Source organism: Embleya australiensis, assembly GCF_051903075.1.
GTDB lineage: Bacteria > Actinomycetota > Actinomycetes > Streptomycetales > Streptomycetaceae > Embleya.
The window spans coordinates 5,692,916-5,807,922 of sequence record NZ_CP182422.1 but is presented as its reverse complement, the minus strand read 5'-3'; the positions used below and the strand labels follow the sequence as shown (position 1 = coordinate 5,807,922).

Here is a 115,007-nt window from a genome sequence, read left to right as displayed (position 1 = left end):
GGGATCGCCCTGCAACCGGCCGACGGTGGCGACCAGGAGATAGAGCAGTACGCAGACCACGCCGACCCACCCGGCCGCGCCGAGGTGCGGCAACCGCGTCCGGGCCCTCACGCGGCCCGCCCCGCGAGGTCGTCGGTCAAGCCCGCGGCGGTACGCGGGTCGACGAGCGGATAGAGCAGGTCGACCACCAGGTTCAGGAGCAGGAAGATCGCCGAGGTCGCGACACACGCGCCGAGCGCGAGCGGATAGTCCTGCCGCTGGAAGGCGGTGACCATCAGCTGGCCGATTCCGGGGATCTGGAACACGTTCTCGATCAGCACGGTGCCCGAGAGCAGGCCGCCGATCAGTACGCCGGCCACGGTCAGCGTCGGCAACAGCGCCCCGCGCAGCGCCACCCGGCGCAGCGTGAGCAGCCGCGAGCCGCCCATCGCGCGGGCGAACATCGCGTGGTCGGAGGCCATCGCGTCGGCGAGGCCGCCGCGCAGCGAGCGGGTGAGCATCGCGAAGGTGGCCAGGCCGAGCACGATCGCGGGCAGCACGAGCACCCGGAGGTTGGCCGCGGGATCCTCGCCGAAGGTGACGAAGCCGCCGGCGTTGGGCAGCAGATCGGGATGGCTGTCGCCGACCACCACCAGGGCGACCACGGCGAGCCAGTAGCCGGGCAGGGACATCGCGAGCACGGTCAGCACGCGGGTGCCGTGGTCGACGACCCCGCCGCGGCGCAGCACCGACCACGCGCCCAGGACGACGGCCGGGATCACCGCGAACACCGAGGCGATCAGCCCCAGTTCGAGCGATACGGGCAGCGCCCGGCCGACCTGGTCGGCGACCGAGGTGCCGTCGTAGAGCGAGGTGCCGAGGTCGCCGCGCAGCGCGTCGCCGACGTAGTCGAGGTATTGGGTCACCAGCGGTCGGTCCAGACCCATCCGGTGCTCGACCGCGGCCCGGGCCACGGGATCGGCGGCGACCTGCGGCGCGAGTTGGTTGACCGGACTGACCGGGGAGGCGTGCAGCAGCAGGAACAGGCCGGTCAGGACGGCGAACATCACCACCACGACGCCCAGGACGCGCCGTGCCAGGTAGTTCGTCATTGCTCCCCCTGCCGATCCGATGCGCCATCCATTGTCGGACGGCGCATCGGACGGTGGGCCCCCGGGTCGTGCGGTGAGTCCGAAGCGGCGGGTTCGGGACGGTGCCGGCGGCGGTCCGCCGGCCGGTCGTGCCGAGGGCCGCGTTCGGGTCAGGCGGCCTTGCGGTAGCGGTCCAGGTCCTGGCCCAGCTCGCGCAGTACGGCGCTGTTGATGTCGTACGCGAACAGCACCTCCTGGATCACCAGCTCCTGCTCGGCCTCGTCCCACGGGGCGTCGTTCATCGCCGCGCGGTACGCGTCCTTCCACACGGTCAGGTCGCCCAGCCCGTCGAAGACGTAGAAGTCGCTGCCCCGCGTGCCGGGCAGGTCGTAGTGCTTGCGCATCTGCTTGGCGATGAACTGGCCGCCGGACATGTCGCCGAGGTAGCGGGTGTAGTGGTGGGCGACGAAGCCGCCGGCCCAGTCGTAGCACTTCTCCCGCATCCGGTCGGTGTAGCGCCGGGTGGCCTCGTTGGCGGGCCAGCGCTCCTGCCAGCCCTCACCGGCCAGGAAGAGCATGTCGGCCTCCAGGATCGCCCGGCGGTCGAGGCGCGCGTCCGCGAACGGGGCGCCGATCGGGTGCTCGCGCATGGTGTCCGCGGCGTCGTCGAGCACCGCGTACGCCCAGTAGTGCTGGGCCACCATCGCGGTGTAGGCGTCGCGGGTCAGTTCGCCCTTCATCAGGGCCTCCAGGAAGCCCGAGCCCTCGGCCTCCTGGTGGAAGGCCCACGAGCGCTTGCGCAGCGTCTCGGCGAAGGTCGGGGTGGCACCGGCGGTTTCGGCGGTCTCGGTCGTGGTCATGAGGTTTCCCCTAGGTGCGACAAGATCTACCGGACACGCACGAATGGGTGCGTACGGTGCGAACTGTGGAGGATCGGGCGCCTTTGCCCGTGCTGAGTCGGCGCTTCGGCCATGGCGAAGCCCATGACAAAGCATCTGCGGGGAATCGGTTCTTCGCCCGTTTCCGCCGGCCCCCGCAGTCTGTGCGGCGCCGTACGGTGCCGTCAATAAGTTACCGACAACTTGTCGGCACGTTGTCGGTGGGGTCACGTTCGGCGGGCCGGCGGGCCGGGAGAAACCCGGAGGCGACCCGAAAGCGACCCGAGGGCGACCCGAGGGCGACCCGGGAGGAACATGGCAACGGGCCTACAGGGCCCGTCGGAACGCGTCTCGGAAGCGTCTCGGAACCACCCCCGAACCTTCCGGCGACTCGACCCGTCTTAGGATAGCCTCACCTCCAATCATTCCGTACGCAAGCGTACGGTCGACCCAGGGGAAACAACGTGAGCCCAGCCCGCACCGGACGCCTCGGCGGCGCCGTCGCCGCCACCGCGACCCTCCTCCTCGCCTGGCTGGTTCTCGGCCTCGCGGGCCCGGCGCACGCGACCGGCACGCCGGCGGCGGGCAAGGCCACGCTGAGCGCGGCCAAGACCACCGGCCTGAACCCGGCGGGCGACGTGGTCAAGCTGGTCGGCAAGGGCTTCACGCCGGGCGTACGGCTGTTCATCCTCCCGTGCGATCCCGCCCAGGGCGCGGGCCGCGCGTGCGACATGGGCTCGTTCGCCGGCCCCACCGAGGCGGACGCGACCGGCTCGTTCAGCACCGACGTCAAGGTGGCCGCCAAGTTCGGCGCGGTCGACTGCCTGAAGACGCGATGCGCGATCGCCACCTCGAACTCGGCCAACGGCAAGGACCGGACCCAGGAGGTCTACCTGCCGATCGGCTTCGAGGGCGAGGTCGCGGGCCTGCCGGCCACGCCGGGTCCGGCCACCGCCGCTCCGCAGGCCGGCGCCCCGGGTGCGGGCGGCGCGGCGCAGCCCCCGGCCTCCGCCGGTGCGCCGGCCGCGACCGCCTCCACCCCGGCGAAGTCCTCGGCCGCGGACAAGGACGACGATGACGACGACGGCAACACCGGCCTGATCGTCGGCGTGGTCGCCGGGGTCGTGGTCGTCCTGGTCGTCGCCGGTGTCGTGGTCAAGCGCCGCCGCCCGAGCGCCTGATCCGCCGGCCCCGCTCCCGTACCTCCCCTGCCCGCCTCACCAGCCAGTCTTCGTTCGGAGTCCACATGCGCAAGTCCCGTACGGCCGCGGCCGTCGCCGCGACCGCGATCGCCGGCCTCGGCCTCACCGCGTTCGCGAGTGCTCCGGCCTCGGCCGCCGACGCGCCGACGATCACCCTGTCCAAGTCGACCGGCCTGGCCGCCGGCGGCGAGGAGATCACCGTCACCGGCAAGGGCTACAAGCCGGGCAAGGGCGTGTACGTCGCGCAGACCGTGGCCAAGCCGGCCGGCGGCGTGCCGACCCAGTACGGCAACGCGGGCTACGTCCCGCAGGTCGGCCCGGACGGCACGTTCACGGTCAAGCTCAAGCCCACGCAGAGCTTCGAGGGCAAGGACAAGGCGAAGGTCGACTGCGCCACCACGGCGTGCTTCGTGGCCACCTTCAACGACCACACCGACCTCGCCAACCGCGACCAGGACGTGTGGCTCCCGGTGTCCTTCGCCGGCGCGGCCGGGACGCCCGCCGACAAGGCCCCGACCGGCACCGCGCCGCAGACCGGCACCACCAACGAGGCCGGTCAGCCGCAACTGCCGAAGACGGGCGCGTCGAGCACGCAGCTCGGCTACGTGGGTGCGGGCATGCTGGTGCTCGGCGTGGGCTCGGTGCTCGCGTCGCGTCGGCGCCGCGACTCCGTGTCCGGCTGACCACTCCCCCATCCGTACCCCCACCGCATCCCCCACCGCCGACCGCCGGAGGCGACCCGCATGAGCGAGGCGACCGTCAACCCGTTCGGAGCGGACGCGATCACCGCCGTCTGCAAGCACATGAACGACGACCACCCCGACGACTGCCTGCTGATCGCTCGCGGTCTGGGCGGCCGGCCGGAGGCCACCTCGGCGACGATGACCGGCCTGGACGGCGACGCGGCCTACTACTCGGCGATCGTGGCGGGCGCGCCGGTCGAGGTCCGGGTGCCGTGGAGCCGGTCGATCACCGAGCGCCGGGACGTCCGGATCGAGGTCGTCGCGCAGTACAACGCGGCGTGCGAGGCATTGGGCCTGCCGCCCCGGGGTGAGGGCGAGCACTGAGCGCGCGAGCGGGGAACCGGCGGGCGAAGCGGCCCGACCACCTGTAGGACGGGGTAACGAGCGCCACGCCGACGGTCCGGGAGGAAGGTCTCCCGGACCGTCGGCGTTGTGGTGTCCGGGGCGCGGGGAGCCTGGAACGCGCCCGGCCGCGGCCGTAAATAACCTGCGTAAATAACCTGTCGGATACACGCGTACGAAAAGATATACTGAGCTTCGCTCAGTATAAATAAGCTGCGCCCACTCTCCCCCTCCTCCCCTCATCGCCTCCCGATTGAAGGCCCCACCCGTATGCCGCCCATATCCGCGTCACGTCTCAGCCAGAAGGTCGTGGTCGGCGCCGTCTTCGTCGCCGCGATGTTCGTCAACATCCTCGACGTCACCATCATCAACGTCGCGCTGCCCGCCATCGGCAAGGACCTCGGGGCGTCCCAGGCCTCGCTGGCCACGGTCGCCGTCGGCTACCTGGTCAGTCTCGCGGTGTTCATCCCCGCGTCCGGGTGGCTGGGCGACCGGTTCGGCACCAAGCGCGTCTTCCTGATCGCGCTGGCCCTGTTCACCGGCGCGTCCGCGCTGTGCGGTCTGGCGCAGAGCATCGACCAGCTGGTGCTCTTCCGCATCCTCCAGGGCGCGGGCGGCGGCATGCTGACGCCGGTCGGCATGGCGATGATGTTCCGGGTCTTCCCGCCCGAGGAGCGGGTCCGCGCCTCGCGCATCCTGATGGTGCCCACGGCGCTGGCCCCCGCACTCGGTCCCGTGCTCGGCGGGCTGCTCGTGGACAAGGCGTCCTGGCACTGGGTCTTCTACATCAACCTGCCGGTGGGCGTGGCCGCGTTCGTGTTCGGCCTGATGTTCCTGGAGGAGTACCGCAACCCCAAGGCGGGCCGCTTCGACCTGCCCGGTTTCGTGCTCTCCGGGGCCGGCTTCGCACTGCTGATGTACGCGCTGAGCGAGGGCGCGACCAAGGGTTGGGGCTCGCCGATCATCCTGTCCACCGGGATCGCGGGACTGCTCTTGTGCGTGGCGATGGTCTTCGTCGAGCTGCGGGTCAAGGAGCCGATGCTGCACCTGCGGCTGCTCCGGGATCGGCTGTTCGTCAGCACCAACGTGGTGTCGATGGTGAACTCGGCGGCGTTCCTGGGCGTGCTGTACGTCTTCCCGCTGATGCAGCAGCAGGCGTTCGGGAAGTCGGCCCTGGAGACGGGCCTGCTCACCTTCCCGGAGGCGTTCGGCGTGGTGATCGCCACCCAGTGGGTCTCGCGCCTGTACCCGGTGGTCGGCCCGCGCCGGCTGATGGCGGGCGGCCTGCTCGGAATCGGCGCGTGTGCGTCGCTGCTCGCGCTGGTCGACGGGGACACGGCGGCCGTGCTGATCGTGGTGCTGATGTTCTGCACCGGCGCGTCGATGGCGCACGTGATGATCCCGATGCAGGCGGCGGCGTTCGCGCGGACGGCGCCGGCGGACAACGGCCGCGCCTCGACGATCTTCAACGTGCAGCGCCAACTCGGCTCGGCCCTGGGCGTGGCACTGCTGGCCAGCATCCTGGCCGGCATCGGCACGATGACCGGCCACGGCGGCGGCGCGCCGACCCCGAACCTGCACGCGTACCACGTAGCCTTCCTGGTCGCCGCAGCCCTGGCAGTCCTCGGCGCCATCGCCGCCCTGACCATCCGCGACAACGACGCAGCCTCCACACTCCGCAAAAAGCCGGAGCCCACCCCGACAACCACGCCCCAGTCAACGGAACCCGCAAAGGTCTGACCCAAAGCTCGCGTGGACCCACACCAACCGGGAAACACCCACCCCACCCCGGCCGCAATCAGCCCCTCCGGCGCAGCCCACGCATCGAAGGGAACGGCACCCCTCCAGCCCGTCCGGCGCGAAGCCCACACGTCGAGGGGAACGACACTCCCTCCAGCCCGCCCGGCGCGAAGCCCGCGCGTCGGGGGGAACCTCACCACCCCCAGCCCGTCCGGCGCTTGAGGACGCCCGCCGCAGGCGCCACGGACCGCAACCAACGACACCAAACGCAACCAACACCAGCCCACCCGACGCGAAGCCCACGCATCGAGGGGAACCACACCACCCCCAGCCCGTCCGGCGCTTGAGGACGCCCGCCGCAGGCGCCACCAACCGCAGCCGCCGGCCGCACGCAACGACCCACCACCCGGCCGCCAGGCTCAGGCCCGGAAGCGCCAGGCCACGTGTTTTGCGCGCCTTCGCAAGGACTCCTGTCGCTCCGCGGCCCCGATCGTGCGCGTCGACGGGTGCACGTGCTCCCGCACCGACGTGCGCGGAACGACCACCGCCCGAACCGCCGGCTGCGCGTGCGGGTCGAGCCAGCGGTGCGTGGCGAAGACCTCCGCCCGCCCCTCGGTGTCCAGCCAGTTCGGCACGCCCGGATCCACCGCCCCGATCACGACCCGGATCCACCCGTCCGGATCGTGCTCGGCCTGCACGTGGTTCAGCGAGGTCTGCCGGTTGGCGAAGTCGAGCGATTCGAACCAGCCGGGGCTGTACAGCTGCAGGTCCCACTGCCCGGAAACCCGGGGATCGATCTCCACCACAAGCACCTGATCATCCGTCAGCCGCACCCGCGCAAAGCCGTAGACGACCTCCTTGACCCCACCGGCCACCGTCGAGGGCGTACTGAACGTGTTCACCGGCTGCCGATCACCCGTCGCCCGAACCCATTCGTTCCAGACCTCGATCGAGTTCTCCACCGAGGTCGCCGCACCGGCCAGCATGCCCGCGACCCGCTCCGGGGTGACCCGCTCGGCCGGTCGCCCCTGGGTGTCCAGCCGCTCCAGAGCGAGCATCGCGGGTTGCTCCGGCGTCCAGTCGAAGTAGTAGTCGCGCACGTGCAACACCCGTGCATCCGGCGTGAGTTCGATCCAATTGCCCGGCTGCCGGTCGGCACTCAGCACGATCTCGACCGTGTCCCCCGGCCCCACACCCAGCGCGGTGGAGGAGGTCTCCGCCAACACCTCGGTACGCCCCGCGTGCATGTCCCCCGGCTTGACCTGGAGCACGAACTTCTCGCAGGCGTTCATGGTCACGGTCAGGCGGTACACGCCGTCCCCGGCGATCGGCGCACGCCGCGCGTTCTGGTCCACGTTCGGGCCGCCCCAGCGGTAGGCCAGGTCGTTGTGGGTGAAGAAGGCCGGGTTCTCCGGGTCGGTCGCGGCGAGTTGGTAGGTCAACCAGCACGCGACCTGATTGGCCAGGTGCCGGACGCCCTCGGCCCGGTCGGCGTCGGTCGCGCCGGGGAAGTCGGCCTCGAGGATACGATCGCCCAGTGCGGCCATGCGCTCGCAATAGGCGCGCCAGGCACTGCCGTCGACCACGCCGGAGGCGGAAGTGTCGGGCCGCGAGCGGTCGTTCGGATCCGAGTGCACGTCAGATCTCTTCCGTCGGAACCCGGAACCGCTTCTGATAGTCCGTCAGTCGGGATCGTACGTCCTCCCGATCCAGGCCGAGGTCGTCGAACGTATAGGCGTGCCGCCCGTGCCGCCCTTGCGGGCGCGCGGCCAGATACGCCCGCATCCGGCCCTCCGCCTCCGCGCCGAACTCCAGCCCGAACCCGGCGTACAACTTCCGTACCACCACGATCGGATCGCGCATGAAGTCCGCGTAGGTCGAGTCGTGCCAGTCGGATTCGGCGACCCGGCCCGCGTCGCGAAACGCGGTGAGCCGGGCGTAGGCGGTGCACCACAGGTCGCTCTGGGTCCGTGCGACGTCGCGGATGTCGGAGCGATTCCCGTACGCGTGGTGAATGGTGGCAATCAGGCTGCTCAGCGAGGCCAGCACGGTGAGCGGGTCGCGGTGGGTCACCGCCAGGCGCGCGTCGGGATACACGTCGACCAGCGCGTCCAGGGTCAGCAGGTGCGCGGGCGACTTGAGCACCCAGCGGGTCGCCCCCGGCGTACGTCGCTGCAGGATCTGCAGGACCAGCCGGTGGTAGGCGTACGCGGGCCGCATGTCGCAGTCGGCCAGCCACGCGGCGTACGACGGGATCGCGAACTGCCCGGTGAAGTCCTCGGAGCGGAACGCGAGCGCGTGCGCGCTGATGCACTCCTTGGGCAGCGTGCCGCTCTTCTCGTGGATCGCGTCCATCGCGGGAACGGCCGTGGTGACGAAGCGAATCTCCCGCTCGGCGAGCGCGATGCGCGGGTCGGTGTCGCGCGTGGCGGGCTCCGGCGGCGGGACGGGGCGCAGGAACTCCCAGGTGGTGGGCACCCGGTTGGCCGGATCGTGGGCGAGCAGCGCGTGCAGGATCGAGGTACCGGTGCGGGGGCCGCCGGTGACGAAGATCGGCCGCTCGATCGGTTCGTCGCGCACGCCGGGGTCGGCGCGGACGTAGCGGGCGACCTGGAGCCGGACGTCCAAGAGGCGATTCACCCAGGTGTACGCCCACCAACGGCCGACCCGGTCCAGGTTCGCCTCGTGTTCGAGGGAATGGAGGAGGCGGTCCAGGCCCTCGCGGAAGGCGGGGTCGGTGTCGGCGAGGGGGAGGGCGACGTCGGCGGTCTCCGGGTCGCCGGCCGGGTCCACCACGCCGCCGGCCCGGGCGCGGGCCTCGCCGAGGAGGGTGTCGGCGTCGAAGGGGCGGTCGAGGTCGTCGGTGAGCGGTGGGATGGCGCCGGCCGCCAGGGTCTCGGTCCAGGCGGCGCGTTGTGGTGGTGTCCAGGCCATGGCCGGTCGGCCTCCCTCACGTTCGGGTCTCGCGGCTCGCGGCTCGCGCTCGCGTGTCACGTCTCGCGTCTCGGGCTCGGGCGGGTGTGGCTCGGTCCCGCGCGCAGGTTAGCTCTTTGTGAAGGTAAATCTGAAGAGGCGTCAGATTCGCGGCGGCTTCGCGGATCGGTTTCACGGATCGGTTTCACGGATCGCCTGCTCGGCGTCCGGGTGCTGGACCGAGGCCGAACCGCGCCGGGTCGCCCCGTACGGTACGAATCCTCGGGTTCAATGCGAACGGGCGGATGGAGAGTCGTGAGCGAGCGCAACGTGGTCTGGCACGAGGGCGGAGTGACGCGCGAGCAGCGTCCGTCGCTCGGGGCGACGGTCTGGTTCACCGGCCTGTCGGGTTCGGGCAAGTCGACGGTCGCGGTGATCGCCGAACGGCTGCTGGTCGAGCGCGGGGTCACCGCGTATCGCCTGGACGGCGACAACGTGCGGCTCGGCCTGAACGGCGACCTGGGCTTCGGAGCCGAGGACCGGACCGAGAACATCCGCCGGGTCGGCGAGGTGGCCAGGCTGTTCGCCGACGCGGGCGTGGTCGCGATCGTCCCGGTGATCAGCCCCTACCGCGCCGACCGCGACCGGGTCCGCGCGCTGCACGCCCGGGACGGCCTGCCGTTCCTGGAGGTGTTCGTCGACACCCCGATCGAGGAGTGCGAACGCCGCGACCCGAAGGGCCTGTACGCGAAGGCCCGGCGCGGCGAGATCGGCGACTTCACCGGCATCTCCGCCCCGTACGAGGCCCCGGAGAAGCCGGAGTTGCGCCTCACCCCGGCGGACGGCGACCCGGAACAGCAGGCGGAGCGACTGCTGGCGCTGCTGGAGACGATGGTGGGCGAGGGGTAGTCGGCGGGTTCGCCGACGGGATCACTGTCGAGGATCACCGACGCGGCGTCAGGTCCCGTGAATCCCCCTCGGATCCACGGGTCCTGACGCCGCGTCACACACCGCGAGCGGGTGTGCGATCGGTGGGGCGCCCGGCTCGCGCCGGCATGGGCGCCGGTGCAGGCGCAGGACCTAGTGGAGCAGGCCGCCCGTGGCGGGCTTGCGGCCGTGCCGCATGACCAGCGCGATCACCAGCGCCAGCAGGCCGCACACGATCAGGATCCAGAAGCCGGTGGTGAAGGCGTCCGTGGTGTAGGTGCAGCCGCGCGGGTCGCAGGCGTCCTGGGTGGCCAGGCCCTGGCCGCTCGGCGCCGGGCCGGTGATCCGCAGGCGGTTGTTGGTGAAGATCGGCGACAGCAGCGCGACGCCGACCGAGGCGCCGAAGGACTGGGCGACGACCAGCATGCTGGACGAGATGCCCTGCTGCTCCTGCGGCACGGCCTCGATGATCAGGTTCGGCGCGGCGGCGTAGTACATCCCGAAGCCAATGCCGTAGACCACGCCGCAGATCAGCATGAGCTGCCACGAGTCGTGCATGAACACGTACATGAAGCCGGCCAGGGTCAGCGTCGTGACGCCCACGATCATCGGCATCCGCAACCCGCTGCGCTGTCCCCAGAGGCCGGCCAGCGGGCCCGCGATCATGCTGGACATCGACTGCCAGATCAGTACGTGCAGGGCGAGGCCGAGGAGGGTGAAGCCGAGCGCGTAGTCGAGCGAGTCGTTGAACGACACCGCCGCCTTGACCTGGTCGGCGATGCCGGCCCACATCGCCTCGGGCGCGCCCATGGCCTTGGCGCTCTGGACGGCGCCGTCGCCGTACTTGTCGAGCGTGCTCTGCTTGACGTTGTCCGGGGTCAGGCCCATGTAGCTGGTCAGGTAGTTCTGGATGCCGATGATCATGTTGGCCAGGAACGCGATCCCGAGCACCAGGGCCACGCGCGGCGCGGTGAGCAGCTTCAGGTCGATGATCGGGTTCTCCACCCGCTTCTCCCACAGCACCCACAGCCCGATCACGGCCACGCCGGCGAGCGCGTACCCGAACGCCGAGGGCTTGCCCCAGCCCCAGGCCTGTCCCTGGCTGATGTACAGCAGGATCAGCGCGAGTCCGCCGCCGAGGATGACGCCGCCGACGTAGTCCACCTTCTGTGGAACCCGCAGCTTGGACTCGGGCACCACGATCAGCAGGAGCGGGATCAGCACGACCATGTAGACGACCAGGAACCAGAACAACGAGCGCCAGGAGTAGTGCTCGGTGAGCAGCCCGCCGACAACCGGCGCGAGCGCGGCGGACAATCCGAGCCCGGTGGCCGAGACACCGATCGCGACCGGGATGAACTTGCGCGGCATCAGGTCGCGAATCAGCCCGTACACCACGGCGGTCATACCGAAGGCGACCGCTTGGAGCGCCCGGCCGGCCAGGAACAGTGGCCAGGAGCTGGTCACCGCGCAGATCAACGACCCGACCAGGAACGACACGCTGGTCGCGAGCAGCAGCCGCTTCTTCCCGTAGACATCGGAAAGCTTGCCGATCAGGGGGCTGACCGCGCCGCCGACGAGGCCCAGGATCACCACCATCCACGAAATGCTCTCGCCGACGGACCGGAACGAGGGCGCGATCTCCGGCACGGCCGAGGAGATCATCGCGTACTGGAGCGGCACGACCTCGGAAAACATCACGACGACGGCCAGGACGGCGAACACCCGGCCCTTGGAGACCCCTTCCAGCCGACCGGTATCGACGGAGGACGGGTCGGATCCGGGCTCCGGCGGCTTCGCGGATACTTCAACGGTCGCAGACATACCGGTACTTTCCGTTCTGTGCAGGGACGCGCACCGGACACGTGTCACTAGGGCGACACGCCCGGTTTTGTACGGAATATGCGGGGGCAAAACGCCACTCGGCCTCGATGAGGCCGGCATGTCTCGTGGACATCGCCAACCGGATCGGTGCACTCCAGCCGAACTGATTGACAGTGTTTAGCACGCCGGGGAAGTGCGCGGAAGGGTGCGGGCGGGAGGGTTGGGAGGTTGATCCCGCTTTAGTATACAAATTCCCTGACGACCCGTCAGCTCCCTGTCGGGGTCGGGGTCGGTCGGGGGTCGGGGTCGGGAGCCGGGGTATTACGACTCTGCCGTGCTCGACCGGGGGCACGGGGGCACGGTTCCCCGGCCGGACAAGGCCATTGGCCCCGAGCGGGCGCCAAGCAACGGATCCGCCGGGAGCCTTCCCGAGTGGGCCGGGTGTTCCCGACGGCCGTTGCACTTCGGTTGCGGATGGCTGGTGCGGGGCTGGTCAGAGTCGGCGATGGGCCGCCGCCGGCGTGCGTGGCTCCAAGACCCGGGGCTCCCGACGAGACGGGCGCGTTGGTCGGCGAAAACCGGCCGGCAGCGGGGGCGGGAGCGGGCTCGGGTGGGGTTCCCCGGCCGGCCTTTCCGAGTGGGTCGGGTGTTTCCGGCGAGCGTTGCGCTTTGGGTCGCGGTTGGCCGGTGCGGGGCTGGTCAGAGTCGGTGGTGGGCCGCCGCCGGCGTGCGGGGCTCCAAGACCCGGGGCTCCCGACGAGACGGGCGCGTTGGTCGGCGAAAACCGGCCGGCAGCGGGGGCGGGAGCGAGCTCGGGTGGGGTTCCCCGGCCGGCCTTTCCGAGTGGGTCGGGTGTTTCCGGCGAGCGTTGCGCTTTGGGTCGCGGTTGGCCGGTCCGGGGCTGGTCAGAGTCGGTGGTGGGCCGCCGCCGGCGTGCGGGGCTCCAAGACTCGAAGCTTCCGGCGAGACGGAGATGTTGGTGGGCGAAAACCGGCCGGCAGCAGTGGGCAGGGGAACGGGTCGGGTCGAGTCCGCCGAGGGGCCTTCCGGGGTGGGTCGGGTGCTTCCGGCGCGCGTTGCGCTTGTGGCTGCGTGGGCCGGTGCGGGGCTGGTCAGAGTCGGTGATGAGCCGCCGCCGGCGTGCGGGGCTCCGAGACGAAGGTTTCCGGTGAGGCAGGCGTGTTGGTCGCCGAAAACCGGCCGGCAGGGGCGAAGAGGGCGGGCGGTGCGGTTGACTCCGCCGGGGAGCCTTCCGGAGGGGGTCGGGAAGGGCATTTCTTCGAGGTGCAGTGGGCGTGTATGGAGCGAGAGTTCACGAAACCGGATCGCGCGGGGTGCCGTGGCCTCGAGGTGAGAGAAAACCGCAGGTCAGCGCGAAGTGGGAGCGTTTGAGGTGCCTCGGGATCCGGTTTCAGCTCCCGCTGGGCACTTTCGGTCGTCTCGACGGCCTCTTTGGGGCGCAGTGCTCGAAGCCGGCTTCCGAGTGTGCGGTTTCGGCCTCCGCTCCGGCGTTGAAGGGGTCGGAGCGCACGAAACCGGCACTCGACGCCCGACTTTCCGTCTCGACCTTGCAAAACCGCAGGTCACCGAGCCTCGAAGCCCACAACCACCCATCGCGATCCGGTTTCGAACCCCAACTCCCCTCCAAACACCCCCGACCCACTCGGAAAGGCCAGCCGGAGAACCCCACCCGAGCCCCCTCCCGCCCCCGCCGCCGGCCGGTTTTCGCCGAGCAACACGCCCGTCTCGCCGGAAGCCCCGGGTCTTGGAGCCCCGCACGCCGGCGGCGGCCCATCACCGACTCTGACCAGCCCCGGACCGGCCACCCGCAACCACAAGCGCAACGCGCGCCGAAAACACCCGGCCCATTCGGGAACGCACGCCCCGAGAACCCAACCCGAGCACCCACCCCGCCCGCCGCTGCAGGCCGCTTTTTCGCCAACCAACACGCACGTCTCGTCGGAACCCCACGTCTCGGAGCCACGCACGCCGGCGGCGGCCCATCGCCGACTCTGGCCAACCCCGCACCGGCCACCCGCGACCCAGGGTGCAACGCGCGTCGGGAACGCCCAGTTCAGCTCGGCTCGGCTCAGCTCAGGTCGTGGAACTGGCGGGTCACCTCTGTCCAGCGTTCGAGCAGTGCCGGGTTTTCGCGCCAGGTGCCCACTGCCGAGTATGCGACTACTCGGGTTGCCACCCCTTCGTAGCGGGTCAGGAGGGACTGGGCCAGGTCGGTCCAACGGGCCGTTACCGTGAGGGTGTCCAGGATTTCGTCGGTGATGGCGGTGGCCATGGCCTGGCGGTCCTTGGTGGCGAAGAGGCGGTTGAGGCGGGGTTGGAGGTCGTTCCAGCCGTGGGTTTCGAAGACCTTCGAGTAGCCGGGGGTCGAGCCGTAGAAGGCCAGGCGCAGGCGCAGCTTCTCGCGTTCGGTCTCGATCTCCTCGTCGGTGTCGCCGGTGGCCGTCATCACCGGGCAGACCAGCGCGAAGTCGTCGGCCGCGCCGCCGGCGGCCAGTTCGGGGCGGACCACCTCGTCGATGTAGCGCACGCTGTGCAGCGGGTGGACGTGCAGGCCGTCGGCCACTTCGCCGATCATGCGCAACATCCACGGGTTGACCCCGGCCAGGTAGATCGGCGGGTCGGCGATCGAGCCGCCCGGCGTCCACTCCGGCGTCATCAGGGTGAACCGATAGAAGTCGCCCTTGAACCGCAGCCGTTCCTCGCCCCGGAAGGCCGCCCAGATCGCCCGCAGCGCGCCGACGTACTCGCGCAGCCGTGGACCCGGCCGGTCGAACTCGGCCGAGTAGCGCCGTTCGATGTGCGGCCGCACCTGGGTGCCCAGGCCCAGTACGAACCGGCCGCCGGTCGCCTCGGCCAGTTCCCAGGCCGCCGACGCGGTGACCATCGGGCTTCGGGCGAACGCGACCGCGATGCCCGTCCCGACGGTCAGGTTCTCGGTGGCCAGCGCCGCGGCGGTGGCGGCGGTGTACGCGGTGCGGCCGCCCTCGGTGAGCCACAGGCCGTCGAACCCGGCGCGCTCGGCGGCTGCCGCGGCCCGTTGCATGTCGCGGAGGGTGAGGCCGGCTGCCATGACATCGAGCTGAGGGGTTGTCAGGCGACGGGGTGTCGGCGGAGAGGGGGTCACTGGTGCTCCTGTCGTACCGAAGGGTCCTGCTGTTGCGATGATTCCGCCGCCAGTACACCGTCCCACGCGCCGGTGACCGTGCCGGTCCAGCGTGGTGTGCGCCGTTCGGACCACGCGCGCGGGCCCTCGCGGGCGTCGTCGGTGCCCATCAGCACGCGGTGGTAGGCGGTTTCCAGGCGTTCGACCTCGTCGAGTCCGGCGTCGGCCCACAGCAGTCGTTTGGTGAGCGCGGCCGACACCGGGTGCACGTTGGTCGCGATGTCGCGCGCGATCTCCAGCGCGGCGGGCAGGACCTCGTCGGCGGGCAACGCCCGGGACACCAGGCCGATTACGGCCGCCTCGGCGCCGCGGAAGGTGCGCCCGGTCAGCAGGATGTCGGCGGCCACCGCCCGCGACGTGGCCGCCGGTACCGTCCAGTGCGACTGGGCGTCGGGGACCATGCCGCGCCGTACCTGTGGAATCGCCAGCTTGGCGTCCTCGGCCACGAGCCGGATGTCGCACTGCATCGCCAGCGTGAAGCCGATGCCGATCGCGTGCCCGTTGATCGCCGCGATCACCGGCTTGCGCACCTCCCAGGCGGCCGGCCGCACCGGCGACGCGCTGAACTCCCGCGACCGCGCCGCCGCACCGGCATCCGCACTCAGCGCCGACGCCGGCCCCGGCGCCGCCCCCGAACCCGCCCCCGGCCCCGCGAAGCTGTCCGCCTCCGGCGACATGTCGGCGCCCGCGCAGAACGCCCGCCCCGCGCCGGTGAGTACCACCGCGCGCACCGCGTCGTCGGCGTCACACCGCGCGTAGGCATCCCCGAGGGCCGAACCCATACCCCCGGAGAACACATTGAGTTTGTCGGGACGATCCAACGTGACGACGGCAACCCCGTCGCGGATGTCGAACTTGATCACCCTGGGACGGTAAGCGGAATCCTTGACCAGATCAAGTGATGACTTCGCGCATTCCGACCGCCCACCACCCTCACGCCATTGCCCACAAAAATTGCCGGGGTCCGCCGTCGAATGTCACGAACGCAGCTACTGCGAACGCCGCCCGTACGGCCAACCCCGGCAATCAATATGGAATATGACGAATAGTCGGATGGTCAGACGGCGCTGTCCTCGACCTCGGCCGCGGGAATCTCGCCCTGGGCCATCTCCTCGACGAATCGCTGCAGCAGCGTGGCGAACGTCTCGCGATCCTCGTCGCTCCAGCGATCGAGCATCTCGCTCATCCGTCGATCCATGACGTCGTTCAACCGGCGCCGCACGGAGTCGCCGCGCGGGGTGAGCGAGACCAGGCTGACCCGACCGTCGTCCGGACTGGGCGAGCGCCGGACGTAGCCGTCCCGCTCCAACTGGCCCACCTGGCGCGCGGTGGCACCCGGGTCCATGTTCGTCATGCGCGCCAACTCCCCCATGGGGAGCGGGCCTTGCTTCTCGATTCGGCGCAGCAGCACGTAGGCGGGCTGCGAGATGGTCGCGCCCGCCGCGGCGGCCTGGCCCGCGTACACTCGGCGGCTGGCGTGGCGCCGAAGCAGGGCCTCCAGCGCCCGCTGGATCGCTTCGACGTTTTCGGTGGAGTTCACCCCGCCATGATAGCAGTCCTTGACTACGTCAATTTAATACTGTGCGATAACGTGCATTACCCGTATCGGATTCCGGATTCCGTGCCCGAGCGGCCGGATCGGCCCGATGGGCGACTCGGCAAATGCCTCGCATTGTGGAGTGGGTACCTCGGTGCCTCGACGGATGTACGTGCGCGTACGGGCGTGTACCGGTGTGTACAGGCCTACCGGAGGCAGGTGTTGCGGGCTCGATCCGAGCGGTCGCCTCGGTCCCGACGGAGGAAACGAGACCGAGACGACCTGCCCATGGACTATGTCAGTCGTCCGACGATCAGACAATGGCAACCGGATTGATGGGACTGCCCGTTGCACCGGTGACCGGAAGCGGCGATACGCACAGCAGGCACGAATAGGTACTCGCCTGTGCCATGCCCTCGGCCAGGTCGGTCAACCACAGGTGTTCGAGCAGCGGTACACCCGATTCCACCAGCAACGCGATGTGTACCGACAGGAAGCGGTCGTCGAACGGAATGCACTCGATCGCGCTGTTGTCGGCGCCCACGACGCTGATCTCCCGGGCCCGGACGTAGTCGACCGCGTCGAGCGACAGACCGGGCTGCGCGAAGGACGGCTCGCGGCCGGATGCCTCGATCGCCCGGTATTCGTCGAGGTAGCCGGTCCGCACCAGCAACGCGTCGCCGGACCGCACCTCGACCCCCTGCCGCTCGGCGCAACCCGCCAGATCCGCGGCGGTGATCCGGTAGCCGCCCTCCAGGTGCGGCGTGTCGAAGTGGCGGGGCAGGTCGAGCAGCACGGCCCGGGTCGCGAACGCGCCCAGCTTGTCGATCCCACAGCGGCCGGCGCCGGTGTGGGAGCGGAACGTGTCGGCCGGGAAGCCGTTGTAGAAGCGGCCCTTGGCCTGGACGTGGCAGAGCGCGTCCATGTGGGTGAGATTGTGCGACGGGATGATCAGCACGTCCTCGTTGGACCCGACGTCACCGCCGCCCTCGAAGCCGTCGTACATCGCGTCGGTCTGACTCACCAGGGTCAACCGCTGCGGCGAGCCGCGGAAGTCGAAGGCCGGCTGGTTCCCGCGCGTGATGGGCAGCGCAAGGGAGTACGTCCGCCCGGTCCGGACCTCGTGCGCGGCGGCTCGCACCCCCTCCGGTTCGATCAGGTTCAGCGCCCCGCGCTCGTCCTCCGCGCCCCAGCGGCCCCAGTTGCCGGCGGGGGGCGGGGCGACGGACGACGCGGCCCCTTCGGTCGAGCGAGTCTCCGTCATGCCTGCCGCGATCCTCTCGGGAGAACGGGTGAACGAATGAGCGGGTGGACGGGGTGGGCCGACGGATCCGCACCCCGATCCGGCCTCGGCGTTCCGGGCGGGCGGCCGGATCAGAACGCGATGACCCCGCGCGCGATCCGCCCGTGGTGCATGTCGTCGAGGACGTCGTGGAAGCCCTCCGCCGGATAGACCTTGGACACCAGCGCGTCCAAGTCGAACTTGCCCTGGCGGTACAGCTCGACGATGGTCCGGATGTCCTCGTGCGGACGTACGCCGCCGGCCCGGGTGCCCAGGATGCCCCGGTCGCACTGGAGCAGGTTGGCGATCCGGATGCTCGCGGTCGCGGCCTGCGCCGGCTGGCCGACGGCGATCAGCGTGCCGCCCCAGTCCAGCGCCTCCATGGCATTTTCGAGCACGGCCGGGATGCCGGTGCACTCGAAGATCCAGTCCACGCCGCCCGCGCCGAACACGCCGACCTTGACCTCGTCGCTGTACGGGAACAGGGTGCGGATCTCGTCGGCGACATCGACGCCCTTACCGGACTTGACGAAGTCCGTCGCGCCGAACGCGCCGGCCAGTTCGAACTTGCCGGGCACGGTGTCGATGCCGACCACCCGGCCCGCGCCCTTCAGGCGCAGCGCCTGGACGGCGGACAGGCCGACGCCGCCGAGGCCGATCACCGCCGCGGTCTGCCCGGGAAGCACGTTGGCCCGGTTGAGTACGGCGCCCGCGCCGGTGACCACGCCGCACGGGACCAGGCACGCGGAGGTCAGCGGCACGTCCTTGGGGATGGACACGCACTGGATCTCCTTGACCAGGGTCAGTTCGGCGAAGGTGGAGGCGCCCGCGAAATTCCACACCGGCTCGTCGCCGATCGTGAACGGCGTACCGCGGTTGCCCAGCGTCTGCCGACAGCGGTTCGGGTGTCCGGTCTGGCAGTGCCGGCACATCCCGCACGCGGCGATCGTGGTGATCACGACGTGGTCGCCCGGCGCGACCGAGCCGACCCCCGCGCCGACCTTCTCCACGATGCCGGCGCCCTCGTGGCCGAGCACGGACGGCGTGGGCCACTCGATCACGCCTTCGAGCACGCTGACGTCGCTGTGGCAGACGCCGGTGGCGACGATCCGCACCAGGACCTCACCGGCCTCCGGATCACGTACGGTGACGTCGTCCCGGATCTCGGCGCCCGTGGCGGTGTGCAGGATCGCGCGCATGTACCGTCTCCTCGTTCCGGGCGGACGGCCCGCCGCGAGGTGTTTTCGCCGCGCCCCGGACCGGCCCACCCCAAGCCGAACACTCACATCCTTGGTCACTACAACCGATCTCGATTATTCATCGGTGTCCGGAGAGGTCAAGGCATACCGGGATGGGATCTGACGGACCGTCGGATCTGTTCGGGGTGTGCGTGGACGGTGTTCGAGGCGGGTTCGGGGCCTGCTCGGAGCGTACTCGGGACCGGTCGGGCCGCTGCCCGATCGCCCGGGTCAGCCCACCGTGGGGCTGCGGCGTTCCAGGAGGGTGACGTCGCGCCAGCGGTCGCGGTGGCGGCCGACGCGTTCGCGCACGCCGATGGTGCGGAAGCCGAGGGCGGCGTGCAGGGCGAGGCTGCCGGCGTTCTCGGGGAAGACGCCGGCCTGGATGGTCCATACGCCGGCCGCCTCGGTCGAGGCGATCTGGGCGGCGAGCAGCGCACGGCCGACGCCCCGGCCGGCCGCGTCGGGGTGCACGTATACCGAGGTCTCCACCACACCGTGGTAGACCGGGCGGCGCGAGGTCGCGCTCGCGGCCACCCAACCGAGCACCGCGCCGCCGGTCCCGTCGAGCGCGACGAAGCGGTGGTCGGGCAGCTTGCCCGCGTCGAACTCGGCCCAGTCGGGCGCGTGTTCCTGGAACGTGGCGTTGCCGGTGTCGATGCCGAGCTGATAGATCGCGAGCACCGACTCCGCGTGCTCGGCGCGCATCGGCACGATCGTGACGGCGGCGAAATCGCGGCCGTCGGGGGCTGGGGCGGTCGAGGTCATGGCGTTCTCCGAGGACGGGACGATCCGGCGGACACGGCCGTCGGCAACGATCGACGGGACGGTGAGCGGAGCCACGGGCACACCTCCATCCTCACCCGCGCCTCCACGGGCCCCACACGGGGGTGGCCGCCCGCGATAGTCGCGTGCGTTCCCTGAGCCGCGCCGGTATAACTCGCCGGATGGGAACACACGCAGCGCAGGATCTGGAGGCGACCGTCGCGCACGCCGTCGCCGTGTTGGCCGGGGCCGCCGAAGGCGATCGGGACTGGTCGCGGCCGGCCGGCGACCTCGACTGGGACTGCTGGGACACGCTGGTCCACGTGGTCGGGGATCTGTACGCCTACGCGGGTCAGGTCGCGTCGGGTCGCATGGACGACTACGTCCCGGTCGACATCCACGCCGAGGACGACCCGACGCCGGCCCAGATGTTGCACGCGGTCCGTGCCGGCGGCACGATCCTGGCGTCGGTGGTCACCACGCAGCCGGACTCGAACCGCGCCTATCACCCGTACGGCGTCTCGGACCCCGACGGCTTCGCCGCGATGGGCATGATCGAGGTGATGGTCCACATGCACGACATGGCGGCCGGGCTCGGCCTCGACTACCGGCCCGACCCGGAGATCTGCGCCCGCGTCCTGGCCCGGATGTTCCCCGACGCCCCCGCCGGCTTCGAGCCGTGGCCGGCCCTGCTGTGGTGTACCGGCCGCACCGAGTTGCCGGGCCATCCGCGCCGGGTGGGCAAGTGGCGCTGGAAGGGCACCCCGGACGAGTAGAGCGGGAATCGTTCGGGGGCGGGAAACGTCCGGCACCGGGAATCCTTCGGGAGCGGAATTCTTCCCCGGTCGACGCCCCGACCCCGGAATCGGGCCCCGGGACCCGGCACCTACGCTGCGGGCTACCAAGCGCCGACGCGCCTCGCGTTCGTACCCGAAGGAGCCCGCGATGACCGCACCTTCCCTGGATGGACTCCGCTTCGCCCCGCTCGGTCGCCCCGAGCACGGAGAGGTGGACGCGTCCACGCTGTTCGCGTACCACGAGGCGGACGGCCGGATCTGGGCCGAGTACGACGGCGGCGACATCGTGCACGGCCACCTCGTCGGTACCCGCGACGGGGACACGCTGGACTTCCGCTATGTGCAGCTGAACCGCTCCGGGGGCACCGCCTCCGGGCACTGCGTGAGCGCCGTCGTCGTATTGCCCGACGGTCGGATCCGGTTGGACGAGACCTGGGAGTGGGAGTCGCGCGAGGGCCACGGGACGAGCGTGGTGGAGCAGGTCGCCGAGACCGGGAACTGACCGGTCGGCGGCGGGTCCGGGCCACGACGGGAGAGTCGCCCGGAGCCGTCGCGCGACGACCCCCGGCATGCCCCCGTCCCCGGCACCCGGTCGGTTGTCGGACGCGGTATCTACGTTGGGCCGCAACGGACATCGCGACCGAAGGGGTGGCCATGGGGTTCAACGGGGACATCGTCGTTTTACGTGCGGACACGCCGCTGGCCGACCTGGCGCCGTATGTCGGCGGGGAGGGTCATCCGGTCTACGCCGAGTGGGCCTACCGCGACGGCTGGCGCGCGGTGCACGTGCGCCACTTCGAGGATCCGTACGCCTTCCAGGGCCCGTGGTTGACCGACCTGGCCGCCCGGACCGGCTCCCCCGTGCTGGTGTGCGGGGTGTTCGAGAGCGATGTCGCGCATGTCCAGGGACTGAGCGGGACGCACTTTTGGGAGGGGTGGCTCGACCCGGGCACCGCCGCCTCGCGGTTGGCGCAGGACCGGTGGCACCGGGGCGGCGGGCGGGGCGACTTCGCCCGGTTCCGGGACGAGGCCGCCGCGTGGCTGGAGCAGGACCGGCCGCGGGTCGCCGAGGCGGCGGTGCGGTGGGCGGCGGCGGCCGGTTACCAGGTGCGGCCCGAGCCGATCCTGGAGTTGTTGAGTTTCCGCCGGGATCCGTTCGTCGAGCAGTTGTTCTTCACCCTGCTCAACCACCTCGGGCTCACCGAAGTCCCGGGCGGGTAGCGCGAGTTCGCCGGCTCGGTCAGTCCCGGCCGGCCTCGTCGACCCGCTCCACCTCGGTGTCCTCCGGCCGGATGGGGCGGCCGTCCGCCGCACGCACCTCCAGGGTGCGCAGCGGGCGGCCGTCGCGTCGGTCCAGGAGCCTGGACATCGGCTCGCCGGGCCCGAACCAGTGCGCCTCGCCCCACTGCCGCAGCGCGACGACCACGGGGAACAGGTCGCGCCCCTTCGCGGTCAGCACGTATTCCCGGTAGGCACTGCCGTCCGACGCGGGCACCGTCTCCAGGATCCCGCCGGCCACCAGGGCCCGCAGTCGGGCGGTCAGGATGTTCTTGGCCACCCCGAGACTGCGCTGGAACTCGCCGAACCGGCGGCTCCCGTCGAACGCGTCGCGCACGATCAGCAGCGACCACCAGTCGCCGATCGCGTCCACCGAGCGCGCCACCGGACAACTGTCCTCGTCCAACCGCGTGCGCTGCACCATGGCCCGTCCTCTCGCTCACCCAACCGGTTGCAACATGCTACCAAGGTTGCCTATGGTCACCTGGTGGCAACTTGCAACCAGATATCTCGCACTCTCACCCTGCTCTTCGCGATCGCCGCCGGCGTCGCGGTCGCCAACGTCTACCTCGCCCAGCCGCTCCTGGTCACCATGGGCCACGACCTCGGCCTCGCGCCCGGCACGGTCGGCGTCGTGGTCACCCTCACCCAGGTCGGCTACGGGTTCGGCCTGTTCCTGCTCGTCCCACTGGGCGACCTGATCGACCGCCGCCGCCTGATCGTGGGTCAATTCGCGCTGCTCGCGGTCGCGTTGGTCGCCGTCGGGACGGCCCGGGGGGCCGCCCCGCTGTTCCTGGCGATGATCGCGGTCGGCCTGCTCGCCGTGGTCACCCAGGCGGTGGTCGCGTACGCGGCCTCGCTCGCCGCCCCCGCCGAACGAGGTCGTGTGGTCGGCGCGGTCACCAGCGGCGTGGTCGTCGGCATCCTGCTCGCCCGCACCGTCTCGGGCGTGCTGGCCGACCTCGCGGGCTGGCGCGCGGTGTACCTGTGCTCGGCCGCGCTGACCCTGGTCCTGGCGGCGACCCTGTACCGCGTACTCCCGAGGCGGCGCGCCGGCGCTGCCCCTCTGTCGTACCGCAGGCTGCTCGGCTCGACCGTGCGGCTGTTCGTCGAGGAACCGGTCTTCCGCGTCCGGGCCGGCTTCGCCCTGCTGGTCTTCGCCGCGTTCAGCACCCTCTGGAGCAGCATCGCGCTGCCGCTGAGCGAACCTCCGCTGTCCCTGTCGCACACCGCGATCGGCGCGTTCGGTCTGGCCGGCGCGGCCGGCGCACTGGGCGCGATCCCCGCCGGGCGGCTGGGCGACCTCGGCCACGCACACCGGGTCACCGGGATCGCGCTGGTGTTGCTGACCGTGTCCTGGCTGCCGCTCGCCTTCACCCGTCAGTCGTTGTGGGCCCTGGTGGTGGGCACGATCGTGCTCGACCTCGCCGTCCAGGCGGTACACGTGACCAATCAGAGCCTGATCTACCCGCTCCGTCCGGACGCCGGCAGCCGGCTGATCGGCGGCTACATGATCTTCTACTCGATCGGCAGCGCGGGCGGCGCGATCGCCTCGACCACGCTGTACGCGGCGGCGGGCTGGACCGCCGTCTGCCTGCTCGGCGCGGGCTTCGGCGCGCTCGCGCTGCTGCTGTGGGCATGGGATCCGACGCGACGCGGCCGGCCCGCGCCGGGCGGCGCGTAAGCCTGCCCTCCGTCGCGTCGACGGTTTCGGCGACGGGGCGCCGACCTGCACGAACGTGAACGGCCGAACGGCCGAACCCGGGCCCGGCCGGCGGGCCCCGGGCGGGGTCCGCCGGCCGGGCGTCGCCGGCTCACGCGTCGAAGGAGTCCCTGCGGGTGCGCGGGCGCTTGCGCGCCGCCGGGATGGGCTGCGGCGCCGCGCCCTCGACCACCGTGTTGGCCACCGTACCGATGCCCTCGACCGTCAGCGAAACCGTGTCGCCCGGGCGCAGCGACGGCAACTCGCTTCCCCGGCCCCACAGTTCGCCCAGGCAACCACCGTTGCCGCAGGTGCCGGTGCCGAGCACGTCGCCGGGCCGGATCCAGGTGCCGCGCGAGGCGTAGGCAACCAGTTCGGCGGGCGGCCAGCCCATGTTGACCAGCGAGTCCCGACCGATCTCGACACCGTTGACCGAGGCGCGCATGGCCAGGTCCAGGAAGCCGTCCGTGTCCCGGTACTCCTCGAACTCGTCCGCCGTCACCAGCCACGGGCCGAGCGTGGTCGCGGTGTCCTTGCCCTTGCACGGGCCGAGGCCGACCCGCATCTCCCGGGACTGGAGGTCGCGGGCCGACCAGTCGTTGAAGATGGTGTAGCCGATGATGTGTTCGCCCGCCTGATCCACCGTCAGGTCCCGACCCGCCCGGCCGATCACGATGCCGACCTCCAGTTCGAAGTCGAGCACGGCCGACCCCGGCGGCATCGGGACCGGGTCGTTCGGGCCGATGATCGCGTACGGGTTGGTGAAGTAGAAGGTGGGCAGCTCGTACCACTCCGGGACCACGACCGCGCCCGGCCCCTGCACGGTGATCATGGCTCCTTCGACGTGCTCCTCGAACGCCACGAAGTCGCGGACCGTGGGCGGCTGGAGCGGCGGCAACAGGCGTACGTCGGCAAGCGCGACCGAGGCACCGGCCAGGGCCTGCTGGCCCGCCGCGCGCAGGGCCTCGGCACCACGCTCGATCAGGCCGAGCAGAGTCTCTCCGGCCGGCAGCGGATGTACCGCGTCCTCGCCCGACACCACTCCGGAGTGGATCGAGCCATTCAGGTCGAAGGTCGCGAACTTCACGATTGGTGCTCCTTGTTCCGGTACGTGCCGAGGACCGGCGACGATGCGTCGGTATCGCTAAATGATCACATCGGCGCCGGCCGATCCACGCCCCGACCTCGGCGAACGGCGTCAGGTCAGCAGCCGCGCACCGGTCTTCGCGCGCACCTCGTCCTCGGTCACCCCGGGGGCGGTCTCGACCAGGAGCAGACCACGATCGGTCACGTCGAGCACCGCGAGGTCGGTGATGATCCGCCGCACGCAACGCTTTCCGGTGAGCGGCAGGGAGCATTCGTCGACGATCTTGTGCTCGCCCTTCCTGGTCACGTGCTCCATCAGCACGATCACCCGACGGGCGCCGTGCACGAGGTCCATCGCGCCGCCCATGCCTTTGATCATGCTGCCGGGGACGGTCCAGTTCGCCAGGTCGCCGACCACGCTGACCTGCATCGCGCCCAGGATGGCGGTGTCGATGTGGCCGCCTCGGATCATCCCGAAGGAGAGCGCCGAGTCGAAGTAGGAGGCGCCGGGCAGGACCGTGACGGTCTCCTTGCCGGCGTTGATCAGGTCCGGGTCGACCGCGTCCTCGGTCGGGTACGGCCCCACCCCGAGCAGCCCGTTCTCCGAGTGCAGCACGACGTGTACGCCGGCCGGGATGTGGTTGGGCACGAGGGTGGGCAGGCCGATCCCGAGGTTGACGTAGGAGCCGTCGATCAGCTCGGCCGCGGCCCGCGCGGCCATCTCGTCCCTGGTCAGGGCCATCAGTCGCGCACCGTTCCGCGCACCGCCGGCGCGCCGTTCGTGGTCTTCTTCTCGATCGGCTTCTCGGCGACCTGGGCGGGGGTCAGCGCCACCACACGCTGGACGAACACCCCGGGCAGGTGTATCGCGTCGGGATCGAGCTCGCCCGGCTCGACCAGTTCCTCGACCTCGGCGACGGTGATCCGACCGGCCATCGCCGCGAGCGGGTTGAAGTTGCGCGCCGACTTGTCGAACACCAGGTTTCCGTGCCGGTCGCCGCGGGCCGCCCGGACCAGGGCGAAGTCGGTGGTGATGGCCTCCTCCAGGACGTACTCGACGCCGTCGAAGACGCGGACCTCCTTGCGCGGCGAGGCCACCGATACGTTGCCTTCGGCGTCGTAGCGCCACGGGAGTCCGCCCTCGGCCACCTGCGTCCCGACCCCGGCCGGCGTGTAGAACGCCGGGATCCCACAACCACCGGCCCGCAACCGCTCGGCCAGCGTGCCCTGAGGGGTCAGCTCCAGCTCCAGTTCCCCGGAGAGGTACTGCCGGGCGAACTCCTTGTTCTCCCCCACGTAGCTACCGGTCGCCCGAGCGATCCTCCCGGCATGCAACAGGATGCCGAGCCCCCACCGGTCGACCCCGCAGTTGTTCGAAACCACCCTCAGCCCGGCGGCCCCCTGCGCATGCAGGGCACCGATCAACACCGAAGGAATCCCACAGAGCCCAAACCCCCCAACGGCAACCGAGGCCCCGTCCCACACATCCGAAACCGCCTCAGCAGCCGCCCCGACCACCTTGTCCACACCATCTCCATTCACCACCCCGCCCCCCGGACGCTAACCCCACCTCCCCCAACCCCAAACGGCCCCCTTCCACTCACCGGAAGCCCGAAGGCAGGCAACAGCCGAGCGAAACACGCCGGGAACCCGAAGCCGCACACAACAACGCCGACCGGGCCAAAATCTCAGCCCGGCCGGCGTTCGAGGCCACTCTCGGCCGAAGGCCGGACAGATTCAGCCCGGCCGGCGCCTGAGGCCGGCCAGGCCGCCAGGCCGGCCAACCACACCTACGCGTAGCACGACAGCGGCTTGCCCCCGTTGAACGTCACCATGTCCCCGAGCGCCGCGTAGACATCGATCGCCCCCGCCCGCTCCACCCCGCCCAACTCCGCGTAGGCCCGGTGCAGGTTGCCCACGATCCGCTCCGAGTCGGACAGCGCCGCGTACTCGCCCAGATCCGTCTCCCGCGCCACGCTCAACGGGTCCAGACCCGCGTCGAGGCCCTTGCGCGCGGTCTCCAGCACGAACTCGGTGTACCCGATGGCGTAGTCGATCTGGTCCGGACCGCACACCTCGCCGTGCCCGGGGACCAGCGTCGTCGCGCCCAACTCCTTTACCTTCTCCAGCACTTCGAGGTAGCCGGCGGGCGAACCCATCAGCAGGAACGGAGTGCCGCCGTTGAAGATCAGGTCGCCCGTGTACAGGACACTCTGCTCCTCCAGCCACACCACCGAGTCGTTCGAGGTGTGCGCGGCACCGAAGTGCCGGACCTGGGCCCGCAGATCGCCCGCGTACACGGTGACGCCCTCGGTGAAGGTGAGGAACGGCGGCACCGCCCGCACGCCGCCCCAGCCGACGCCCGGCCAGATCGACTCGACCTCCATGATCCCGAGGTTCAGTATCTCGGTCCGGGTCTTCTCGTGCGCGACGATCGTGGCCGTCTCGAACAGGTAGTTCCCATTCGTGTGGTCCCCGTGGTGGTGCGTGTTGATCAGCGTGCGCACCGGTGCGTCGGTGTGCTTGGCGATCGTCTCCTGGAAGGTCCGGGTGCGGGCCTCGGTGGCGCAGCCGTCGATCGCGACGACGCCCTCCGGACCGACCAGGAACCCGGTGTTGTTGATCCACCAGGTGCCGTCCGGCTGGATGTACGCGTACGCTCCGTCGGCCACCTCCTGGACGCGAGGCGGATCCATCCGGCCGTGATCGTGCTGCGACGTGCTCATCGATACTCCCGATCGACTGGGGGTGTGCGTTGACGTGCTTACACCGCCGACCGCCCTCCGCGCAGCCTGACGCACCGTCAGTTGCCGCGTCCGGGAGGGCTTGTCCCGGGATGTCCCGGGCCCGATCGGCGATTTGCGGTCAGTTGACCACGCGTCCGGTGAACGCGGCGAGCCGGTCCGCGGCCGGCGCGTCCGGGTCGACCGGCTGCTCGGGGCCGAACGCGCGGCCCTCGCCGCGGGCGGCGTCCGGAAGCGTCTGCCGCATACGCTCGAGCAGTTCCCCGGCGAGTTCGGGGTCCAGGTCGCTCGGCCGGCCCAGCGCCCGGGCCAGGTCCCACGCGTGCACGAAGATGTCGCCGGTGGCCATGCCGAGCAGGAAGCCGCCGGTCCGCTCGCCGAACGGGGTCTTGATGGCGGCGGCGACCCGCTCCGGGGTGAAGGTCGCGATCATCGTCTCGACCGCCGCCTCGAAGTCCTCGCGGGGGTCCTCGGAGACCGGCTCGTTCGGCCCGGTCAGCGCCGACGCCAGGCCGCGCTGCGCGCCGGTCGTATGCGCCAGCAGGGCCCGGACGTCCCATTCCGAACACGGACAGGGCAGGGTCAACTCCGCGTCGCCGACCTCGGCCAGCAGCAGGCGGAAGCTCTCGACGGCGCGCCGGTACTGGGTGATCTGGTCCACGAAGGCTCCTCGGGGGTGACGCCGCGCCCACGCGGCGTGATGTCCGGGTGACGGGAGACGAGCAGCGGACAGGCTACGCCCAGGCCCCGAGGCCGCGATACGTCGCGGTTGGGGAATGATGACGCCCGCACGAATGTTTCGTCTCGGGTGCGTCCGGCACCGGAACCGCCGGTACAGCCGATCCGCGCCCGTCCCGTACACCGCCCGAACTTCCCGCGTCCCGACACGCCGTCGCGGCCCGACGCCGCGCGCCGACCCCGGGCCCCGATCCGGAAGGCTGGAGAGCAAGTGAAGGTCGAGATCTACAGCGATATCGCGTGCCCGTGGTGCTACGTCGGCAAGCGGCGCTTCGAGCGCGCGTTGGCCGTGTTCCCCGGCGGCGAGGACGTCGAGGTCACGTACCGCCCGTACGAACTGGACCCGAGCACGCCCACGACACCGGCCCCGCTGCGCGAGCGGCTGGCGAAGAAGTTCGGCGCGGCCAACCTGGACACGATGAACGCCCGGCTCGCCGAGATCGGCGCGGGCGAGGGCATCACCTTCGACTTCGCCAACGCACTGGCCGTGAACACGCTGACCGCGCACCGGCTGTTGCGGCACGCGCTGACCGAGTACGGCCCGGCGGCCCAGGCCGCGCTCAAGGACCGGCTGCTCGCCGCGTACTTCACCGAGGGCGAGAACGTCGCCGACCACGCCCGCCTGACCGAGTTCGCGGTCGAGGCCGGCCTGGATCGTGATCGGGTGCTCGCCTACCTGGCCTCCGACGAGGGTGTCGCCGAGGTGCGGCGGGAGATCGACGAGGCGCGGGAGATCGGCGTCACGGCGGTGCCGACGTTCGTCTTCGAGGGCACGTGGGCGGTGCAGGGCGCGGAGGAGTCCGCCACCTTCCTCCGGGTGCTGGGACAGGTGCGGGAGGGGATGCGCGAGCGCGACGGCTCGTCGTCCGCCCCGGAGTCGGCCGCCGGCGACGCGTGCGCCGACGGCTCCTGCGCGGTGTGAGCACGCTGGGGGAACGGGCCGAAACGCCGTCCGTCGCGCGGTTGCGTCGCGCACGGTTCGCGGCCCTGTTCGTCTTCTTCGCGTTCAGCGCCGCGGTGGCCGACTTCCTGGCCCGGATCCCCCAGTTCAAGGAGGATCTGGACCTGGACGACGCCCAGTTGGGCCTGGCCCTGCTCGGCTCGCCGGTGGGCGCGCTGGTGGCGGTGCAACTCGCGGGCACCGCCGCCGGGCGCTGGGGCAGCAGACGCGTCGCCCGGGTGTCGGTGATCGGCGGCTGCCTGTCCCTGCTGCTGCCGGCGTTCGCGTGGGACCTGCCCTCGCTCGCGGTCGGGCTGCTGGTCCTGGGTGGCCTGATGGGCTTCACCGACGTCGCGGCCAACGCCCAGGGCGTGGCGATCGAACAGCGGTTGCGCCGCCCGATCATGAACAGCCTGCACGGCGGCTACAGCCTGGGCGGCCTGTTCGGGGCCCTGATCGGCTCCGGCGCGGCGGCGCTGGGCATCACCCCCAGGGTGCACCTGTCGATCATGGCCGGCGTACTGGCGGTCGCGGTGTGGGCGGGTTCGCGGGCACTTCTGGGTCCCGCGGACGACCCCCATGTCCGCGAGCCGGTACGCGCGCCGGAGACCACCGCCGACGCGGACCGCGCACCCGCCCGGACCGAGGGCGGCCTGGGCCGACTGCTCGCGGGCTACCGCGCGGTGGTCCTGCTCGCGCTGATCGGCCTGTGCTCCTTCGTCGGCGAGGGCGCGGTCGCCGACTGGAGCGGGGTGCACCTGCGCGAAACGCTGGACAGTTCGGCGGGCGTCGCGGGCCTCGGCTTCGCGGGGATGTCCGTGGCCATGGCGGCCGGCCGCTTCGCGGGCGACCACGTGGTGGAACGCTTCGGCCCGGTGCGCGTGTTGCGCGTGGGCGCGCTGATCGCCGCAGTGGGCATGACGATCGCGCTGGTCACCCCCTGGCCGGCGATATCGGTGCTCGGCTTCACCCTGTTCGGCATCGGCGTGGCCCCGGTCGCCCCGGTGACGTTCAGCGCGGCCGGCAACACCCCCGGGGTTCCGGCGGCATGGGCCATCTCCCGGGTGACCGGCATCGCGTACATCGGCCTGCTGGCCGGCCCTCCGGTGATCGGTTTCATCGCCCACCACACCAGCCTGACCACGGCCCTGGCCATCCCGGCGGTACTCGTGGCCGTCATCGCCCTCACCGCGGGAGCGGTCCGCCGCTGAGCGGGAGTTCGGTGCCGAACCGGGGCAAGTCGTGCCCGAACGGGACAGGTTCGGCGCCGAATCGCCGTCGGCCGGGCGGCGTTCCGGGGCCGGACCGGCGTGCCTCGGGCGGCCCCGGCGCAACACGACCGGCTGTCATGGAACTTGATCGATGTGGGCACAGGTCGACTAATAGCCGTGGACGCGGCCGACTCGGCGCTCTCGGACCACCCGACAGCCGACCCACGTCTCCACCCGACATGTGACTCTCCCAACCCCGTCGCGCCATCGAATCCACCCGGGCGGCTTCCGGCGACCCTCGCCACGCCGCCCCACCCGACCTCCGGATAAACGGAGCGCAACGATCCGGTATATCCCAACGAATGGTTGGCAAACGGGCATCACTTCCCGGGTGTAGAAATCAGGATATAGACCTGTGACAACCGACGCCCGGCCCCAAATCGTTCGATATCGTGACCCGTGTTGCCATGACGCACAATCCGTTTTGCTTCGCATAGTTAACTTACGTGTGTCAACATTCGGCACCGTATGCGGGTCGGCGTGCGTATTACCCACCGGCAACTGCGAGCACACGTGCGAATGCCGCTAGGCTCTGCCCGTCGTGCACGGAATAGGACGCGATCCGCGTCACCGAAAAGGCAAGACCGGAAAGTGCGAATCATCGGGAAAATGACGTACTTGACAAGCGGAATAATTGACTCCGCATCCCTGGCTCTCTCCCCCGCCCCCTCCTCCCTCCGGGCGCCGATCGGGTGGTGGACAAACTGAACATCACTCGCAAACTCGTCCTGCTCGTCGCCGTGCCGCTCACCGTGATGGTGGGTTCGGCGGGCCTCGCCGTGTCCACCACGACCGGCGAAGCCCTGGACGCGAATCGTCTGCGCTCGCTGACCAAGGTGTCCGCCGAGGCGGGCGAACTCGCGCACCGGCTGCAGAGCGAACGCGCCGCGGCCACCGCAGTGTTGTGGCCCGACCCCGGCGCGCTGGCGGCGTACCACCAGCGCACCGCCGCGACGGACGAGAGCGCCGCGCGCTACCGCAAGCTGCGCAAGGACCTCGGCTCGGTCCCGGGCAACACGAAGGAACGGTTGCGCAAGCTGGACGCGGGCCTGACCGACCTGGTGGCGCTGCGCAAACAGGTCCAGGAGCCCAAGGGCACCTCGCTGACCGCCGTCGTCTTCCGCTACCGCATCCTGATCGCCGCCACGCTCGACTACCGCGACAGCGTGGCCCAGGCAGGCGGCGCCGGTCCCGACAACTCGGACCGACTGCGCGCGGCGGCGGCACTGTCGCACGCCACCGAATGGCTCGGCCAGCAACAGAGCGCGGTGCTGCGTGCGTTGGCCGCCAAGACGCTGTCGCCGGCCCAACAGCAGGACATCCTGACCACCCGCACCGGCTACGACGAGAGCGAGTCGTCGTTCGAGTCGCTCGCCGACGCCGACTGGATCCCCTGGCTGGAACAGGCCCAGACCGGGCCCGAGATCCAGGCCGTGCACCTCCTCGAGGACGCCGTCTCGCGGATCCGCGTGGACAGCTCCGTCTTCATCTCGCAGGTCGAGTGGACCAAGGCGACCAACGAGCGCATCGCCAAGATGAGCGATGTGGAGCGCAAGGTCGACGCCTCCGTGCTGTCCTCGGTCACCGACGAGCGCGACTCCCGCCGCTGGTGGGCGATCGGCCAGGGTGGCGCGGTGCTGCTCGCACTGATCGCCGCCGTGCTGCTCGTGCTGCGCCTCGGCCGGCCGATGACCCGTGAGCTGGTGCGTCTGCGCGACACCGCGCACGACGTGGCCTACACCGGTCTGCCGGAGGCGGTCGCCAAGCTCCAGCAGGGTCGTTCCCTCGACGGCGCGACCGCCGAGGAGATGGCCGAACGCGCCGGTACCCCGATCGAGGTGCGCGGCAAGGACGAGATCGCCGAGGTCAGCTCGGCGTTCAACACCATGTTCACCTCCGCGGTCAAGATCGCCGCCGAACAGGCGGTCCTGCGCGCCGGTATCGCGACCGTGCTGGTCGCCCTCGCCCGCCGCAACCAGCGTCTGACCGACGGTCTGGTCAAGGTCCTGGACGAGGCCGAGGCACACGAGCAGGACCCGGACCGGCTCAAGCGGCTGTACTCGCTGGACCACCTGGTCCAGCGAATGGGCCGCAACAACACCAGTCTGCTCGTGCTCGGCGGCGAGGGCACCGCGCGCGTGCGCGAGGACGCCCTGCTCCTGGACGTGGCGCGCGCGGCGGTCGGCCGGATCGAACGGTTCACCCGGGTCGACCCCGGCGCGGTGGACCCGCGCATCCTGATCGCCGGTCGAGCCCGCGACGACGTCGCGCACCTGCTCGCCGAACTCATGGACAACGCGACCAAGTTCAGCCGCCCGGAGACCTGGGTGGTGCTCCAGGCGAACCGGCGCGGCGACGGCGCGGTGCTGACCGTGACCGACAGCGGCGTGGGCATCACCCCCGAGCGACTGGCCGCGTTCAACGAACGCCTGTCCTCGCCGGCCCAGTTGGACGTGCACGCGGTACGCACGATGGGTCTGACCGTGGCCGGGCACCTCGCCTCGCGCTACGGCATCACCATCACCCTGGCGCCCGGACCCCAGGGCGGCACGGTCGCCGAGGTGGATCTGCCCGAGACGATCGTGGTCTTCCGCGATCGCCCCGGCCGGCACCGCGCGGGCGCGCCGAAGAACGAGGCGCCGGCGCTGCCGAAGCCGACTCCCACGCGCGCGATCGACAGCGGCGTACGTGCCGGCGGTCACCCCGATCCCGGTCCGTTCGAGCCCGTGCAGAACGTGTTCACGCCGGTCAAGCCGCAACCGGTCAGCGACGCGAGCGCTCCGGGACCGCAGGTACCCGCGCCCTCGGGCCTGCGCTTCACCGGCTCCCGGCCGCCCGCTCCGGCGGCACCCACCCCGCCGACGCTCGCCCCGCCGATACGCACGCCGGCGAACCCGGCGGCACCGGCGAACCCGGGCACACCGGTCGGCCCGGCGAACCCGGCACTCCCGGGGACCCCGGCGACACCGGACCGGTCCGCCGGACGCGGGGCCGAATCCCTGCCCCCGCGTTTGACTCCGGAACCCTCCGAGTCCGGCCGCACCACCAACAAGGGCCTGCCGCTGCGCGTACGCCGGGACACCCCGACCGTGCACCCCGGCACGCCCCCCGCGCCCGCCGCGCCGCTGGTCGGCTCGGCCGGGGCACCCGCCCGGGCGAACCCCACGACGCCGGACCGCCGAGACGCCCGCCAGGTGTCCGCGGCGATGTCGGCCTTCGCCCAGGGCATCGGGCACAGCCGGGCCCGACGCGCCCCCTCGCCCCGTCCCGACGGCGGCGAACCGGATCCCAAGGAGAGATCGTGACCCACCCCACCGCAGCCGATCTCAGCTGGCTGCTCAACGATTTCGCCACCCGGGTGCCCGATGTGCTGCACGCCGTCGCGGTCTCCGCGGACGGCCTCGTGGTGGCCAACACCAGCACGCTGCCGCAGGACCGCGCCGACCAGCTCGGCGCGGTCGCGTCCGGCCTGGTCAGCCTTCTGGCCGGTGCCGCACGGCTGTTCGGCACCGACCCGGTGGCCAGCAACCTGACCGAGATGAACGGTGCGTTCATGTTCTCGATGCAGGTCAGCGACGGTGCGTCGCTGCTCGTGCTGGCCTCGCGCGAGTGCGACATCGGCCAGGTCTCGTTCGAGATGGCCGAGTTGATCAACCAGGTCGGCCCGGCCCTGACCCCCGCGGCACGGGAGCGCTTCCTGCACGTGCAGCGCGGCGCGCTGAGCTGACCGATACATCCCCGCGTCCCTCCCGACGCGACCCATCCCATCGATCGACCGCTGTACCCGTCCGAACCCTGGAGCACGTCATGACCCCGGCAAGTCCCATATCCCGTCGCTCGTTCCGCGTCTCCGCCGCGGGACTGCTCGCCGGCGCGCTCGCGTTCACCGCCGCGTGCAGCGGCAGCGCGGCCGACGACAAGAAGGGCGGCTCGTCCTCGGGCACGCTCAAGATCGGCCTGACGATCCCGCTCACCGGTGTGTACGCGGCGCTCGGACCGGACCTGCAGAACGGCTTCCAGACCTACCTGGACCAGCACGGCGGCAAGCTGGGCGGGCACAAGGTCGAGCTCGTGATCACCGACGAGGGCGACGGTCCGCAGACCTCGGTGCCCTCGGTGACCAAGCTGATCAAGCAGGACAAGGTCACCGCGGTGGTGGGTCTGTCCAACGCCGCCACGGTGGCGGCCAACGTGGACCTCGTGAACGACAACAAGGTGCCGATGATCGGCGCCGTCGGCCGCCCCGGCGAGATCAAGCGGCAGGACTACGTCTGGCACACCAGCTACCTCTCCGAGGAGCCGGGTGTGGCGGCGGCGCCGTACATCAAGGAGGCCGTGCAGGGTCCGGTCTACGCGATCGGCCCGGAGTACCAGGGTGGGTTCGACCAGCTGCGCGGCTTCACCGAGACGTTCGACAAGCTCGGCGGCAAGCTGGCCAACCCGGACGGCAAGACCAAGTGGACGCCGTTCCCGGCGACCACCAACTTCCAGCCGTACTTCAACGAGATCAAGAACTCGGGCGCCAAGGCGGTCTACACGTTCTACGCGGGCACCGCCGCGGTGAACTTCGTCAAGCAGTACAAGCAGTCCGACATCAAGGACATCCCGCTGTACGCGGCGGGCTTCCTGACCGAGGGCGCGGTGCTCGGCGCCGAGGGCGACGCGGCCAAGGGCGTGTTCACCTCGCTCAACTACACGCCCACGCTGGACATTCCGGCCAACCGTTCGTTCGTCGCGGCCTACCAGGCGAAGTACAACACGCTGCCGACGATGATGTCGGCCACGATGTACGACGCGGCCGCCGTGCTGGACAAGGCGATCGCCGCCGCCGGCGACAAGGTCACCCCGGAGGCGGTCAACGCCCAGATCGCCAACACCGGCAAGGTGGACAGCCCGCGCGGTCCCTGGGAGTTCAACACCAAGTCGCACGCCCCGGTGCAGAAGTGGTACCTGCGTGAGGTCAAGCAGGACGGCACCGCGCTGAGCAACGTGATGGTCCGCGAACTCGGCACCCTGGGCTGACGGCGGATCGGGAGCGAAAGGGAGCGTGCCGTGGGCTGGTTCGACGACAATTTCATTCCGGCCCTGGACGGAGTGGCCTACGGGTTGCTGCTGTTCGTCGTGGCCGCGGGCCTGACTCTGGCCTTCGGTTCGGGCGGGGTCCTCAACCTCGCGCACGGCACGCTCTACGCGTTCGCCGCCTACACCGCCACCGAGGTCGCCGACGGCTCGTGGCTGGGCCTGGTGCTCGCGGTGTTGGCGGGAATCGCCGCGGGCGCGGCCGGCGGCGGGGTGCTCGCGGTGATGACCGCGCCGATCGCCGGCAGAGGACACATGGCGCAGGCCATGTTGACCTTCGGCGTCGCCCTGGTCGGCGGCGACCTGCTGATGACCGTGTTCGGCAAGGAAGACCCGCAGGTCTCGGTGCCGAGCGCGCTGGAGAAGCCGGTATCGATCCTGGGCCACAACTACCCGGGCTACCGGCTGGCGTTCATCGTGGTCGCCGTCGCGCTCGGCGCGGGGGGCTGGTACGTGCTGGCCCGCACCCGGATCGGCGCGGCCGTGCGCGCCTCCGTGGACGACCCCGAGATGCTCGCGGCCAGCGGCATCTCGCCTGCCCGGGTGCGCTCGGGCGTACTGATCGCGGCCGGCGCGCTGGCCGGTCTCGCGGGCGGTCTGGGCGCGCCGATCATCGGCCCGTCCACGTCGGTGGCCAACACCGTGCTGTTGCAGTCCCTGCTGGTCGTGGTGATCGGCGGCCTCGGCTCGGTCGGCGGCGCGTTGCTCGCCGCGATCCTGGTCGGCGAGGTGCAGACCCTCGGGGTCACGCTGATGCCCGACTTCGCGCCGTATCTGATGTACGCCACGATGGCCGTGATGCTGATCGCGCGGACCGCGCGCTTCGGCCCGACGGGGAGCCGAGTATGACCACCCTTGCAACGGCCGTCCTGCGCGCGCGGACCGCGCTGCACTCGCCGCGCGGGATCCTGGCCGGTCGCATCCTGGCCGTCGCGGCGATCGTGTGGCTGGTCGCGGCGCCGTACATGGTCGACCTCTTCACCATCATCCTGCTGTCCCAGGCGCTGTCCCTGGGCCTGCTCGCGGTCAGCGTGGCGGTGCTCGGCGGCGGCGCCGGGCTGCCCTCGCTCGGCCAGGTCGCGCCGTACGCGGTCGGCGGCTACACGGCGGCGATCCTGGCCGACCACGGCATGCGGATCGGCGTCGTCCACACCCTGGTGGCAGCCGCGGCGGGCGCCCTGTTCAACGCGCTCACCGCACCGATCGTGGTCCGCACACGCGGCGTCACGGTCCTGATGATCACGCTGGCCGTCGGCGAGCTGGTGCGCACCGCCGCGGAGAAGTGGAAGTCGGTCACCGGCGGTACCGACGGCAAGTCCGGCATCCCGCCGATCGAGCCGTTCTGGGGCATGGGCGACCTCGCCGACGACGTGGACACCTACTGGTACGTACTGCTCACCACCCTCGTGGTGATCGCCCTCACCGCGCTCGTGCTGCGCTCGCCGGCCGGGCTGCTGCTCGACGGTGCGCGCGAGAACGAGATCCGGATGCGCGCGACGGGCCACCCGGTGACCGGCTATCTCACCGTCACCTACATCGGGGTCGGCGCCATCGCGGGTGTCGCGGGCGCCCTGTTGATCTCGATCCAGCGCTACATCTCCCCCTCGCACATCGGCTTCGACACGTCCTCGCTGGTGCTGCTCGCGGTGGTCATCGGCGGCGGCGCGTCGCTGGTGGGCGCGATGATCGGCGCGGCGCTGATCGTGTTCACCCGGGACTGGCTGTCCGGTCCGTGGCCGGGGCACGGGCCGCTGCTGCTCGGCCTGCTGTTCCTGATCGCGGTGTACACGCTGCCGGGCGGGCTGGCCGGAGTGGTCGCGGGCGGGCCGCGCGCGGCGTGGCGAAGTCTGGCCAAGGCGATCCGGCCGGAGGGGAAGTCCGCGGAGGCGGACGAGCCGGCGGGGAGCGAGCCGGGCGCGGGCGAACCGGACGCGGGCAAGCCGGACCTCGCCAAGAAGGCGGCGGACGCGAGCGCCGAAGTCGCCCCCGCCCCCGACGCGTTGCTCACCATCACCGGTCTGACCCGGCGCTACGGCGCGCTGGCCGCGGTGGACGGTCTCGACCTGACCGTGCGTCGCGGCGCCCGGCACGCGCTGCTCGGTCCCAACGGCGCGGGCAAGTCGACCGTGCTGGCGATGATCGCGGGCGCGAACCCGGTCACCTCGGGCAGCATCGTCTTCGACGGTCGCGACATCACCGACCTGGCCCCGGCCCGGCGCTCCCGCCTGGGCATCGCCCGCGCGTTCCAACAGCCGGCGGTGGTGCCCTCGTTGTCGGTCCTGGACAACGTGACGCTGGCCGCCTGGCGACACGCCCGGCGCGGTGGCATCGCGTGGCGCCCGGCCCGCTACCGCGCCCTCGCGGGCGAGGCGGCGAGCCATCTGGAGACGGTCGGCCTGACCGCGCGCGCCGACGAGATCGCCGGCGAACTCTCGCACGGCTCCCGCCGGTTGCTGGACATCGCGATGGCGCTCGCGGGGCATCCGAAGCTGCTGCTCCTGGACGAGCCGGCCGCGGGTCTGACCGACACCGACATCGAGTTGCTGGCCGACGTGCTCAAGGCACTGCCCGCCGAGGTGACCATGGTCCTGGTCGAGCACAACTTCGCGCTGGTGCGTGAAGTCACCGACACCGTCACGGTGTTGGCCTCGGGGCAACTGCTCGCCACCGGCACGCCGGACGAGATCGCCGAGGACCGGGCGGTGCGCGACACCTATCTGGGCGCGTCCGAGCCCGAGCACCAGGAAGTGGGCTGACATCGTGCTGGAGATCGGCGAACTGACGGCGGGTTACCAGGGCGGCTCGGTGCTGCACGGGGTCGACCTGAGCGTGCCCGAGGGCACCGTGCACGCGCTCCTGGGCGCCAACGGGGCGGGCAAGTCCACCCTGATCCATACCGTCGCGGGCCTGCTCAAACCCTCCGGCGGAAAGGTCGAACTGGCCGGCGTCGACCTCACCGGGCGCCCGGCACACCGGGTCTCGCACGCGGGCATCGGCCTGGTGCCGCAGGGCCGGCGGGTGTTCGCGAGCCTGACCGTGGCCGAGCATCTGCGCCTCGCCCACCGCAAGCACGCCGCGTGGACGCCCGCGCGGGTGTTGGAACTGCTGCCGCGACTGGGCGAGCGGGCGGGCAACCGCGGCTCGCAACTCTCCGGCGGGGAACAGCAGATGCTGGCCATCGCCCGGGCACTGCTCGGTGGTCCGCGGCTGATCCTGCTCGACGAGCCGACGGAGGGCCTGTCCCCCGTGATCGCCGAGCAGATCCGGCAACTGATCACCACCCTCGCCGGCGAGGGCCTGACGATCCTGATCGCGGCGCCGCAACTGGGCTTCGTCCAGGGCATCGCGGACCGGCTGACCGTGCTGTCCACGGGCCGGGTCACCGCCCGGATGACCGCCGCCGAGGCGGCGGCCGACCCGGAGCCGATCCTCGCCGCGCTGGCCCCGGGTGTGGCCCACGTGGGCTGAACCACATCGCGCCGGTCGGGATCACCCCGACCGGCGCCCAGCCCTGTCTCACAGGTCCACGCGTCGGATCTCCAGCGTGGTCCAGGCACCCACGTGCACCCGGTCGCCGTCCTTCAGGTGTACCGGGTCGCGGCGGACCCGGTCGTAACCGGAGTTGATGGTGGTCCCGTTGGCCGACCCGAGATCCATCACCTCCCACGTCCCGTCCCCGCAGCGCAGCAACATCGCATGCCGACGCGAGACGCCCGGGTCGGCGATCGGGATCTCGGGCGGAGCGGAGCTGGTGCCGGTGTTGCGCCGGCCGATCCGCATCGACTCGCCGGTCAACTCCAGCGTCCACGGCTCCTGTTCGTGCGGGAAGTGCATGTTGTGCGCGTCCGGCCCGTCCCATTCGAGCACCCGCAGGAAGTAGTCGTGATCGGGCACGACGCGCACGGTCCACAGGGTGCGGGTGGCTGTCGGCGACCGCCCGCCCGGCTCGTCGTCCGGCTCCGTGGGCGTCTCGTTCACGATGGGCCTGTCGACGATCGCCGTCGAGGGGTTCTCGTGCCCGCAGCCCTCACAGAACTGGTCGTCGGGCGTGTACTCGGTGGCACAGATCCGACAGATCAGCGTGCCCGGGGGCGGCTGTTCGGCGCGCCAGTCACCGCCGCCGGGCCGCTGCGGATCCTCCGCGACGGTCATGGTGCGCCCGCACTCGTCGCAGTAGTCCGCGGCGGTGGACTGATGGCCGACCGGACAGATGTGCATGAGCGGACCTCCTTCCTGTTCCCCTACCCGACCCGACATTGCCGAGCGGCGACACTCAGTCCCTGGTGGGCGGTCCGACGCGGGCGGTCTTGTGCGACTCGACGTCGATGATCATCATGCCCTCCTCGTCGTTGCGCAGCCGGCTGGTGCCGTCGGCCTCGACCTCGACGACCCGGCGGAGCAGCTTCGCGGTGTGCTCGTCGCCCGCCTCGTCGGCCAGTTCGAGAGCCTGGACCAGGCGTGCGGTCGCGGTGGTCTCGTCCCCCTTCCCGCGCGCCTCCAAGCCTTCCTGGACGGCCTTGGCCAGCTTCTCCCGGCCGGTGACCTTGGCGACCTCGGAGTTGATCCGGGTGGACAGTTCCTCGTCGTCGGTCCACTGCGCGAAGACGCCGGCCTTGGCCAGTTCCAGGCCGCCCGAGCCGTCCGGCAGGACCACCGAGACCTGACACGGCCGGCGCTTGCCGCCCGGGTTGACCTCGTCCGGCTCGACCTCGAGGCAGATGTGGTAGTGCTTGCTCTCGCCGCCCCACGAACCGGTCGGGTAGTCACCGGCGTTCGGTCCGACGTCGGTACGCCGGTCGGTCAGGTCGTCGATCACCGGGTAGGTCTGCTTGACGTACTTCACCCGCGCGTTGTTGATCGTCCGCACGCGCAGGGCCACGTCGGCCACGGCCTTGCCCATCGCGTTCTCCATCATCCTGGTGAAGTCCGCGACCAGGTCGGCCGGTTCGCTCACCAGGCCGATGTCGCCGAGCAGCGCGTTGGAGATCTTGCGCACCTCGTCCACCCGCCAGTCCAGGCCGATGCCGCGGCAGTCGCAGACGAACACGCCCTCACAGTAGGCGATCGCCTCGGCCAGGTCCTGCTCGCGCTCGCTCTCGTTCTTGCCGTCGGTGAGCAGGATCGCGTGCCGGATCGCGTCGCGGTGCGGTTCGAGCAGCCGACGGGCCATCAGCAACCACTGGCCCATGGCGGTGCCGCCGCGCGCGCGGAGCTTGTCCACCTCGCGCTTGGCCTCCTTGCGGCTGCGGTCGTCGGCCGGTACCAGCACCTCGTCGAAGGGATAGACCATCGACGCCATGCCGGTCCCGGAGACCACCGCGAACAGCGTGCCGTCGCGCAGCGTGTCGATCGCCGCCTTGGTGGCCTGCTTGGCCGCCTTGAGCTTGCTGGAGGGGAAGTCCATCGAGCCCGAGGTGTCCACCATGATCACCTCGGCGCCGCGCCTGGCCGAGGCCAAACCCGTCGGCAGTCCGGAAGCCTTGATGTGCGCCACGGCGTGGACCTCGTGTCCACCCATCGGCAGGTAGGCGTTCTGGTTGATCTCGATGGTGAATTCGGGGGCGCCTGACATGAATCCGACTCCTTCGCGTCTCGGGTCAGTCGTGGAGGGGGCCGCGCGCGGCGTCCCCGGGCGGGAGGTACGGGATGAGGGCGACGGTGATGTTGTCCGCGCCGCCCTGGTCCAGGGCGAACCCGGTGAGCAACCGGGCCGCGGCCAACGGCTGTTCCAGCGCGTCCGGGAGAACCATCGCGGCCAGCGTCGGCGCCACCGAGAGGTAGTTCCACAACCCGTCGCTGCACAGCAGCAGCACACCGGGCCCGGAAGGGCGCACGCTGGTCACTCGGGGCCGCACCTCGCCGGCGTCGGCGCCGAGCCAGGACACGATCGCGTGCGCGCGCCGATCCGCGTACGCCTCGGCCTCGGTCATCGCGCCGAGCGCGATCATCCGGGTCGCCCACGAGTCGTCCTCGGTCAGCAGCGCGGAGGGGGTACGCCGGCCCTGCTCGTCGTCGGCCCCGTCCGACTCGCCGACCGCCCCGCGGGGCAGCGTGCTCGCGCCGGGCAGCGTGTCGTCGCCGTCCGCCGGGTCGTCGGCCCCGCTGCCCGGGTCGGCCAGCCAGTAGGCGCGGCTGTCACCCACCCAGCCCACGGTGATCTCACCGGGTGCCATGATCGCCGAGACCAGGGTGCACGCGGGCGCGTTGCCCTGGTCCTCGGTGCCGGGCATCCGGGCCACCGCGCTCGCGGCGGCGGCCACCCCGGCGCTGGTGGCCTTGGCCGGCGCGCATCCTTCGATCAGGGTGGCCGCCATCGTCGCGCACGCGGTCGTGGCGGCGGTCGCCGACGCCTCGTCGGGCCGCGGCGAGGAGGACACCCCGTCGCAGACCACCGCCACCACCCGCTTGCTGCCGTCCGGCATCTCGAACGCCCGCAGCGCCGCGGAGTCCTCGTTGCGCCGGTGGCGCAGGCCCCGGTTGCTCACCATCGCGACCAGGCCGCTCAGGTCGCTCTCCACGTGGTCGCGCGGGTTGAACGGCCGCCCGCACGCCTCGCACCAGCCGTCCGAGCCGATGGTGGCGGTGCCACAGGCGGAGCAAACCGGTCCGTGTCCGCTGGGCGTGGGTACCCGCCGCGGCGGCGGACGTTCGGCCACCGGGGTCGGGGGGATGTCCAGGTCGTAGCCGCACGACTCGCAGTAGCGGTCGTCGGCGTCGCCGGGCAGACCGCAGGACGGACACCCGTCGGGGACGGCCGTCGCGGGCGGCTCGGGCGGCGGGGCGGCCTCGCCCCCGTTCGGGGCGCCCCCGAGCCCGGTCGCGTCCAGTCGTCCATATCCAGCCACTCTGATCACACCCACGTCCACGGTCGCACTTCGTTCGCCCGGTCGACGAGCGCGATGCGCTCCGCATGCGTCGTCACATGCCGGGCCAGATCGCGGTAACACTTTTCCAGGGCGAACCGCAGAGGCTTTTCCTTCAACTCGCTGCCGAGCACCCTCGCGGTTCCATCCGCGCCCCCGACGCCCGAATTTCCCCCGTTCGCACCCGCCTTCACCCACTCCAGGGCCGTCTCCAACAACTCCACGGCGAGCCGGTCGTGCGCCTCGCCCTCCAGCCGCAGCGCCCCGAGCCGATCGGACGCGGTGGTCAGGTCCGGCCCCAGCGGCTCGGCCGCGGCCCGACCGCTGATCCGGGTGCGCAACGCCGCGGTCTGCGCGGCGACATGGTTGGCCGAGGTGTCCGGCACGCTCTCCAGGATGCGGACCGCGCCCGCCCGGTCGCCGGTCGCGAGCAGGCAGCGGGCCAGGCCGAAGGCGGCCGAGACGTACGCGTGGTCGGTCGACCAGACGCCGCGATACTCGGCGGCGGCCTCCTGGTGACGGTCCATCAGCTCGCGGCAGGCGCCCAGCGCGATCCGCGGTGCGGGCTCGCCGGGCAGCGCGCCCCGCACGCCGTCGAAGAACTCGTGGGCGCGCGGGAGATCGTGCTGGGACAGCGCGGCCAGCCCCTCGAACCAGGGCAGTCGCCAGTCGTCGGCGTCGATGTCGGCCAAAAACGCCCGGGCCCGCACCACGTCGCCCTGTTCGATGCACATCCGGACCAGGCGCAGCGTGCCCTCGGCCGAGGAGATGCCCGCGGCGGTGAGCGCGGAGAGCAGTTCGTCGGGGTCGGTGGTGGCGACCGTGGCCAGCAGGTTGGCGGCCGGGTCGAGAGGGTCGACCCGCGGCACCGGCAACGCGCCCGCGATGACCGCGGGATCGGGCGCGGGCGCGAGCAGGCCCGGTTCGGTGTTGCGCGCGGCCACCTCGGCGTGCACCACCCGCGTCTCCGGCCCGAACAGGCCGGACACGCCCGGGCGCGGCTCGCCGGAGCGGATCGCGACCACCTCGCGCAGCACCGCGACGCACTGCTCGGCCATGTCCGCCGCGGAGGCGAAGCGCTGCTCCGGGTCGGGGTGTGTGGCCCGCAGCAACAGGCGGTGGTAGGACTCGAATTCGGTGAACAGCGGCACCTCGGCGGCGGGCGGCAGGGAGGCCTTGTACTTGCGGGTGTAACCGGCGAAGTAGAAGCTGAGCACCGCCATCGTGCGACCGATGGTGAACAGGTCGGACTCCACCGACGGTTCGGCCCGCACGGTCTCGATCTCGGGTGCCTGGTAGCCGACCGTGCCGTAGGTGAACTTGCCCGGCCGGGCCAGGTCGGTGACCGCGCCGAGGTCGATCAGCTTGAGCTGGTCCTCGGTCTGGATCACGTTGTCCGGCTTGAAGTCGCAGTAGACCAGGTTCTGTTGGTGCAGGTAGCCGAACGCGGGCAGGATGTCGATCGCGTAGGCGAGGACCTGCTCGACCGGCAGCACGGCCTTCGGGTCGACCTCGCGCATCTGCTTCAGCCGGTCCATCAGCGACAGGCCGCCGACGTACTCCATCACCAGGTAGGTCTCGTCCTGGCCGGTGAGCGGGTCGGGGTGCTGCACGACGGTCTGGATGTGCACGATGTTGGCGTGCTGGATCTGGGTGAGGATGCGCTGTTCGGCCAGGGCCGCGGCACGCGAGTCGGGGTCGTCGCTGCCGAGCAGGCCCTTGAGCACGACCCACATGTTGTGCGCGGCGGTGTCCTGGGCGAGGTAGACCCAGCCGAAGCCGCCGCGGGCGAGGCAGCCGATGATCCGGTACTGGCCGACCATGTCGTCGCGCTGGAGCTTGGGCGCGAAGGAGAACGGCGTGCGGTCGCGCGGGCAGAAGCCGTTGGCCACCCCGGGTCGGCCGCCGCGCCCGCGCCCGACGGGCTGTTCGCACTTACGGCAGAAGCGCTTCTCCTCCGGGATGACCGGATTGCGGGCCAGCGCGCTCTCGGGGTTGCGGCGCGGCACGTTCGGCATCTCGACCAGACCGCCGCCAAGGCGTCGACTGGTCCCGGTGCTGCCGCGTCGCGAACTGCGCCCGGAGGCGCTGCGCGAGGAGGACGAACCGGCGGTGCCGGCCGTGCCGGACGTACCGGAGGTGCCCGCCGCCCCGGAGACCCCGGACCGCCCCGTCCTCGGGTCGGGTACCGGCGCGCCGGTCGGCAGCGGCTCGTTGCCGCAGGTGTCGCAGAAGCCGTCGTCGATCTCGCCCGGGCAAGGCGGGCGATTGCACTTGATCATCTCTGGTCCCCCTTGTCGTCCGGACGATCCTTGCGTTGCGCGGCGATGACCGCCTCCTGATAGCGGGTCACCACCCGTACCGCCACGTCGAGTTCACACGGTGCTCGCCACAACAGCTCCTTGGCGTGGTCGTACAGCGACTCGAGCACGGCCTCCTCGCCGTGTCCGCCGCGCGCGGCCATCGCCCGGTAGGACTGCACGAGACCGCGCAGTTCGTCCCGCCGGGCCAGTGGCGCGTCGATGTGCCCGCGGGTGGCGGCCAGTCGGTCCCGGGCACCCTGCGCGTCGTTCTCCAGGGCGCTCAACTCGCGCGAGACGCGCACCCAGTCGCCCTGTGTGCCGAGCCCGAAGACGCCGGTCAATCGTTCCCGCAGGGTGGCGGCGCGCAGCGGTACCTCCGGTACCCGCTTGTCGCTGATCCGGGTCAGCACATGCGCCCGCCGCCGGATCGTGTCGCCCTCCTGGTAGTCCAACTCCTCCAGCACGCCCCCGAGTCGCCGGACCCGCTCCTCGAAGCGAGCCCGGACGATGGTCAGGTGCCGCACCTCGTCGGCGATCCGGCGCAGTTCCGCGTCCAGGGCGTCGACGTCCACGCCGCCGATGCGCCGGTCGTCGCCGGCGGTGAGCGCCAGCGGGTCGCTCGCCACCAGGCTACGGGCCGTCTCCAGGCGGCGGCGGACCCCGTCCAGGGCGGCGGTCTGCTCCGGCATCGTGTCGGGGCCGCCGAGTTCGGCGATCCCGGCCTCGGCGGCGGCGATGCCCGCGTCGACCCGGTCCAGGGTGGGCACCAGGCGGGTCCAGACCGCGTCCGCGGCCTCCACGACCGCGGTGGCCTCGCTCCAGGCCGGCGCCATGTCGGCGACCAGTTCGCCCAGGCTCATCCGGTGTACGTGCATGGCCGGGTCGAGCAGGCCGCGCTGCCCGATCGGCACGTCACGCGCGGCGAGTTCGGCGGATTGTCCGAGCAGCAGGAAGGACAGCTCCTCCAGCTCGGGCCGTTGCGGCCTGCCGCGCCGTCCGCGCAACGTCCGGGCCCGGTCCAGGACCGCGCCGTACGCCTCGCGGTGTCCCCACAGCAGGGCGATCGCCCGGCGGCCGACCTCCCAGCGCTCGGCGGTGCGGCCGGTCAGCGTGCCGCCTTCGAGCAGTTGCCGGCCCGGGTGGCTCTCCAGCTCCATCAGGCCGGCGGTAATGCCGTCGTACTCGCCTTCGTGACGCACGATCAACTCGTCGATCTCGTCGCGACCGAGCACGCGAGGGGCTCGGTTCACGGGGCGTCCCGGTATTCGGCCTCGGGCGGCGCGGGCGTGTCGGCCCCGAGCGAGGTGCCCAGATACTCCCGGTACAGCTCGCCCCATCGTCCGTTGCGGCGCAGTTGTTCGAGCACCGCGTTGACGAACCGGACGAAGTCGCCGCGGTTCTTGGCGATCGCCATGCCGTACGGCTCGAAGGTGAGCTTGTCGCCGACCACGACGGTGAAGACGTGGTCCTGTGCCTGGAGTCCGGCCAGGATCGTGTCGTCGGTGGTGACCGCGTCGGCCCGGCCCTGCTGGAGCAGGACCAGGCAGCCCGCCCAGGTGTCGCCCTCGATCACGTTCACCTGCGGGGCCTGTCGGCGCAGCATGCCGATCGAGGTGGAGCCGGGCACCGAGCACACCCGCATGCCGCGCGGCAGGGCGGCCAGTCCGCCCGAGTAGTCGGCGCGGTCGGCGGTGCCGTCGCGTTGCACCAGCAGTCGCTGGCCGGCGCGGAAGTAGACGGAGGAGAACTCGACGCTCTGCCGACGCTCGCAGTTGATCGTCATGGTCTCCGCGACGATGTCCACGTCACCGCGCGCGATCGCCACCGTGCGGTCCTCGTTGCGCACCACCCGGAACTGGATGCGGTTGGGACCGGCGTCGCCGAAGATCGCCTTGGCCACCTCGCGGAGCAGGTCGATGTCGAAGCCCCGCAGCGTGTTGCTCCTGGGGTCGACGAAGCCGAACGGGAAGCTGCTCTGGTCGATGCCGGCGATCAGGAAGCCGCGTTTGCGCAGGGTGTCCATGGTGCTGCCGGCGGGCAGCGCGGTGGGGGCGGGCAGCGAGCCGGCCGGGCGCAGGCTGGCCAGCACGTTCGGGCAGGAGGTGTCCGGCCCCGGTGGGGCCTCGGCGGGTGCGCGCGGCGCACCGGCGGGGGGCGCGGCCGGGCGGGCGTGGTCGCGCTCGGCCGACCCGGCGCCGCACCCGGCGACGGTCAGCGCGAGGGCGCACACCAGTGCGGGCAGGGCGATGCGGGTGCTCATGGCCGGTTGTACCTCCCGACCTCGCGACGGACGCCGTCCACGGTCGCGGCGGCGGCGATCAGGGCCAGGACGCCCATGCCGACGCCGAGGCCGCCGAGCGCGTCGCGGCCCTGGCGGACCGAGCGGGCGAAGTCGCCCTGGTCCTCGGTGACCGCGGCGGCCAGCGCCTCGTCGATCCGGGTGAAGGCCGTGCGCGACGCGCCGTCGGCCTTGGTCACCTTGGCGACGGCCTGTTCGAACTGGCCGTTGCCGTAGAGCGTGATGACGTCGTCGTGGGCCTTCTTCCAGTCGGCGGCGGCGGCCCGCGCGGCCTTGACCTTGGCGAGCGTGGTGGCGTCGGAGCGGGCGACCCGCTCGGCGGTGGCCAGCATTCCGGTCACCGCGGGTCGACCGTCGCGCGCGTCGACGCCGACGAGCCTGCCCCACACCTCGTTGAAGTCGGCCTCGTACTGGCCGTTGTCGCTGCCGCGCATGACCAGGGTCAGGCTCTCGTCGCCGTGTGCTTGCAGGGTCAGGAAGCGGGCCTGGGCCAGCGTCTCGACCGGTCCCCAGCCGTCGCTGCGGCTGCGGTCGAGGTGGTCGCGCGAGTCGCCGGACGCCGCCCACAACCAGCCGATCGACACCAGGGTGGCCAGGCCCGCGATCAGCAGGCCGATGTTGATCCGGCGGTGGGTGCGCCGGGCGAAGAACCACAGCGCGCCGGCGCAGGCCGCGAGGGAGACCAGAAGCAGAGACAGCGGTGTCCACGGGGTCGAGGTCGCGTCGTGGTGGTCGCCCGCGAGGCGCTTTTCGGCGATGTCGTGCAGGGCGGTGGCGGCGGGCAGGATCTTGGCCCGCATCACGTTCTTGGAGGCCGAGCGCAGGTAGGCGGCGCCGACGGTGTTGCCCTGCCGGGTCTCCGCCCGGGCCCGCTCGACCAGGCGCGCGTATTCGGGCAACTGCACGCCGATGACCGCGAGTTTGTCGGCCACCTCGCCGGAGGCGCCCGCGGCGGTGGCCTCGATCAGCTTGCGCGACGCGGTCTCGATCGCCTGCTGGTAGCGCTCGCGCACGTCCGCCGATTCGACGCCGCCTTCGAGCAGTCCGGCCGCCGCGGTCGCGTCGGCGTCGGCGAGGGCCCGGTAGATGTCCTGGGTCTTGACCCCGAGCGGTTCGCTGCCGGTGGCCACCGCCTTGGCCGCGTCGGCGCGCCGGCCCACCTCGAGGACCGCGAACAGTCCGGCGAGCAGGCTGATCAGGACCAGCGCCACGCCCGTGACGAGCATCAGCCCCGGGGTGGTGTTGCCGACCCGAATCAGCCGGCCCACGGATATCCGGCGGGGTCGGAACGCACGGGGGGAACGGCCCGCCGCCCGTGCGGGCGTCCCCGGACCCGGTGCTTGCGAAATCGGAACGGCTGCCGCCAACGCCTTGCCTCCCCCACTGTCGCGTGTGCCCCCTGCCGGTCGACCCGACACACCCTGCCGTCTTCGTCGAACGCCGATCATCGACCGCCGAGGTACCCGGTGAACGCCGTCACCCAGAAGTTATCGCGAGCGTGTCACGGCTCCCGATGGTCTTCCCTCGTTCTCCCCACAAGACCCCTCAGGGCCAGGACACTACCGCTGCCGGCGGGCCACGTGAGCGCGAGACCGGTTCCGATCGGCCGGGCGGCCGGGCGGCGGATCAGCCCGCTGCCGGCGGTGCCGGCGGCGTGTGCGCGCGATGCCGGCGCCCCGGGCGACGCTGGGTTCCATACGCGGCGAGCCCCGTCGATCCGTCGACGAGCGCCCGCCGGACGCAAGCAACGGACACCTACGGGGAGCAACCCATGACATACGCGATCGAGACCGAGGGCTTGGTCAAGCGGTACGGCGAAACCACCGCGCTGGCCGGGATCGATCTGCGGTCCGAGGCGGGCACCGTGCTGGGCCTGCTCGGCCCCAACGGCGCGGGCAAGACCACGATGGTGCGGGCGCTGGCCACGTTGATCAAACCGGACTCCGGCATCGCCCGGGTCGGCGGATTCGACACGGTGCGCCAGGCGCACGAGGTACGCCGGCTGATCGGGCTGACCGGGCAGTACGCGTCGGTGGACGAGGAGATGACCGGGTTCGAGAACCTGCTGCTGCTCGGCCGACTGCTCGACCTGTCCCGTGCCGAGGCCAAGGCGCGGGCCCGCGAACTGCTCGCCCGGTTCGACCTGACCGAGGCGGGCGGGCGCAGCCCCGACACGTATTCGGGCGGTATGCGGCGCCGCCTCGACCTGGCCGCCTCGCTGGTCGGGCGCCCGGCCTTCCTCTACCTGGACGAGCCGACCACCGGCCTGGACCCGCGCAGCCGCGGCGACGTGTGGCAGATGATTCGCGACCTGGTCCGCGACGAGGGCGTGACCGTGTTGCTGACCACGCAGTATCTGGACGAGGCCGATCACCTGGCGAACGACATCGTGGTGATCGACCACGGCCGGGTGATCGCGAACGGCACCTCCGACGAGCTCAAGGCGCAGATCGGCGGCCGGAGCCTGGAGGTGCGCCCGGTCGACCCGAGTCGACTGCCCGACGTGGTCGAGCTGTTGCGCGAACTCGCCGGCCGGGAGCCGTTCGTGGAGCACGAGCGCGGTCAGGCCACCGTCGCGGTGAGCGACGAGGACGTGCTGCCGGTGGTGGTGCGTCGGCTCGACGAGGCGGGCATCCGGGTCAACGAGTTCACCCTGCAACTGCCCAGCCTGGACGAGGTGTTCCTGACCATCACCGGGCACCGCAGCCAGGACTCGGCCGAGCGGGACGACGGCGCGGACCCAAAGAGGAAGGCCGCGTGAACCGACTCCCGGACCGTTACGGCACACGCGTGATGCCGATGCTCGCCCTGCTCCTCACGATCGTCTCCCACCTGGCCCTCATCCCTGGAGCCTCCCGATGACCACGACCACCGTCCGCCCGGCCGACAAGAGCGCCGCCCCGCCTCCCGCCCACGGCACGCCCGGGGCACATCGCAACGACCCGAGCGCCGTGGTGCGGCACACGCTCACCCTCACCTGGCGCAGCCTGGTGAAGTTGAAGAAGCAGAGCGAGCAGCTGATCGACCTGACGCTGCAGCCGATCCTGTTCACCGTGATGTTCGTGTACCTGTTCGGCGGCGCGATCGAGGGCAGCACGCACGACTACCTGCAGTTCGTACTGCCCGGCATCATGGTGCAGACCGTGGTGTTCGCGTCGGTGGGCACCGGCGTCGGGTTGTGCACCGACATGTCCACGGGCGTGTTCGACCGGTTCCGCAGCCTGCCGATATCGCGTATCGCGCCGCTCGCGGGCACCGTGCTCGGCGACGTGTTGCGCTTCCTCGTCGCCATCACGTCGGTGTTCGTGTTCGGCACCATCATCGGTTTCCGGTTCCAGACCAATGTGCTCGCGGTGGCCGCCGCGGTCGGTCTGGTCCTGGTCTTCGCGTTCGCGTTCTGCTGGGTCGTGGCGCTGCTCGGGGTGAGCATGAAGCAGCCGCGCACCGTGCAGGGCATCTCGTTCCTGATGATGTTTCCGCTGACCTTCGGCTCGAACCTGTTCGCCAAGACCTCGACCATGCCGGGCTGGTTGCAGGCGTGGGTGAAGGTCAACCCGGTCACCGCGATCACCAACGCCTCGCGCGGGCTGTTGACCGGGGGCCCGGTGGCGCACCACGCGATCGTGGCGCTGCTGTGGGCGCTGGGTCTGATGCTGGTGTTCATTCCGCTGACGGTGCGTCAGTACAACCGGCGGGTCTGACCCGCTCCTCGGTCTACCACCCGTCGCGCGACACCCACAGCGGTGGCGGCGCGACGGGAAGGTCGGCCGCCACCAGGGAGACCACCTCTTCCCGGGTCATCCCCGTGCCGATGGCCCGGGCCCGGTCGTATTCCTCGGCGCTCATCCGCTCCAGGATCCGCCCGGCCACCCGGTCCGCGTCGACGTCGCCCAGGTCGGGATGGCCGCGCACCACCTGTGCCCCGCCGAGCAGGATCGCGGCCTGCTCCGGATCGCCGCCGAGCAGCGCCAGCGCGGCGAATCCCTCGACGCAGCCCGCCAGGATCGGCATGTCCTGGCTCTCCAACGCGAACGGCAACCCGGTCAGCAGGTCGCCGCGCGCCGCCGCCGCGTCGCCTCGCGCACAGGCCACGTGCGCCCGGCCGACGTACAGGCTGCAGATGAACTGCGGCGGCAACTGCCGCAGTCGCGGCACCGGCGGCAGCGCCGCGAGGGCGTGGTCGTAGCGCTCCGCCGCCTCGTCGAAGTCCCCGACGAAGCGCGCGAGTTCGGCCAGGCCCAGGGTGGTGCCCAGACCGGTGGTGAGCGAGGCGCCGGGTGCGCCGGGCCGGCGCGAGATGTCCTCCATCACCTGCCGGGCCAGGACGATGTCGCCGGCCCGCGCGTGGATCATCCCGCGACGCACCATCAGTTGCGGGATCTCGTCCTCGGCCTGGAGCGCGCTCAGCAGGACCAGCGCCTCGTCCACGGCGGCCAGCGCCGCGTCGTAGTCGGCCGTGTACATCAACAGTTCGGCCAGCCCCGAGATCGCCGAGGACCGTCCCCAGCGGTCCCCGATCGCAGCGAACCGATCCCGGGCGTCGGTCAGGAAGGTCACCGCCTCCTTGGGGTTGCCCAGGTTGACCGCGAAGTGTCCGCGCATGAGCCGGGCCATGGCCTGGACCCACGGGTCGTCGATCTCGTCCGCGTCCTGCAGCGCGGCCCGCAGACCCACGTCGTCGGTGCGGATGATGGCCGCCAACAGCTCCATGAAGATCGGCAGTTCGGGTACCTCGTCGGGTTCGAGCCGACGGGTGATCAGCCGGGCCTCGGCGTAGGAGCGCAGCGCGTTGCCCCGCTCTCCCGCGGAGAACGAGTGCAGCGCGTGGAAGGCGAGCGCCGCGGCCCGGCGGGCCCGCGGCACGGGGCCCGGCAGGGCGAGCGCCTCGTGGCCCCAGGAGTACGCCTCGGCGTGGGTGCCGCGCATCGCCCAGTACCAGGAGAGCGCGTCGACCAACCGGGTCGCCAGCCAGGCGTCGCCGTGGTCGACGGCGTAGCGCAGCAGGAGCGCGAGGTTGTCGTGCTCGGCGGTGATCCGGTTGATCGCCTCGATCTGTCCCGGGCCGCGCAGCCGGGCGCCGGCCGCCTCGACGTAGTCGATGAACCAGCGCGCGTGCCGCTCGGAGGTCGCCTCGGTCTCGCCCGCCTCGGCCAGTTTCTCGCTCGCGTACGCCTGGATGGTCTCCAGGAGCCGGTAGCGGGTCTCGGTGCTGCCCATGACGTCCACCAGCGACTTGTCCACCAGTCCGGCGAGCAGGTCGAGCACGTCGGCGGGGTCGAAGTCGTCGCCGGGCAGCACCGCCTCGGCGGCCTCCAGGGTGGTGCCGCCGGCGAACACCGACAACCGGCGCAGCGCGGTGCGTTCGCGCTCCTCCAGCAGGTCCCAGCTCCACTCGACCACCGCGCGCAGCGTCTGGTGTCGGGGCAGCGCGGTACGGCTGCCGCCGGTGAGCAGCCGGAAGCGGTCGTCGAGGCGGTGCGCGATCTGCGCGGGGGTGAGCGAGCGGGTGCGGGCGGCGGCCAGTTCGATGGCCAGCGGCTGGCCGTCGAGCCGGCGGCAGATCTCGCCGACCGCGCCGATCGTGTCGGCATCGACGGCCAGGCCCGGCCGCACCGCGCGGGCCCGGTCGGCGAACAGTCGCACCGAGGCGTAGCCCAGCGCGTCTGCGGCGTCGACGCCGACCGGCGGCAGGGCCAGCGGGCCCAGCGGGTACAACATCTCGCCGTCGATGCCCAGCGGCTCGCGGCTGGTGGTGAGGATGCGCAGCGACGGCGCGCGGGCGAGCAGTCGGCCGGCGAAGCTCGCGGCGGCGGCGATCAGGTGCTCGCAGTTGTCCAGGATCAGCAGGCTGGGCGGCCCGGTGAACGCGTCGACGATCCGGTCGACCAGGTCGCGCGCACCGGCCAGATGCGGGTCGAGCAGGCCCACCTCGCGGCGGCCCAGCGCCCCCAGGACCGCCTGCGGTACGTCCAACGGGTCGAGCACGGGGGCGAGTTCGACGAACCAGATGCCGCCGTCCACGCCCACGCCGCGGGTCGCGATCCGGCTGCCGGCCTCGGTGCTCAGCCGGGTCTTGCCCGCGCCGCCGGGGCCGACGACGGTGACCAGGCGCGATTGGCCGAGGAGTCGGTCGACCCGGTCCACCTCGTCCTCGCGGCCGACGAAGGTGGTCAGCCGGGCGGGCAGATTGCCCGGGGCCGGGCGGGCGGCGACCGGCGGCGCGGGTGCGGGCGACACGGAGGCGGCGGGCGCGGACACCGGCGCGGGCCGCGAATCGCCACCGCGCAGGACGGCCAGGTACGCCGCCTCCAGGTCGGGCGAGGGGTCGATGCCCAGCTCGTCCGCCAGCCGCTCGCGCAGGTCCTGATACAGCGTCAGCGCGTCCGCCCGGCGGCCCTCCTCGTGCAGCGTGCGGATCAACAGGCCGTACAGCCGCTCGCGCAGCGGATGCTCGCGGGTGAGCTGCTCCAACTCGGCGGCCAACCCCTGGCTGCGGCCCAGGATCAGCTGCGCCTGCACCCGGTCCTCGATCGCGCCCAACCGCTGCTCGGCCAGCCGCGCCGCGGGTCCCAGCGCGAAGCTCGCGTCGGCGGCGTCGACCAGGGCCGACCCCCGCCACATCGCGAGCGCGCGCGTGAGCGTCTCGGCCGCGCCGGCCGGGTCGCGCTCGTCGAGTTGCCGGCGTCCGCGCACCGCCAGTTCGGCGAACACATGCGCGTCCAGGTCGTCGGGGCGGATGTCGAGCCGATAGCCGGCCGGCCCCGAGTCGAGCCCGACGGGCAGTTGCCGGCGCAGTCGGGAGATCAGCGACTGCAACGCGTTTCCCGCGCCGGAAGGGGGGTCCTCACCCCACACGGCCGTGATCAACCGGTCGGCGGAGACCGGTCTGCCGGGGTCGAGGGACAGGCGGATCAGCAGCGCGCGCAGGCGCGCGCCGCCGATCGTCACGGATCGACCGTCGTCGTCCCACGCCTGGAGCGGGCCAAGCACCGAGATGTACACCCCACCACTCTTCCACCCCGACGGGTCGCCCGGGGGTGTCGGCCGGCGGCGCGCGGAGCGCGGTGGGGGTCGGCGACGGGGAGTTGCGCATTGGGAGCGCCCCGGGGCACGGGAACCCGGGACGATCATCTGGAGAATTCACTCGTTCGTGGGATTAATTCCCACTCGTGGGAGTGAGCACCCCGAACAAATCAACCGTTCGGTATCGGATCGGATCCGACTCAGGCGCCGATACGACCGATAAACGTTTGCCACGCACCGGATTCCAGTTCGAGGACCGGACCGGCGGCAACTTTCGAGTCGCGCACCAGGACGGCGTCGGTGTCGGGGGCCGTCTCGACGCAATTGCTGGTGGCCCCGCTGTAGGTGCTGCGCCGCCAGGCGTGGCCGACCGCAACCTCGTGACCTGCGACTTTGCCACCGGAGTGGGAATCGATCGCAGCCTCTTGGGAAACGGACGGGAAATGCGATCCCTGCTTTGTGTTGCTCAAGACAATTCCTTTGCTGTGAGCTCGATCATGGACAAGGATTCACCGTACGACAGTGCGGTCGCGCGGATGTCCTCAAACATCCGCTCATAGACACTGACGTGTTCGGGCTCCTCGAGATAGAGGCTACTCGTATGCGTGTCGAGGACGACCACATCCAGATCGGAAAGTTCGGGGAATCCGATGATCGCGAATGAACCCTCGATCGCGGGGTGTGCGCCGGCGGCGAACGGAAGGATCTGCAACCGCACGTGCGGCCGGGCCGCGGCGGCCATCAGATGCTCCAGTTGGGCCCGCATCGTCTCCCGCCCGCCCACCACCGTGCGCAGCACCGACTCGGAGATCACCACGCTGAGCCGAAACGTCGCCTCGCCCTGCGCGCCGACCCGGTCGAGCACCGCCTGCCGCTCCTGACGCACCCGCACCAGCATGTCCACCTCCTCGGCCGGCATGTCGTCGCGGACTGCCGCGATCACCGCCCGCACATAGTCGGGCGTCTGCAACAGGCCCGGAATGAGCGAGAGTTCGAATCCACGCATACCCGAAGCCTCGGCCTCCAGGCTGAGCAACTCGGCGTAGGAGCTGGGCAGGATCGACGAATAGCTGTGCCACCAGCCGCGCTTCTTGGCCTCGCGGGCCAGGGTGAGCAACGAATCCCGCTCCCGCTCGTCCGCGACCTCGTACAGGTCGAGGAGGATCCGCAGGTCCACCGGTCGTACCCCGCTGCGCCCCAACTCGATCCGACTGACCTTGGAATCCGAGCACTCCAGACGTACGGCGACGTCTTCGAGGCTCAGGCCGCGCGCTTCGCGCAACCGGCGCAGCTCGGTCCCGAGCCTGCGCTGCCGAACGGTCGGATTGGGCGCCATGGCCACGCCGCACCTCCATGTACACGCTGTTGACGCACCGAACCGGAACGTCGGCGCGTCCGATCGGGGGACAGTGTGCCCTACTGGGCGTGGAAGTGTGGTTACTACCGGAATCTTCCCGTGCATCCAAGAGTGGGAGTTGCACACTCGTTGTCGGCCGGGCACGCTCCATGCCGGTCATGACTTACTGTTGTCCACGGGTCGCTCTGGGTGCATGTTCCGGATCGTGCGACCCCCTGCCGCACGTCCGGAGGTCGACATGCCGGTGATGGCGGAGGACGTCCGTCACTATTGCGTTCAGCTGGCCGCCTCGGCACCGGCGGTGGGCCGTGCCCGCCGGACCACCGGCAAGGTTCTGCACGACTGGGGCCTGGCCGAATTGGTCGACGTGGCAGAGGTGTTGCTGACCGAACTGCTGACCAACGTGCTCCTGCACGTCGGTCCCGGCGCCTGGCACGCGCTCACCCTGCTGCACGACGGCGACCTGCTGCGGGTGGAGGTGCGCGACTCGTCGCCGCGCATGCCGATCGCCCGGGTCGGCGACTGGGACGAGGAATCGGGCCGGGGACTGCGGATGATCGACGGCCTGGCGCACGCGTGGGGCGCCGACCGACTCCCGCCGGGGAAGGTGGTGTGGTTCACCCTGCCCCACGCGCCGTAGCCGCGCACCGGCCGGGGCGCGCTCAGCGGGCGGTCGATCCGGCGACCGCGAGCAGGCACTCCTCGGCGAAGGCCAACACCCGCAGGTGATAGGCGCGCGCGGCGTGGTGAAGGCTGATGTTGTGCCCCACGCCGCGCTGGGTGTACGTCTCCACCGTGCGCGCCCGGCGCAGCGACTCCCGTGCCAGGGCCGGTACTTCGGGTCCCGACGGGTGGGACCGCTCGAACTCGGCGACGGTCCAGTGCACCGCCGGCGTCACCCTCGCGAGCACGTCCGGCAGCGTATTCGGGCTCTCCCGCACATCCACGAACTCGGCCATCGGCACCGGCGCCACCACCCGACCCGCCCGGGTCAACAGCGCGGGATCGTAGGACCCCGGCGGCCCGAAGAAGGCGTCCGGGGCGGCGCCTCCGGTCGAGGGCACGAAGTCGCCGTCGGTGGGGACGGCGGCGAACTCGGCGAGCCGGGCCGGGGTGTACCGCAGCGGCACGCCCGCGACGGCCAGGCCGAGCAGATCGTGGCCACGCTTGTCGGCGCCCATGCGCAGCGCCAGGACCGCGCCCATCGAGTGCGCGACGACGAACACGGGCAGGCGCGCCGGCGCGGCGGGGTCGGCGGCGGCCGACGGGTCGGGGTCGCCGCCGGGGACCTCTCCGGGATCCGGCGCCGCGTCGAGCGCCCCCGTCGTCAGTTCCTCGACGAGGGCGAACAGGGCGTCCGCCTGCGCGTCGAGTCCTTGACGGGCCCGGTCCAGGCCCGCGGACGCGCCGTACCCGGGGCGGTCGATCGCCAGCACGGTCCAGCCGAGCGCCGCGCCGAGCAGCAGGAGCGAGCCGTCGGGGGCGCCGTCGCGATGCCAGTAGGCGGCGCGGGAACCACCACCGTGGATCGCCAGGAGCAACCCGCGCGGGCGGACGCCGGCCCCGGGTCGGGCGAGCAGACCCGACAGGGTCGTACCCGCGATGTCATAGCCAACGTTCTCGACCCGGCCGGGCATGGTGCTGACCTCCACGTGCGATTGCCCCCCGATGACACCACATCACCTCGCCGGACATTGACGGGGTATCACCCCCGACCAACAATGTAACGGTGTAACAGAGACGAGGTCGGAGTACGGACGCCCACCCGTCGCGGATATTCACCCCTACGGGACAACGGAGTCACCCTTGAAGCACCAGGACGTGGTCGCCGCCGGGCGGCGCATCATCGAGCACATCACCCACCGCACGCTCGATCTGGGCGCGGCCCCCGTCGTCCTGGACGGCTCGGTCTTCACCGATCCGGTCCGGCACGCCCGCGAGCGCGAGGTGTTGTTCCGACGCACACCGCAGGTGATCGGATGGGCGGGCGAGGTAGCCGAACCGGGCGACTTCATCGCGCGCGACGTGGACGGCGTGCCCGTCCTGGTCACCCGGGACCGGGACGGCGAGCTGCACGCGTTCCTGGACGCGTGCACCCACCGGGGGATGCGGGTCAGCCGGGACGCGCCCGAGACGGAGGGATTGTCCGGGACCGGTTGCGGCAGCGCGCGGCGGTTCCGCTGCGGCTACCACGGATGGACGTTCGGCAACGGCGGCGAACTCACCGGCCTGCCGTCGCGTCCGCAGTTCCCGGGCATCGACCCGAAGCGGTACGGGCTGCGCCGGCTCCCGGTCGCGCTGTCCGCGGGCCTGGTCGTGGTCGGCCTGCGGCCGGAGGTCGAGGTGATTGGCGCGCTGGACGAACTGGCGGACGCCTACGCCGGTTTCCCCTACGACCGGACCCGGGCGGTGGTGAGCGAGCGGTTCGAACTCGACTGCAACTGGAAGCTCACCGTCGACGTCAACGTCGAGGCCTACCACGTACCGTTCCTGCACACCGCGACGATCGACGGCATCGTGCTCAACCACGGCATCGTCGACACGTGGGGACCGCACACCCGCTTCGCGGTGCCGATCGTCGGCTTCGAGCAGCTGGCCGAGGTGCCCGAGGAGTCCTGGCCCGCGCGGTTGCCGATGGTCAACGTGCAGACCGTGCTGCCCTCGACCGTGCTGATCGAGAGCCCGCTGAGCACCACGATGTTGCGGATCTACCCGGGCGATCGGCCGAACCGGTCGGTCGTGCACATGACCGAGGGCACCTGGGAGCCGCTCGGCGAGCAGAGCATCGCCACCGCCAGGGCCAACCACGAGACCAACAAGCGGGTGCTGGTCACCGAGGACTTCCCGGGGGCCGAGTCCTGCCAGCGCGGGTTCGACGGGGGGCTGCCGACGATGGTCGTGGGCATGGGCGAGTCGGCGGTGGCGCACTGGCACCGGGTGTGGGACGACGCGCTCGTCACGGCCGGGGACTGACGGCTCGGGACGGGACGGGCGGACGGGGCGGCGGGCAGAGCACCGGACGGGGCGGGCGAGGCGGCGGGCGAGGCGGGAGTCCGGGCGCCGTCGGGTTATGATCGTCCCGCTCGCGAAACGCTGTGCGGTTCGCGAAGGAGGCGCCTTTGGCCGGGCGCCTCCTTTTCTTTTGTCCGAATCCCGCCTCTGTGCCCGAATCCCGTGCCGCCCAGAGCCCGCGCGGCGGGTGTGCGCGGCGCGGGCGCACGAACCGTTTCCGGATCGTTTTTCCCCGCTCTACCCGTGCCGTGCCGCAGGTCCTACTCTGCTCTCCAGCAAGCACGTCGACGGGTCCCGAAGGGGCGTGGGCGATGCCCGGGGTGCGCACGCTCGAAGAAGTGCTCGACCACGACGGCCCACTCGCCGAGGGGCCGTTACGCGAGGTCGCGGCGGGTATCGCCGACGCGTTGGCCCGGGTGCACGCGATCGGCCTCGTACACGGCAGGCTCCGTGCGGACCAGGTCCTGCTCACCCCGTACGGCCCGCGCGTGACCGGGTTCGCCGGCCGCGCCGACACGGACGACGGCGGCGATCCGTCGGAGGACGTGTACGCCTTCGGCACCCTGATCACCCTGGCCGGCGGCGGGACGTCCTCCGGCGAACTCGGCCCGCTGCTGCGGCGCTGCCTCGACCCCGATCCCGGGCGGCGCCCGACGGCGGTCGACGTGGACCGGGTGCTCACCCCGAGGCCCGCCGTGCTGATGGTGCCGGCCGGGGTGGACGACAGCGCCGACGCACCGCAGGAGGCCCGCGCGCAGGAGCCGCCGACCGGGCGCGGGTTGACCCGTCGGCGCCTGCTCGTCGGGGGCGGCTTCGCGCTTACCGCGGCCACCGTGACCTCCGCCGGCGTCGCCTTCGCGCGCTATGCCGGGGGCGGTGGCTCGCGCCCCAGGATGCGGTGGCGGCGTTCGGTGGAGGGTCGGGTGACCACCCTTCAGGTCTTCGACAACGTCGCCTACTGCACCACGACGGACAACGTGGTGATGGCCGTCGGCACCGAGACCGGGGTCGCGCTGTGGACGGCGCGGACCGAGTCGATGGTCTGGTCCCAGCCGGTGGTCTCCGGCACCGCGATGTTCCTGGCCTGCGTGGCCGGACAGGTCACCGCGCTCGATCCGAGCACCGGCGAGCGGCTGTGGCAGCAGCACGCCGGCGACCAGATCCTCGGCGCACCGGTGCTGTACGGCTCGTCCCTGGTGGTCGGCACCCGGGACGACCGGGTGGTGGGCATCGACATGACGCAGGGCGCGCAGAGTTGGCAGTGGAGCGAGGGCACACCACACGGCGGGGTGATGCCGGCCGTCTCGGAGACCGGCGGCGACTTCCTGTACCTGACCTACAGCGACGGTGCGGTCGGCGCGATCCGCGACGATCGCCGGGAGCCGAGGTGGTCGACCCGGCTCGACTCGCCGATCGCCCGCCCGGCGCGCGCGATGGGCGATCTGGTCTACGTGGTGTCGGGTTTCACGCTGGTGGCGCTGAGCGTGTCGACCGGCGAGGTGCGGTGGCGTTTCCAGGGCGCCCCGGACATGACCGTCCCGGTGGTGACCGAGAACCTCGTCTACACCACCGACGTCGGCGCGCTGTACGCGCTCGACGCGCATACCGGCCGGGAGCGCTGGCGGCAGCCCACCGGCGCGCGGGTGCCCAGTCCGGTGGCCCTGGTGAACGGGACCGCCTATGCCGGCGGCACCGACACGCTGTACGCGTTCGACCCGGTCACCGGCGGGCGGCACTGGCGGCACGGGTTGCCGACCTATCTGACCGCCGCCCCGGCGGGGGCCGGCAAGGTGCTGCTCCTGGGCACGGCCGGGTCCGAACTGGTCGCGCTGGAGACCTGATCCGCCCGGGTCGCGGCGGCGAGCGCGGCGTGGGCGGCCGGCGCGTCGGCCGCGGTCACCGTGATCAGCCGGCCGCCCCCGGCCAACGCGCACACCGCGCGTCCGGGGGCGCTCGACGCCGGTTCGGCCGGGGCGGGCAGGGTCAGCCGGGTGCCCACCACGGTCCCGCCGGCGGTGCCGGCCGGTCCCCGCCACCCCGGCGGCGCGGCGGGGCCGTATGCGCTCCGCTGACGCAGCACCGGCCGCCCGGCCACCACCGCGTCCCAATGCGAGAGCACATCGCCGCAGGGTTCGCCGGCCCGGCCCAGGATCAGCGTCTCCTGGGCGAACAGACTTGCGTCCTCGGCGAGTTCGGCGTGCACGGCGGTGTGGAACGTGGCCCGCGCGGCGACCACGACCGGCTCGGGCGACCAGTCGAGGACGGCGCCGGCGGCGATCAGCAGGTCGACCCGCTGCCGGGCCGGGGTGCCGTCGCCGATCAGCACCACCGCGGCGGCGGCGGTCCGGATCCGCAGCCGGGCGCCCGGCCCCACCTCGACCCGCACCGCCAGGTCGTCGCCGCCGATCGGGCCGGCCGCGCCGCCGACGAGGACCACCTCGGGGATCGGCCCGGGTACGGACACCTCGCGCGGCGCCAGCGGCACCTGTCCGCGCAGTCGGGTCACCACCGAGCGGCCGTGCCGAACCTCCGCGCGGATCAGGGCGGTCGCCCTCACCCGCCGACCGTGGCCGGGCGCGCCGCGGGGACGGGGGCACCCGCCCGCCACGCGGCGATCTGGTCGAGCACCCACGCGGCGACCACGTCCGCGTCCGGGGTCTCGCGCAGGGACAGGAAGGCCACCGGGGTGCCGGGGCGCATCCGGGCCGCGTCCCGGTCCATCACCGCCAGGTCGGCGCCGATCTGCGGGGCGATGTCCGTCTTGTTGATCACCAGGAGGTCGGAACGGCTCACGCCGGGGCCGCCCTTGCGCGGAACCTTGTCGCCGCCGGACACGTCGATGACGAACATCTGTACGTCGGCCAGTCCCCGGCTGAACGTCATGGTCAGGTTGTCCCCGCCGGATTCGATCAGCACCAGGTCCAGGTCCGGATGCGCCGCCTCCAGGTCCTCGACCGCGTCCAGGTTGCCGCTGATGTCGTCGCGCACCGCGGTGTGCGGGCAACAGCCGGTCTGGACCGCGGCGATCCGGTCCGCCGCCAACACCCCGGCCGCGCGCAGGAAGTCGGCGTCCTCGGTGGTGTAGATGTCGTTGGTGACGACGGCGAGCGAGAACCGCCCCGCGAGGACCCGGCACAGCGCGGCGACCAGCGCCGTCTTGCCGGACCCCACGGGACCGCCGACGCCGATCCGCAACGCGCGTGTGCCGGGCGCCGCGGACTCCGGGCGTGTCGGGTGCGCCGACGGCCCGCCGTTGCCGGGTGTGTGGTCAAGATGCAAAGTGGACGACCTCCTCCTGGACGTGCAGTTCGTGGCAGACGTCCAGGCCCACGGCGGACCAGCAGGGCAGCCGGTCCCAGTCGCCGTCGGCGGAGACGGTGCGCGCCGCGTCGGCGGCCTCCTCCGCCACCTGGTCGCAGTGCCCGGCCATCTCGGCGAGCACCACGGTGACCGAGATCGGGTCGAGGGAGAGCAGTTTCACCGCGGCGGCCGCCGGTCCGTTGACCACGTTGGTGGCGGCCAGCACGGCCGCCTCGCGCGCGTCCAGCCGGGCCCGGGTGGCCGCGGCGCCGAGCACGATCGCGTGGTGCGGGGACACCCCGAGCGCGGTCCACGGCTCGGTGGGCCAGGCGGCCTTGACCACCCGGCGCAACGACCGGCCCTGCGCGCGCGAGGCGGCCCGGGCGGGCGCCGACGCGGTCCTGGCGTCGAGTTCGGCGTCGAGTTCGGCCCAGGGCCCGTGTTCGGGCAGCGTGTAGGGGCCGGCGGTCAGCGCGGCGACGGCGGCGAAGGCCGCCTGTACCGCGCCGGTGGAGTAGAGCTTGCCGAGCAGGAATTCGGTGAGCGTGTCGAGATCGTGCACCTCGCCGCGCAGGACCGCGTTCTCCAGACCGCCGGAGTGCGCGTAGCCGCCGGCGGGCAACCGTGAATCCCCGAGCAGGAGCAGTCCAGCACCCATCAGTACCACCTCTTACTGGTCGTAACGTGTCGATGTCGGTCCCGGCCGGTCACCGCAGTCACAGTTCTCTCTCCTGACGGTGAGTCAGCTTTCCCTGACCCTCCGTCAAGAAGCAAGCGTGCGCAATCAGAAAAGGAAATAACGTTGGGCCATCGGCAGGGTTCCGGCCGGCTCGGCGACCACCTTCTCGCCGTCCACCCGGACGGAGAACGTCTCGGGATCGACCTCGATGCGCGGCATGGCGTCATTGAGCGGCATGGCCGACTTGCCCCGACCCCGCACGTCGCCGGTGGGCACGAGTCGACGATCGAGGTTCAGCCGTCCCGCGAGCCCGTCCTCCAGGGCCGCCGACGCCACGAAGTGCACCGAGGTAGCCGCCGCGGTCCGCGCCGCGGCGCCGAACATCGGCCTGGGCAGCACGGGTTGCGGGGTCGGGATCGACGCGTTCGCGTCGCCCATCGCGGCCCACGCGATCGCTCCGCCCTTGACCACCAGACGCGGCCGCACGCCGAAGAATCTCGGGTCCCACAACACCAGGTCGGCGAGCTTGCCGACGGCGACCGAGCCGACCTCGTCGTCGAGCCCGTGGGCGACCGCCGGGCAGATCGTGTACTTGGCCACATACCGCCGGGCCCGCAGATTGTCCGCGGCCCCGTCGCCGGGCAGCGAACCGCGCCGGACCTTGTTCACGTGCGCGGTCTGCCAGGTGCGCAGCACGGTCTCGCCGACCCGGCCCATCGCCTGGCTGTCCGAGCCGATCATGGAGATGGCGCCGAGGTCGTGCAGCACGTCCTCGGCGGCGATGGTCGAGGGGCGGATCCGCGATTCGGCGAACGCCAGGTCCTCGGCGACGGCCGGGTTCAGGTGGTGGCAGACCATCAGCATGTCGAGGTGCTCCTCGACCGTGTTGACGGTGTGCGGCCGGGTCGGATTGGTGGACGAGGGCAGGATGTTGGGCAGTCCCGCGACGGTGATGATGTCGGGCGCGTGTCCACCTCCGGCGCCCTCGGTGTGGTAGGCGTGGATGGTGCGCCCGCCGATCGCGGCCAGCGTGCCCTCCACGAAGCCGGTCTCGTTGAGCGTGTCGCTGTGCAGCGCGACCTGGATGCCGGCCGCGTCCGCCACGCGCAGCGCGGCGTCGATCACGGCCGGGGTCGAGCCCCAGTCCTCGTGCAGCTTGAGCCCGCCCGCGCCGGCCCGGACCTGCTCCCACAGGGCCTCCTCGGACACGGTGTTGCCCTTGCCGAGAAGCACGAAGTTGATCGGTACGCCGTCCAACGCCTCCAGCATGCGGGCCAGATGCCACGCACCGGGCGTGACGGTGGTCGCCTTCGACCCCTCGGCAGGACCGGTCCCGCCGGCGACCATGGTGGTCACCCCGGCGGACAACGCCTCGGGAAACTGCGTCGGCGAGATCAGATGCACGTGGCAGTCCACGGCCCCGGCGGTCAGGATGCGCCCATTGCCCGCGATGATCTCGGTGGACGGCCCGATCACCAGGTCGGGATGCACCCCGTCCATCGTGTCGGGGTTGCCGGCCTTCCCGATCCCACACACGCGGCCGTCCCGGATGCCGACGTCGGCCTTGACGACGCCCCAGTGATCCAGGATCACCGCCCCGGTGATCACGGTATCGGGAGCCCCTTCGGCCCGAGTCCGAAGCGACTGCCCCATCGACTCCCGAATCACCTTCCCCCCACCGAAGATCACCTCGTCCCCGGCAGCCCCCAGCGGCCGAGTCAAATCCTCGGTCACCTCCACGAGCAACTCGGTATCGGCCAGCCGAATGCGATCCCCGGTGGTAGGCCCGTACAGAAGCGCATACCGATGCCGATCGACGGTCGTCACCGAGAGCCCTCCCGATCCAAGTCGCCCCCGCGCCCGACCCGCAGCCCCGGCACCACGCGCGCCCCCGCGAGCGGCACCAACTCCACCTCGCGCCCGACACCCGGCTCGAACCGCACCGCGGTCCCGGCCGGCACATGCAACCGATGCCCCCAGGCCGCGTCCCGATCGAACTCCAACGCGTCGTTGGCCGCCGGAAAATGCAGATGCGACCCCACCTGCACGGGCCGATCCCCGGCGTTCAGCACCATCAACGTCACCACGGCCCGCCCGGGATTGAGCACAATCTCCCCCGAGCCCAGCAAGACCTCGCCAGGCACCACGGCCGCCAACGACCGCCGAGCCCTACCCCCACTCACGGAATCGGCCGATGCACGGTGACCAACTTCGTCCCATCCGGAAAGGTCGCCTCCACCTGCACCTCGGCCACCAACTCCGGGACCCCGTCCATCACATCGTCCCGCCCCAGCACATGCCGCCCGGCCTCCTGAAGGTCCGCCACAGACCGCCCGTCCCGAGCCCCTTCAAGCAAAAACGAAGCCAACACCGCGGTGGCCTCGGGATGGTTCAGCCGCAACCCCCGAGCCCGCCGCCGCTCCGCCAGGTCGGCGGCGTAGGACACCATCAACCGCTCCTGCTCATGCGGCGTCAACAACACGCGGCAACCTCCTCCAAGGCCGTACCGACTCGTTGCCCAAGCCTGACCACCCCGTGTTTCCCACCGAAGGAGCCAATGTTAACGGAACGTATCCAACCACTCACACCACACCACAACGGCCTGCCGCGCGCGGGTCCACGACGTGGTCGAGGTTCCGGCGCCGGGGCCCGCGCACAGGCCCGGTCGGCGGCGCGTGGCGCAACTACCCGTGTGTGGCGGGGTCGGAGGCTGTGCGCATGCTCTTCAGCGACGTGTCGAAACCGCGCTTCATGACCCGGCTCAGCGGGCGCTCGACCAGACGATGCAGCAGATAGGCCACGGTCAGCGCGACGACCAGGGCCACCGTGATGGCCCCGCGGTCGCCGAGCCCTCGGTCGCGCAGCCAGTGGATCAGCGTCCAGCCCGCTTCCTGATGGATCAGGTACAGGGGGTAGGTCAGCGCGCCGAACACGGCCAGCCGCCGCCACCGCACCCAGTCGAGGTATCCGAGCGCCGCGGCGAGCACCGCCGCATAGGCCAGCGTGATGCCCACCGACACGGCCGTCCCCGACATCGGGTGCCCGACCGCGTCGTCATAGACCTTCTTCAGACCCGGCACATCGGCGAGCGCCATCAGCCAGGTGAAGCCGACCACGGCCCACAGCAGCAGATTCGGCCCGAAACGATGCATCAGATACATCGTCACCCCGGCGACGAAGTACGGCGCCTGGCGCACCATCGCGACTTCCTCCACGATCGGCGCCCCGGAGCCGTTCGCCAGCAGCGCCACCACCAGCCAGATCCCGCAGAAGGCGAGCACGCGGCGATAGGTCAGGCCCATCGCCACCACGATCGCGAACAGGAGGTAGAACTGGAGCTCCAGCCAGAGCGTCCAGTAGACGCCGTCGACGTCCTTGACGCCCATCCGGCCCTCGAACATGGTGAAGTTCACCAGCACGGTCCTGAGGTCGATGCCGTCCCGCGCGCCCGGCCGACCGAGATCCGGCGCGACGTGCAACACCGTCGCGGTGAGCACGATGGCCGCCCAGAACGCCGGATACAGCCGCACGACGCGGGACACGGCGAAGTCGCCGGCGCGCCGCCCCCAAGAGCTCATACAGATCACGAAGCCGCTGATCAGGAAGAACAGTTCGACCCCGAGCCAGCCGAACCGGGTGATCCGGGTGACGTTCGGGATGAAGTCCTGCGGGGCGCGACCGCCCCAGATCTCCGGAACGCCCGCGTCCGCCGTCCAATGGAAGGACAACACCGCGAGCGCGGCGAACAGTCGAAACACGTCGAGCGCGTACAACCGCGAGCGGCCCTCGCGCCGGGGCTCGGCCGGGGCCGGCGATCCGGCCGGCCGGCTCTCCTCCGACGCGCTGGGCGATCGTTCTTGGACGGGCGCTTCGGGCGAAGTCGACATGATCGGCTTTCTCACGAGAGAGACGAGATGGGTCGAGATACCGGATGCGAGCCGACGCTATCCCAAACCACCCCACGACATCCGCCCCGATGCCCGAACTCCGCCCGGCCGGCGGAACGGGGACTCGCCCGCGCGGTGGACCCGATCCCGAAGCGCCGGCCGGACGTCGCGACGGTCCCGGGCGCCGTGCGGCCACGCCGGGCGCGGCGCCCCGCCGGGACGAACCCCGGCGGGACGCCGCGCCTGGGTCGGATGTCCCCGGCTCAGAACCCGCCGCCCGGCGGCGCCTCGATCGGGTCGGCCGGGTCGAAGTCGAAGACCCGTCCGTAGAACCAGAGTTCGGCCTCCAGGGCGCGAATGATGTTCTCCGCCCGACGGAAGCCGTGTTGTTCGCCCTCGAACGCCAGGTAGACGTAGGGAAGTTTCTTCTCCTTCAGCGCCGCCACGATCATCTCGGCCTGCGCCGGCGGCACCACCTCGTCCTCCAGACCCTGGAAGACCGCCAGCGGGCTGGACAGGCGGTCGGTGTGGTTGATCGGCGAACGGTCCCGGTACACCGCCTCGGCCTCCGGATACGGGCCGACCAGGCGGTCCAGGTAGCGCGACTCGAACTTGTGCGTGTGCCGGGCCAGCGCCGCGATGTCGGCGACGCCGAAGTGGCTGGCGCCGGCGGTGAAGACGTCGTTGCCCACCAGTGCGGCCAGCGTGGTGTACCCGCCCGCCGAACCGCCCCGGATGGCCAGCTTCGTGCCGTCCACAACACCCGTGTCGGCCAGGTGCCGGGCCACCGCCGTGCAGTCCTCCACGTCGACGATGCCCCACGAGTCGTACAGCAGGTTGCGGTACTCCCGGCCGTATCCCGTGCTGCCGCCGTAGTTCACGTCGGCCACCGCGAACCCGCGGCTGGTCCAGTACTGGATCCGCAGGTTGAGCACCGCCGGCGCCTGCGCGGTCGGGCCGCCGTGGATGGAGACGATCAGCGGCGGCAGCGTGCCCGCGGGCGCCTGCGCGTTCGGGTTCTTCGGCAGGTACAACAGCGCGTGCGCGGTGCGCCCGGCCGGCGAGTCGAACTCGATCGGCCGCGGCGGGCTGAACCACCGGGCGTCGAAGCCGAAGTCCCGGGCCGGACGCAACCGTTCGATCTGGAGTGCGGTGCCCCCGGTGGGCGCGAGCCGGACCCGGCGCGGCGCGTCCTCGTCGTCGGGACCGCCCCCGATCACCAGCACCCCGCCGGACACCGCGGCCAGGTCGGACAACCAGGTCAGCCCGGTCTCCACCCGCGTCGGCGGCTCCTCCGGACGGGTCGGATCGAGCACACCCAGGTGCACGAAGCCGCCCGCGTTGACCGTGCAGGCGATCCGGCCGTCGTCGAGGAAGGCGTAGAACCGCTCGCCGAACACCCACTGCGGCCCGCCGATCTCGGCCTCGACCGGCGCCACCGCCTCCACCTGACCACCCGCGCCGACCCGGTACAGGTTCCACCACCCGGTGCGGTCCGAGGCGAACCACAACGCCCCGTCGGGACCCCACTCGGGCTGCACCACCGACTCGCGTCCACCACCCGCGACCGCCTGCGCGCCGGTCGTGCGCGGTCCCGCCTCGATCGCGGCGACCATCAACTCGGCCGCGTCCCACGGCATGTCCGGGTGCGACCACTGGGTCCACGCCAGCGCCGAGCCGTCGGCGGCCGGTCGCGGCGAGGAGACGAAGTCCGGCCCGGTGACCAGGACCCGCGCCGGCTGCGTACCGTCAAGCGGCAGGGCGACGATCTCGTTGACCGCCTCGCCGTGCGCCTCGACCGCGGCCGGCTCGTGGCTCTCGCGCACCGCGACCAGCCACTCCCCCGCCCCCCACTGCCCCGCGGGCACGACGGTGAAGTCCGCGTAGCGCAGCCCCGCCGGCTCCCGCGGCTCGGCGGTGATCGCCACCGGCGCGTCGTCGCCGGGACCCAGCCGGTACAACCGCTGGTCGGTCCAGTTCGCGAAGACCAACACGCCGCCCCGGACCGTCCAGGCCGCGCCGCCGTACTCGTGCACCCGGGTCCGCGCCGAGAAACCCTCCGGCAACACGTCCTCCGGCGCCCCGCCCGGACGCAGGCGCACCAATTGCACGCGCCCGCCCTCGGTCGGCCGCGCCTCGGCCCACCACACCTCTTCCCCGTCGGCCCGAATCTCCCTGGGACTGGCCGCCCCCTCCACCAACCGCTCGGCCGTGATCGGCGAGGGCCAGGAACCGTATGCCTGCGTCTGTTCCGCGTTCATGTCGGCACTCATCCCACGATCCTCGCCGTCCCACGCCGGGAAAGCATCCGGCGGCCCCGGGAAAACCCCGGAAAACCCGGTCGACCCCGGCCGGGTGCACGCGGGATCATGTGCGTATGACGACAGATCTCGACATTCGCGGCGTGCCGATACCCGTCGCCGAGCTGTCGTGGCGTTTCTCCCGTTCCTCCGGCCCCGGCGGACAGTCGGTGAACACCACGGACAGCCGCGCCGAGGTGTCCTTCGACCTGGGCGCCACCACCGCGCTGCCCGACGTGCTCAAGCAGCGTGCGCTGCGCCGCCTGGAAGGGCGTCTGGTCGACGGCGTGCTCACCGTGGCCTCGTCCGAGCAGCGCTCGCAACTGATGAACCGACAAACCGCCGCCCGGCGCCTGGCCGACATCCTGGTCGAGGCCACGGCACCGCCCCCGCCGCCCCGGCGACCGACCAAACCCACGCGCGGCATGCGCGAGCGCCGGCTGCGCAACAAGCACCACCGCAGTGAGATCAAACGACTGCGCCGCTCGACCGGAGACTGATCCCGGGTCCGAACAGGCTCCGAAGCGGACGCAAAGTCGAGATGAAGCGTCGCTTACCGAAGCATTACGGATCACACCCGGAAAACCGGCGCATGAGCACGATTCGCCATCGCAGACTTCGAACGCCGGCCAGTGCCGCGTACCGCAGCGAACGAAGCGAAGGACTCCGGGATGCCCTCCCCCGCACGTGCGCCACACCCACCGCGACCCACGCTCCCTCCCGTCGCGTACCACTCGTGGAGTCATCCGTGACCGCCGTCGGGCGGGCACGTGCCCGCGCTCGGCACGAGCGGCGCACCTCGACGAGCCACCACCGCGAGCCCGATCACGAACACCCGCCCGGGCCGGTGTTCGTGCGCTGGACCATCGCACCCACCGTCGCGGGCGTACCGGAGGTCCGGCACCGCCTGCGCGACCTGTTACACGGCTGGGGGGTCGCCGAGGAGCTGACCGACACCCTGCTCCTGATCGCCACCGAACTGACGTCCAACGCGGTACGCCACGCGGCGATCCGTACCGACCGGATCCGGATCACCGCGGCCCACGGCGGCGCCGAGATCCGCCTCGAGGTCGCCGACGGACACCCCTTCCGCCCGCGCGCGCTCCTGGAGACGGGGCCGGACTCCGAGGACGGGCGCGGTCTGATGATCGTGAAACTGATGGTGGCCGAACTCGGCGGCCGGATCGACGTGGTGTCCTGCGGTGCCGGCAAGAGCATCCGGGTCACCCTGGACACGGACGCCCACGCCTAGCCGGCGCGACCGCGCGACCGCGCGACGGCTCAGTGGAAGGCGTCCAGGCCGGTCAGCGCCTTGCCGATCACCAGCGTGTGCATCTCGGAGGTGCCCTCGTAGGTCAACACCGATTCCAGGTTGTTCATGTGCCGGATCACCGGATACTCCAGCGAGATGCCGTTCGCGCCCAGGATGGTGCGCGCGCTGCGGGCGATCGCGATCGCCTCGCGGACGTTGTTGAGCTTGCCGAAACTGATCTGCTCCGGTCGTACCCCGCCCGCGTCCTTGCGCCGCCCCAGGTGCAGCGCGAGCAACTGCGCCTTGCCGATCTCCACCGCCATGTCGGCCAACTTGGCCTGGGTCAGCTGGAACGCGCCGATCGGCCGGCCGAACTGCTCCCGGGTGCGGGCGTAGTCCAGCGCGGACTCGAAGCAGGAGCGCGCCGCGCCGACCGAACCCCACACGATGCCGTAGCGGGCCTCGCCCAGACAGCTCAGCGGACCGCGCAGGCCCACCACGTCGGGCAACACCGCGTCGGCCGGCAACCGCACGTCGTCCAGCGTCAACTCGCTGGTGATCGAGGCCCGCAGGGACATCTTGTGCCGGATGTCGACGGCCGCGAACCCGGGGGTGTCGGTCGGCACCACAAAGCCGCGCACACCCTCCTCGGTGCGCGCCCAGATCACCGCGACCTCGGCCACCGAGCCGTTGGTGATCCACATCTTGCGCCCGTTGAGCACCCAGTCGTCGCCGTCCCGCTTGGCGTGGGTACGCATCGACGCCGGGTCCGAGCCGTGGTCGGGCTCGGTCAGGCCGAAGCAGCCGAGCGCCTCGCCGGCGGCCATCCGGGGCAGCCAGGTCTGCCGGTGCTCCTCGCTCCCGAAGCGGTGGATCGCGTACATCGCCAGCGACCCCTGCACCGACACCAGCGAACGCAGCCCCGAGTCGCACGCCTCCAGTTCCAGACAGGCGAGGCCGTACTGCACGGCGCTGGTGGCCGCGCAGCCGTAGCCGTCCAGGGTCATCCCGAGCACCCCGATCCCGCCGAGGCCGCGCGCCAGTTCGCGCACCGACGGCAGTTCGCCGCGCTCGAACCAGTCCGCCACGTAGGGCGTGACGTGGTCGGCGCAGAACCGCCGCACGGTGTCCCGGATCGCCCGGTCCTCGGCATCGAGCAGGTCGTCGATGCCGAGCGGGTCGGCCGGGTCGAACGCGGGTGCCTTGGCCATGCGGGTGCCTCCTGGGCTGTTCGGGAGACCCGAGCGGTGTCCGGACGGGCCTCGATAGATTGCCCCGAACATAGATCCGGAACACGGGAGAGCACCACCATGACCGAGCCGCCGCCCGAACCGCATCCCCTCTTCGCGGGGGCGACGGGGCCGAGCGACGAGACGCCCGAGGAGCGCCGTCGCCGACTCGAACAGGAAGAGGAGGACCGCCGCCGGCGCGAACGGCGCGAAGACCTCGCGGAGGGCGCCGGCGAGAGCCTGGGCGACCTGCCCGGGGGCGGCGGGGGTGACGGCGGAGGCGGCTCCGGTGACGGCGGAGGTGGTGGCTGCTTCGGTCGGGGCGGCAACCGCAACCGCGACAGCCGCGACGGCGACGGCGGCTGCTTCGGCGGAGGCGGTGGAGGCGGAGGCGGAGGCGGTCGCGGCGGCAGCGGCGGGGGCGACGGCTGCGGTGGCTGCGACCCCTGCCTGCTCAACCTGCTCTCGCTCCGCCTGATGTGGATCACGCTCACGAGCCTGCTCCGCCCGCGCGCCGGCTCGCCCGCCCACCGCCTCGGTGCCGCCGTCGACCGCTACCGCACCGAGATCAGCCCGAAGACCGCGCCGTGTTGTACCTTCATGCCCACGTGTTCGACCTACGGCAAACGGGCGCTGCACCACCACGGTGCGCTCCGCGGTACGTACCTGACCGCCCGCCGAGTGCTGCGCTGCCGGCCCGGCAACGGCGGCTTCGACCCGGTACCGCCCGCGCGGCCGACGCGGCGACCGCGCTGACCGGTGGTCGGGGCGGGCCCGCGCCCGCCCCGACCCGGGGTCACTTCTTCGGCGACGGCGAGCGGCGCATCTCCTTGTGGATCAGCTTCCACTCCCGGGCGCGTTCGGCCCGGATGCGGTGGTCCTCGCGCGAGGCCATCCACCGGGCCTCCCGCAGCAGCTTGCGATAGCTGTCCAGGCGGCGCTGCGGGAGTTCGCCCGCCTCGATCGCGGCGAGCACCGCACACCCCGGTTCGCTGTCGTGCGTGCAGTCGGTGAACCGGCAGTCGGCCACCAGCGCGTCGATGTCGGAGAAGGTGCGATCCAGCCCCTCGCCGACGTCGTACATGCCCACCCCGCGCATTCCGGGGGTGTCCACGAGCACGCCGCCGTTGGGCAGCGGTACCAACTCGCGCCAGGTGGTGGTGTGTCGGCCCTTGCCGTCGCCGCGCACCGCCTGGACGGCGGTCACCTCGGTGCCCGCGAGCGCGTTGGTGAGGGTGGACTTGCCCGCGCCGGAGGTGCCGATCAGGGCGACCGTCTGCCCGGCGGTGTACGCGTCCAGGACGTCCAGGCCCTCGCCGGTGACGGCGCTGGCGACGACCACGTCGACGCCCATCGCGACCGCCTCGACGTCCGCGCGCAGATCGTCGGCGTCGGCCGCGAGGTCGGCCTTGGTGAGGATGACCAGCGGCCGGGCGCCGCTCTCCCACGCGAGGGTGAGCAACCGCTCCAGCCGACCGAGGTCGGGGGCCGTGTCCAGCGGGACGACCGCCCCGATCAGGTCGACGTTGACCGCGAGGACCTGACCCGCCGAGCGCCCGGACGCCTGTGAACGCACCAGGGACGTACGCCGGGTCAACAGCGCCGCGACGAACGGCTCACGACCGTCGTCGGGAGTTTCCAGGACCGCCCAGTCGCCGGTGCAGGGCAGGTCGCCGCCACCGTGCGCGGCACGCACGGTGCCGTCGGCGGTGACCACCTCGCACAGCGAGCGGTCCACCCGGGCGATCCGGCCGGGGATCAGGCCGTGCCCGCGGTAGGGGGCGAATTCGGTGTCCCGCTCCGCGTCCCAGCCGTAGGCGGCGAGCACGTCGGAGGCGGGAAGGGAGGAAGAAGAGGAAGAGGTGGAACGGGGGTGCTGCTGGGAAGACACGCCGGTGGCCCTTCGAGGGGCGGATCCGCCGACCTGCGCGCCGTCACGACGAACGACGTGGCGCGACTACGCGGTGCGGATCCTGAGGATGGGGGTGGGGTATGAGGTCCAGCCCGTCCGGGCGACCGTCATCAAGGTCGTGGTCACGACATCCACCTCCCACCTGTCTCGTGCGGCTCTGGGCCGCGCTCCGGGCACCGCTTCTCACGGCCCGCGGGCCGCTGGAAAATCCTAGGCCATCACGGGCGCTCGCGTCGAACGTGTTCCTGCTCGCCGAGCACCGGTCGGGTCGGGCGCGGCGGCCACGCGGTGTCGTCCAGCGGCAGGCCCGGCAACTCCTGGCCGGCGGGCATGTGCAGGCTGGGCGGCTGGCCGTTGGTGGGCGGCGGCCCCGGCGGGCGGGGCGGCCGGGACGGCATGCGGTTCTGCGGCTCGGCCGCCCGCCGGGCGCCGTTGGCCCGGCCGTTGACCGTGCCCGCGTCGCCGCGCTTGGCGTCACGCGCGTGGATCGCCCAGCGCTCGGGGAACTCCGACGGCGGCTCGCCGAGATCGGGGAGTTCGCCGTGGATGACGGTGTCCTCCATCTCGTCGTGCTCGCCCGCGGGCGTCCAGTCGCCGGGGGTGCCCCGGTGCCGTCCCGAGCGCAGGTGCTCCATCGCGGCGGCGATCTCCTCGGCGGCCTTCTCCTTGTCCCGCTCCGCGCGGGCCTGGGCGGTCTCCTGGCTCGGCCACACCTGATCGATCGCGGCGTTGACGGCGGCGCCGATCAATACCGCCATGGCGGCGAAGTACATCCACACCATCACCGCGACCGGGGCCGCGAGCGAGCCGTAGACGGTGGGCCCGTCGATGGTGGTGGCCAGGTATACCCGGAGCAGGAAGCTGCCGACGATGCACAGCAGCAGTGCGACCAGCGCACCCGGTATGTCCTCGCGCCACGGCGTCCGCACCGGTACCGACACGTGGTAGAGCGAGGTCAGGAAGCAGACCGAGAGCACCACCAGGACCGGCCAATAGAGGATGTGCACCGTTCCCTCGAAGTGCGGGAACGCCTTGACCACCAACTCCGGGCCGGCCACAAGGAGCGGGATCAGGAACATGCCGAGCAGCAGCCCGACCACGTACAGCGTGAAGGACAACAGGCGGGTGCGCACGATGCCGCGCTTGCCGGACAGGCCGTACATGATCGTGATGGTGTCGACGTAGACGTTGAGCGCGCGCGAGCCGGACCACAGCGCGATCAGGAAGCCGGCCGAGATGATGTCCGCGCGGCCGGAGTCGAAGACGTCGTTGACCAGCGGGACGACCACCTGGTCGATGCTCTTGTCGGAGAGCACCGATCCGGAGGCCTTGATGATGTCGGCCTTGAGGTCGTTGACGGTGCTGCCGCCGATCAGCCCGTGCAGGTAGCCGACGGTGCCGGCCAGGCCGAGCAACAGCGGGGGCAGGGACAGCAGCATGAAGAACCCGGCCTCGGCGGCGAGGCCGGTCACCCGGTGGTTGAAGCAGGAGATCACCGTTTCGCGGAGTATCCGCCACAGTGCGCTCCGCAACCGGATGCGACCGGCCCCTCGCAGGCGAGGTCGTTGTTGGTAGTCCGCTGCCACCCCTTTAAGGTATCCGGCCCGAGGCCCGCCATTCGCCAAGTCGTCGTCCGGGTGAACGACCCCTGACGCGGGGTGTCGCGCCGCACCGCCGCGCGGACCGGTCCGCGCTGGTCAGCGGCTCGGGATCAGCACCCCGGAAAGCCGGCTGAGCACCCTGGCCGCGGTCCGCAGTTCCTCGGCCGGAAGGTCGGCGAAAGCGCTCTCCCAGCTCTCCCGGAACAGCGCGTCGAGCCGGTACAGCTCGCGCCGCCCGGCAGGGGTGAGCCGAGCCACCGAGCCGCCCCGCCCGCGCCCGGCCCGCACCGCCTCGACCAGGCCCTCGCGCCCGTGTACGTCCAGCAGGTCGCGCACCGCGGCCGGGGACAGCCCGAGCACCCGGCCCAGCCGCTCGTTGTCCAGGTCGAGTTCGTCGGCGAGCGTCGCGAGCAGGCGATAGCGGGCGGCGTCGGCGTCGACCGGATCGGCCCGCCCGGCGCGGTCGGCGCGGATCGCGGACAGGAAGCCGTTGAGCGCGTAGCGCAGCGTCTCGACCGCCTCCTCGCGCCGCGGCTCGGGCCGCTCGGCGGCGGGCGCGGCGCCGGCCTCGACCACACAAACGGAGCGCGTTCTGCGCCGAGGCACACCCAGAATCTCGCCTGGCATACCGATCAGCTCCTCGTCCACTGTGGTGCGTGGGTCGTGATACCGCCCGGGGGTGCGTGATCCGACCACCCGTACCGTAACCAACCGCGGCGACGATCCATGCCGCGGTCGACCGCGAAAGATCATCTCATCCCACATGATGGGCATGGGTGTTCGACATATGAGATGGCTGTTCGCATCCCGGACACTGATGGACGGCTATCTGGCTCCATGTCAATCTTTGCGACATGTCTCGCGCCGGTATTGCTCTCGTAGGTCGACTCCACGTCGACCTCGGACGCATGTCCAGCGCCGTCTGTTCGCCGGTCTGACGACCCGCCCGCCGCATCAGCCTGCCGGGCGCGCGGTCGCACCGGCACCACGACTCTCACGGCCGGTCCGGCGAGGGTGCGGCCGGATGCTCCACCGTGCGTCCCCCACCGATCCGCCCGGAGGACGCTCCCCATGGCCGCCACTACCGACACCGCCGGCAGCGGTCCCCGCGCCCGCAAGACCGCTCGCCATCGTGGCGAGGGTCAGTGGGCCCTCGGCCATCGTGAACCGCTCAACGGGAACGAGCAGTTCAAGAAGGACGACGACGGTCTCAACGTGCGAGCCCGCATCGAGAACGTCTACGCCCACCGGGGCTTCGCCTCGATCGACCCCAACGACCTGCGCGGACGCATGCGGTGGTGGGGCCTGTACACGCAGCGCAAGCCCGGGATCGACGGCGGCAAGACCGGCGTGCTCGAACCGCACGAGCTGGACGACGAATACTTCATGCTGCGCGTGCGGGTCGACGGCGGCCGGCTGAACCTGGCCCAACTGCGGGCCATCGCGGAGGTCTCCGAGCGGTTCGCGCGCGGCACGGCCGACATCACCGACCGGCAGAACGTGCAGTTCCACTGGATCCGGATCGAGGACGTCCCGGAGATCTGGCGGATCCTGGAGGGCGTCGGCCTGTCCACGACCGAGGCGTGCGGCGACACCCCGCGCGTGGTGCTCGGTTCCCCGGTGGCGGGCATCGCCGAGGAAGAGATCATCGACGGCACCTGGGCCATCGACGAGATCAACCGCCTCTACATCGGCAAGCCCGAATACTCCAACCTGCCGCGCAAGTTCAAGACCGCCATCTCCGGATCGCCGCTGCTCGACGTCGCGCACGAGATCAACGACGTCTCCTTCGTGGGTGTCGTGCACCCCGAGTTCGGTCCGGGCTTCGACGTCTGGGTCGGCGGGGGGCTGTCCACCAACCCCAAGCTCGCGGTCCGACTGGGCGCCTGGGTGCCGCTGGAGGAGGTGCCGCAGGTCTGGGAGGGCGTCATCTCGATCTTCCGCGACTACGGCTACCGCCGGCTGCGCAACCGCGCTCGCCTGAAGTTCCTGGTCGCCGACTGGGGGCCGGAGCGCTTCCGCGAGGTGCTGGAGAGCGAATACCTGGAGCGCAAGCTGATCGACGGCCCCGCGCCGGACGCGCCCGCGCAGGTGTGGCGCGACCACGTGGGCGTGCGTCCGCAAAAGGGCGGCGGCTTCTACGTCGGCTTCGCCCCGCGCGTGGGCCGGGTGGACGGCGCCACGCTGGGCAAGATCGCCGACCTGGCCGAACGGCACGGGTCGGACCGGGTACGCACCACGGTCGAGCAGAAGATGCTCATCCTGGACGTCGCCGAGGACAAGGTGGCCTCGCTCAAGGAGGGCCTGGAGGCGCTCGGTCTGCGGGTGGACCCGAGCCCCTTCCGGCGCGGCACGATGGCCTGCACCGGCATCGAGTTCTGCAAGCTGGCGATCGTGGAGACCAAGGGCCGCGGGATCACGCTGATCGACGAACTGGAGCAGCGGCTCCCGGAGTTCGACCAGCCGATCACGATCAACATCAACGGCTGCCCGAACGCTTGCGCGCGCATCCAGGTCGCCGACTTCGGCCTCAAGGGCCAGTTGGTCCTGGACGAGAACGGCGAGCAGGTCGAGGGCTACCAGGTGCACCTGGGCGGCGGCCTGGGCCTCGACCCCGGCTTCGGTCGCAAGATCCGCGGCCTCAAGGTGACCTCGGCCGGGCTGGCCGACTACATCGAGCGGGTGCTGCGTCGCTTCGAGGAACAGCGCGGCGAGGGCGAGCGCTTCGCCCAGTGGGCCGTGCGCGCGACCGACACGGACCTGTCGTGAGCGCCGCCGGCGGTGCCGAGCCGGGCCAACGGGCCGTGCCGTTCTACTGCCCCTTCTGCGGCGACGAGGACCTGCGTCCGCACGAGGAGGGGCACGGCACCTGGTTGTGCTCGGCCTGCCGGCGGGCGTTCTCGCTGAAGTTCCTCGGCCTGGTCTTCCCAACCCGGCACAACCCCGACCACACGCACCAGTCGATCGCACAGGAGGAGGGCCGATGACCGTCACCGAGAGCACCGACCTCGAAGCGCTCGCCGGCCGGGCGGCGCTCGAACTGGAGGACGCGACCGCGTCCGAGATCCTGGCCTGGACGCACGAGCAGTTCGGCCCGGCCTGGTGCGTGACCTCCTCCATGGAGGACGCCGTGGTCGCGCACCTGGCCTCGAAGGTCGCCCCCGGGGTGGACGTGGTCTTCCTCGACACGGGCTACCACTTCCCCGAGACCATCGGCACGCGCGACGCGGTCGACGCGGTCTACGACGTGAACGTGATCACCGTGCACCCGGAGCTGACCGTCGTCGAGCAGGACGCGAAGTACGGCCCCGCGCTGCACGATCGTGATCCCGACGCGTGTTGCGCGATGCGCAAGGTGGCGCCGCTGGAGCGGGCGCTGACCGACTACCGCGCGTGGGCCACGGGCCTGCGCCGGGACGACTCGCCGAGCCGGGCGAACACCCCGGTCGTCTCCTGGGACGCCCGTCGGCGCAAGGTCAAGGTCGCCCCGATCGCGCGCTGGACCCAGGACGACGTGGAGGCCTACATCGCCGAACACGGCGTGCTGACCAACCCGCTCCTGATGGACGGCTACGCCTCGATCGGCTGCGCGCCCTGCACCCGCCGGGTCGCCCCCGGCGAGGACGCCCGCGCGGGACGCTGGGCCGGCCTGGGCAAGACCGAGTGCGGGATCCACGCATGACCGGCCCGATACGCACCACGGCACCGTGCTCGACGAAGACGAAGGAGGGGTTGGCGTGACCACGACGATCGACAAGGGCACCGCACCCGGAGCCCTGACCCACCTGGACGCGTTGGAAGCCGAGTCCGTGCACATCTTCCGCGAGGTGGCGGGCGAGTTCGAGAAGCCGGTCATCCTGTTCTCCGGCGGCAAGGACTCGATCGTCATGCTGCACCTGGCGCGCAAGGCCTTCTGGCCGGCGCAGGTGCCGTTCGCACTCCTCCACGTCGATACCGGGCACAACTTCCCGGAAGTCATCGAATACCGCGACGCGGTGGTGGCCGAGCACAACCTGCGGCTGCACGTGGCGAGCGTGCAGGAGTTCATCGACAACGGCCGGCTGCGCGAGCGCCCCGACGGCACCCGCAACCCGCTGCAGACGGTGCCGCTCCTGGAGGCGATCGAGGCCAACCGCTTCGACGCGGTGTTCGGCGGCGGCCGGCGCGACGAGGAGAAGGCCCGCGCCAAGGAGCGGGTGTTCTCGCTGCGCGACGAGTTCGGCGCGTGGGACCCGCGGCGCCAGCGGCCGGAGTTGTGGCAGCTGTACAACGGCCGGCACCGCGTCGGTGAGCACGTGCGGGTGTTCCCGATCTCGAACTGGACCGAGCTGGACGTGTGGCAGTACATCGAGCGGGAGAAGATCGCGCTGCCGCGGATCTACTTCTCGCACGAGCGCGAGGTCTTCGAGCGCAACGGCATGTGGCTCTCCCCCGGCGAGTGGGGCGGACCCCGGGCCGGCGAGGCGGTCGTGCGGCGCGTGGTGCGCTACCGCACGGTCGGCGACATGAGCTGCACCGGTGCCGTCGACTCCCCCGCCGCCACGGTGGCGGACGTCATCGCCGAGATCGCGGTGAGCAGGCTGACCGAACGAGGTGCCACGCGCGCGGACGACAAGATGTCCGAGGCCGCGATGGAGGACCGCAAGCGCGAGGGGTACTTCTAGTCATGAGTGGGACGTCCGAGATTTCCCCGACGGCCGGCGCGGCCGTCGACGATCGTGTGGGCCTGCTCCGACTGGCGACCGCAGGCTCCGTCGACGACGGCAAGTCGACCCTGGTGGGCCGGCTGCTGCACGACTCGAAGTCGGTGCTGAGCGACCAGTTGGAGGCGGTGACCCGGGTCAGCAACGAGCGCGGCCAGGAGGAGGCGGACCTCGCGCTGCTCACCGACGGCCTGCGGGCGGAGCGCGAGCAGGGCATCACCATCGACGTCGCCTACCGCTACTTCGCCACCGCCCGGCGCCGGTTCATCCTCGCCGACACCCCGGGGCACGTGCAGTACACGCGCAACATGGTCACCGGCGCCTCCACGGCGGAGCTGGCCGTGGTGCTGGTGGACGCGCGCAACGGCGTGGTCGAGCAGACCCGGCGGCACGCGGCGGTGGCGGCACTGCTGCGGGTGCCGCACGTGGTGCTCGCGGTCAACAAGATGGACCTGGTCGACTACAGCGAGGAGCGCTTCGCCGAGGTCGCCAACACGTTCACCGAGTACGCGAAGGCGCTCGGGGTGCCGGACGTGCGCTCGATCCCGGTGTCCGCGCTGCGCGGGGACAACGTGGTGGACCCCAGCTCGCACATGGACTGGTTCTCCGGGCCGACGCTGCTGGAATACCTGGAGACGGTGCCGGTCGAGACCGACCCGACGCAGGAGCCCGCGCGCTTCCCCGTGCAGTACGTGCTGCGGCCGCAGTCCGACGACGAGTACCGCGACTACCGGGGCTACGCCGGACAGATCGCCTCCGGCGTGTTCCACGAGGACGACGAGGTGGTGGTGCTGCCGTCGGGGCAGCGCACCACGATCGCGGGCATCGACCGGCTCGGCGTCCCGGTCCGGCAGGCCCGGCAGGGCGAGTCGGTCACCTTGCGGCTCGCCGACGACGTGGACGTCTCGCGCGGTGACCTGATCGCGCCGATCGACGAGGCGCCCACCCCGACCCAGGACGTGGAGGCGACCGTGTGCCACGTCGCCGACCGTCCGCTGCGCACCGGCGATCGAGTGCTGCTCAAGCACACCACCCGCACGGTCAAGGCGATCGTCAAGGACATCGCCTACCGGCTGGACCTGGACGCGCCGATCGACGGCGAACTCGGCCACGAGCAGCACCCGACCGAACTGCGCGCCAACGACATCGCGCGGGTGGTCCTGCGTACCGCCCAGCCGCTCGCGCTCGACGACTACGCCGTCGGCCGCCGTACCGGTTCCTTCCTGTTGATCGACGAGGCCGACGGCTCGACGCTCACCGCCGGCATGGCCGGCGCCGCGTTCGCCGCGCCGGGCCGATGTCACGGCTGATCCGAACGCGGGTCTGACCACCCGCTTTTGACGCTCCGTCAGCCCTGTCCGCAGTTCGCCCGTCGCCCATCACATTCGTCATCCCGGCCCGCGCCCGACGGCGCGGGCCCGAGGGAAGGTCCCCGCATGTCCGTTTTCGGGACGCATTTCGGCCAATATCGCCGCAGATCCATCCGTACCGGCTTCGCCGCCGCCCTCCTCCTGCCGCTGCTCGCGATGTCCGCGTGCGGCTACGGCTCGGACAAGAAGGACGACAAGAAGAACACGCCGGCCGCGGGCGCGGGTCCGGCGACGGCGGGCGGCGCGAAGGCGGGCACCTCGGCCTCGCAGATCCGCCTCGGCTTCTTCGCCAACGTCACCCACGCGACGCCGCTGATCGGGCTGAACGAGGGCTTCTTCGCGAAGGAGTTGGGCACCACCGAGATCAAGCCGCAGGTGTTCAACGCCGGCCCGGCCGCGATCGAGGCGCTCAAGGGCGGTTCGATCGACGCGACCTACATCGGCCCGAACCCCTCGATCTCCGGGTTCACCAGCACCAACGGCGAACTTTTGCGGATCGTCGCGGGCGCCACCTCGGGCGGCGCGTCCCTGGTGGTCAAGCCGGGCATCAACGGGCCCGCCGACCTCAAGGGCAAGAAGATCGCCTCGCCGCAGCTCGGCGGCACCCAGGACGTCGCGCTGCGGGCGTGGCTGAGCAAGGCCGGCTTCCCCGTGGACACCTCCGGCAAGGGCGAGGTGAGCGTGGTTCCGACCGACAACGCGCAGACCCTCGCCGCGTTCCAAAAGGGCGACCTGGACGGCGCCTGGCTGCCCGAGCCGTGGGCCACCCGCCTGGTCGTGGAGGCCAACGCCAAGGTGCTCGTGGACGAGCGCACGTTGTGGCCGGAGGGCAAGTTCGTCACCACCGACCTGATCGTGTCCACCAAGTTCCTCAAGGAACACCCGGACACCGTCGAGGCCCTGATCAAGGGTCAGGTCGCCGCGAACGACTGGGCGGCCGGCAACCAGGACAAGGCCAAGGCCGCCGTCAACGCCAAGATCACCGAGTTCGCGGGCAAGCCGCTCGCGCAGAACGTGCTCGACGCGGCGTGGCCGAACATCGCCATCACCAACGACCCGCTCGCCGCGTCGCTGGTCAAGCTCTCCGAGGACGGGGTCGCGGTGGGCGTGACCAAGAAGCTCGACATCCACGGCATCTACGACCTGACCATCCTGAACAAGGTCCTCACCGCCGCCGGCAAGCCCGCGGTGAGCGACGCGGGCCTGGGCCCGAAGAAGTAGCGCCCGCGCCCGTTTTGGCCCCGGGCCGCCCGGCCCGGGTGAGCACTTCCCGCCCGACGCGCCACCGAGAGAGGTGATCCGGACATGACCCAGACCATCAGCGAGGCCACGCCCCAGGCCACGACCCCCGTCGGAACCGGCTTCGCGGTCCGCCTTGACCAGGTCACCAAGGTGTTCGGCCGAGGTCGCGGCGCGCCCGTCCTGGACGGCATCGACCTGACGGTGGCCCCGGGCGAGTTCGTCTGCCTCCTGGGCGCGTCGGGCTGCGGGAAGTCGACCCTGCTCAACCTGATCGCCGACCTGGACCGGCCCACCTCGGGCACCATCGAGGTCTCCGGCGGCCGCCCCGCGCTGATGTTCCAGGACCACGCGCTGTTCCCGTGGCTGACCGCGGGCAAGAACATCGAACTGGCCCTGAAACTGCGCGGGGTGCCGCGCGAGCAGCGCCGCGCCGAGGCGAACGTGCTCCTCGATCTGGTCCGGCTCGGCGGGGCGTACGACAAGCGGGTGCACGAGTTGTCCGGCGGCATGCGCCAGCGCGTCGCGCTGGCCCGCGCGCTGGCCCAGGCCGGCGATCTGCTGCTGATGGACGAGCCGTTCGCCGCCCTGGACGCGATCACCCGCGACGTGCTGCACGACGAACTGACCCGGATCTGGGCGGAGACCGGCCGCTCCGTGGTGTTCGTGACGCACAACGTGCGCGAGGCGGTACGACTGGCCCAGCGCGTGGTGCTGATGTCCTCGCGTCCGGGGCGGATCGCCCGTGAATGGACCATCGACATCCCGCAGCCGCGTCGGATCGAATCGGCCGGCGTATCGGAGTTGTCCGTCGAGATCACCGACCACCTGCGAGGGGAGATCCGCCGCCATGGCCGCGCCTGATCTGACCAAGTCCGCCCCCGGGGCGAGGGCCGACGCCACGGAGGCCGACGCGGAGGACCTCGCCGGGCTCGAAGCGGGTCTGGACGCGCTGGAGACGTACGACAAGGAGCGCACGTCGTTCGGCCGGGTGCTCCTGGAGAAGGTACTGCCGCCGGTCGTCGCGATCCTGCTGGTGCTGCTGGCCTGGCAGGTCGCCTACTGGATGGAGCTCAAGCCCCGCTACGCGCTGCCCAGCCCCGGCGAGGTGTGGGACGCGTTCATGGTGCAGTGGCGCAAGGGCACCGTCTTCGACATCCTGTGGACCAGCCTGTCCCGAGGCATCCTGGGCTTTGCGATCGCGGTCGCCATCGGCACTCCGCTGGGTCTGCTCGTGGCCCGGGTGAGCTGGGTGCGGGCGGCGATCGGGCCGATCCTGTCCGGGCTCCAGTCGTTGCCCTCGGTCGCGTGGGTGCCGCCGGCGGTGATCTGGTTCGGGCTGAACAACAGCGCGATCTACGCGGTGGTGCTGCTCGGCGCGGTGCCCTCGATCGCGAACGGCCTGGTGTCCGGCATCGACCAGATCCCCCCGCTGTACCTGCGCGCGGGCCGGGTGCTCGGGGCGCGCGGGCTGAACAGCGTGTGGCACGTGATGCTGCCCGCCTCGCTGCCCGGCTACATCGCCGGCCTCAAGCAGGGCTGGGCGTTCTCCTGGCGCTCGCTGATGGCCGCGGAGCTGATCGCCGCCGGGCCGGAACTGGGCGTGGGCCTGGGCCAGTTGATGGACCAGGGCCGAGACCTGGGCGACATGCCGATGATGTTGACCGCGGTGGTGCTGATCCTGATCGTGGGTATCGGCATCGACATGCTGGTGTTCAGCCCGATCGAACGTATGGTCCTGCGCCGGCGCGGTCTGACCGGAAGCAGATAGCCGTGAACCTCGCTCCCCCGCTCCTGGCCGTCGCGCACGGCAGCCGCGATCCCCGGCATGCCGCGGCGATGGCCGCCCTGGCCGCGCGGGTGCGCGCGCTGCGGCCCGGGTTGCGGGTGGAGATCGGCTACCTGGACCACTGCGGCCCGCGCGTGCCGGAGCGGTTGGCCGAGTTGGCCGAGACCGGGGCGAGCACCGCGGTCGCGGTGCCGCTGCTGTTCACGCCGGCGTTCCACGCCAAGCAGGACGTGCCGAACGTACTGCGCCACCGCAAATTGACCGTGCGGCAGACGGCCACGCTGGCCCCGTCCCCGCTCTTGCTCGACGCTTTGAACCTGCGCATGCACGAGGCCGGGGTACGGCCGGGAGACGCCCGCTACGGCGTCGTCCTGGCCACCGCCGGCTCCACCGATCCGGAGGCGAACGCGGTGACCACCATCGTCGCGCGGGAGTGGCGGCGTACCGGTTGGTGCGCCGTGGTCCCCGCGTTCGCCTCCGTCCACCAGGGCTCCACGGTCGCCGCCGCGATCGAGGGGTTGCGCGCCCTGGGCGCCGAGCGGATCGTGGTGGCGTCCTGCATGCTGGCGCCCGGGATCCTGCCGGACCGCATCGTCGAACAGGCGCTGGCGGCCGGTGCCGAGCTGGTCACCGAACCGGTCGCGGACACCCCCGAAATCGCCCGGTTGGTCCTCGACCGCTACGACGCGGCGCTGCCGTCGAGATCCGGGCTCTCCGCCTGAGTCCGGACCGGTACCATCACCGGCGTGATCGACTCGGTGGCCGGCGAACGTTCGGTGCTCGTGCGCGCGTGTGCGGAGGTCGGAGTGCCGTCCGCCGACGCGACGTTGCTCTCCTTCGGCGAGAACGCGGTGTTCGCGCTGCCCGGTCCGGGACTGGTCGCGCGGGTGGCCCGAGGGGCGCATCTGGCCGAGCGCGCGCGGCGCGAGATCGCGGTCGCGTGTTGGCTGGCCGAACAGGACTTCCCGGCGGTGCGACCGGCGGCCGGCGTCGAGGCCCGGCCGGTGTTGGTGGACGGACGCCCGGTCACCTTCTGGGAGTTGTTGCCGCCGGCCGAGCGTGAGCCGAACGTGGCCGATCTGGCCCGGCTGTTGCGCAAACTGCACGCGCTGCCCGCGCCGCCGTTCGCGCTGCCGGCGCGGCATCCGCTGGCGCTGGTGGAGACGTGGTTGGACTCGGCCGACGCGGCGGTGGGGCTGGCCGACCGGCGCTATCTGTCGGCGCGCCGCGACGAGTTGGAGGCGGCCTGCCGCGAGCTGACCCCGGCGCTGCCGACCGGCCTGATCCACGGCGACGCGCTGCTGCGCAACGTGGGCGTACACGGCGGCCGGGCGCTGCTGTTGGACTGGGAGACGGTCGCGCACGACCTGCGCGAGTTCGACCTGGTGCTCACCCCGATGGCCGCCGCCCGCTACGGCCTGCCCGACGGCGCGGAGCGGCGGTTCGCCCGCAAGTACGGCTTCGACGTGACCGAGTGGCCCGGCTACCGGGTGCTGCGCGACACCCGCGAGTTGGCCGCCACCGCGTGGGTGGCCCAGCACGTACCGGGCAACCCGGCGGCGGAGGAGGAGTTCCACCACCGGGTCCGCACCCTGCGCACCGGCGACACCGAGGCGCGCTGGCACGCGTTCTGACGAGCGCTCCGGCGTTCGACCGGCACGCGTTCCGACCGGGCGCCGCGGCGCTCACGAGGTTCGCTTGCCCGCCGCCCACAGCTGCTCGAACTCCTCCTGGAACAGCGGGTAGAGCCCGCGCACGGACCCGCCCGCCGCGTCGGCGCGCAAGACGAACGCGGGCGACTCGACACCGCGCGCGTGCCGCAGATACGGCTGGATCAGCCCCACGTCCCCGTCCACCAGGTAGGCGCCGAAGCGCGGCGCCTCGTCGTAGAGCCGGATCTCGATCCGGCGCGGCTCGCGCAGCTGCGCCCGGACGCGGCGCATGTGCAGGATGTTGAGCGTGGTCATCCGGGACAGCAGTCCCTTCTTGATGCCCTCGTCGCGCTCGCGCTGCTTCATCGCGTCGCCCGCCGGGTTGAGGAAGAGCAGCCGCATGTCGCACCCGCCGGCGCCGAGTCGGGCCAGATCGCGGCCCGAGTAGTTCTGGCACAGCAGGTTGAGCGAGACGCCCATCGCGTCGATCCCGCGCGCGCCGTCGACCAGGTCGGCGAAGGGCAACCGGCGCTGCAGCGCGGAGCGGTCCTGGAAGACGCCCACCACGTCGGCGTAGCGCCCGGCGAACAATTCCTCGACCGCGTCCAGGGCCAGCCGCCGGTCGCCCTGTTCGGCGAGCGGCCCGTCCAGCATGGCCAGCACGCGCAGGCACGCGCGTTCCACCTGGGCGAGCACGTCGGGTGAGAGCACCCGGTTGCGGGCCACGATGTGCCGGCCGATCTCGACCTCCTCCAGGGCGCGTTCCAGCTTGCGCCGGTCCGGCAGGAAGGGCTCGAAGCACCACCAGTTGCGCACCATCAGCTCGCGCAGTTGCGGCAGGGTCAAAAAGGCGATCAGCTCGTCGTCGGCGGGGTCCACGATGTAGCCGCGCCGGCGGCTCATCTCCCGTACCGCCTCGGCCCGTTCGACCCATTCGTTCTGCGCGTTGCCGGCTGCGGCGAGCACCCACGCGCCGTCGTCGTGCGGGTGCTCGCCGGGTCCGTAGACGGGGACGAGCACCGCGCTGATCACCGCGCGCAGCCGCTGCTCGATCAGGTTCAGGTACACGTACGCCCGACCTGCCCGGCGCCCACGCAGCAGGGCGGCGGCCCAGTCGTCCTCGGTCCAGGCGAGCGTCGCGGGGTCTATCCCCGGCAGCGGGTCGGGCGGTCCTGAACCGTCCAGGACGGCGGTGCCGGTGGCCGCGTGGCGGGGGCCGGGCAGGCCGCCCGGGTCCAGGGCGAACGAGCCGGTGTCGGTGAGTCCGACGGTGCCCGGGACGCCGGCGGCGCCGCCCGGGGGGTCGCCGTCGGGATAGGGGGCGTACGGGTCCGGGAAGGTGTCGCCGCCCGAGCCGAATCCGGTCGTGCCGTCGAGACCGGTCGTACTCGTCCCCGCCGCGGGATCCTCGTCGGTTGTCGAGGGTGGCGGGTTGGACTCCCGATCGGCCATCGCGTCCCATCCGTTCGTCGTCGAGCCGGAACCGAACGAGCGTATAGCGAAACCCGGCAGCCTCGGGGGGCCCGCGTGGGCCGGTCGGCGTGCCCCGTTCGGGTGACGAATCCACCGGCATTACCCGGATGGCGTAAGGCGATTGGGGGGACTCGACGCGCTCTGGCAATTTCTGCCGAGCAACGCAATGTCCTAGCGAAACAATTGCCGGATGGGAGAGGGTCTTCCCTCCTCCTGGTCCGGGGCGCAACCGGGACGGATCGACGATCCGTCTCATCCGGCAGGAACCGTGGCACCCAGGAGGTCGTCATGTTGGCCACGAACAGCAGGATCCCGGCGGCACACGAGGGCGCCGAGGACGATTTCGCCCGGTATCGCGATGTGGTCGCGGGGATCTTCGCGCACCATCGGCGCACCGCGGTCCCCGGCACCGACGGCGTGGCGTGCTCGTGCGGCGACGCCTGGCCCTGCCGGGAGGAAATGCTCGCCGCCGAACTGCTCGACTGGATCTGACCGTTACGACCACAAATGATCGGCAACGATCGGTTCGGCCGGCCGGACGACGCCCGATCCAGGCATGAAATCCACCCGACCGGGGGACGCCTGGGTGGATTGCACCCCCGGATCGGGTCCGGTACGGGAGACTGCAAGCTGCCGAAATGCTGCCGAAGCACGATCCGCGACAAAGCAGGTTGCTCATGCAGGTCTGGCCCGGTCATTCGTATCCGCTGGGCGCCACGTACGACGGCGCCGGCACCAACTTCGCGGTCTTCTCGGAGGCCGCCGAACGCGTCTGGTTGTGTCTGCTGGACGAGGAGGGCACAGAGGAGCGCATCGAGCTGCGCGAGGCCGATGCCTTCGTCCGGCACGCCTACCTGCCCGGGATCCAACCCGGGCAGCGCTACGGCTACCGCGTCCAGGGCCCGTTCGACCCGGCCGCGGGCGCCCGATGCAACCCGAACAAGCTGCTGCTCGACCCGTACGCCAAGGCGATGTGCGGCGAGGTGCACTGGCACGAGTCGATGTACGGCTACTCGTTCGAACACCCGGATCTGATGAGCACCACCGACTCCGGGCCGCACACGATGAACTCGGTGGTGATCAACCCCTACTTCGACTGGGGCGACGACCGGCCGCCGCGCACCGGCTACCACGACACGGTGATCTACGAGGCGCACGTGCGCGGGTTGACCCGCAGCCACCCGGGCCTGCCCGAGGAGATCCGCGGCACCTACGCGGGCATGGCGCACCCGGCGGTGATCGAGCACCTGGTGAGCCTGGGGGTGACCGCGATCGAGCTGATGCCGGTGCACCAGTTCGTCCAGGACCACCGGTTGTCCGACCTGGGGATGCGCAACTACTGGGGCTACAACACGATCGGCTTCTTCGCGCCGCACGCGGCCTACTCCTCCACCGGCGAACGCGGGCAGCAGGTCCAGGAGTTCCGCTCGATGGTCAAGGCGCTGCACGCGGCGGGCATCGAGGTGATCCTCGACGTGGTCTACAACCACACCGCCGAGGGCAACCACCTGGGCCCCACGCTGTCCTTCCGCGGCCTGGACAACGCGTCCTACTACCGGCTCGCCGACGACAAGCGCTACTACCTGGACACCACCGGCACCGGCAACAGCCTGCTGATGCGCAGCCCGCACGTGTTGCAGCTGATCATGGACTCGCTGCGCTACTGGGTCACCGACATGCACGTGGACGGGTTCCGCTTCGACCTGGCCGCCACGCTGGCCCGGCAGTTCCACGAGGTGGACCGGCTGTCCTCGTTCTTCGACCTGGTCCAGCAGGACCCGGTGGTCTCCCAGGTCAAGCTGATCGCCGAGCCGTGGGATGTCGGCGAGGGCGGCTACCAGGTGGGCAACTTCCCCCCGCTGTGGACCGAGTGGAACGGCAAGTATCGCGACACGGTGCGCGACTTCTGGCGCGGCGAGGAGCGCACTCTCGCCGAGTTCGGCTCGCGGCTGACCGGCTCCTCCGACCTGTACCAGGACGACGGCCGCCGACCGATCGCCTCGATCAACTTCGTCACCTGCCACGACGGCTTCACGCTGCACGACCTGGTGTCGTACAACGACAAGCACAACGCGGCCAACCGTGAGGACAACCGCGACGGCGAGAGCCACAACCGGTCCTGGAACCACGGCGTCGAGGGCGAGACGGACGACCCGGACATCCTCGCGCTGCGCGCGCGCCAACAGCGCAACTTCATCGCCACGCTGCTGCTGTCCCAGGGCGTACCGATGATCGCGCACGGCGACGAGTTCGGCCGCACCCAGCAGGGCAACAACAACGTCTACTGCCAGGACAACGAACTCTCCTGGGTGCGCTGGCCCGAGGGCGAGGGTCCCGACCTGCTCGAATTCACCCGGATGATGACCCGGCTGCGCGCCGAGCACCCGGTCTTTCGGCGCCGCCGCTTCTTCCACGGCAGATCCGTCCAGGGCACCCACGACGAGCTGACCGACATCGCCTGGTTCACCCCCACGGGCGAGGAGATGTCGGACGGCGACTGGTGGGCGGCCGCGGCCAAGTCGGTCGCCGTCTTCCTCAACGGCAACGCCATCTCGGAACCGGACCCGCGCGGCCAGAAGATCACCGACGACTCGTTCCTGCTGCTGTTCAACGCCTCGCACGAGGCCGAGGAGTTCACCATCCCCGCGGACCTGGGCCGCTCCTGGACCGTGGTGGTCGACACCGCCGACGACAAGACCGTGATCCACGAGCCCAAGTCCCGCCCGACCATCGAGGGCGGCGCCGCCCAGACCGTCGAGCCCCGCTCGCTGGTGGTCCTACAACGACCGTGACCCGATCACCCGCCGGCGTGGGTTTCACCACCCCGGCGGGTGGTAGGTCGCGGATGTCCGGGGAAGCTTGTCGGCATGACCTCGTCGCCTTCTCGTGTTCCGACCGGCACCTACCGGCTCCAGCTGCAACCCGCCTTCGGGTTCGCCGAGGCCGCCGCCGTCGTACCCCGCCTCGACTCGCTCGGGGTGAGCCACCTGCACCTGTCGCCGATCCTGCAGGCCGTCCCCGGATCCACCCACGGCTACGACGTGGTCGACCACTCGCGCGTGTCCGCCGACCTCGGCGGCGAGGACGGGCTGCGCGAGTTGGCGACGGCCGCCGCCGCACACGGGCTCGGCATCGTGGTGGACATCGTGCCCAACCACATGGCGGTGCCCGCCCCCGAGTCGCTGAACCGGCCGCTGTGGGAGACGCTGCGCGAGGGAGCCGACTCGCCCTTCGCCCGCTGGTTCGACATCGACTGGACCCGGCACGACGGGCGCGTCCTGCTGCCCGTACTCGGCGGCCCGGTCGAGGAGGTCGCGGACGAGCTGATCGTGGACGGCCACGTGCTGCGCTACCACGACCACGAGTTCCCGCTCCGGCCCGGCACCGAAAAGCTCGCGCTCGACGAGCTGCTCGCCGCCCAGCACTACGAACTCGCGCACTGGCGGCGCGCCGACACCGAGCTGAACTACCGCCGCTTCTTCACCATCGCCGGGCTCATCGCCCTGCGCCAGGAGGACGACGAGGTCTTCGCGGCCACTCACGCCACCATGGTGCGGCTGCTGAACGAGGGCCTGATCCACGGGCTGCGGATCGACCACCCCGACGGCCTGGCCGACCCGCGCGCCTACCTGGAGCGGCTGCGCGCCGCCGCGCCGAACGCGTGGATCGTGGTGGAGAAGATCCTCTCCGACGAGGAGACCCTGCCCGCGGACTGGGCCTGCGACGGCACCACCGGCTACGACGCGCTGCGCCGGGTGGACAACCTCTTCCTCGACCCCGAGGGCGCCGACCCGCTGCGCGCGCTGCACCGCGAACAGACCGGGGTGCGCGAAGGCTTCGACTACCTCGCGCAGGAGGCCAGGGCCGAGGTCCTCGCCGGCGGCCTGGCCACCGAGTTCGCCCGACTGCGCCGCACTCTGGACCGGCTGGAGCCGGTGGCCGGCGCCGGCGACGTCGGCCGCGCGCTGCCCCCGCTGCTGACCGCGTTCCCCACCTACCGCCCCTACCCCGGCGCCGGCCCCGGCTCGATCGCCGCGATGGCCCGGGCGCTTACGGGAGTGCCGGGGCAGGTCTCCGAGGCGGCCCGCGAGATCGCCGAACTCGCGCTCGCCGATGGGGAGTTCGGCATCCGCTTCGGGCAGGTCGCGGCGGCGCTCGCGGCCAAGGGCGTGGAGGACCGCGCGTTCTACCGTTGGTACACCCTGAGTTCGCTGAACGAGGTCGGCGGCGCGCCCGACACGTTCGGGTTGGACATCGCCGGCTTCCATGCCGCCTGCCGGCGCATGTCCCCGACCACGATGACCACGCTGAGCACCCACGACACCAAGCGCAGCGAGGACGTCCGGGCCCGCCTGTCGGTGCTCGCGGAGATCCCCGAGGACTGGGCGCAGCGGGTGCACGCCTGGAACGACCGGTCCCGACCGCACCGTTCCGAGTTCCGCTTCGGCCCGGACGGCTACGACACCTACCTGCTGTGGCAGACCCTGGTCGGCGCCTGGCCGCTCACCCCGGACCGGGCGGTGGGCTACTTGCGCAAGGCGATGCGCGAGGCGGCCCGGGAAACCACCTGGACCGACCCGAACCCGGACTACGAGGCGGCGAGCGAGGCGTTCGTGCGCGCCGTCCTCGCCGACGACGAACTCACCGCCGATATCGCCGACTTCGTGGCCGTGGTGGACCGCGCCGCACACGCGGTCTCGCTCGGTGCCAAGCTGGTCCAGCTGACCATGCCGGGCGTACCGGACGTGTACCAGGGCGGCGAACTGGCGCTGTACACCCTGGTCGACCCGGACAACCGGGCCCCCGTCGACTTCGGGCGCGAACACGGCCCGCTGGACACGCTCAAACTCAAGGTCACCTCCGCCGCGCTGCGGCTGCGCCGCACGCATCCCGACTGGTTCGCCGGCGCCTACACGCCGCTGCGCGCCCGCGGCAAGGAGGCGGATCACGCCATCGCCTTCATCCGCGGCGGCGAGGCGATCACCGTGGCGACCCGGCTGCCGGCCGGTCTCGCCGCCAAGGGCGACTGGGGCGGCGCGCTGCTCCCGCTGCCCGAGGGCCGCTGGGTCGACGCGCTGACCGGCGGCACGTACACCGGCCAGGCCCGCCTGCGGCACATCCTGGAGGACCTGCCCGTCGCCCTGCTCACCCGGGGCTGACCGGCCGGGGCCGGCGCCCGGCCGTTCCCCTCCGCTCGCACCCGTTCCCCCCGTTCGCACCCGTTCCCGGAAGGACACAACCATCGTGGTCAGGTTCGAGGTCTGGGCTCCGAAAGCGTCGTCCCTGGAGGTCGTCGTCGACGGCCGACGCAAGCCGATGCGCGACGCGAACCGGCCGGGGTGGTGGCAGGCGGACGTGCCGACGGCGGTACACGGCAGCGACTACGCGTTCGCCATCGACGGCAACGACCCGCTACCCGACCCGCGGTCGCCGTGGCAGCCCACCGGCCCCGACGGCCCGAGCCGCGTGGTCGACCACGCGGCGTACGCGTGGGGCGACGGGGCCTGGACCGGCCGGCCGCTCCCGGGCGCGGTCGTCTACGAGCTGCACATCGGTACGTTCACCACCGAGGGCACGTTCGCCGCGGCCGTCGAGCGGCTCGACCACCTGGTCGATCTCGGCGTCACCCACGTCGAGGTGATGCCGGTGTCCGCCTTCCCGGGCCGGCACGGGTGGGGCTACGACGGCGTGTGCCCGTGGGCGGTGCACGAGCCCTACGGCGGCCCGGAAGGCCTCAAGCGGTTCGTGGACGCCTGCCACGTGCACGGCCTGGGCGTGATCCTGGACGTCGTCCACAACCACCTGGGCCCGTCCGGGAACCATCTGCCCGCCTTCGGCCCCTACTTCACCGACCGCTACCGCACCCCGTGGGGCTCGGCGGTGAACCTGGACGGCCCGGGCTCCGACGAGGTCCGCGCCTACCTGGTCGGCAGCGCGCTGATGTGGCTGCGCGACTACCACGTGGACGGACTGCGCCTGGACGCGGTGCACGCGCTCGCCGACAACCGCGCGGTGCCGTTCCTGGAGGAGTTGTCCGAGGCGGTGGACAAGCTCGCCGCCGCCACCGGCCGGCCGCTGTTCCTGATCGCCGAATCGGACCTGAACGACCCCCGCGTGGTCACCCCGCGCGAGAGCGGCGGCATGGGCGTGCAGGCCCAGTGGAGCGACGACTTCCACCACGCGCTGCACGCCCTGCTCACCGGCGAGCGCCAGGGCTACTACGGCGACTTCGGCTCGATGGGCACCCTCGCCAAGACGCTCACCCGGGTCTGGCTGCACGACGGCACCTGGTCCTCGTTCCGCGAGCGCACGCACGGCCGCCCGGTGCCCACCTCGCGGATGCCCGCGTACCGCTTCCTGGGCTACCTCCAGACCCACGACCAGGTCGGCAACCGGGCCACCGGCGACCGGATCTCGGCGACCCTGCCGCCGGCGCTGCTCGCGGCGGGCGCCGCGCTCGTGCTCACCGCGCCGTTCACCCCGATGCTGTTCATGGGCGAGGAGTGGGGCGCGTCCACGCCCTGGCAATACTTCACCGACCACACCGACCCGGAGCTGGCCGAGGCGGTACGCAACGGCCGCCGCGCCGAGTTCGCCTCGCACGGGTGGGACGTGGCGCAGATCCCCGACCCGCAGTCGGCGCAGACCGTGCGCGACTCGTGCCTGGACTGGAAGGAGCCCGCCCGCGCCCCGCACGCGGCCCTGCTGGCCTGGTACCGGCGGCTGATCGCGCTGCGCCGGGAATGGGAGAACCTGACCGACCCGGACCTGACCCGGGTGCAGGTCAGCTTCGAGGAGACCGCCGGCTGGCTGATGGTGCACCGGGGCGCGTTCCGTACCGCGGTCAACCTGGCCGAGCAGCCCGCGACACTGCCGATGGGCACCGGGGCTGCGGAGATCGTCGCGGCCTGGGACGACCGCGCGGAGATCCGCCGGGGCCTGGTCGGCACCACGCTGCGGCTGCCCGCGACCTCGGTCGCGGTGGTCCGGATCGGCACCCGCTAGCGGGTGCCGCCTCGCCGACCGCGACCGGCGTCCTCGGCCGTCGGGAACGCTCAGGCGTCGAGCAGGCGCTTGCGCTCGGCCTCGACGTCGAAGTCGCCCGCCGGGTAGCGGGGGTCCAACTCGGTCAGGTGCTCCAGGAGCAGCCGGCTGATCGCCCAGTTGCGATACCACTTGCGGTCGGCCGGCACCACATACCAGGGCGCCGCGTCGCTGTCGCACTTCTCCAGCGCGGCCTCGTAGGCGGTCCGGTAGTCGGGCCACACGGAACGCTCGTCGATGTCGGCCGGGTTGAACTTCCAGTGTTTGTCCGGGTTGTCCAGCCGGGCGAGCAGGCGTTCCTTCTGCTCCTCGGGCGAGATGTGCAGGAAGACCTTGACCACGGTCACCTCGTCCTTGGCCAGGCCCTGCTCGAAGCGGTTGATCGTGGCGTAGCGGCGCGACCAGACCTGACGCGGGACCAGGTTGCGCACCCGGGCGATCAGGACGTCCTCGTAGTGCGAGCGGTCGAACACGCCGATCAGACCGGGCCCGGGCACCTGGGTGCGGACCCGCCACAGGAACGGGTGGGCGAGTTCCTCCTCGGTCGGCGCCTTGAACGCGTGGATGTGGCAGCCCGACGGGTTGAACTGGCCGATCACGTGCTTGACCGTGCCGCCCTTGCCGGAGGTGTCCATGCCCTGGACCACCAGGAGCACCCGGCGGCGCGCGCCGCCGGCCACGGCCTGCGCGTACAGACGCTCCTGGAGTTCGGCCAGCCGGGGTCCCATCGCGCCGATGTCGGCGAGCGCGTCGGCCTTGTCGCCCGCGAAGCTCGGCGTGGCGCGCGGGTCGATCGCGGCCAGGTCCACGGGGCCGCCCGGCAGCCGCAACGCGGCCCGTACGGACGGCACATCGGCCGGGGGCGCGTACTTCTCGGCGGGCGCCTCGACGAGCACCCGGAGCCGGGGCGGGGCGGGCTCGGGCCGCTGCTCGGCCAGGCCCGGCTCGACGGCGGGCGGGGCGGTCGGGTCGACGGCGGGCTCGGCATCGGGGTCGGCGTCGGGGTCCGGATCGTCCACCGGGTCGGCGACCAGGTGTACGGCCGGGCCGACGGCGGGCTCCGGGTCCGCGGCCGGTGCCTCGGCGATCGCGCGCTCGGCCTCGGTCTGCTTCGCGAGTGCCTTGGCCGCCTTCGCGGCCTCGGCGGCGACCCGCTCGGCCGCGGCCTCCAGCGCCTCGGCGGCCTTACGGTCCGCCTTCTTCGCGGCCTTCTTCGCCGCCTTGGCGAGGTCGGCCTGCGCTTCGCGCTCGGCCTTGAGCACCTTGGCCGCCTTCTTCGCGGCCTTCTTGGCGGCCTTGGTCGCCTCGTCGACCCGATCCGCCTTCGCGGCTCGGGCGGCCTTGTCGGGCTGGGCGGCCTTGTCGGGCTGGGCGGCCTTGTCCTTGGCGGCCTTCGCGGGCTTGTCGAGCTTGGCGACCTTGTCGAGCTTCGCGGGCTTGGCGGCCTTGTCGCCCTTCGCGGGCTTGTCGAGCTTCTCGGCCTTGCCGGCCTTCGCGGGCTTCTCGGCCTTGCCGGCCTTCGCGGCCTTCTTCGTGGCCGTCGCCCCCTTCACGACCGCCTCGGCGTCCGGGGCCTCGCCCAGGCCCACCGGCGTCGACCCCTTCGTGCCCCGGTCGGCCCTGCCTGCACTCCTGCCGTCGGCCTTCTTCGCCATGCCGCTGCCTCCGCGTCGTCGGGACCCGGGTCCGATGATGCCGCACCGACCCGTCGATCGCCCACGGGCGGCACCCCGGCAGCGGTGGATCAGCGAGAGGCGGGGATGCGCTCGGCGCCGTCGCGGGCCATCGAGACCAGGCGCGAGATCGCGCGCAGGTACTTCTTGCGGTAGCCGCCGCCGAGCAGTTCCTCGGTGAACAGTTCGTCGAAGGGCACGCCCGAGGCCACCACCGGCAGTTCGCGGTCGTACATCCGGTCCGCGAGCACCACCAGACGCAGCGCGGTGCCCTGGTCCTCGACCGGGTGCACCCCGCGCCAGAAGACGCCGGTGATCCCGTCGAGCATCGCGCCGTAGCGGCTGGGGTGCACCGTGGCCAGGTGCGCGAGCAGCGCGGGGAAGTCGTCCAGCGCGGCGCCGTCGGGCGCGGCCTCGGCGGCCGCGGTGACCATGTCCTCGGCCACCGGCGCGGGCGCCGCCGGCAGGCCCCGGTGCCGGTAGTCCTCGCCGTCGATGCGCAACGCCTCGAAGCGCGAGGACAACCCCTGTATCTCGCGCATGAAGTCCTGCGCGGCGAACCGTCCCTCGCCGAGTTTGTCCGGCAGCGTGTTCGAGGTCGCGGCGAGCTTGACGCCGGCGTCGGCGAGCTTGCCCAGGAGGGTGGACACCAGGACGGTGTCGCCCGGGTCGTCGAGTTCGAACTCGTCGATGCACAGCAGCCGGTGTCCGGACAGCGCCTCGACGGTCCGCCGGAATCCGAGCGCGCCGACGAGGTTGGTCAGCTCGACGAAGGTGCACAGCGACTTCGGGCCGGGCGAGGCGTGCCACAGCGAGGCCAGCAGGTGGGTCTTGCCGACGCCGTAGCCGCCGTCGAGGTAGATCCCGCTCGGCCCGGCCGCCTGCTCCCGGCGGAACCAGCGGCGCTTGGCGCCGTCCCCGTTCAGCTCCGCCGCGAACCGCTCCAGCCGGACCACGGCCGCGGCCTGCCCGGGTTGATTCGGGTCGGGGATGTACGTGTCGAAACGCACGTCGCCGAACCGCGGCGGCGGCACCATCTCGGCGACGAGGCGGTCGGCGGGGACGCTGGGGTGGCGCGTGGTCAACGACACAGGAGCTACGGACACGATCATCAAGCCTACGACGCGTGCGAAACTCGGTCGCATGCGCCGTCTCCTTCCCGTGCCCTCCACCCCCGACGAACCCGACGTCGACCTGGTCGAGGCCTATGCCTATCCCCCCGACCGCACCTGGCTGCGGGCGAACATGGTGGCGAGCCTGGACGGCGCCGCGCAGGCCCCCGACGGCCTGTCCGCCGGTCTGTCCTCGCCCGCCGACAAGCGCGTGTTCGGCGTGCTGCGCGGCCTGGCCGACGTGATCGTGGTGGGCGCCGCCACCGTGCGCCAGGAGGGCTACCGACCGCCGCGCCCCAGGCCCGCCTACGCCGCCGCCCGGGCCGCCGCCGAACAGTTGCCCGCGCCGGTGATCGCGATCGTCTCGCGCAGCCTCGCCATCGACTTCACCACGCCGCTGTTCACCGAGGCGGTCACCCCCACCATCGTGATCACCTGCGAGGAGGCCCAACCCAAGGGCCTGGCGGCGGCGGCGGAGTACGGCGACGTGCTCCTGGCCGGGCGCGACCGGGTCGACCTGGGCCTGGCCCTCGACGCGCTGGCCGCCCGCGGGCTGACCCGGCAGCTCACCGAGGGCGGCCCGCACGTACTGGCGCAGATCGCCGCGTGCGGCCGGCTGGACGAGCTGTGCCTGACCGTGAGCCCGCTGCTGACCTCGGGACCCGCCCACCGGCTCCTGGCCGGCCCCGCGCTCCCCGAGGCACAGGCGATGCGCCCGATCTCGATCCTCGAGGAGGACGGCGCGCTGTTCTCCCGCTACGTCCGCGCGTAACGCGTACCTTCGGCACCCGGCCGGGGCCGTTGCGGCGCCCTCGGCGGCGCCCGCCGGTCGGCGAAAGTGGGAGGGTGAACTCCCGGGCAGACGGGGCACAGACACCCGGCTCGGCCGATGGATCAAGGGAGAGTTGCGTGTACACGATCGTGCTGCTCGTGGAAAAGGTCCTCAACGAGGCGGACGTCGCGTTCGTGACCGGCCTGCACGAGGGCGTCGACACGTCGTTCGTGGTGGTCCTGCCCGGCAAGGCCGACCATCGCAAGCTGCTCCAGGCGCTGGACGACGTGGCCCTGGTACGCCTGGACGAGGCGGCCGAGGACATCGAGCAGCGCCCCGGCCCCGACGACGGAGCGGAGGCGGCCCGGCGCACCCTGGAGGCGAGCGTGGCGGCACTGCGCGCGAGCGGCGCCGACGCCGTCGGCGAGACCACCCCGGGCCGGGACCCGCTGGACACCCTCAAGCAGATCGTCGACCGGCACCACGCCGACGAGGTGATCGTGCTCACCGACCCGCACTTCATCGAAGAGGTCTTCCACCGCGACTGGGCCTCGCGGGCCCGACAGAACGTGGGCGTGCCGGTGCTCAAGCTCTTCGCACACGATGTGAGCTGACACAATCGCGGGGAGCCCGCGCCGAACGCGGGTCCACCCCACTCGAAGGAGCCCGCTTCATGGCACCCCCCGCCGAGCCCGTCGACCTCGGCAGCCCGTTCTTCGTCGGCATCGGTGGCGCCGGCATGTCGGGGCTCGCCAAGATCCTCGCGATCCGCGGCGCGAGGGTCTCCGGCAGCGACGCCAAGGACTCCACCCAGGTGTTGGCGCTGCGCCGGCTCGGCTGCACGGTGCACGTGGGCCACGATCGGGCGAACGTCGCCGAGGACGTCTCGTGCGTGGTCGTGTCCTCGGCGATCCGGGAGGACAACCCCGAACTGGTCGTCGCGCGCGAGCGGGGCATCCCGATCGTGCATCGCGCGGACGCGCTGGCGCGGCTGATGGACGGCCGGCGCTCGGTGGCCGTCGCGGGCACGCACGGCAAGACCACCACGACGAGCATGCTCGCGGTCGGTCTGACCTCGCTCGGCCTGGACCCCTCCTTCGCGATCGGCGCCGACCTCAACGAGGCGGGCAGCAACGCCCACCACGGCCTGGGCGAGATCTTCGTGGCCGAGGCGGACGAAAGCGACCGCAGCTTCCACAAGTACGCGCCCGAGGTGGCCGTGGTGCTGAACGTGGAGCTGGACCACCACGCCAACTACGGCTCGCTGGACGACGTGCTCGACGCGTTCGAGATCTTCGCCGGCCGGATCGTGCCCGGCGGCACGCTGGTGCTCTCCGCCGACGACGCGGGCGCAGGCGCCCTGCGCGAGCGGCTGGCGGTCTCCGCGCCGACGCTGAACGTGGTCACCGTCGGCGAGCACGAGGGCGCGGATCTGCGCCTGGCGCAGATCGAGGCGTCGGGCCTGAGCAGCCGGGTCACCGTGCACGGCAAGGCCGTGGGCGGCGAATTGGTGCTGGCCGTCGCGGTGCCGGGGCGGCACAACGCCTCCAACGCGGTGATGGCGCTCGCGGTGGGCCTGGCGCTCGGCGTCGAGCCGCGCCGCATGGCCGACGGGCTGGCCAACTACCAGGGCGTGCGTCGGCGGTTCCAGCTCAAGGGCGAGGAGGGCGGCATCCGGGTCGTCGACTCGTACGCGCACCACCCCACCGAGATCGCCGCCGACCTGGCCACCGCCCGCGGCGCGGTGGGCGCGGGCCGGGTGATCGCGGTGTACCAGCCGCACCTGTTCAGCCGCACCCAGCAACTCGGGGTGGAGATGGGCCGCGCGCTCGCCGCCGCCGACATCGCCGTGGTGATGGACATCTACGCCGCCCGGGAGGACCCGCAGCCCGGCGTGACCAGCAACATCGTCGCGCACGCCGCGCTGGACAACGGCGGCCTGGTGCGCACCGAGCACAGCTGGTCCGACGTGGCCGGCTCGGTGGCCGCGCTGGCCCGCCCCGGCGACCTGGTCCTGACCATGGGCGCGGGCGACGTGACCCTGCTCGGCCCGGAGATCCTGGACACGATCCGCGACCGCGGCACCGCCGCCGCTCGCTGAGCCGCCCACCCACCGGCGCCGTGCCGTCCCCTCGGGGAACGTCGCGGCGCCGTTGCGTGTTGGATGTGCACATGGCCTACGAAATCGAGAAGACCGACGACCAGTGGCGGGCCGAGCTGACCCCGGAGGAGTTCCGGGTGCTGCGTCGGGCGGGCACCGAGCGTGCGTGGACGGGCGAGTACACCGAGACCAAGACGACCGGCGTCTACCGCTGTCGGGCGTGCAAGGCGGAGCTGTTCCGCTCCGACACCAAGTTCGACAGCCACTGCGGCTGGCCGTCGTTCTACGCGCCGCTGGCCGAGGACCGGGTCGAATACATCGAGGACGACACGATGGGCATGACCCGGGTCGAGGTGCGCTGCGGGACCTGCGGCTCGCACCTGGGGCACGTGTTCGAGGGTGAGGGCTACGGGACGCCCACCGACCAGCGCTACTGCATCAACTCCATCTCGCTGACCCTGGAGCCGGACCCGCAGGGCTGAGCCGAGGCGCGGGTCGGCCCCCGGGCCGGCTCGGGCGGCGCCGCCGCCGCCCGTTCAAACATCGGTACGGGCGGTGCGGCAAAACTCACATCGAACCCGCGTGCGGCGAGTGCGTCCGCTATGTCTGGGGACCATGGATCCCTGGCTGCCACCCCTCGCGTACTCGGTCTGGACGGCGCTCGTACTCGGCGTCGCCATCGGGTGCGCCCGGCGCGGCGGCCGGCGGGCGAACCGGACGCGCCTGGCCGAACTGGGCGCGGCCGAATACGCGTTCGTCGTCGGCGGCGCGGCCCGCGCGGCCGACGTGTCGATCCTGGCCCTGCTCGGCGAGGGCGCGCTGCACCTGAACCGCGACGGGCAGGTGGTCGCGGCCCGGGCTCCGGCGGCCGACACGGCGGGCGACGCGCCGCTGCGGATCCTGGACCGGGAGTACGGCGGCCTGCCGCTGCGCGACCTGCGCGCCCGGGTGACCGCGGCGCCGGAGATCCAGGGCATCGGCGCCGACCTGTTCGCGGCCGGCCTGATCGCCCGCCCCGACGCGGGCCCGCGTCGACTGCCCCGCTGGGCGCTGTTCGCCACTCTTCCCCTGGGCCTGGCCACCGCGATCGTGGGCTTCGTCCGCGCCGACGACGCGACCTCGGGCGCGCTGCCGTGGGTGGGCCTGCTGCTCGCGGTGATCGGCAGCCAGGCGTGTGTCGCGGGCCTGCTGCTCCTGGGCGTGTTCGGCGAGCGGGTGGTGCCCACCGCGCCGACCACGCGCCGGCTGATCCGGCTGCGCCGCGACGAGGCGGCCGTGGCCGCGCTCGGCGCCGACGACGTGGGCGCGGTCGCCCTGTGGGGCCTGGACCGCTTCCCCGACCCGGTGGTCAAGGAGATCTTCCGCCGCAACGCCCCCAACCTCGCCGGCCGCCCCCCGGAGTCCGTCTGGTGCGGCAACACCTCCTGCGCCTCCCCCCAGGGCGCCCGGGCCGGCTCCTGCGCCGGCACCGCCGACGGCTGCGGCAACTGACCGCACCGCGCCCGCAACGCGTCGGTGTCGCGGGCCACTTGCCGCGCGGCGTACCCGGGGCCGGCGAACCGAGGGAACTCCGCCTGTTTCGGTCCGGGACGGACCCGCCATGCTGGACGTATGCGGACAGCGGTGGGAATCGGATGGCGGCCGGAGATCGATCTGACCGTCGAGCGCCTGGCCGGCGTCGACTTCGTCGAGGTCGTCGCGGAGAACGTGTGCGTCGGACACCTGCCCGAGTCGCTGCGCGTGTTGTGCGAGCGCGGCGTCGAGGTGATCCCGCACGGCGTCGGCCTCGGCCTGGCGGGCGCCGACCGTCCCGACCCCGCGCGGCTGGCCCGGCTGGCCGAGGTGGCGGGCGCCCTCGGCTCGCCCGTGATCAGCGAACACCTGGCGTTCGTCCGGGCCGGCGGCATGGAGGCCGGTCACCTGCTGCCGACGCCGATGACGTGGGACGCGCTCGACGTCGTCACGGAAAACGTCCGCATCGCCCAGGACGCGCTGCCGGTCCCGCTCGCCCTGGAGAACCCGGCGACGCTGCTGACCTGGCCCGACAACGAGATGAGCGAGGCCCGCTTCCTGACCGAACTGGTCGAGCGCACCGGCGTGCGGCTGCTGATCGACGTGGCCAACCTGCACACCCAGCGGGTCAACCACGGCGTCGACCCGGCCGCCGCGCTGGCCGAACTCCCGCTGGAGGCGGTGGAGTACGTACACGTCGCCGGCGGCGTCGAACGCGACGGCCTGTGGCACGATACCCACGCGCACCCGGTGACCGAGCCGATCCTGGAGGTGCTGGCCACGCTGTGCGCACTGCGCCCGCCGCCGCGCGTACTGCTCGAACGCGACAGCGACTTCCCGACGGCGGGCGAGATCGCCGCCGAATTGGCCGCGATCCGGACCGTGGTGGACCGGACGGCGGTGCGCCGGTGAGCGCGCGCGAGCGGCTGGCCGCACAGCAGACCGCGCTGCTCGCGGCACTGGTCGCCGACGGGCCGACACCGCCGGGCTTCGACCCGGACCGGGTGCGCGTACAGGCCCGCGCGCTGGCCGCCAAACGGCGCGACTCGGCGCTGCGCGCGCTGCCGGAGCTGGCGACGGCGCTGGGCCCGCGCTGGCCGGGCGAGTTCATGGCCTGGGCCCTGGTCCACCCGAAGCCCGCCGAGGGAGGCACCCGCGCCGACGTACACGCCTTCGCGGCCCATCTGTGGGAACGGGACGCGCTGCCGAAGGCACTGGCCGAGGTGTTCGTCGAACGAAAGCCGTCCCGCTGGGCCCGGCTGCGCACCCGATTCGCGTCCCGCGCGCCGGCCGGCCACGGGTAGGCACGTCACACACGGGGGTCGACACCATGTTCTGGTTGCTGCTCGGGGCGGTGGTGGTCCTCGCCGCCGCCCTGCCGATCGTGATCGTCGTCCTGGCCCACCGCGCGGCCCGACGCCGGCTCCGCCACACCTTCGGCCGACCGGCAGGACCGCCGTTCGGGCGGGCGCCGGGCACCGGTACGCCGTACGGCGGCGAGCCCGGTCCGTACCCCGACCCGTGGCCACTCGGCCCGCAGGGATACCAGGGGTACGACGCGCAGGACCACCATCACCCTCACCACGGGCACGGCCACCACACCTCGTGCGGCACCGGCTGGTCCTGCGGCGCAGGCGCAGGCGGCGACTCCTCGGGTTCGAGCGGGACGTCCTGTTCGAGCGGATCGTCGTGTTCGAGCGGGTCGTCGTGTTCGAGCGGGTCGTCCTGCTCCAGCGGATCGTCCTGTTCGAGTTCGACCTAGGTTCGGCCCGACGCCGCGCCCCGGTCGGTCGGAGCGATCGATCGCGAGCCGACCGCCCGGGACGAAGGCTCAGGCCAGACCGGCGAGCAGTTCGGCGACGGGGTGCCGGCGACCGGTGTAGAACGGCACCTCCTCGCGCACGTGGCGGCGCGTCTCCGAGCCGCGCAGGTGCCGCATCAGGTCGACGATGCGGTGCAGCTCGTCCGCCTCGAAGGCGAGGATCCACTCGTAGTCGCCCAGCGCGAACGACGGCACCGTGTTGGCCCGCACGTCCGGGTAGCCGCGCGCCATCCGCCCGTGCTCGGCGAGCAGCCGGCGGCGCTCGTCGTCCTCCAGCAGATACCACTCGTACGAGCGCACGAACGGGTACACCGCGACGTAGTCGCGCGGGGTCTCCTCGGCCAGGAATGCCGGGATGTGGCTCTTGTTGAACTCGGCCGGACGGTGCAGCGCCATGTTCGACCACACCGGATCGAGGAGCCGACCCAGGCCGGTGCGCCGGAAGCGGTTGTACGCCTCCTGGAGCGCGTCCGAGTCCTCCGCGTGCCACCAGATCATCAGGTCCGCGTCGGCACGCAGGCCGGAGACGTCGTAGGTGCCGCGCACCACCACGTCCTTGTCGAGCAGCTGCTCGAACAACTGCTCGACCTCGCCCGCCAGTCCGGCCCGTTCACCCGGCAGCGGCTCACGGAGTCGGAAGACCGACCACATCGTGTACCTGATCACCTGGTTGAGGTCGCGGGCCTTGCGCCGGGCCGGCGCGGGTTCGCCTGCGGACTCCGGGCCGTCGGCGTTGAGGGCGGCGTCGACCACCGCTGCGGCGGCGTCGACCGGTTCCGGGCTGTTCTCCGCGGTGCTTTGCGTCATGGTCCGATTCTGCCTGGCTCGTCCCCGCGCTCAGTGCACGGGGCGCGCGTACGGCCTGGCGAGCTGCGCCAGGACCTCGGTCGCGGCCTTGGTCGCACTCGCCACACACGCCGGGATGCCGACGCCCTCGTACGCCGCGCCGCACACCGCCAGGCGCGGCAACCGCTCGACCGCGTCGCGCACGCAGGCGATGCGACCGAGGTGGCCGACCGCGTACTGGGGCAGCCCGCCGCCCCAGCGGGTGACCCGGGTGTCGATCGGCTCGGCGGTCAGTCCGACCGCCTCGCGCAGGTCGTCGAGCGAGTCGGCGATCAGTTCGGCGTCCTCGCGCTGGAGCACCGCCTCCTCGCCGGCCCGGCCGAGCGAGGTGCGCAGCACGAACAGGTCGGGATCCGATTCGGCGAGCCAGCCCCACTTGTTCGACGCGAAGGTGCTCGCCTTGATCCGCCGGCCGTCCACCGGCGGCACCAGGAACCCGGTTCCGGCGGGCATCGACGCCAGGTCGGCGCGCCGGAACGCGAGGGTCACCAACGCCATGCCCGCGTATTCGATCGAGGACAGCTCGACCGCCGCGACCGTCGAGTGCGGGCGCAGGAGGCGGGCCGCGGGCGCGGCCGGTACCGCGAGCACCACCGCGTCCGCCTCGATCGGGACGGGGGCGTTGGTCGGGCCGGTGATCAGCCGCCAGCCGGTCGGCGTGCGCTCCAACTCGCGCACCGTGGTCCGGGTCCGGATGCTGCCGCGCCCACCGGCCACCACGGCGCCGGCGACCGCGAGCGGCAGCCGCCCGACACCGCCGCGCACTCCCATGAACACCGGCCCCGCGGGCCGCTCGGCGGCGGCGTCGAGCAGGTGGCGCACCCCCGCCACCAGCGAGCCGCCGGAGCGGGCGATCGGCAACAGCTGCGGGACGGCGGCGGCGAGCGAGATGTCGTAGGCGTTGCCCGCGTACACCCCGCCGAGCAGCGGCTCGACGAGCCGGTCCACCACCTCGTGGCCGAGCCGTTCGGCGACGTAGCGTCCGACCGAGACGTCGTCCTCGTAGCGGTGCGGCGCCAGCGCGTGGTCCAGCGGGATCCGGGCCAGGCCCGCGGGCGACAACACCCCGCTCGCCGCCAGCGGCTCCAGGTCGCCCGGCACACCCATCACATGGCCGCGCGGCATCGGCCGCAACGCACCACGCGTCCACAACGACGCGCCCGCGGTGGCCGGCGGCTGAAGATCGTCGCCCAACCCGACTTCACGAGCCAGGTCGATCGCCTCGAAACGCCGAGCCAACATCGACTCCGCACCCTCATCGACCGCAACCCCGGCAATGCTCCCGGCATGCAGCTTCCCCCCCACCCGGGAAGCCCCCTCAAGCACGGTGACGGTGAGCCCGGGATCCCCATCCCGCAACAAAACCCAAGCAGCCGTCAGCCCGGCAATCCCACCACCGACAACAACCACATGCCGCCCGCCATCCACCACCGAACCACCCACGTCACACCCTCTCCCAAAAGCCACCCAACCCGACCCCCCGAAGCCAAACCCCCCAAAAGCCCAACCGCAACCGCACAACCCCCAAACCACCCAACCCACCAGGGCCAGGCCAAACCCACCCACCCCAACTCACCAAAACCGGAGCACCCAACCCAGCGGACCCCAAAAAACCCAACTCACCCAATCAACCCCAAAAACCCCCAATCGCCCCACCTAACCAGACCAACCCAGCCCAGCCGGCCCACCCGCCCCAACCAACCCAGCCGAACCGGGCCCAACCAAACCGATCCGACCCACCCAACCCATCCAGCCCAGCCCAACCAATCCAGTCGACCAAGTCAGCCCACCAAAATCAGCCCGGCCGGCACTTGAACCCACCCCAACCCGACCAACTCCCAACGCCGTCCCAACCACCAACCACATCAGCCCGGCCAGCCCTCAAGGCCAAGCCACCCACCCCACAGCAACCAATCCAGCCAGGCCGGCACGTGAGCCCACCCCAACGCCAGCCCAACCACCAACCACATCAGCCCGGCCGGCGTTTGAGGCCACCCGACTCGACCAGATCCCAACGCGGGCCCGACCACAAACCACATCAGCCCGGCCGGCGCTTGAGGCCACCCCACCCGACCCCAACCACAACCAATCCAGCCCGGCCGGCGCTTGAGGCCACCCCAACCCAACCAAATCCCAACACCGGCCCGACCACCACATCAGCCCGGCCGGCGCTTGAGGCCAAAGCCCCCACCCCGGCCGAACCGCGAACCCACGCACGACACGGGGGCGCAGCCGAACCACAGCGAGCCCGGCCGGCGCATGAGGCCAAAAGCCGACCTACCGGGCGCTAGCCGAGTGCACGTGCGCCACCAGGCGCGTGAGCACCTCGGGATCCGTGTTCGGCAAAACCCCATGCCCCAAATTGAAAATGTGCCCCTCCGCACCACGCCCCGCCGCCAACACCTCATCGGCCTTGGCCCGAACCGCCTCCCACGGCGCGAACACCACCGCCGAGTCCAGGTTCCCCTGCAACGCCCGCCCCGGTCCCACCCGCCGCGCCGCCTCGTCCAGCGGGATGCGCCAGTCGACGCCCACCACATCCGCCCCGGCCTCGCCGAACATCCGCAGCAACTCGCCGGTGCCCACCCCGAAGTGGATCCGCGGCACGCCGTAGTGCTCGACCGACGCCAACACCTTCGTGCTCGCCGGCAGCACCGACGCCCGGTAGTCCGCCGCGGACAGCGCCCCGGCCCACGAGTCGAACAGCTGGATCGCCGACGCGCCCGCCTCGATCTGTACCTTCAAAAACGCCGACGTGATCTCCGCGAGCCGGTCCACCAGGTCGGCCCACAGCTGCGGGTCGCCGTACATCAGCGCCTTGGTGCGCTCGTGGTTCTTCGACGGCCCGCCCTCGACCAGGTAACTCGCGAGGGTGAACGGCGCACCGGCGAAGCCGATCAGCGGCGTACCGCCCAGTTCGCCGACGAGCTGCCCTACCGCCTCGGTGATGTATGGCACGTCGTCGGGCGTGAGGTCGCGCAACTGCACGAGGTCGGCGCGCGAGCGGATCGGGTTCGCCACCACCGGACCGACACCGGGCTTGATGTCGAGGTCGACCCCGATCGCCTTGAGCGGGACCACGATGTCGCTGAAGAAGATCGCCGCGTCCACCCCGTGCCGCCGCACCGGCTGCAGCGTGATCTCGGTGACCAGGTCCGGCCGCATGCACGAGTCGAGCATCGCGATGCCCTCGCGCAGCTTGCGGTACTCGGGCAACGAACGGCCCGCCTGACGCATGAACCACACCGGGGTGTGCGGGACGGGTTCGCGCCGGCAGGCGCGCAGGAAGGCCGAGTCGCGGACGGTGGCGTGCGGAAGGCTCGTTTCGGTCACATCCGCCATGGTCCCAGACGCACGCGGGCGGCCCAGACGGAGCACCCCGCCCGGCGCGTCGCCCGGGCCCGAGCCCCCCGATGCGGCCTAGGCTGCCAGGCATGGCAGGAGTCGGCGAGACCGAGGAGCCCGAGGAATTCCGGCAGGCACTGGCCGGATGGCGGGCCGCGGTCCTGCGTCCGGAGATCGTGCTGGAGGAGATGGCCCGGCCGCGTGGCCTGGCGCCGTACTCCGCCGCGTTCGCCGCCGAGGTGGCGCTCGGCGAGGACGAGGACGAACTCGCCGGCGGCCGGATCGTGCTGCTGCACGACCCGGCGGGTCACGAGGCGTGGGAGGGCACCTTCCGCGTGGTCACCATGACCCGCGCCGAACTCGAACCCGAACTGGCGATGGACCCACTGCTGCCCGAGGTCGGCTGGACCTGGCTGACCGAGTCGCTGTACGCGGTCGGCGCGACCTACCGCGCCCCCAGCGGCACCGTCAGCCGCAGCACCTCGCAGGGCTTCGGCGGACTCTCCGGACAGATCGCCCGCACCGAGATCGAGGTCAGGGCGTCATGGACCCCGGCCGACGACGAGTTGTTGCCGCATCTGCTGGCGTGGACCGAACTGCTGTGCACCTGCGCCGGTTTGCCGCCGGTGACAGCCGGGGAGGGCGTCGTCGCCATACCGCGCCGGCCCTCGCGACCCGGTTCCTGACACGCCGGATCACCGTCGCGAGACCCCTCCGTCACACACCCGGGTCAACGTCGCATAACGGATTTGGATCTTCCTCTAAAGCCCGGCGCCATATGTGCCGAAGGACAGGGTGACCACCCCGAAGGAGTAGCTGGTCGGGCCGCTTCTTCGGGAATCGCGATCACTGCGCAGGAGGCCCGGTGTCGGTACTTCTCGATCACCCTGCAAACCTGCTTGCCTATCGTCCTTCCAAGCCCACGGCGATGGTCGTCGTCGCGGACCCCCGGGTTCGCGACGCCGTCATCCGCCATCTGTGGGCCCTCGGTGTACGCGACGTCGTCGGGGCGTCGACCATCGCCGAGGCTCGCTCCCGTGCCGGCACGCCGCGCGACCTGTGTGTCGCCGACGTGCACCTGCCGGACGGCTCCGGACTCACGCTTCTCACCGAGATGCGCGCGTCCGGGTGGCCGAACGGCCTGGCACTCTCCGCAGCCGACGACATCGGTGCCGTTCGCTCCGCGCTTGCCGCGGGTGTTCGGGGCTACGTCGTGACCGGCGCGCGAGCGGGACTGAACCCTGGACACGCACGGCAAGCCGGAATGCACCACGGGATGCCCCAGGCAAACCGCATGCGTCCGTCGGAACAGCGCGGGACGGAGCCCGGCTCCGGCGTCCGGGAGCTTTCGGCGCGCGAGATCGAGGTCCTGCGCCTCGTCGCGGAGGGCCGGTCCAACAAGGCGATCGGTCAGGCGATGGGCCTGTCGGCGCTGACGGTCAAGAGCCATCTCGCCCGCATCGCCCGCAAGATGGGCACGGGCGACCGGGCCGGCATGGTGGCCCTCGCGTTGCGGGCGGGCATCATCAGCTGACCCCGGTCGGCACCGACCGGTCCAGGGCCGGCGGAGCGTCAGGACACCTCATCAGGTGACACATCATCAGGTACAGCCGAATCCCGGCGGGTGAACCCACCCGCCGGGATTCGGCTTTTCCGAGAGTCGGCTTTCCGGTTCCGCGCGCGATTTCGTGCGGTTCCGACCGCCCTACACCCGCCGTGGCACGCCCACCTTGGCGGGGACCTGCCCGGTCGGCCGGCCGGGCGGGTTATTTTGGTGGGGTGACCGACGCCTCCTTCGAAACCTCATCCGAACTTCCGGCGCCGGTCCCCCCGGCGCCGGTCCCGCTCCTGGCACCTCGCGAGGGCGTTCCGCCGGTCGTGGCGGACCCGGAGGCGCTCGCCGAGACCGTCGCCGCCTTCGCCGCCGGAGCGGGACCGGTCGCCGTCGACGCCGAACGGGCGTCGGGCTATCGCTACGGGCAACGCGCGTATCTGATCCAGCTGCGCCGGGCCGGCGCGGGCAGCGCCCTGGTCGACCCGGCGGCCTGCCCCGACCTGTCCGCGCTCGGCGCCGCGATCGTCGACGCCGAATGGGTCCTGCACGCCGCCTCCCAGGACCTGCCCTGCCTGGCCGAGGTCGGCATGGTCCCCCGGCGCATCTTCGACACCGAGCTGGCGGGCCGGCTGGCCGCGTTCCCCCGGGTGGGCCTGGGCGCGATGGTCGAGGCCGTACTCGGCTTCTCGCTGGAGAAGGGGCACTCGGCGGTGGACTGGTCCACCCGTCCGCTGCCGGAGCCCTGGCTGCGCTACGCGGCGTTGGACGTCGAGGTGCTGATCGAGCTGCGCAACGAGCTCGAGGCGACGCTGACCGAGCAGGGCAAGCTCGACTGGGCGCTGCAGGAGTTCGCCGCGATCGCCGCCGCGCCGCCGCCCGCCCCCCGGGTCGACCCGTGGCGCCGCACGTCGGGCCTGCACCGGGTGCGCCGTCGCCGGCAGTTGGCCATCGTGCGGTCGTTGTGGCAGGCCCGGGACACCGTCGCCCGCCAGAAGGACGTCTCGCCGGGTCGGGTCATCCCGGACACCGCGATCGTCGAGGCCGCGCTGGCCGGGCCCGCGTCGGTGGCCGCCCTGCTCGCGCTGCCCGGCTTCACCGGCCGGGACAGCCGACGCCAGGCTGGGGTGTGGCTGGCCGCGATCGAGCAGGCCAGGGCCCTGCCCGAGGTCGAGCTGCCGATGTCCACGCTGCCGCACGAGGGCCCGCCGCCGGCCCGCGCGTGGACCGACAAGGACCCGGCCGCCGCCGAGCGCCTGACCGCCGCCAAGACCGCGGTGGCGGCCATCGCGGACGAGCACACGCTGCCCACCGAGAACCTGCTCGCGCCGGACTACGTACGCCGGTTGGCCTGGGCACCGCCGTCGGCCCCCACCGCGGACGCGGTCGCCGACGTACTGCGCGAGTTCGGCGCCCGGCCCTGGCAGATCGCGCTCACCGCCCCGGCCCTGTCCGGCGCGTTCCTGCGCCTGGCCGCACACGCCGCCAACGGCACCGCCGGGACCTGAGGCACACACCGGGGCCGGAGCCTCGGTACGACCGCCGCGAGCCGGGCGCATCGGTCCCGGCGCGGCGCGCCTTCGGGTGCCCGGGTACGCCCGGCGAGCCTGCGGTCGGGCGTCCGTACCGCCTTACCCGAGCTTTGCTTTGTCCGCATTGACGCCGGATCCCTCCGAATGGTTTGGTTAGCCTCGCCTAATTTCTCACCATGTGTTCGAGCCTGCGGGGTGGCCTGTGTTCGCCAACTATCTGATTGGCCTGCGCGAGGGCCTGGAAGCGGCCCTGGTGGTCAGCATCCTGATCGCCTATCTCGTCAAGACCGGTCGGCGCGAGGCGCTGCCGGCGGTGTGGGTGGGAATCGGCGCGGCCGTCGCGATGAGCGTGGCCCTGGAGGCCGCCCTCGAACTGACCTCGGCGGAGATGGACTTCAAGGAGCAGGAGGCGTTCGGCGGCTCGTTGTCCATCTTCGCGGTGGCGCTGGTCACCTGGATGATCTTCTGGATGCGGCGTACCTCGCACGCGTTGAAAGCGGAGTTGCAGGGGAAGTTGGACCACGCGCTGGCGATGGGCACCGGTGCGCTGGTGTTGACCGCGTTCCTGTCCGTGGGGCGGGAGGGTCTGGAGACGGCGGTGATCGTGTGGGGCACGGCCCGCTCCACCGGCGAGAACACCGAGCCGATGATCGGCGTCGCCCTCGGACTGGCCACCGCCGTCGTGCTCGGCTACCTCTTCTACGCCGGCGCCGTCCGGATCAACCTCGCCAAGTTCTTCCTCTGGACCGGCGCCGGCCTCGTCGTCGTCGCCGCCGGCGTACTGGCATACGGCGTCCACGACCTCCAAGAGGCCGACTACATCCCGGGCCTGAACAACCGGGCGTTCGACATCAGCGACACCATCCCCCCGGACACCTGGTACGGCACCCTCCTCAAGGGCATCCTCAACTTCCAGCCCGACCCCACGGTCCTGCAGGTCGCGGTCTGGGCGGCCTATCTGGTCCCGGTCATGGCGCTGTTCTTCCTGCTCCCCAAGGGCGGCCCGAAGAAGGCTCCGTCGGCGGCTCCTCGGGAGACGACGGCCGCCGCCTGATCCGGGGCGCGGCGGGACGGGACGGCACGGGCGAGGGGCCCGATCCGAAGCGGTGCTTCGGATCGGGCCCCTCGGTGTCTTTGACCTTCGGTCCATGGGTCGCCGGGGCACTCAGGCGAACAGTGCCTTGCCCCAGTAGTCGTCCGCGCCGCGCACGCCGCCCGGACACGCGAACAGGGCCGAGCCCACGTGCTGGATGTACTCGTTCATCGCGTCGTTCGACGCCAGCCGCTGCTGGACCGGGATGAAGCCCTTGCGCGGGTCGCGCTGGTAGGCCAGGAAGAACAGGCCCGCCTCCAGCCGGCCGAGGCCGTCCGAGCCGTCCACGAACGAGTAGCCGCGACGCAGGATGGTCGCGCCGTTGTTGGTGTCGGGGTGCGACAGCCGCACATGCGACTTCTCCGGCAGCGCCTTGAGCGGCACCACGTCGTGTTCGCCGGTCGCGCCCTGCGGCGCGCCGACACCCTTGTTGCGGCCGATCACGTCCTCCTGCTCCTGCAGCGAGGTGCGGTCCCAGGTCTCGATGTGCATCCGGATCCGGCGCGCGACCAGGTAGGAGCCACCGGTCATCCACGCCGGGCCCTCACCGGCCGGCACCCACACGTGCTCGCGCAGCCGGTCGGTCTCGGTGCCGGCGATGTTGCGCGTGCCGTCCTTGAAGCCGAACAGGTTGCGCGGGGTCATCGCCTCGGGCGTGGTCGAGGACGTCTTGCCGAAGCCCAGCTGCGACCAGCGCACCGAGACCACGCCGAAGCCGATACGGGCCAGGTTGCGGATCGCGTGCACCGCGACCTGGGGGTCGTCGGAGCATGCCTGGACCGCGATGTCGCCGCCGGAGCGCTGCGGGTCGAGCTTGTCCCCGGGGAACGCGGGCAGTTCGGCCAGCGCCTCCGGCTTCTTCACGGCGATCCCGAAGCGGTCCCGGCCGTCCTTGGTGAACAGCGTGGGGCCGAATCCGACGGTGAGCGTGAGGTTGTTCGGCGGCAGCCCGACCGCCTCGCCCGTGTCGTCGGGCGGCGACTCGGGCACACCGCTGTCGGCGCCGGTCCCGATCGCCTTGCCCGCGGTCATAGCGGCCGCGGCGGCGGTCCACTGCTGGAGCATGCGCACCAGCTTGGCGCGGTCGTCGGTGATCACGTCGAACACGCAAAAGTGCAGCCGGTCCTGGACCGGGGTGGCGATGCCGGCCTGGTTCACGCCGTGGAAGTTCACCGCGCCCGGGGTCGGCGTGGACGACTTGTCCTCGCTCCCGGTGACCGCGGTGGCCACCCCACCCGCCGCGGCGGCGCCGACCACGAGCGCGCCACCGGTCCAGCCCAGCAGCGCCCGCCGACTGAATCCGTCGGCCGACGGCGGTTCGACCGCCTCGGCGACACGTTCGGTCTCGGTCATGGGCCCTCCCTAGGCTCGTGCGGTGCGGTCGGCTCGTGGGGTTCGGTCGGTTCGTGCTTCGCGATGGCGGGCGCTGTCACGCGTCGGCGTCACTGGGCGACGACGCCGGCAAGCTTCGACAGCGGCTCGCCGAGCGCGTTGACCGCGTCCGAGAGTTCCTTGCGCTTGGCCTCGTCGATCGTGTCGTAGGAGACGTAGCCGTCGCCCTGCTTGTACTTGAACAGCAGGCCCTGGATCTTGGCGAACTCGCCGTCGAGGGTGGCGGTCAGCGCCGCGTCCTTCTCCGCCACGTACGGCTTGAGCAATTCGAAGGCCTTCTTCGCACCGTCCACGTTGCCCGCGAAGTCCCACAGGTCGGTGTGGCTGAACGCCTCCTCCTCGCCGGTGACCTTGCCGGTGGCCACCTCGTCGAGCAGGCCCTTGGCGCCGTTGGCAATCGAGGTCGGGGTGATGTCGACGGTGCCGACCTTGGACTGGAGCGTGTTCAGGTCGGCCATCAGGCGGTCGGCGTAGCCCTTCTCGACGTCCGTGATCTGTCCGGTGGTCCACAGCGCCTTCTCGATCCGGTGCCAGCCGGACCACTCCTGACCGGGCTCCAGGTCCGCCTCGCGCGCGTCCATCTGCGGGTCGAGGTCGCCGAAGCTCTCCGCGACCGGCTCGATGGTCTCCCAGCCCAGGCGCGACTTCGGGTAGAGCTCCTTGGCCTTGGCCACGTCGCCGGCCTTGACCGCCTTCACGAACTCGGTGGCGATCGGCATCATCTGCGCGACCGTGTCGTTGGTGAAGGTCCGGTAGTGCGCGACGGCCTGGGCGAGCCTGGGGTCGATCGGCTTCTCGACGGGGGTGCCCGCGACAGTGACCTTCTGCCGGATGCCGTCGCCCTTCATGCCGGGCTTGCAGGCGACCTCGTAGGTGCCGGCCTTGATCTCGAAGTTCAGCGTGGCCGAGGTGCCGGGGCCGATGTTCTCCCGCTCGGTGACGATCCGGTCACCCTGCGCGTAGACGTAGAGCTCGGTGACCTGGCTGCCCTTGTTGGTCACCTTGATGCTGTTCTTGCCCGCGGGCCAGTCCTTCTTGGCGACGTCGCAGGACTTGTCCTTGGCGGTCACCTTGACCGCGTCGCCGGAGGAGTCGTCGCTGTTGCACGCGGTCAACGCGAGCGGCAAGGCCAGCAACAACCCGACACCCAGCGCACGGGTGGCGGCGGGGCGACGACGGACGACAGACATGAACTCTCCCGGGGACGAGACAGGCGAAGACGGGTCGAAGCCCGGCAGACGAGCAGAAGCAGGACGTATGGGACGCGTGGGACACGCGGAAGGGCGTGATGGTGCTGCATAAAACGGACGAAAAGCAATTATTAGGCAAGGCTAACCAAGCCTAGGCTTGGCTTATTTTGTCAGCCGAATGACCCCCTACAGTCAAGACGGAGTAAAGGCCCGGCGCGGCGAACGTGGATCACATCACGTCCCGCTCGGGACCCTTGGCACGGCAAAGCATGGCAAACCCGATATGTACGTAGGGTCGTGCCAAGTCCGTTCAACCTGGAGCACCCGTGACCACCTCGGGGGACCCTCTCTCCGCCGCATCGCCCGGGGCTCGCTCCGCCACCGCGCGTTTCAGCGCCATGTATCCCGACACCGGCGGCCCCTACGCGTACGTGCAGCGCGTGTTCGGCGACCGGAAATGGAGTCCGCCACCGTCCCGGCGGACAGCGTGCGCGACCCGCGCCGGACCATCCCGCGCGCCACCGTGCTCGGCGTCGCCCTCGCGGCGAGCGTGTACATCCTGGCCACGTTCGTGGTCATGACCCTGGTCCCGGCGGCCGAACTCGCCGACTCGCCGGCCCCGTTCGCGGCCGCGGCCCGGGTGGTGGTCGGCGACGCGGGCGGCTGGATCGTGGCCGCCGGCGGGCTGATCGCCCGTCCGGGCGCGATGGTGGGCTGGGTGATGATGCAGGGCCAGATCCCGCTCGCGGCCGCCCGGGGCGGGCTGTTCCCGCGCCCCTTCGCGCGCCTGGACGCGGGCGGCACCCCGGCCTTCGGCCTGATCGCCTCGAACGTGCTGGTCACCGTCCTGATCCTGACCACCGCCGGCGGCGGCCCGGGGGATCAGTTCGAGCGGATCATCCTGATCGCCACCTCCATCTCGCTCGTCCCCTACGGCCTGACCGCGATCGCGCTGCTGCGACCGCTGCGCACGGATCGGGCCGCGTTCGACGCTTCGGCGCTGGTCAGGTACGGGATGATCGCGGTGCTCGCCGCGGCGTACTCGATCTGGGCGGTGGTCGGGTCCGGCTGGACGGTGATCTGGCAGGGCGCGGTACTGCTCGCGGCAGGCGGTCCGGTGTACCTGTGGCCGACCCGCCGGCGACCGCGGTCGGGACGCGCCGACGGGCCGATGGGGACCGAGGGCTAGGCCACGTGGTTACCCATGAGTAGCATGGGGCCCGTACCCATCGGTGGAGGAGTGTGCGCTCGTGCCTCGTAACGTCCGGGACGTCGTCTTCGTAGACGGCGTCCGTACCCCCTTCGGCAAGGCCGGCCCCAAGGGCATCTACCACGAGACGCGAGCCGACGACCTCGTCATCGCGTGTATCCGTGAGCTGATGCGCCGCAACCCGTCGCTGCCGCCGGCGCGCGTGGACGAGGTCGCGATCGCGGCCACCACGCAGATCGGCGACCAGGGCCTGACCATCGGCCGCACCGCGGCGCTGCTGGCCGGGCT

101 protein-coding genes and 1 pseudogene (2 of these 102 running past the window's edge) are annotated in these 115,007 nt (G+C 71.7%); 53 read left to right on the top strand and 49 right to left on the bottom strand.

Annotated elements, in window-relative coordinates; translation table 11 throughout:
* From ACMXN5_RS25150 to ACMXN5_RS25140, 3 genes are all read right to left on the bottom strand, one after another.
* A protein-coding gene (locus ACMXN5_RS25150) for an ABC transporter permease (protein WP_439677096.1) crosses the window boundary here: on the bottom strand, positions 1 to 111 show its beginning. It extends 822 nt beyond the left edge of the window; only the first 111 of its 933 coding nucleotides appear in the window; its start codon is at positions 109 to 111; the stop codon falls past the left edge of the window.
* The gene (locus ACMXN5_RS25145) at positions 108 to 1,091 is read right to left on the bottom strand and encodes an ABC transporter permease (RefSeq protein ID WP_439677095.1); all 984 of its coding nucleotides are present in this window, start codon (positions 1,089 to 1,091) and stop codon (positions 108 to 110) included. Before ACMXN5_RS25145 ends, ACMXN5_RS25150 begins: the two co-directional genes overlap by 4 nt.
* 149 nt (positions 1,092 to 1,240) lie before the next feature.
* Positions 1,241 to 1,930 (bottom strand): heme oxygenase (biliverdin-producing), encoded by a 690-nt coding sequence (locus tag ACMXN5_RS25140; protein ID WP_395791358.1) that lies wholly within the window; start codon positions 1,928 to 1,930, stop codon positions 1,241 to 1,243.
* Between the two features lie 482 nt (positions 1,931 to 2,412).
* On the opposite strand from ACMXN5_RS25140, the gene ACMXN5_RS25135 reads away from it, so the two are divergent.
* From ACMXN5_RS25135 to ACMXN5_RS25120, 4 genes are all read left to right on the top strand, one after another.
* Entirely contained in the window at positions 2,413 to 3,129 is a 717-nt protein-coding gene (locus ACMXN5_RS25135) for a neocarzinostatin apoprotein domain-containing protein (protein WP_439677094.1), read from the top strand.
* A gap of 65 nt (positions 3,130 to 3,194) precedes the next feature.
* Positions 3,195 to 3,833 carry a neocarzinostatin apoprotein domain-containing protein gene (locus tag ACMXN5_RS25130; protein ID WP_439677093.1) on the top strand — a complete coding sequence of 213 codons (639 nt, stop codon included), beginning with the start codon at positions 3,195 to 3,197 and terminating at the stop codon, positions 3,831 to 3,833.
* A gap of 60 nt (positions 3,834 to 3,893) precedes the next feature.
* Positions 3,894 to 4,217 (top strand): DUF2470 domain-containing protein, encoded by a 324-nt coding sequence (locus ACMXN5_RS25125; RefSeq protein ID WP_379996529.1) that lies wholly within the window; start codon positions 3,894 to 3,896, stop codon positions 4,215 to 4,217.
* Between the two features lie 288 nt (positions 4,218 to 4,505).
* Positions 4,506 to 5,975: an MDR family MFS transporter gene (locus ACMXN5_RS25120; RefSeq protein WP_439677092.1), complete on the top strand. Its 1,470-nt coding sequence runs from the start codon at positions 4,506 to 4,508 to the stop codon at positions 5,973 to 5,975.
* A 419-nt stretch (positions 5,976 to 6,394) separates the two neighbouring features.
* On the opposite strand, the gene ACMXN5_RS25115 is transcribed toward ACMXN5_RS25120, so the two are convergent.
* Together ACMXN5_RS25115 and ACMXN5_RS25110 are read right to left on the bottom strand one after the other, a co-directional pair.
* Complete coding sequence (locus tag ACMXN5_RS25115; RefSeq protein ID WP_439677091.1) at positions 6,395 to 7,612, bottom strand: hypothetical protein; 1,218 nt, start codon at positions 7,610 to 7,612, stop codon at positions 6,395 to 6,397.
* A 1-nt stretch (position 7,613) separates the two neighbouring features.
* Positions 7,614 to 8,909, bottom strand: coding sequence for a sulfotransferase family protein (locus tag ACMXN5_RS25110; protein WP_439677090.1), 1,296 nt, complete (start codon positions 8,907 to 8,909; stop codon positions 7,614 to 7,616).
* A 294-nt stretch (positions 8,910 to 9,203) separates the two neighbouring features.
* Between ACMXN5_RS25110 and cysC the strand changes: the two genes are divergently transcribed.
* Entirely contained in the window at positions 9,204 to 9,797 is a 594-nt protein-coding gene (gene cysC, locus ACMXN5_RS25105; protein WP_078974805.1) for an adenylyl-sulfate kinase, read from the top strand.
* 171 nt (positions 9,798 to 9,968) lie between these two features.
* On the opposite strand, the gene ACMXN5_RS25100 is transcribed toward cysC, so the two are convergent.
* From ACMXN5_RS25100 to ACMXN5_RS25070, 7 genes are all read right to left on the bottom strand, one after another.
* On the bottom strand, positions 9,969 to 11,639 hold the full coding sequence (locus ACMXN5_RS25100; RefSeq protein ID WP_395791346.1) for an MFS transporter: 1,671 nt from the start codon (positions 11,637 to 11,639) through the stop codon (positions 9,969 to 9,971).
* Positions 11,640 to 13,728: 2,089 nt separating this feature from the next.
* Complete coding sequence (locus tag ACMXN5_RS25095) at positions 13,729 to 14,730, bottom strand: TIGR03617 family F420-dependent LLM class oxidoreductase (protein ID WP_439677089.1); 1,002 nt, start codon at positions 14,728 to 14,730, stop codon at positions 13,729 to 13,731.
* A 50-nt stretch (positions 14,731 to 14,780) separates the two neighbouring features.
* Positions 14,781 to 15,686 (bottom strand): enoyl-CoA hydratase/isomerase family protein, encoded by a 906-nt coding sequence (locus ACMXN5_RS25090; RefSeq protein WP_439677088.1) that lies wholly within the window; start codon positions 15,684 to 15,686, stop codon positions 14,781 to 14,783.
* A gap of 194 nt (positions 15,687 to 15,880) precedes the next feature.
* Positions 15,881 to 16,363 (bottom strand): MarR family winged helix-turn-helix transcriptional regulator, encoded by a 483-nt coding sequence (locus tag ACMXN5_RS25085; RefSeq protein WP_160161547.1) that lies wholly within the window; start codon positions 16,361 to 16,363, stop codon positions 15,881 to 15,883.
* Positions 16,364 to 16,673: 310 nt separating this feature from the next.
* Positions 16,674 to 17,624, bottom strand: coding sequence for a cyclase family protein (locus ACMXN5_RS25080; RefSeq protein WP_439677087.1), 951 nt, complete (start codon positions 17,622 to 17,624; stop codon positions 16,674 to 16,676).
* A gap of 110 nt (positions 17,625 to 17,734) precedes the next feature.
* A complete protein-coding gene (locus ACMXN5_RS25075; RefSeq protein ID WP_439677086.1) occupies positions 17,735 to 18,841 on the bottom strand; it encodes an alcohol dehydrogenase catalytic domain-containing protein in 1,107 nt (368 codons plus the stop codon).
* Between the two features lie 270 nt (positions 18,842 to 19,111).
* On the bottom strand, positions 19,112 to 19,588 hold the full coding sequence (locus ACMXN5_RS25070; RefSeq protein WP_379997308.1) for a GNAT family N-acetyltransferase: 477 nt from the start codon (positions 19,586 to 19,588) through the stop codon (positions 19,112 to 19,114).
* Between the two features lie 239 nt (positions 19,589 to 19,827).
* On the opposite strand from ACMXN5_RS25070, the gene ACMXN5_RS25065 reads away from it, so the two are divergent.
* The 3 genes from ACMXN5_RS25065 (at position 19,828) to ACMXN5_RS25055 (ending at position 21,663) form a co-directional block, all read left to right on the top strand.
* Entirely contained in the window at positions 19,828 to 20,421 is a 594-nt protein-coding gene (locus tag ACMXN5_RS25065; RefSeq protein ID WP_439677085.1) for a hypothetical protein, read from the top strand.
* Between the two features lie 169 nt (positions 20,422 to 20,590).
* Entirely contained in the window at positions 20,591 to 20,944 is a 354-nt protein-coding gene (locus ACMXN5_RS25060; protein ID WP_395791334.1) for a hypothetical protein, read from the top strand.
* 152 nt (positions 20,945 to 21,096) lie between these two features.
* On the top strand, positions 21,097 to 21,663 hold the full coding sequence (locus ACMXN5_RS25055) for a hypothetical protein (RefSeq protein ID WP_439677084.1): 567 nt from the start codon (positions 21,097 to 21,099) through the stop codon (positions 21,661 to 21,663).
* A 19-nt stretch (positions 21,664 to 21,682) separates the two neighbouring features.
* On the opposite strand, the gene ACMXN5_RS25050 is transcribed toward ACMXN5_RS25055, so the two are convergent.
* Positions 21,683 to 22,144 (bottom strand): winged helix-turn-helix transcriptional regulator, encoded by a 462-nt coding sequence (locus ACMXN5_RS25050; protein ID WP_380036475.1) that lies wholly within the window; start codon positions 22,142 to 22,144, stop codon positions 21,683 to 21,685.
* A gap of 63 nt (positions 22,145 to 22,207) precedes the next feature.
* Here ACMXN5_RS25050 and ACMXN5_RS25045 point away from each other — a divergent pair, with 63 nt between their 5' ends.
* Positions 22,208 to 23,404 (top strand): MFS transporter, encoded by a 1,197-nt coding sequence (locus ACMXN5_RS25045; protein ID WP_439677083.1) that lies wholly within the window; start codon positions 22,208 to 22,210, stop codon positions 23,402 to 23,404.
* 130 nt (positions 23,405 to 23,534) lie between these two features.
* Here the strand turns inward: ACMXN5_RS25045 and ACMXN5_RS25040 are convergent, their stop codons facing one another.
* The 5 genes from ACMXN5_RS25040 to ACMXN5_RS25020 all read right to left on the bottom strand — a co-directional run bounded on the left by ACMXN5_RS25040 (position 23,535) and on the right by ACMXN5_RS25020 (position 27,913).
* The gene (locus ACMXN5_RS25040; protein WP_439677082.1) at positions 23,535 to 24,509 is read right to left on the bottom strand and encodes a fumarylacetoacetate hydrolase family protein; all 975 of its coding nucleotides are present in this window, start codon (positions 24,507 to 24,509) and stop codon (positions 23,535 to 23,537) included.
* Positions 24,510 to 24,620: 111 nt separating this feature from the next.
* Positions 24,621 to 25,250, bottom strand: a complete 630-nt coding sequence (locus ACMXN5_RS25035; RefSeq protein WP_439677081.1) for a CoA transferase subunit B — start codon at positions 25,248 to 25,250, stop codon at positions 24,621 to 24,623.
* A complete protein-coding gene (locus ACMXN5_RS25030; protein ID WP_439677080.1) occupies positions 25,250 to 26,035 on the bottom strand; it encodes a CoA transferase subunit A in 786 nt (261 codons plus the stop codon). The genes ACMXN5_RS25035 and ACMXN5_RS25030 overlap by 1 nt, the downstream gene beginning before the upstream one ends.
* A gap of 263 nt (positions 26,036 to 26,298) precedes the next feature.
* Positions 26,299 to 27,234: an MBL fold metallo-hydrolase gene (locus tag ACMXN5_RS25025; protein WP_395791322.1), complete on the bottom strand. Its 936-nt coding sequence runs from the start codon at positions 27,232 to 27,234 to the stop codon at positions 26,299 to 26,301.
* Positions 27,235 to 27,373: 139 nt separating this feature from the next.
* Positions 27,374 to 27,913, bottom strand: a complete 540-nt coding sequence (locus ACMXN5_RS25020) for a TIGR03086 family metal-binding protein (RefSeq protein ID WP_439677079.1) — start codon at positions 27,911 to 27,913, stop codon at positions 27,374 to 27,376.
* A gap of 288 nt (positions 27,914 to 28,201) precedes the next feature.
* Between ACMXN5_RS25020 and ACMXN5_RS25015 the strand changes: the two genes are divergently transcribed.
* The 8 genes from ACMXN5_RS25015 to ACMXN5_RS24980 all read left to right on the top strand — a co-directional run bounded on the left by ACMXN5_RS25015 (position 28,202) and on the right by ACMXN5_RS24980 (position 38,748).
* The gene (locus tag ACMXN5_RS25015) at positions 28,202 to 28,912 is read left to right on the top strand and encodes a DsbA family oxidoreductase (RefSeq protein ID WP_439677078.1); all 711 of its coding nucleotides are present in this window, start codon (positions 28,202 to 28,204) and stop codon (positions 28,910 to 28,912) included.
* On the top strand, positions 28,909 to 30,141 hold the full coding sequence (locus ACMXN5_RS25010; RefSeq protein ID WP_439677077.1) for an MFS transporter: 1,233 nt from the start codon (positions 28,909 to 28,911) through the stop codon (positions 30,139 to 30,141). Before ACMXN5_RS25015 ends, ACMXN5_RS25010 begins: the two co-directional genes overlap by 4 nt.
* Positions 30,142 to 30,896: 755 nt before the next feature.
* Positions 30,897 to 33,506: a nitrate- and nitrite sensing domain-containing protein gene (locus ACMXN5_RS25005; protein WP_439677076.1), complete on the top strand. Its 2,610-nt coding sequence runs from the start codon at positions 30,897 to 30,899 to the stop codon at positions 33,504 to 33,506.
* Positions 33,503 to 33,928, top strand: a complete 426-nt coding sequence (locus ACMXN5_RS25000; RefSeq protein ID WP_078974825.1) for a roadblock/LC7 domain-containing protein — start codon at positions 33,503 to 33,505, stop codon at positions 33,926 to 33,928. Before ACMXN5_RS25005 ends, ACMXN5_RS25000 begins: the two co-directional genes overlap by 4 nt.
* 80 nt (positions 33,929 to 34,008) lie before the next feature.
* A complete protein-coding gene (locus ACMXN5_RS24995; RefSeq protein ID WP_395791312.1) occupies positions 34,009 to 35,223 on the top strand; it encodes an ABC transporter substrate-binding protein in 1,215 nt (404 codons plus the stop codon).
* A gap of 30 nt (positions 35,224 to 35,253) precedes the next feature.
* Positions 35,254 to 36,129 carry a branched-chain amino acid ABC transporter permease gene (locus ACMXN5_RS24990; protein WP_439677075.1) on the top strand — a complete coding sequence of 292 codons (876 nt, stop codon included), beginning with the start codon at positions 35,254 to 35,256 and terminating at the stop codon, positions 36,127 to 36,129.
* A complete protein-coding gene (locus tag ACMXN5_RS24985) occupies positions 36,126 to 38,036 on the top strand; it encodes a branched-chain amino acid ABC transporter ATP-binding protein/permease (RefSeq protein ID WP_439677074.1) in 1,911 nt (636 codons plus the stop codon). The genes ACMXN5_RS24990 and ACMXN5_RS24985 overlap by 4 nt, the downstream gene beginning before the upstream one ends.
* A 4-nt stretch (positions 38,037 to 38,040) precedes the next feature.
* Positions 38,041 to 38,748, top strand: coding sequence for an ABC transporter ATP-binding protein (locus ACMXN5_RS24980; RefSeq protein ID WP_395791308.1), 708 nt, complete (start codon positions 38,041 to 38,043; stop codon positions 38,746 to 38,748).
* Positions 38,749 to 38,796: 48 nt separating this feature from the next.
* On the opposite strand, the gene ACMXN5_RS24975 is transcribed toward ACMXN5_RS24980, so the two are convergent.
* Genes ACMXN5_RS24975 through ACMXN5_RS24945 form a run of 7 tightly spaced genes read right to left on the bottom strand, consistent with a single transcriptional unit; the run spans position 38,797 to position 48,013 of the window.
* On the bottom strand, positions 38,797 to 39,498 hold the full coding sequence (locus tag ACMXN5_RS24975) for an FHA domain-containing protein (RefSeq protein ID WP_439677073.1): 702 nt from the start codon (positions 39,496 to 39,498) through the stop codon (positions 38,797 to 38,799).
* 55 nt (positions 39,499 to 39,553) lie between these two features.
* Positions 39,554 to 40,852 carry a VWA domain-containing protein gene (locus ACMXN5_RS24970; RefSeq protein WP_395791304.1) on the bottom strand — a complete coding sequence of 433 codons (1,299 nt, stop codon included), beginning with the start codon at positions 40,850 to 40,852 and terminating at the stop codon, positions 39,554 to 39,556.
* Between the two features lie 25 nt (positions 40,853 to 40,877).
* Positions 40,878 to 42,134: a protein phosphatase 2C domain-containing protein gene (locus ACMXN5_RS24965; RefSeq protein WP_439677072.1), complete on the bottom strand. Its 1,257-nt coding sequence runs from the start codon at positions 42,132 to 42,134 to the stop codon at positions 40,878 to 40,880.
* Positions 42,131 to 44,425: a tetratricopeptide repeat protein gene (locus ACMXN5_RS24960; protein WP_439677071.1), complete on the bottom strand. Its 2,295-nt coding sequence runs from the start codon at positions 44,423 to 44,425 to the stop codon at positions 42,131 to 42,133. Before ACMXN5_RS24960 ends, ACMXN5_RS24965 begins: the two co-directional genes overlap by 4 nt.
* On the bottom strand, positions 44,422 to 45,696 hold the full coding sequence (locus ACMXN5_RS24955) for a hypothetical protein (protein ID WP_439677070.1): 1,275 nt from the start codon (positions 45,694 to 45,696) through the stop codon (positions 44,422 to 44,424). The genes ACMXN5_RS24960 and ACMXN5_RS24955 overlap by 4 nt, the downstream gene beginning before the upstream one ends.
* Positions 45,693 to 46,706, bottom strand: a complete 1,014-nt coding sequence (locus tag ACMXN5_RS24950) for a glutamate ABC transporter substrate-binding protein (protein WP_439677069.1) — start codon at positions 46,704 to 46,706, stop codon at positions 45,693 to 45,695. The genes ACMXN5_RS24955 and ACMXN5_RS24950 overlap by 4 nt, the downstream gene beginning before the upstream one ends.
* Entirely contained in the window at positions 46,703 to 48,013 is a 1,311-nt protein-coding gene (locus ACMXN5_RS24945) for a hypothetical protein (protein ID WP_439677068.1), read from the bottom strand. The genes ACMXN5_RS24950 and ACMXN5_RS24945 overlap by 4 nt, the downstream gene beginning before the upstream one ends.
* Positions 48,014 to 48,516: 503 nt before the next feature.
* Between ACMXN5_RS24945 and ACMXN5_RS24940 the strand changes: the two genes are divergently transcribed.
* Entirely contained in the window at positions 48,517 to 49,506 is a 990-nt protein-coding gene (locus ACMXN5_RS24940) for an ATP-binding cassette domain-containing protein (protein WP_439677067.1), read from the top strand.
* Positions 49,507 to 49,603: 97 nt separating this feature from the next.
* Positions 49,604 to 50,446, top strand: coding sequence for an ABC transporter permease (locus ACMXN5_RS24935; RefSeq protein WP_439677066.1), 843 nt, complete (start codon positions 49,604 to 49,606; stop codon positions 50,444 to 50,446).
* 13 nt (positions 50,447 to 50,459) lie between these two features.
* Here the strand turns inward: ACMXN5_RS24935 and ACMXN5_RS24930 are convergent, their stop codons facing one another.
* The 3 genes from ACMXN5_RS24930 to ACMXN5_RS24920 all read right to left on the bottom strand — a co-directional run bounded on the left by ACMXN5_RS24930 (position 50,460) and on the right by ACMXN5_RS24920 (position 55,104).
* Complete coding sequence (locus tag ACMXN5_RS24930) at positions 50,460 to 53,747, bottom strand: AfsR/SARP family transcriptional regulator (RefSeq protein ID WP_439677065.1); 3,288 nt, start codon at positions 53,745 to 53,747, stop codon at positions 50,460 to 50,462.
* A 221-nt stretch (positions 53,748 to 53,968) separates the two neighbouring features.
* On the bottom strand, positions 53,969 to 54,238 hold the full coding sequence (locus tag ACMXN5_RS24925) for a DUF397 domain-containing protein (RefSeq protein ID WP_439677064.1): 270 nt from the start codon (positions 54,236 to 54,238) through the stop codon (positions 53,969 to 53,971).
* Complete coding sequence (locus ACMXN5_RS24920; protein WP_395791286.1) at positions 54,235 to 55,104, bottom strand: helix-turn-helix domain-containing protein; 870 nt, start codon at positions 55,102 to 55,104, stop codon at positions 54,235 to 54,237. Before ACMXN5_RS24920 ends, ACMXN5_RS24925 begins: the two co-directional genes overlap by 4 nt.
* A 226-nt stretch (positions 55,105 to 55,330) precedes the next feature.
* On the opposite strand from ACMXN5_RS24920, the gene ACMXN5_RS24915 reads away from it, so the two are divergent.
* Positions 55,331 to 55,765, top strand: coding sequence for an ATP-binding protein (locus tag ACMXN5_RS24915; RefSeq protein WP_439677063.1), 435 nt, complete (start codon positions 55,331 to 55,333; stop codon positions 55,763 to 55,765).
* A gap of 22 nt (positions 55,766 to 55,787) precedes the next feature.
* Here ACMXN5_RS24915 and ACMXN5_RS24910 read toward each other — a convergent pair whose 3' ends face one another.
* Entirely contained in the window at positions 55,788 to 56,777 is a 990-nt protein-coding gene (locus tag ACMXN5_RS24910) for an alpha/beta hydrolase (RefSeq protein WP_439677062.1), read from the bottom strand.
* A gap of 154 nt (positions 56,778 to 56,931) precedes the next feature.
* Here ACMXN5_RS24910 and ACMXN5_RS24905 point away from each other — a divergent pair, with 154 nt between their 5' ends.
* Both ACMXN5_RS24905 and ACMXN5_RS24900 read left to right on the top strand, forming a co-directional pair.
* Entirely contained in the window at positions 56,932 to 58,098 is a 1,167-nt protein-coding gene (locus ACMXN5_RS24905) for an aromatic ring-hydroxylating oxygenase subunit alpha (RefSeq protein WP_439677061.1), read from the top strand.
* A 350-nt stretch (positions 58,099 to 58,448) separates the two neighbouring features.
* Positions 58,449 to 59,978, top strand: coding sequence for an outer membrane protein assembly factor BamB family protein (locus ACMXN5_RS24900; RefSeq protein WP_439677060.1), 1,530 nt, complete (start codon positions 58,449 to 58,451; stop codon positions 59,976 to 59,978).
* On the opposite strand, the gene ACMXN5_RS24895 is transcribed toward ACMXN5_RS24900, so the two are convergent.
* The 8 genes from ACMXN5_RS24895 to ACMXN5_RS24860 form a co-directional block, all read right to left on the bottom strand.
* Positions 59,894 to 60,694: an urease accessory protein UreD gene (locus ACMXN5_RS24895; RefSeq protein WP_439677059.1), complete on the bottom strand. Its 801-nt coding sequence runs from the start codon at positions 60,692 to 60,694 to the stop codon at positions 59,894 to 59,896. The two genes, ACMXN5_RS24900 and ACMXN5_RS24895, sit on opposite strands and share 85 nt — an antisense overlap.
* Positions 60,691 to 61,416: an urease accessory protein UreG gene (gene ureG, locus ACMXN5_RS24890; protein ID WP_439677058.1), complete on the bottom strand. Its 726-nt coding sequence runs from the start codon at positions 61,414 to 61,416 to the stop codon at positions 60,691 to 60,693. The genes ACMXN5_RS24895 and ureG overlap by 4 nt, the downstream gene beginning before the upstream one ends.
* On the bottom strand, positions 61,406 to 62,095 hold the full coding sequence (locus ACMXN5_RS24885; RefSeq protein WP_395791272.1) for an urease accessory protein UreF: 690 nt from the start codon (positions 62,093 to 62,095) through the stop codon (positions 61,406 to 61,408). Before ACMXN5_RS24885 ends, ureG begins: the two co-directional genes overlap by 11 nt.
* 126 nt (positions 62,096 to 62,221) lie before the next feature.
* On the bottom strand, positions 62,222 to 63,943 hold the full coding sequence (locus ACMXN5_RS24880; protein WP_439677057.1) for an urease subunit alpha: 1,722 nt from the start codon (positions 63,941 to 63,943) through the stop codon (positions 62,222 to 62,224).
* Positions 63,940 to 64,263, bottom strand: coding sequence for an urease subunit beta (locus ACMXN5_RS24875; protein WP_439677056.1), 324 nt, complete (start codon positions 64,261 to 64,263; stop codon positions 63,940 to 63,942). Before ACMXN5_RS24875 ends, ACMXN5_RS24880 begins: the two co-directional genes overlap by 4 nt.
* Before the next feature lie 32 nt (positions 64,264 to 64,295).
* Positions 64,296 to 64,598 (bottom strand): urease subunit gamma, encoded by a 303-nt coding sequence (locus ACMXN5_RS24870; RefSeq protein ID WP_439677055.1) that lies wholly within the window; start codon positions 64,596 to 64,598, stop codon positions 64,296 to 64,298.
* Positions 64,599 to 64,800: 202 nt separating this feature from the next.
* A complete protein-coding gene (locus ACMXN5_RS24865) occupies positions 64,801 to 66,003 on the bottom strand; it encodes an acyltransferase family protein (protein WP_439677054.1) in 1,203 nt (400 codons plus the stop codon).
* Positions 66,004 to 66,266: 263 nt separating this feature from the next.
* Positions 66,267 to 68,276 (bottom strand): S9 family peptidase, encoded by a 2,010-nt coding sequence (locus ACMXN5_RS24860; RefSeq protein ID WP_439677053.1) that lies wholly within the window; start codon positions 68,274 to 68,276, stop codon positions 66,267 to 66,269.
* Positions 68,277 to 68,380: 104 nt separating this feature from the next.
* On the opposite strand from ACMXN5_RS24860, the gene arfB reads away from it, so the two are divergent.
* A complete protein-coding gene (arfB, locus tag ACMXN5_RS24855; protein ID WP_395791260.1) occupies positions 68,381 to 68,803 on the top strand; it encodes an alternative ribosome rescue aminoacyl-tRNA hydrolase ArfB in 423 nt (140 codons plus the stop codon).
* A 248-nt stretch (positions 68,804 to 69,051) separates the two neighbouring features.
* Positions 69,052 to 69,555: an ATP-binding protein gene (locus ACMXN5_RS24850; protein ID WP_439677052.1), complete on the top strand. Its 504-nt coding sequence runs from the start codon at positions 69,052 to 69,054 to the stop codon at positions 69,553 to 69,555.
* A gap of 29 nt (positions 69,556 to 69,584) precedes the next feature.
* Here ACMXN5_RS24850 and ACMXN5_RS24845 read toward each other — a convergent pair whose 3' ends face one another.
* Complete coding sequence (locus ACMXN5_RS24845) at positions 69,585 to 70,766, bottom strand: acyl-CoA dehydrogenase family protein (protein WP_439677051.1); 1,182 nt, start codon at positions 70,764 to 70,766, stop codon at positions 69,585 to 69,587.
* Positions 70,767 to 70,865: 99 nt separating this feature from the next.
* Here ACMXN5_RS24845 and yidD point away from each other — a divergent pair, with 99 nt between their 5' ends.
* A complete protein-coding gene (gene yidD / locus ACMXN5_RS24840; RefSeq protein ID WP_439677050.1) occupies positions 70,866 to 71,540 on the top strand; it encodes a membrane protein insertion efficiency factor YidD in 675 nt (224 codons plus the stop codon).
* A 40-nt stretch (positions 71,541 to 71,580) separates the two neighbouring features.
* On the opposite strand, the gene rsgA is transcribed toward yidD, so the two are convergent.
* The 3 genes from rsgA to ACMXN5_RS24825 form a co-directional block, all read right to left on the bottom strand.
* Complete coding sequence (rsgA, locus tag ACMXN5_RS24835; RefSeq protein WP_439677049.1) at positions 71,581 to 72,675, bottom strand: ribosome small subunit-dependent GTPase A; 1,095 nt, start codon at positions 72,673 to 72,675, stop codon at positions 71,581 to 71,583.
* 239 nt (positions 72,676 to 72,914) lie between these two features.
* The gene (locus tag ACMXN5_RS24830) at positions 72,915 to 74,282 is read right to left on the bottom strand and encodes a YihY/virulence factor BrkB family protein (RefSeq protein WP_439677048.1); all 1,368 of its coding nucleotides are present in this window, start codon (positions 74,280 to 74,282) and stop codon (positions 72,915 to 72,917) included.
* Positions 74,283 to 74,393: 111 nt separating this feature from the next.
* Positions 74,394 to 74,924 carry a MarR family winged helix-turn-helix transcriptional regulator gene (locus tag ACMXN5_RS24825; protein ID WP_439677047.1) on the bottom strand — a complete coding sequence of 177 codons (531 nt, stop codon included), beginning with the start codon at positions 74,922 to 74,924 and terminating at the stop codon, positions 74,394 to 74,396.
* A 227-nt stretch (positions 74,925 to 75,151) separates the two neighbouring features.
* On the opposite strand from ACMXN5_RS24825, the gene ACMXN5_RS24820 reads away from it, so the two are divergent.
* The 11 genes from ACMXN5_RS24820 (at position 75,152) to ACMXN5_RS24770 (ending at position 85,032) form a co-directional block, all read left to right on the top strand.
* Complete coding sequence (locus ACMXN5_RS24820) at positions 75,152 to 75,235, top strand: putative leader peptide (protein ID WP_355541009.1); 84 nt, start codon at positions 75,152 to 75,154, stop codon at positions 75,233 to 75,235.
* A gap of 133 nt (positions 75,236 to 75,368) precedes the next feature.
* Entirely contained in the window at positions 75,369 to 77,066 is a 1,698-nt protein-coding gene (locus ACMXN5_RS24815; RefSeq protein ID WP_395791246.1) for a nitrite/sulfite reductase, read from the top strand.
* A complete protein-coding gene (locus ACMXN5_RS24810) occupies positions 77,063 to 77,284 on the top strand; it encodes a hypothetical protein (RefSeq protein WP_439677046.1) in 222 nt (73 codons plus the stop codon). Before ACMXN5_RS24815 ends, ACMXN5_RS24810 begins: the two co-directional genes overlap by 4 nt.
* Positions 77,281 to 77,979 (top strand): phosphoadenylyl-sulfate reductase, encoded by a 699-nt coding sequence (locus ACMXN5_RS24805; protein ID WP_379996409.1) that lies wholly within the window; start codon positions 77,281 to 77,283, stop codon positions 77,977 to 77,979. Before ACMXN5_RS24810 ends, ACMXN5_RS24805 begins: the two co-directional genes overlap by 4 nt.
* Positions 77,980 to 78,034: 55 nt before the next feature.
* Positions 78,035 to 78,961, top strand: coding sequence for a sulfate adenylyltransferase subunit CysD (gene cysD / locus ACMXN5_RS24800; RefSeq protein ID WP_395791240.1), 927 nt, complete (start codon positions 78,035 to 78,037; stop codon positions 78,959 to 78,961).
* Positions 78,962 to 78,963: 2 nt separating this feature from the next.
* Positions 78,964 to 80,310, top strand: coding sequence for a sulfate adenylyltransferase subunit 1 (locus ACMXN5_RS24795; protein WP_395791238.1), 1,347 nt, complete (start codon positions 78,964 to 78,966; stop codon positions 80,308 to 80,310).
* A 216-nt stretch (positions 80,311 to 80,526) separates the two neighbouring features.
* A complete protein-coding gene (locus tag ACMXN5_RS24790) occupies positions 80,527 to 81,591 on the top strand; it encodes an ABC transporter substrate-binding protein (RefSeq protein WP_395791990.1) in 1,065 nt (354 codons plus the stop codon).
* 84 nt (positions 81,592 to 81,675) lie between these two features.
* Positions 81,676 to 82,473, top strand: coding sequence for an ABC transporter ATP-binding protein (locus ACMXN5_RS24785; RefSeq protein WP_439677045.1), 798 nt, complete (start codon positions 81,676 to 81,678; stop codon positions 82,471 to 82,473).
* Entirely contained in the window at positions 82,460 to 83,380 is a 921-nt protein-coding gene (locus ACMXN5_RS24780) for an ABC transporter permease (RefSeq protein WP_439677044.1), read from the top strand. Before ACMXN5_RS24785 ends, ACMXN5_RS24780 begins: the two co-directional genes overlap by 14 nt.
* Before the next feature lie 2 nt (positions 83,381 to 83,382).
* Complete coding sequence (locus ACMXN5_RS24775) at positions 83,383 to 84,120, top strand: sirohydrochlorin chelatase (protein WP_439677043.1); 738 nt, start codon at positions 83,383 to 83,385, stop codon at positions 84,118 to 84,120.
* 24 nt (positions 84,121 to 84,144) lie between these two features.
* Positions 84,145 to 85,032, top strand: coding sequence for a phosphotransferase enzyme family protein (locus tag ACMXN5_RS24770; RefSeq protein WP_439677042.1), 888 nt, complete (start codon positions 84,145 to 84,147; stop codon positions 85,030 to 85,032).
* A 51-nt stretch (positions 85,033 to 85,083) separates the two neighbouring features.
* Here ACMXN5_RS24770 and ACMXN5_RS24765 read toward each other — a convergent pair whose 3' ends face one another.
* Positions 85,084 to 86,502: an SAV2148 family HEPN domain-containing protein gene (locus ACMXN5_RS24765; RefSeq protein WP_439677041.1), complete on the bottom strand. Its 1,419-nt coding sequence runs from the start codon at positions 86,500 to 86,502 to the stop codon at positions 85,084 to 85,086.
* A 309-nt stretch (positions 86,503 to 86,811) separates the two neighbouring features.
* On the opposite strand from ACMXN5_RS24765, the gene ACMXN5_RS24760 reads away from it, so the two are divergent.
* The 4 genes from ACMXN5_RS24760 to treZ all read left to right on the top strand — a co-directional run bounded on the left by ACMXN5_RS24760 (position 86,812) and on the right by treZ (position 93,528).
* The gene (locus ACMXN5_RS24760; RefSeq protein ID WP_439677040.1) at positions 86,812 to 87,015 is read left to right on the top strand and encodes a hypothetical protein; all 204 of its coding nucleotides are present in this window, start codon (positions 86,812 to 86,814) and stop codon (positions 87,013 to 87,015) included.
* A 185-nt stretch (positions 87,016 to 87,200) separates the two neighbouring features.
* The gene (glgX, locus tag ACMXN5_RS24755; RefSeq protein WP_379997302.1) at positions 87,201 to 89,315 is read left to right on the top strand and encodes a glycogen debranching protein GlgX; all 2,115 of its coding nucleotides are present in this window, start codon (positions 87,201 to 87,203) and stop codon (positions 89,313 to 89,315) included.
* A 75-nt stretch (positions 89,316 to 89,390) separates the two neighbouring features.
* Positions 89,391 to 91,682: a malto-oligosyltrehalose synthase gene (treY, locus tag ACMXN5_RS24750; RefSeq protein WP_439677039.1), complete on the top strand. Its 2,292-nt coding sequence runs from the start codon at positions 89,391 to 89,393 to the stop codon at positions 91,680 to 91,682.
* 85 nt (positions 91,683 to 91,767) lie between these two features.
* The gene (gene treZ / locus ACMXN5_RS24745) at positions 91,768 to 93,528 is read left to right on the top strand and encodes a malto-oligosyltrehalose trehalohydrolase (protein ID WP_439677038.1); all 1,761 of its coding nucleotides are present in this window, start codon (positions 91,768 to 91,770) and stop codon (positions 93,526 to 93,528) included.
* Positions 93,529 to 93,578: 50 nt separating this feature from the next.
* Here the strand turns inward: treZ and ACMXN5_RS24740 are convergent, their stop codons facing one another.
* Positions 93,579 to 94,418, bottom strand: a complete 840-nt coding sequence (locus ACMXN5_RS24740; protein WP_439678072.1) for a PPK2 family polyphosphate kinase — start codon at positions 94,416 to 94,418, stop codon at positions 93,579 to 93,581.
* 893 nt (positions 94,419 to 95,311) lie between these two features.
* Positions 95,312 to 96,352, bottom strand: a complete 1,041-nt coding sequence (zapE, locus tag ACMXN5_RS24735) for a cell division protein ZapE (RefSeq protein ID WP_395791222.1) — start codon at positions 96,350 to 96,352, stop codon at positions 95,312 to 95,314.
* A 31-nt stretch (positions 96,353 to 96,383) separates the two neighbouring features.
* On the opposite strand from zapE, the gene ACMXN5_RS24730 reads away from it, so the two are divergent.
* The 7 genes and pseudogenes from ACMXN5_RS24730 to ACMXN5_RS24700 all read left to right on the top strand — a co-directional run bounded on the left by ACMXN5_RS24730 (position 96,384) and on the right by ACMXN5_RS24700 (position 102,499).
* Positions 96,384 to 97,124, top strand: a complete 741-nt coding sequence (locus ACMXN5_RS24730; protein WP_439677037.1) for a dihydrofolate reductase family protein — start codon at positions 96,384 to 96,386, stop codon at positions 97,122 to 97,124.
* Between the two features lie 137 nt (positions 97,125 to 97,261).
* Positions 97,262 to 97,738, top strand: a complete 477-nt coding sequence (locus ACMXN5_RS24725; RefSeq protein ID WP_439677036.1) for an indole-3-glycerol phosphate synthase — start codon at positions 97,262 to 97,264, stop codon at positions 97,736 to 97,738.
* 59 nt (positions 97,739 to 97,797) lie between these two features.
* Complete coding sequence (murC, locus tag ACMXN5_RS24720; protein WP_395791216.1) at positions 97,798 to 99,225, top strand: UDP-N-acetylmuramate--L-alanine ligase; 1,428 nt, start codon at positions 97,798 to 97,800, stop codon at positions 99,223 to 99,225.
* 71 nt (positions 99,226 to 99,296) lie between these two features.
* Complete coding sequence (gene msrB, locus ACMXN5_RS24715) at positions 99,297 to 99,707, top strand: peptide-methionine (R)-S-oxide reductase MsrB (protein WP_395791214.1); 411 nt, start codon at positions 99,297 to 99,299, stop codon at positions 99,705 to 99,707.
* Positions 99,708 to 99,840: 133 nt separating this feature from the next.
* Positions 99,841 to 100,716 carry a TIGR04222 domain-containing membrane protein gene (locus ACMXN5_RS24710; RefSeq protein WP_439677035.1) on the top strand — a complete coding sequence of 292 codons (876 nt, stop codon included), beginning with the start codon at positions 99,841 to 99,843 and terminating at the stop codon, positions 100,714 to 100,716.
* Positions 100,717 to 100,836: 120 nt separating this feature from the next.
* Positions 100,837 to 102,041, top strand: a pseudogene (locus ACMXN5_RS24705) (DUF692 domain-containing protein).
* Positions 102,042 to 102,067: 26 nt separating this feature from the next.
* A complete protein-coding gene (locus tag ACMXN5_RS24700) occupies positions 102,068 to 102,499 on the top strand; it encodes a hypothetical protein (RefSeq protein WP_439677034.1) in 432 nt (143 codons plus the stop codon).
* A gap of 69 nt (positions 102,500 to 102,568) precedes the next feature.
* Here the strand turns inward: ACMXN5_RS24700 and hemQ are convergent, their stop codons facing one another.
* From hemQ to hemE, 3 genes are all read right to left on the bottom strand, one after another.
* The gene (gene hemQ, locus ACMXN5_RS24695) at positions 102,569 to 103,366 is read right to left on the bottom strand and encodes a hydrogen peroxide-dependent heme synthase (protein ID WP_395791208.1); all 798 of its coding nucleotides are present in this window, start codon (positions 103,364 to 103,366) and stop codon (positions 102,569 to 102,571) included.
* A gap of 30 nt (positions 103,367 to 103,396) precedes the next feature.
* Positions 103,397 to 104,848 (bottom strand): protoporphyrinogen oxidase, encoded by a 1,452-nt coding sequence (gene hemG / locus ACMXN5_RS24690; RefSeq protein ID WP_439677033.1) that lies wholly within the window; start codon positions 104,846 to 104,848, stop codon positions 103,397 to 103,399.
* 834 nt (positions 104,849 to 105,682) lie between these two features.
* Complete coding sequence (hemE, locus tag ACMXN5_RS24685; protein ID WP_439677032.1) at positions 105,683 to 106,747, bottom strand: uroporphyrinogen decarboxylase; 1,065 nt, start codon at positions 106,745 to 106,747, stop codon at positions 105,683 to 105,685.
* Positions 106,748 to 106,839: 92 nt separating this feature from the next.
* Between hemE and ACMXN5_RS24680 the strand changes: the two genes are divergently transcribed.
* From ACMXN5_RS24680 to efeU, 4 genes are all read left to right on the top strand, one after another.
* Positions 106,840 to 107,436 (top strand): DUF3000 domain-containing protein, encoded by a 597-nt coding sequence (locus tag ACMXN5_RS24680; RefSeq protein WP_379996366.1) that lies wholly within the window; start codon positions 106,840 to 106,842, stop codon positions 107,434 to 107,436.
* Positions 107,437 to 107,615: 179 nt separating this feature from the next.
* Positions 107,616 to 108,284, top strand: a complete 669-nt coding sequence (locus ACMXN5_RS24675; protein WP_078974877.1) for a response regulator transcription factor — start codon at positions 107,616 to 107,618, stop codon at positions 108,282 to 108,284.
* Between the two features lie 245 nt (positions 108,285 to 108,529).
* Positions 108,530 to 109,810 (top strand): HRDC domain-containing protein, encoded by a 1,281-nt coding sequence (locus ACMXN5_RS24670; RefSeq protein WP_439677031.1) that lies wholly within the window; start codon positions 108,530 to 108,532, stop codon positions 109,808 to 109,810.
* Positions 109,811 to 110,036: 226 nt separating this feature from the next.
* Complete coding sequence (efeU, locus tag ACMXN5_RS24665; RefSeq protein WP_439677030.1) at positions 110,037 to 110,888, top strand: iron uptake transporter permease EfeU; 852 nt, start codon at positions 110,037 to 110,039, stop codon at positions 110,886 to 110,888.
* A 111-nt stretch (positions 110,889 to 110,999) separates the two neighbouring features.
* On the opposite strand, the gene efeB is transcribed toward efeU, so the two are convergent.
* A complete protein-coding gene (efeB, locus tag ACMXN5_RS24660; RefSeq protein ID WP_439677029.1) occupies positions 111,000 to 112,280 on the bottom strand; it encodes an iron uptake transporter deferrochelatase/peroxidase subunit in 1,281 nt (426 codons plus the stop codon).
* An 89-nt stretch (positions 112,281 to 112,369) separates the two neighbouring features.
* Positions 112,370 to 113,509 carry an iron uptake system protein EfeO gene (gene efeO, locus ACMXN5_RS24655; RefSeq protein ID WP_395791194.1) on the bottom strand — a complete coding sequence of 380 codons (1,140 nt, stop codon included), beginning with the start codon at positions 113,507 to 113,509 and terminating at the stop codon, positions 112,370 to 112,372.
* A 457-nt stretch (positions 113,510 to 113,966) separates the two neighbouring features.
* Between efeO and ACMXN5_RS24650 the strand changes: the two genes are divergently transcribed.
* The gene (locus ACMXN5_RS24650) at positions 113,967 to 114,698 is read left to right on the top strand and encodes an amino acid permease (protein ID WP_439677028.1); all 732 of its coding nucleotides are present in this window, start codon (positions 113,967 to 113,969) and stop codon (positions 114,696 to 114,698) included.
* 61 nt (positions 114,699 to 114,759) lie between these two features.
* Positions 114,760 to 115,007, top strand: partial view of a thiolase family protein gene (locus tag ACMXN5_RS24645; RefSeq protein WP_439677027.1) — the beginning only. Its footprint extends 1,000 nt past the window's final position; only the first 248 of its 1,248 coding nucleotides appear in the window; the start codon lies at positions 114,760 to 114,762; its stop codon lies beyond the right edge, outside the window.

What these genes read in the sequence shown, in the direction of transcription:
- ACMXN5_RS25145 (WP_439677095.1), bottom strand. Translation starts at nt 1,091, where the DNA reads ATGACGAACTACCTGGCACGGCGCGTCCTGGGCGTCGTGGTGGTGATG.
- ACMXN5_RS25140 (WP_395791358.1), bottom strand. Translation starts at nt 1,930, where the DNA reads ATGACCACGACCGAGACCGCCGAAACCGCCGGTGCCACCCCGACCTTC.
- ACMXN5_RS25130 (WP_439677093.1), top strand. Translation starts at nt 3,195, where the DNA reads ATGCGCAAGTCCCGTACGGCCGCGGCCGTCGCCGCGACCGCGATCGCC.
- ACMXN5_RS25125 (WP_379996529.1), top strand. Translation starts at nt 3,894, where the DNA reads ATGAGCGAGGCGACCGTCAACCCGTTCGGAGCGGACGCGATCACCGCC.
- ACMXN5_RS25120 (WP_439677092.1), top strand. Translation starts at nt 4,506, where the DNA reads ATGCCGCCCATATCCGCGTCACGTCTCAGCCAGAAGGTCGTGGTCGGC.
- ACMXN5_RS25110 (WP_439677090.1), bottom strand. Translation starts at nt 8,909, where the DNA reads ATGGCCTGGACACCACCACAACGCGCCGCCTGGACCGAGACCCTGGCG.
- ACMXN5_RS25100 (WP_395791346.1), bottom strand. Translation starts at nt 11,639, where the DNA reads ATGTCTGCGACCGTTGAAGTATCCGCGAAGCCGCCGGAGCCCGGATCC.
- ACMXN5_RS25095 (WP_439677089.1), bottom strand. Translation starts at nt 14,730, where the DNA reads ATGGCAGCCGGCCTCACCCTCCGCGACATGCAACGGGCCGCGGCAGCC.
- ACMXN5_RS25080 (WP_439677087.1), bottom strand. Translation starts at nt 17,624, where the DNA reads ATGACGGAGACTCGCTCGACCGAAGGGGCCGCGTCGTCCGTCGCCCCG.
- ACMXN5_RS25075 (WP_439677086.1), bottom strand. Translation starts at nt 18,841, where the DNA reads ATGCGCGCGATCCTGCACACCGCCACGGGCGCCGAGATCCGGGACGAC.
- ACMXN5_RS25070 (WP_379997308.1), bottom strand. Translation starts at nt 19,588, where the DNA reads ATGCGCGCCGAGCACGCGGAGTCGGTGCTCGCGATCTATCAGCTCGGC.
- ACMXN5_RS25065 (WP_439677085.1), top strand. Translation starts at nt 19,828, where the DNA reads ATGGGAACACACGCAGCGCAGGATCTGGAGGCGACCGTCGCGCACGCC.
- ACMXN5_RS25060 (WP_395791334.1), top strand. Translation starts at nt 20,591, where the DNA reads ATGACCGCACCTTCCCTGGATGGACTCCGCTTCGCCCCGCTCGGTCGC.
- ACMXN5_RS25055 (WP_439677084.1), top strand. Translation starts at nt 21,097, where the DNA reads ATGGGGTTCAACGGGGACATCGTCGTTTTACGTGCGGACACGCCGCTG.
- ACMXN5_RS25050 (WP_380036475.1), bottom strand. Translation starts at nt 22,144, where the DNA reads ATGGTGCAGCGCACGCGGTTGGACGAGGACAGTTGTCCGGTGGCGCGC.
- ACMXN5_RS25035 (WP_439677081.1), bottom strand. Translation starts at nt 25,250, where the DNA reads ATGGCCCTGACCAGGGACGAGATGGCCGCGCGGGCCGCGGCCGAGCTG.
- ACMXN5_RS25025 (WP_395791322.1), bottom strand. Translation starts at nt 27,234, where the DNA reads ATGAGCACGTCGCAGCACGATCACGGCCGGATGGATCCGCCTCGCGTC.
- ACMXN5_RS24995 (WP_395791312.1), top strand. Translation starts at nt 34,009, where the DNA reads ATGACCCCGGCAAGTCCCATATCCCGTCGCTCGTTCCGCGTCTCCGCC.
- ACMXN5_RS24985 (WP_439677074.1), top strand. Translation starts at nt 36,126, where the DNA reads ATGACCACCCTTGCAACGGCCGTCCTGCGCGCGCGGACCGCGCTGCAC.
- ACMXN5_RS24975 (WP_439677073.1), bottom strand. Translation starts at nt 39,498, where the DNA reads ATGCACATCTGTCCGGTCGGCCATCAGTCCACCGCCGCGGACTACTGC.
- ACMXN5_RS24970 (WP_395791304.1), bottom strand. Translation starts at nt 40,852, where the DNA reads ATGTCAGGCGCCCCCGAATTCACCATCGAGATCAACCAGAACGCCTAC.
- ACMXN5_RS24960 (WP_439677071.1), bottom strand. Translation starts at nt 44,425, where the DNA reads ATGATCAAGTGCAATCGCCCGCCTTGCCCGGGCGAGATCGACGACGGC.
- ACMXN5_RS24950 (WP_439677069.1), bottom strand. Translation starts at nt 46,706, where the DNA reads ATGAGCACCCGCATCGCCCTGCCCGCACTGGTGTGCGCCCTCGCGCTG.
- ACMXN5_RS24940 (WP_439677067.1), top strand. Translation starts at nt 48,517, where the DNA reads ATGACATACGCGATCGAGACCGAGGGCTTGGTCAAGCGGTACGGCGAA.
- ACMXN5_RS24935 (WP_439677066.1), top strand. Translation starts at nt 49,604, where the DNA reads ATGACCACGACCACCGTCCGCCCGGCCGACAAGAGCGCCGCCCCGCCT.
- ACMXN5_RS24920 (WP_395791286.1), bottom strand. Translation starts at nt 55,104, where the DNA reads ATGGCGCCCAATCCGACCGTTCGGCAGCGCAGGCTCGGGACCGAGCTG.
- ACMXN5_RS24900 (WP_439677060.1), top strand. Translation starts at nt 58,449, where the DNA reads ATGCCCGGGGTGCGCACGCTCGAAGAAGTGCTCGACCACGACGGCCCA.
- ACMXN5_RS24885 (WP_395791272.1), bottom strand. Translation starts at nt 62,095, where the DNA reads ATGGGTGCTGGACTGCTCCTGCTCGGGGATTCACGGTTGCCCGCCGGC.
- ACMXN5_RS24865 (WP_439677054.1), bottom strand. Translation starts at nt 66,003, where the DNA reads ATGTCGACTTCGCCCGAAGCGCCCGTCCAAGAACGATCGCCCAGCGCG.
- ACMXN5_RS24860 (WP_439677053.1), bottom strand. Translation starts at nt 68,276, where the DNA reads ATGAGTGCCGACATGAACGCGGAACAGACGCAGGCATACGGTTCCTGG.
- arfB (WP_395791260.1), top strand. Translation starts at nt 68,381, where the DNA reads ATGACGACAGATCTCGACATTCGCGGCGTGCCGATACCCGTCGCCGAG.
- ACMXN5_RS24845 (WP_439677051.1), bottom strand. Translation starts at nt 70,766, where the DNA reads ATGGCCAAGGCACCCGCGTTCGACCCGGCCGACCCGCTCGGCATCGAC.
- yidD (WP_439677050.1), top strand. Translation starts at nt 70,866, where the DNA reads ATGACCGAGCCGCCGCCCGAACCGCATCCCCTCTTCGCGGGGGCGACG.
- ACMXN5_RS24825 (WP_439677047.1), bottom strand. Translation starts at nt 74,924, where the DNA reads ATGCCAGGCGAGATTCTGGGTGTGCCTCGGCGCAGAACGCGCTCCGTT.
- ACMXN5_RS24820 (WP_355541009.1), top strand. Translation starts at nt 75,152, where the DNA reads ATGTCTCGCGCCGGTATTGCTCTCGTAGGTCGACTCCACGTCGACCTC.
- ACMXN5_RS24815 (WP_395791246.1), top strand. Translation starts at nt 75,369, where the DNA reads ATGGCCGCCACTACCGACACCGCCGGCAGCGGTCCCCGCGCCCGCAAG.
- ACMXN5_RS24805 (WP_379996409.1), top strand. Translation starts at nt 77,281, where the DNA reads ATGACCGTCACCGAGAGCACCGACCTCGAAGCGCTCGCCGGCCGGGCG.
- ACMXN5_RS24795 (WP_395791238.1), top strand. Translation starts at nt 78,964, where the DNA reads ATGAGTGGGACGTCCGAGATTTCCCCGACGGCCGGCGCGGCCGTCGAC.
- ACMXN5_RS24790 (WP_395791990.1), top strand. Translation starts at nt 80,527, where the DNA reads ATGTCCGCGTGCGGCTACGGCTCGGACAAGAAGGACGACAAGAAGAAC.
- ACMXN5_RS24785 (WP_439677045.1), top strand. Translation starts at nt 81,676, where the DNA reads ATGACCCAGACCATCAGCGAGGCCACGCCCCAGGCCACGACCCCCGTC.
- ACMXN5_RS24780 (WP_439677044.1), top strand. Translation starts at nt 82,460, where the DNA reads ATGGCCGCGCCTGATCTGACCAAGTCCGCCCCCGGGGCGAGGGCCGAC.
- ACMXN5_RS24765 (WP_439677041.1), bottom strand. Translation starts at nt 86,502, where the DNA reads ATGGCCGATCGGGAGTCCAACCCGCCACCCTCGACAACCGACGAGGAT.
- ACMXN5_RS24760 (WP_439677040.1), top strand. Translation starts at nt 86,812, where the DNA reads ATGTTGGCCACGAACAGCAGGATCCCGGCGGCACACGAGGGCGCCGAG.
- glgX (WP_379997302.1), top strand. Translation starts at nt 87,201, where the DNA reads ATGCAGGTCTGGCCCGGTCATTCGTATCCGCTGGGCGCCACGTACGAC.
- treY (WP_439677039.1), top strand. Translation starts at nt 89,391, where the DNA reads ATGACCTCGTCGCCTTCTCGTGTTCCGACCGGCACCTACCGGCTCCAG.
- zapE (WP_395791222.1), bottom strand. Translation starts at nt 96,352, where the DNA reads ATGATCGTGTCCGTAGCTCCTGTGTCGTTGACCACGCGCCACCCCAGC.
- ACMXN5_RS24730 (WP_439677037.1), top strand. Translation starts at nt 96,384, where the DNA reads ATGCGCCGTCTCCTTCCCGTGCCCTCCACCCCCGACGAACCCGACGTC.
- murC (WP_395791216.1), top strand. Translation starts at nt 97,798, where the DNA reads ATGGCACCCCCCGCCGAGCCCGTCGACCTCGGCAGCCCGTTCTTCGTC.
- msrB (WP_395791214.1), top strand. Translation starts at nt 99,297, where the DNA reads ATGGCCTACGAAATCGAGAAGACCGACGACCAGTGGCGGGCCGAGCTG.
- ACMXN5_RS24710 (WP_439677035.1), top strand. Translation starts at nt 99,841, where the DNA reads ATGGATCCCTGGCTGCCACCCCTCGCGTACTCGGTCTGGACGGCGCTC.
- ACMXN5_RS24700 (WP_439677034.1), top strand. Translation starts at nt 102,068, where the DNA reads ATGTTCTGGTTGCTGCTCGGGGCGGTGGTGGTCCTCGCCGCCGCCCTG.
- hemQ (WP_395791208.1), bottom strand. Translation starts at nt 103,366, where the DNA reads ATGACGCAAAGCACCGCGGAGAACAGCCCGGAACCGGTCGACGCCGCC.
- hemE (WP_439677032.1), bottom strand. Translation starts at nt 106,747, where the DNA reads ATGGCGGATGTGACCGAAACGAGCCTTCCGCACGCCACCGTCCGCGAC.
- ACMXN5_RS24680 (WP_379996366.1), top strand. Translation starts at nt 106,840, where the DNA reads ATGGCAGGAGTCGGCGAGACCGAGGAGCCCGAGGAATTCCGGCAGGCA.
- efeB (WP_439677029.1), bottom strand. Translation starts at nt 112,280, where the DNA reads ATGACCGAGACCGAACGTGTCGCCGAGGCGGTCGAACCGCCGTCGGCC.
- efeO (WP_395791194.1), bottom strand. Translation starts at nt 113,509, where the DNA reads ATGTCTGTCGTCCGTCGTCGCCCCGCCGCCACCCGTGCGCTGGGTGTC.
- ACMXN5_RS24650 (WP_439677028.1), top strand. Translation starts at nt 113,967, where the DNA reads ATGGAGTCCGCCACCGTCCCGGCGGACAGCGTGCGCGACCCGCGCCGG.